The sequence below is a fragment of the Paenibacillus violae genome, from assembly GCF_032461945.1.
GTDB classification, from domain to species: Bacteria; Bacillota; Bacilli; order Paenibacillales; family NBRC-103111; genus Paenibacillus_E; species Paenibacillus_E violae.
Genome location: NZ_JAWCUD010000008.1, coordinates 57672 through 173014, shown reverse-complemented (window position 1 = coordinate 173014; position 115343 = coordinate 57672). Strand labels below are relative to the sequence as shown.

The following is a 115343-nucleotide window of genomic DNA, read 5'->3' as shown; positions in this document are numbered from 1 at the left end:
AGGAGTCTGGTCTACTCTCTCGCCTAGTTACAGTCCAATTCCAATTACCTTGATCTTGTTGAAATTGAATAGCAGCTTTTGCGAATCTTTTGACACTTGTTTCTAAAACACCTTTATACACATGCTCTTGGGGTAGTTCATTCCAAGCATCTACGAGACCAATGGCAAACCAACCGAGGCCTCTTCCCCACCCAAACAATCCAAGAGGTACTTTGCTATTTATTTGGTAGGCATGGCTTGGTATATAGTGTCCTTCAAGCATACCGTGTTCTTCATAGGTTCTTATTTGCTTTATAGCCAACTCTATACATTCTTCATGGTCATATCGAATACCGTAAGCAACCAAAAAAGGGCAAATAAATCCGATAGTATCCACATACCTATAATCCTTCATGAATTTTCGATAGGTAACAGAGCCTTCTTCACCAATATGCTCTCTAATTAATTCCCATGTAGAGTCGAGCGCAGCCTTATAGTGATCTATCTCGACAAAATCTAACTTCATAACAGCGTAAGCAAGTATAGCCGCATCTACATGCTTTGGTTTATTTATCCAAGCGCCTTGTTTATTAAATTTTGAATCCAAGAACCTTATAATTCCTTGTTTAATTTCTTTATCCGGATTATTCTTTACATACCCAGCCAACCCTAATAATAGAGAGGCTTCTTGCCAATATTGAATGGCATTCTTGGTATAGTTCCCTTGTAGCATATCGATTGCAACTAATCTCGTCTGGTCGGTCACTTTTATCTTGGGGGTCGATTGTAACCATTTTATTCCTACATTAGTTATGGACTTATTCCATATCTGTTTTTCTTGAAATCTTCCGATATGAATCCGACTTAACCAATCCATAAAAATAGGAATTACATCAATTAATATAAAGATTCCAACTATCCCTAAAAATAAAAGTCCTATTATTTGAAGAATCATTGTTTTCTGTCCCTTCCGATCAATTAAACAACGCATAAAGCTTATGGATTTCATCCTCAGTGCCTAAATGTTCATTAGATAAATTAAATTTAAATTGATGTCTCAAGTCCTCATTATCAATTAATGTTTTAATTCCCTCACTTATAGATTCAGCGGTCATATCTACAATGATTCCATTTTTAAGATTATTAATTTGATCTTTAGCCGTGTTAAAATTAGTTACAACAATCGGCTTCTGTAGAATCTTGGCCTCATCGATGGCAATTGATTTCCCTTCAAATCGGGATGTTTGTACATAAATATCGGCCTCTTTCATGTAAGGATAAGGATTCTCCTTAATGCCTAAAAGTATGAAAAGTCCTTCTAGCCCCTGCTCTTTTATCATTTTTTCGAGCTTCATTCTTTCCTCTCCCTCGCCAATGATATACCATTTCACAGGATACCCGGCCTGGACAAGCATTTTGCACGAATTAATTGCAAGCTCAAAACCCTTTTGATAATTTAATCTTCCAACGGATACTAGTTTAATCTCTGTATCATTCATAGCTATCTGCTCTTTTGATAATTTGCGAATAGCAGTTGGAGATACAATATTATGCATCACTTCTACCTTATGGCTGTGCATCGGAAACCTTCTTTTAAGAATGTTGCCACATTCTTCTGATACGGTAACCACATGATCCAACTTATCAAAATAAGGCTGATCTAGAGTAGGATCCATACCTAATTTGTCATAGTCATTATGAATAAAGCCAATTCTATTGGCAGCGTTGACTTTATCTATACAAAAATAAATCGGATTTTTTTCAAGGTATCCGATAGCAACATCATATTTCATATTTATATCTTTTAATGATTTCGATATGTATTTCCAGACTCGCTGTTCACATCGAATCTTATTTTTTTCACTCTTATAAATGGCACCAGCTAGGATTCTATAAAGAGCAACATCCAATTTCCCATTTTTAAGGCAGTCTAATACTGCCGTTTTAATAGGCATATCATAATACTTATATTCTGGTGGTTCTGCTAACAGGTTCACTTCCTTGGGAATGTTACTCAGAAAGAGCCCTTCATGTTTAAGTAAAAATAGATCGACATCGTATTTGGAGTAGTCTATGGTCTCCAATAATGAAATGAGTGCTTTTTCGGCCCCACCACACCATAAATTGTTCATTACAAAAAGCACCTTTTTTTTCATAACATCACCTATTTATGATTTCGTATAATTTCTCGATTTCTTCTTCCGTACCCAATTGCAAATTCGCAAGATTAGTGGTTAGTCTTTTTCTAAGATGACTATCCTTAATTAACTTTTCAACTCCATCTGCCATTGCAATAGCATCCATATCTACAATTAATCCATCGATTTCATCATTTACTTGATCCTTAGCTGTGCTGAAATTTGTAACAATAATTGGTTTGTTCAATATTTTGGCCTCATCAATAGCTATAGACTTCCCTTCAAACCTTGATGTTTGTGCATAAATATCAGCTTGCTTGATATAAGGATAAGGATTTGACTTTAAGCCCAGTAGCTTAAAATTGTTCTCTAGATGGTTTTCTTCGATTAGCTTCAAAAGCCTTTCCTTTTCTTCACCATCCCCAATGATATTCCATTGTATCTTGTAACCACGATCTACCAATAACTTGCAAGACTCAACTGCCAAATCAAAGTTCTTTTGATAATGTAATCGGCCAATGGAAAGAATGATAATTTCGTCTCCATGCTTTTCATATACATCTAGGGCATCTGGTGTTGCCATTTTATTAATGATTGATGGAGATACTATATTGTATATAACTTCTACTTTATTCTTTTGTTTAGGAAAGCGCTTCTCAAGAATATGAGCACATTTTTCCGAGACGGTAACAATATGATCCAACTTTTCAAAATAATCATTGTCGAACCGCGAATCCATTCCTAGCTGATCATAGTCGATATGAACCCAACCTATTTTTCGTTCCGCGGCGACCACTTTATCCACACAAAAGTATGTAGAGGTTTTTTCTAGGAACCCAATAGCAGCATAATACTTATCCTGTAAGTGCTCCAACGATTTCGAAATATTTTTCCAGCTATATTGTTCTTTTTTTGCTCTATTTCCCGGAAACCTATTCTTTATAGAGAACATCAATCTATTATATGCTAATCCACCATTGCCTCTAAGCAAAAATTCCTTGACTGAGTGCAACAAAGGTAATGAAAATAAATGATAGGTTTCCGGTAACGGTAAAAGGCGTACCTCACTTGGAATAAATTCCATAAATATCCCTTCGTGAGATAATAGAAACAAATCTACTTCATAGACCTTGAAGTCAATTCTGTTTAGTAAAGTTACTAAACTTTTTTCTCCGCCACCTGCGGCTAAACTAGGCATAACAAAGAGTAATTTTTTTTTCATTGTATACCTCTTTTTATTGAACTAATTGATCTAAATACTCAACAGCTTTATAGGACATTTGCTTGATGCGCGGAATCGATACTTGAAGAGTCTCTTTGATTGTTTCTTCTTCTCTAACCATTTCATCGAATTTAGAAATTAAGCGTAGGCTATTCGAGATTTCTTCGATGCCTAAGACCAACTTTTCTTCTCCAAAAATATCCTTGGCTATGCCCTTGGACTTTACGCTGTATCCTAGAACCATCGTTGGTACAAAGTTGGAATAAGCTGCTATTGTTGCATGTGTTCTAGCTCCAATAAAAAATCTCATTCTTGATATATAACCCTTGTACTGAATGGCATTTAGATGACTCGGCAATAAAATCACCCGGCCGGTATGCTGAAACTCCTCATAGTACTTCTGAAGAATTTCATAATCATTATTTCCATTTTCCATCACATGAGGAGTAAGAGCTATGGTCATATCAGTTGTTTTCAGAATATGGGTAATGAGATCCCTAACTGCAGTTTGAGATTTCTCATTTTTCTTCCACACCAAAGGGCTAAAGTTAAGACCAACAGTGTTTCCAAGTTGCCACCCGCTAGGCAGCTCTAGTTCTTCCTTCTCCATTGTGAATGCGGCGTCAGCACATAATTTGACGTTATTCAATCCCTTGCTTTTTAACATTTGATAAGTCAACGTTTCTCTAGCAAGAATGAGATCAAACAACTTTAAGTCTTCTAATTTCCGGTATGACATATCCTCCTGACCTATCGAACAGCCCCATAAGACTAACTTTTTGCCTTGTGCTTTTACTCTTTTGTTAATTTCATACCAGCCAGGTTGTTCACCATAACAATAATTATCCCCACCGATGGAAAGGCAAATATCCATTTGAGGAATATGCTTAACAATGTTATTGTGGATTTTTCCAAGTGCATACGATTCATTGTTAAAAAGCTTTACGTTAACTGATGAGAGAAGCCACTCATACGAATATCTCTTAATAGAACGAGGCGATCCGTCATAAATCCCATCTACTTTGGAAAGGATACGATCCGTCTCCGGTTTCCCCGAGGCCAAAAATACCTTTGCTCCTTTCATTTTCTCTTTAATAATACTAGTCGAAGCGCGAACAATTGCCTCACAACCTCTATTCAAACTGCCATCATGAGCAAACATCATAATCTTCATGTTTTGATCTCCTTAACTTGATTTATTTCTTATTCGGCTGTAAGTCGTGGCGCAATATAATCCAATGATTGATTTCCTTCGAATCATATTAAGGACAAATTTTTCATACCTACTTAAAGTCCCGTAGACTTCATTGTAGTAAAATGGCAAGGCCTCTCTAACATAAGGATTTTTTATCATATCACTTACATAGCCTAGTCTTTTGCTGATATTTAATTCGTTTGATGACTTTAGATATACATACACATAAGACATTACACTATGAATTAATTTGATCGACTTTAGTTGCTTTAGCCTTAATGGATTCACAGCCCCCAAAAGCGCTTCTGGCATGGCAAGTGTATACACTTCTAATGCTCTGCTGAAATAATCCTTTTCCAAAATGTTTCTAGTCGCACTTCCCGCCACTTCACGGTAATGATATCCGGTATAATCGATATACATTACACTGCCGGCACGGCTAAAAAATTGCATATTAAACATGCCATCCTCACCTAATGCAACTTTCTCCGGAAACTTTGCTTGTGAGTCAATAATGGCTTGGCGTTTATAAAGCTTGTTGCATGCTGTATTTAATTGATCAGACTGCAAGAAGAAAGGTAAGATGTTCTTCTCAATATATTCCCTTGGATGCAGGGTATTGGTTGGAAAAGGATACCTGGTTATAACCTTCCGTCCCTCAATCTCACTTTCAAAATTCGAAATAACGACATCATAGCCACCTTCATGAGCTGATCTATACAATGTCGCATACATGTCCTCTTCAATATAATCATCCGCGTCAACAAATCCGATATATTCACCGGCAGCTTCCTCTAGCCCCTTATTTCGAGCCATACTTACACCTTTATTCTCCTGATGAAACAATTTTATTCTTGGATCATGCTTCGCATAGTTTTCAATCATTTGCCCGCTTTGATCTCTGGATCCATCATTAACAAAAATAAACTCACACTCCTGTAATGACTGACCAATAAGAGAATCCAAGCAATGATTCAAATAATTTTCAGCGTTATAAACAGGGATGACTACACTTACTTTAATATTCATGTCTACATCACCCCATACAACTTTTCTAATTCGTATGTGTTACTGTAGTCTTGATTCGTAATATGATTAATTAATTTGTTTCTTAGCTCATACTTCTTATAGAGACGCTCTATTCCAGCTGCTATTCCTTCTATATTAAGATCACAGATAACCCCATCAATACCATCCTCGACCTGACTCTTCGCGGTGGCATAATTCGTAATCAAGATAGGCTTACCCAAAATTTTCGCTTCCGTTACGGTGACTGCCTTGCCCTCATACCTGGATGGCTGTACATACAGATCACAAGCTTTTATGTACGGGTACGGATTTGTTTTCTTGCCTAATAGGGAAAATTGGTCCTCTAATCCATTACTTTCAATTAACTCCTTTATTGCAACCTCATCCCCACCGTAGCCAACAACGTACCATGCAATATCCTTATAACCTTTATCTTTTAAAAGCCTTAAAGCCTTAACGGCATTATCAATTCCTTTGGCATGTGATAGTCTAGCTACGGTCATTAATTTAAATCTTTTATCATTCATCATAGGTTCAGCTGATTCTTTATCAGCCATCATTTTAATAAAGTCTGGAGAGGTAATGTTTTCTATGACGATTACCTTATTTTCTAATTCCCCATACTTGGATAAAAACGACTCCTTACATGCATCCGAGACGGCGACAATGTGATCAAACTCTCTCCACATTTCCAAATCCATCTGTACGTTTGTTTCTACATTGGAATAGTCGGTATGAATCCAAGCTATCTTCTTCTTTGCCTTAATTTTGTAGGCTATAAAATAATGAGGCCATAAATAACTGATTGCCACATCGTACTCTTTCTCAATCTGAGGTAAATAGGGCAGCGCATATTTCCACATCAATTGCATTTGGTAATATCCCGGCTCAGCTACCCTGCTAATTCGCCGAAAAATCTCCGCATGTAACTTGGATAGGACTCTTGAGATTCCGATAGCGTAATGTCTATCCTGAAAGGTCTCTCCAATTGATTTTCTAAAAGTGGTGTACTGCGGGACTTCATTTAATAAATTGGTTTTATTATTAATTAAGTTCATAAACTCACCTTGATGTTTGTAGAGCATTAAATCAATCTCATGCGAGTTATAGTCAAACTGATCAAGCATGCTGACCAGACTTCTCTCTACTCCCCCTACTTCCATATCGAAGGATGCAATTAATATATTCTTCATTGGATCCTCCTGAGAGCTTCCCTCATTCTTGCGATATTGTTGCCACCAATTACTTTGGCCAGCATCCATTTCATCTGACCTTTAAACCGTGCTTTAGGCGGTAACCAGCTCTTATAAAAATGATGCATGGCATAAGTATTATTGGACATAAATGTTCTGCAGTTAATGTAATCATAGGGGGAAAAATACGTTTGAGGATAAAAAGTGCCAACTTCGCTTATCTCTTGATAAAGGCCATTGGGCTTAACTCCCCAGTCTCCTAGTATCTTCGTTATCAAGGCAACGTTGGTTAGCGAGTCAAAGGAGCCATCTTCCCGAATAAAGTTCTTATGCTGATAGGAATCCATAAAAACTTTGATTAGCTTATTTTCTTTTGCAGCCCCGATCGTACTCGTTGCAATAAAATTTTCCTGCTCAAACCCCCAGAATGACTCATGGTGCAGTAGGTCATCAAAGGATTTGAACACTTCAACATCAGTGTCTAAGTAGATTCCACCAAAGTGATATAATGCAAATACCCTCACATAGTCGCTAACGAATGCAAATTTACCTGCTTCATAAGCTTGCTTCACATAGATATTTCTGTTGACATCAAAGTTGCTTTCATTCCACTCTATGAATTGATAGTCAGTTAAATAGTTATGCCAACTGGCTATGCATTTTTTAACGATTTCCGGCCGTTCATTTTTGCCAAACCAACAATAATGGATAATCTTTGGAATCCTGTTGCTTTTATTATTCAAGGATATTGCCCCCTAGATCATATAAATATTCCAGAGCCTACTACTTGCCCTTCATTCGTTCTTTATAGTGAACTATTGCACATGAATAATGAATGTCGTAATGAGGGGAATTGATGATGCCTTGTCTTTCATATCAATTGTAGTTCTTAATAAAGAACATGTCAATGATCCTGATTATTAAATTTAGATTTACGTCGCAGTTGTCGTTTGCAAGTCTGTCAATTGATTTCCTAAAAATTTTGCAAACAGCCCATTTTTTTCTTCCGCTAATTTGTTAAATCCGCCACTTTGAACGATTCTACCTTGATCCATCACAATAACCTGATTCGCATTTCGTATCGTGGACAATCGATGAGCGATGACAATAATGGTCAGCTTTCCTTGAAGCCGATCCAACGCTTCTTGAATCTTCGTCTCATTCTCCGTGTCTAACGAACTGGTCGCCTCGTCCAAGATCAGGATTGAAGGTTTTCGTAATATGGCTCGCGCTAAAACAAGCCGTTGCCTTTCTCCACCCGACAATCGAATGCCTCTGTCTCCAATGAGTGTATCGAGCCCTTGAGGAAGTTTTCTAACAAAATCTGCCGATGCGGCGAACTCTAAGGCATCCCAGAGCTGCTCCTCTGTTGCATCTGGAGCGATCATTAGCAGGTTTTCACGTATATTTCCATTAAAAAGGAACGGATCCTGGGGGACATAACTGATCGATTTTCTCAAAGATAATAAATTCGTACCTGTAAGGGGAACTCCATCCACAAGGACCTGCCCTTTCTCCGGCTGCAGCAATCCCATCAGGATATCAATTAAAGTACTTTTGCCTGCGCCGGATCTACCGACGACTGCTGTCATTTGATTAGAGTGAATTCGCAAGTTAATATCTTGGAGTGAACGAACCTCTTCATTGCGATTATATCGAAAAGACACATCACGGCATTCGAGGTAATTCTCAATATGAATTTGTTTCACATAATTAAAGTCACGGTTCTCTTCTTTAACTTCCCTGGACGCTCTACATTCATTTTGTAAAGCTTTCAAAGATTTAAAAGCAGGAATTGCCGTGGCGATTTGTTCGAGATTCGTCTGAATACCTTGAAATCGAGGCCAAAGCCTAAAAAACACGAGGATAATTAACATCAGCTGCTGTCCTTGTGTATGGAAGAGCATAACGGAAGCGTAAATAAAAACGGCAATAATGACTGATGACGAAACCTTGAAGTACAGTTGAGAATTAGCACTTATTTTAGCCGCTGCAAACCGTTCCCGCGCGAATTGGTGACACCAATCTACCATCCAGTTACGGCGTGACTCCTCCAGCATATTGCTTTTAATGTCCTTGATTCCATTGAAGTGATCCGTGATTCCTCCAATATAACTTCTCCCGATCTCCAAAGACTGATTTCCGATCTTGTTTGCTTTTTTAATAAAAGTACGAGAAAAGAATGAGACAACTAGTCCGCAGCATAAGACAAAGATTGTTAATTTAACGGATAACCATAAGGCAATCCCGACTTGGATCAAAGTAAATATAATGGATGTCAAAAACTGCATAAAAACATAGGATCCCGTTGTTACTTGCCCCAACTCCCCAGTCAAAGAGTTAATGAGATCCGATTTTCTTTTTTTAATGAAAAAGTCCCAGTTCGCTTGAAGTAAGGCGTTATATGTCTCTAATCTTACGTAATTAATAAATCCGGTATGGATTTTGATATCTCTAAGGTTGAGATTCCGCTGAATCAAACTTTGTCCTGTTATTAGTACAATATACGCACCTACGATAATGATCAGCGATACTGACTTTGGAAGCTCATTCAACCATTTAATGATGCCTAGATGGGAGCTCCATCCCGTATTTATGTCCATGATACCGCTGATGCCCAGCAATGGGAGCAGTAAGAAAATCCCCATACCGTCAAGGAAACTGATAAGCATCATTGCCAGAAGGTTCACGTATAAAATTTTACCCGCGTAGCCATGCAGTTGTTTGATAAAATAAAAGAGTTGTTCCATTACACTTCTCCCTGTGGCAAGTTACGCTTCAATTTTCTTCTCCATGCCCATAAGACAGGACGTAAAGGGAAGTAGAGGAACTGCAACCGTTTAGGCAACGGCAGCGTCTCGGCATCTTCCGGGTACGGATAAAAGAAACTCATGACGAAAAGTATCTTATGCGGAGTCGGCATTAGTGAAAATAAATGGCGTTTATGATAATTAGCCACATGCTCCGGCAAAGGAGGCGTATGAAGATTAATCATTTGCCCAATATAGAATAGTGCATCAGATGCTAATTGTTTAGCATTCTTGGATGCAGTAATTGATTCCAGATCCTTTGTTAACGGAGTATGCAGAAGTTGTTTAGCCAAAATAAGCGCTTGTGCACCAATGTGGAGTTGCCTGAATTCTTTTAGCAGCTTATAGAGCTTAGGGAAGTCTAGGTTTTGCCTGGAAATTCGATCGATATCGGCCAACCAGCGGAGTCGGGACCATCCATGACGAGCCCCATGTGCAGCAAGAAATAAAAATAAATCCTCTCTCCCTAAATAATAGACAGGATTACTCGTAATCGTACTTATCCGTTTCCGTTCCCACAATTCATCGAAAGCAGGCTCTTTTCCTGGACCTGGGCCTAGTCTCCAATGCAGCTCGAGGGTAACTCCCGTAATTTCGTGGATATAGGTGACATGGTGATGTCTCCATTTCCAATCATTCAGTATCGTCTTGTATTCCTCTTCCTTCACGTAGCCGTATCCTTTGAGCAATTCCTCTGCTTTGTTCAAATCTTGCATGGGAATCAGGATGTCTAAGTCGCGTGATGTTCTAAGGGATACATCGCCATAAAGATCAGCTGCAAGAACAGGTCCCTTCAAGACGATAGCGCGGATATCCGTTTCGGAGAACTGCTTACAAAGATCTTCCATCTGTGCGCTCAAGCGCAGCATATTGAAGGTGTTACTTTCATAATCTTTTTTCAGAGCATGCATGACTTTCAGCGGAATCCCTACTTCATTTATTTTCCTAAGATGGTTAAATAGGATAGAGAAAACCCGATGATGTCTTCCAAGTGCTAGGAATTTATCCCAATCGATATCCGTTATTTCTACCTGATCCTTTCTCATGATGGATAGCAATAAATTCAATTCATCAGAAAAAGGCGCCGAATCCAAACGAACATTATTGTCCATCATTTTAATCTGCTCCTTCATTATCTACCGACTGATATATTTAGCAAATTTACCAACAACAGCATACCGTTCCATGCCATCTGCTCCGGTAATATAATAGGGGCCGCTGCGGAGCCATGCGTGAGCTACCATTTTGCCAGACTCGTCTCTACCGGTCCCAAGATACAGCGTGCTTTCAATGTGACGCTTTTCAAGCATTTTTAAAGCAGCTATAGCCCTAACCAAACATTTACTCTCCCAGAACGTATGTCGACTCATAATCTGAATCGCATCGTGAACTCTGCTCAATGTGGCCTTATTAAGTAAGGTTTGGCTATTCGTCGTTTCCTCCATCTGGGCGCCTAACGAAGGTGCAAGCCTAGAAAAAGGAATGAAGAGTAGCAGACGTGCCCACCCCAAATAGATATAAGCTTCTATAAATAAAAGCATTGTTTTCGTATCTAGTGAGAAAAAACTTCTAACTTTATTCACGATGCTCATCGGCTCCAACTTGAACCAAACCTTCTCCTACCATATGTTCTAAAAAAGATATCACATGCTGCTCGCACTCATTTTGGTCCACATCATATTCCAGCATTAATGTAGAAACTAACCGCCCAATGGATATAGGATTTTCAATAGAATCCCATATTTTGCCACCAATTTCCCCTAGGTTGTAATACTTTCCGTTCTGAACACTTAGCATGACTTTTTCACCGCCCATATCACTGACGATGTTCCCTTTTCCTTGATATACACAATCTTGCAGTGAAATTGTTTCATGATTAATCATGGTTTATTCCTCCAAATGTAATGTTTCCAGGATGGTCGAAACCAATTGAGGAGCCGTAAAGCTGGATACTGGTCGACTTAATTGAAACATTTGAATATGATGCAGAATGCTCGCAGATGTTTTGAAGTGCCAATCGACTAATCCTAGACCAGGAATAAAGAAATTGCGATAGGTGTGATAAAATAGAGGATAGAAACGGTCGAGCTTTTCAATAAGACGAATTTCTACCTCTTCATTCTCTGTTTTCACAAGTTCAATCACGCCGGCGAGAGGTAAGGATTCCGTACAGTAGCTAGTGGATACCGGGATATAATATTTATCCACTCTGCCATATAAAGACTGATAGTTGCTGGATACCAAACCAAACTTGGTAAGACTATCTTCCCATAGCTTCTGTTGTGGATAGGATGGAGTAACGTATGGAATGTTATCATCTGACAACGTGATTGCTATCACATCATCACTTAGAAGCTGATATCCTCGAGTTATGAACGCTGAAGCTAGCGTTGACTTCCCCGCACCTGAATCCCCAACAATCGCGTAAGCCTTACCATTGATTGCTAAGGCACTTCCGTGCAGCGGAAATATCTTTCTCTGCATCAAAATCGCACCCATGCATGTTCCAAGAACAAGAAGTCGAATCTCGCCTTCTTCTACTTCTTTCATCGGTGAAACCGTGATCCTCTTTCCATCCTGGATAGAGAAGGTAGCTATTTCAGGGATATGAAACATCGTTAAATTCTCTTTAACTAGAAATTGATTGGGATCTTCGGATACCTCAAAGTATAATGGCGTGAGATCCGGGTCAATAAGTATTTCAATATCCGCTACTTCTTGCTGCTCACTCACTTTGATTAATTCCGGCAAATCCATATCGCTTGATATGGTTAACCCGAAGGCTTTATAGATAAGTTTTTGTTTGATTTCTAACATTATTTCACTCCATTATTACCATGATTATGTTAAAGCCCCTATACTGTCTTGATGTATAAGGGCTTTAACATATGTAAGAAATCTAGTTAGTTTTAAGCTAAGCCAATCTTAGCTCCATGTTAATTGGTCTTTAGGCGTCCCTGTAGGGTAATTATGGTCGAGGTGATTCCCGTTTTTAGGATCAAGCATTGTCATGTTTACATTCAATACTTCCAATTCCGGTTTTTTCCATTCTTTTTTCATATATATTCACCTCCTTTCAAGCAAATTTTTTCATGTATCTGTATAGGATTAAACTGCGCATTAAAATCTTATAATCAGCATCGGTCGCATATTCCGGGACAGCCCCAGCTTCAACCTTTGCCAACGCAGCATTTAACACATCACCATCTAAATAGCTCAAGATTCTATCATCCTTGCTGAGTTGTTTTAACTCAGCTTTATATGTATCCCAATGTGGGATCATTCGATGAACCCAGTCAGCACCTTGAACCCCTCGATAATGCAGATTTAGCCTAACTTTATCCGGTAATAATTTTTCTGTAGATCTTCGTATAAGAGACCGATCAACACCGTTTTGTACATATTGTTCTTCAGGTACAGAAAGGCAAAATCGAATCACCCGTAAATCGTTGGTTGGATCACGCTGCCATAACGAGTAACGTAATGACAATTTTGCCGTCAATGTGTTTGTCGTATTCCAGTGGAATACATCCTTGAAATGCCTTCTCCTTAGTTCATGCAGATTAGCATTGGAGGAAAACCAACCCGTTTGGTCTATCCCATAGTCTTTTAGTCTATGAAACACATTCGTTCTTTTAGCTAAACTCGGATTAATAATTCTCGGAAATATATAAGGTTTATCCTCTGTTGGAAATATCCGGTCGATGAATGGGAAGGCAACTCTTACCACTTCCGGAAGCCTCCGCAGCCTTGACCCTCCCACTTTACTACTGTAGTGATGCAGTTCCTGTACAAGACGGAACCACTTCATTTTCTTTAAAAGAAGGGCGTAATGCTCATAAGCGGATCCCCAGGATATGCTCAAATTCCCTCGCGCACCGCTTAATAGCACGCCAATTCCTTCCTCCTGCGCTTTCTCAAATATTCCTTTAATCCAAAATGAGTTTTCGAAGTATTTATATGGAAGCTCCGTTATTTCCAGAAAATCATCAATTTCTGTATACGAGTTTTTACCCTCAAGATCCAAGTAATGATCGTTAATTCCCCCCACATGCTGCACAGTCGAATGAATAAAGGGTCGTTCATCCGCCATTAAATGCCTGGGAGTATAATCTTTAAAATCCTTGGGAGGGATGTAACTAAATGTATGCAATCGTTTGGCATTCTTGCTTAGAGCATTAGCAGCAAAACTGACAATGGAGCCTGAATCTAATCCGCCGCTTAATTGAGCACCGACCCCACGGTTCGTCCGTAAACGTGATTGGACAGCTGTTCGAAAAACATCTTGGAAAGCTTCTACGTATTCATCATTTGACTTCAGTTTTAACCGTTCTCCCGCAGTTAGCGTGCAATATCTCGTAAGCTTTATTTGCCCGCCGGCAATCGAGATGCTGTGAGACGGTAACAATTGTTCAATATGTTGATACGGTGTTATTGAAGCATCTACCGCTTCAACCACAGCAGAAATAGCCAAATATTCCGCCAGCCATTGTTCGTTAAGTTCCTTCTTCACATAGGGTAGCGTCAACAAAGGCTCAATGGCCGTGCAAAACGCAAAGTGCTTTGCATTAGAGTGAAAATAAAGCGTCCGGCTCCCCGAAAAATCCCGAGCGCCAAAAAGCGTTTGCTTCCTCTCGTCCCAAATCATAAAGGCAAAATCGCCAATCAAATGCTTCGGAGCATCTTCAGCCCATTTGTGATAAGCCAGCAAAATCAGCTCACTATCCGGTATGCCAGCTCTCCGGTCTCGCTCTATTTGAAGTTTCTCAAATAATTCATCTCGGTTATCAATGATCGCATCAGCGGTTATCGCTAACTTTCTATTCTGATCATAGTAGGGTAATCGTTCACCAATCGACTCTGGCGTGATCCACTGTGCATGACAGCCCAGGAAGATCTTCTCATGGTGCCATACCTGAACATCGTCAGCTGGATATTTCTCTAAATCGAACATCATACGATGACCATGTTCCGTATTTATCGGTTCCTGATCATAATGGAATATCCCGGCGATGGCACTCATTTTCTACCCCACAGTACAATTAGTAATTGATATTTCACTGCGTTGTCGTTCTTTTTAAAGAACGACTGAGTGAACGTATGCCTTGCACTTCTTGTTTGATAACCCGTCTTACTTTTCATTTATTTGACCACTTGTCGTTCTTTATCGAGAACAATTTCAGGATATCATCTTACTTCTTTACTGTCAACTGCTAACTAAAACTTTTTCATCTCGCTCGAAAACATCATTTTTCCTAAATTACATACGAATTGAACGAGTGCTGCCCATGAATGTCCAAGGGAATCAAAATTGAAAAACTTATCATAAACTTTACTTACAAATTGCTTAATATTTCGACTTTTGCTTCCCCTATACGCCCCCTCAAAGTTAATTTTGCTTTGAAGCGGCAATGGCAACGGCAATTCCTTGATCGCCGATAAATGAGGAAAATAACGATACACGATAAGCAATGTTCTTATCATTCGGCGCAGCGTTTTATGTGTAGCGGCATCCTCTAATAATCGATTAAAGTCAATCTGATCTCGCCTTGCATGGAGAATTTGGATAATGTCTATAAAATATTTGGGCGAATTCATATAATGACTCCAGCCATGTAGACAAATCATGTAAAACGAATGGTAAACAGACAGCTCCTTGACATATTGGAAGTATGCCATCGGCAACGCTTCTCCCCAAAATTCGTCCATATTTAAGTTTGATGTTTTCTCGATCAGGAAATCCCAATGGAGTTCAACCGTGAGCGGAACCGAACAGTAAGGCAGCGGTTTAGACAAGCTCCAGTGGAAATGCGACGTTGTGCAATCCTGCTCGATGGTATACCCCAGCGACTTCACACACTGAATAGCCCTCTCCAAATCATGTTTCTGCACCAATACATCAATATCGGTTGTCCCTCTGGCTCCAAGGTGACCAAAATATTTCTCAGCAAAATAGACGCCTTTAAGCGGAATGACAGAAATCGCCAACTCTTCGAATTTCTTCAGCAGCCGGTCCGTTTGATTTTTAATAAAAAGATTGAGATATAACGTTTCATCATAGTCTTGTTTTAATCGTTCTTGAAAAAAGAGCGGAACTTGCGACCCTCTGCCTTGCTGTTGGATTAAGAAATAAACCTGGGAAGCTACGCCAAAGTAAGCAATATCCTCTAACGCTTTTTCATAAAAGGTAACATCCTGAGGAAAAGAAGCCCGCGGATCATACAACGCTTGTATCAAAGGAATGATCATCACTTGAAGCTCCTTTCTCCGACTGCAACCGGTATAATCGACGATACAGCCCTTCCTGCCTAATGATCTCTTCATGACGGCCCATCTGCATGATCTTTCCTTCATCCATAACAATAATGAGATCCGCATTTTGCACGGTGGATAGTCGATGAGCAATCACTAACGTGGTGCGATTATGCAGCAGCTTTTCCATCGCCTTTTGCACATGATACTCCGTTTCGCTGTCCAAAGCTGACGTCCCTTCATCCAACAGGAGGATAGGCGCATCCTTTAACAGGGCACGTGCAATAGCCATACGCTGCCGTTGCCCACCGGAAAGTCTAGAGCCTCTCTCCCCGATTTCGGTATCATACCCATTCGAAAGAGAGGTGATAAAGGTATGTATGCCGGCAATAGACGCCGCCTGTATCATCTGGGCATCTGTGATGCCAGGTTTGGCTAGCTGCAGATTCTCTCGGACCGTACCGCTGAACAACACGGTTTCTTGGGAAACATGAGCGAATAAGCTTCTCTGTTCGGAAACAGTCAGCGCAGCAGTCGAATGACCGTTGATTGTGATGCTACCAGCTTGCGGCAAATAAAAGCCCTGAAGCAAGTGGAACAACGTGCTCTTTCCTGCCCCGCTTAAACCGACAATAGCGACGATCTTTCCGGGCGGAATTTGCAAATTAAATTGATCGAAAACAAGCTTCTGCCCATCATAGCTAAACGAAACATCTTTGAAGTGAATGGCTGACAACATAGGCTTATAGGCAATCGCCTCAGGCAAGCTGTCGGATTCAATCTCTGTATCCAGGATCTTAAATATCCTTTCCATGGCGGAAACGGATTTTTGCAGGCCTGCCCATTGTCCGGCCAGCTCTGTCAGCGGATATACCAAGTGGTTAACAAGGTTGATAAACGTTAATAGGGCACCTACAGTCAGGACACCGCTTGAGACGTAGTACGAACCCAAACATAGGCTTATCAGAAATGTGACGGAAGCAGCCGCCTGGCTCCCCACATAAAACCATCCGCGCAATTTGGCATTCCGCAGCTCTAGTGCATATAGTTCCTGATTCCTACTTACATATTTGGCGAAAATGAACTTTTCCATGAGGAAAGAACGGATAACGAACAAACCGCTGAACGTTTCATTCAGCAGCACGTTCATTCGTGCTACTAAATCCTGAATCAACCGGTTATTTTTTCGAAGCATGAAACCAAAAATAACTCCGGAAACCATGGCAACAGGAGCCACAAACATGCTTACGAGCGCTAGCTTCCAACTAATTTGAAGCAAGTAAATGAAAACAGCCAGATAGATGAACGGTAATTTAACCAAATAAATAATGCTGCTGCCAATAATGCCATCCAGGTTATGAATATCATTCGTGAAATGCGCCAATAGATCCCCAGAATGTTTACCGTCGATGTGCTTTCCAGGCAGCTGCATAATATGTTTGAACACATCAGCGGAGAAGTCCCTTTTTACCCCATTGGTTGCGATGGTCTCCCACAGTGTTGTCAGATACGTCGCTGCAATACTTACAGCAACGAGAAACGCGCCTAAAGGCACCAACCATTTCATTCGTCCAAAATGACTATGAATAGCCGCATCCGTGAGATGGCCAAAGAACCATGAGAAGGATAACGTTAAGGCGATATCCACGAATAACAAGAGGAATAGCCCCATGTATGCCTTACGATGCGCAATCATGTAGGGCTTCAATATGGAGTAAGTCGTGCGAACATCTTTTATGGCCAATCTTCCCATCATACCCGCGACACTCCACTGTAAGTCTAGACTTGAAAGCTTTCTTTCCTATTTAGATAAAATCTTAATAATAGCGCAATCATTGGAAATGTTAGAATAATTCTTCCCCAAACATGAGCATATAGATCCGTTGTATGGATGATCCGCCTTTTCCGCTCAATCCAAGTCAGTTTCCCGATCAATTGATCCAGCCCAATTGCTTCGTCATGCTTTAAATTGGTGTCACCTTTGCATAGGTAATACAGCTGTTGATTCCTTGTGACCATCCGGCAAAATCGATGAGCCACCAAGTTTCCGCCTAATGTACGAAATAAAAGGACATCGCCTTTCTTTATGCTTTCCGTGCTAGTAACGCTGAATCGGCAAATGTCACCTTTTTTGATAAAGGGATACATACTCGTTCCTCGCGCCGGAAGTTCAATCCAGCCATTTTTGGCCATCACACGTGTAAGAAGTTGTATGGATTCTTTAGGAAACAGCATATTGGACCAAACCCCGCCCTATCATCTCCGTTAAAAAGGCTTCAACATCCTCTTCGACACTCTCGCCGACGGTTGCGAATTCCTCACGAACTGCCTCGCTTATTGAGCTTACTGTCTGTGCCTCACCAAGTAACGACCAGCAGTAGCCGCCTACTTCATTTAATTTCGTCAGCGTAAATTCATCCGTGTTCAAAATAATACATTCCACATCCAGCTGAATAAACTCATAATCATTCATTCGAAGGTATTTGGTCATCAGGATATCAGCTCCCAAAATGTCTCGTTTTTTTGAAAATGCAGCTCGGAAATTGCAACCGAATGAACGACTTGCTGCAGCAGTCGGAAGATGTTCCTTGTTTCTTCCAAACTGTGAGACCAATAAAACACTTTATTCATAAGAAAAAGAAGGCTGTTCGATTTGCTAAGCGGAACGATATGATGTTCCATGGCCTGATGCAAGAGATATATGTTGGTTAACGGACTAACTTCACCTACACCTGTTCTTCCCAGTTCACTTCGAAATGGAGAATCATAGACGGTAACCTGACCAGGAGTGATTTTAATAATGGTTGCCTCATCGGAAAGCAGCTCCCGGGGATGCGATAGCTTAGCCGCCGTAGATTTGCCGGCCCCCGAGTGTCCCGCAAACATGTAGGCTTTGCCCTTATCTATCGCACATGATGAGTGAATCAGCAGTCCCCACTGATGATAGACCAGATAGGAGCTGTATAGATTCATTAACGCGTGCTTTAGCGCCAACTCATTATGCACAGAAATGTTAGATTCCCGATAATCCAAACTAGTCTCGATGCTGTAATCTGCCCTCTGAAATAAAATCTTGTGTGAGTCTTTGGAAATCTCCACGTGATAGTCAACAAAAGGAGTCCCATATCCCTCTGTCAGTTTAATGAAGAGATCCGGGTTCCGATTGCTCGTATCTACCACTGGGAAATTCCGCTCAATCCAGTACGTCATCTGATCGGAGTCGCAAATCATTTGAACAAGATGCTCCCCAATCGTTGTGTGCATGCGCGCCATTGTACATCCCCTTGGGACTTTATTGATCGTTGAGGTCAACGGCAGTTAGCCGTTAACCTCTTCGACTAATTTCACTTATTTTTGCCGTTTCCATTGCCATTATGAGGTCCGGTATACGGAGGGTTGGGATAATTAATGCCGCCATTTCCTTTACCAGGGTGATTCAAATTGCCGTGGCCTTTATTCCAGCTCTGCGCTGTCTCAAAGCGAACCGGCTGTTGACTTAGAACCATTGGGCGAATATATACTTTGGGTACCTTCTTCGTTTCGTCTTTCATCGCATTCGCTCTCCTATCGTTTCATAGTTTGGACAAGGCGTCTTGCTTCACCAAATGGTGTATCAATGATTTCATAGATCCGAAGATAGACGGTATTTTCCAATCGGTCCGCGTTAAAATCGATGGATTGTGCACCGCTAATCAGCTTATTATCTCCTGTAAAGGATAACACTTTGGAAGCCATGATTCTGTTTTTGGCATCGGCGAACTCAAGCCTCATTTGAGAAAAGCTTTTATCAACGACGATTTCATCCTGAAGTTTAATCCCGAAATCCAGATTGTTTTTATATGAGTAGGGTACGCTTCCTTGTCCCATATTGTAGTTGATTCCAATTGACCAATTATTCAACGTGACTTGGAAAGGAAAGAAGGCTGCATCCTTATCGTCCGTCTCATCCATAACTTTCGTCTTGAAGGCTGCAAGTGGAAGGTTGTAAGGCTCTACACTTTTCCCATCCGTAATTTCCATGGCCAACTGCTCACCGTTTTCTGCATTAGGAATAATAAAGGAATAGTAGATGACGTAGCTTAGGTTAGGAATGAGTGATTCCACCTGCGTATTTTGTCTTGTACCCAAATATTTATTACCGCTGCTGCTGGTTAGGACCGTCTGAAAGAGAGGAACCGGCAAGGGATTCTCACTTTTATTGAGCAGCCTGAATTTGGCCACAGCCGCTTTAAAACCGCCACCCGCGCTTTCATAGACACGAAGATCTACCATGGAAACACTGATTTCTGGCCGAATCAGCTTCGTTAAAGGATCTATCTGAAGCGGTTTGTTCCACTCATATTGTGACAATTGATTCATAAAGTACCGTACATCGTTGGCTCCTGGCGGTGTAATTGTCAATCTGCCAATCAAATATTCGGTATGTTTTTTGTCCTCACCTACAAAGTCTTCTGGCGTCAGGACCGATAAACTTTTCAAATCCATCTTATTTCTGATCGGAATGGCATAATGAACATAATTCTCTTCCCCAGGGTCGAGGGTGATCGGATCTTTCTCTATCCGTTTTCCACTATAAATTTTATTCTCTAATTTGCCATTGATCCGGAAGTCAGGGATGTTGGTTTTCTTATCCCCCGTATTTTTAGCAAGCAATGCCACAATGGTCATAGGCCCGTCCGGCGTATTCTGTTCAGTAAGACTAACCGGCTTGTATGACAGCGTGCTGGACAGCACCGGGATCGTAAACTGATCATCCCACTTCTTCATCGTGGAAGGATCGGTAAGATTAGCCTTTTCACCCTTCCATTCTATGTCGGAAATCGGCAGGGATATGATTTTCTTTTCTTGCTTGGGATAGACGAATTCGTCAACATCATAGAAGGAAAGATCCGTTAATGAAAAGACATCAAAGCGCTCGATGACCGTCATATAACTAAGCTCTACCGTCTCTTTGGGCTGAATGTTCTTGGCGTTAGCCTGACTTGGACGCATGATATATTCCAAGCCTTCTTGCGTCTTGGCACGAACTTCATACTCCGGTACGCCCGTTAGGCGATCCCCATCATTATACAGGCGTACAACAGTGCCGATTCGAGCTCCTTCAGGAGTTGATTCGTTTAAAATACTTTTCACTTCCACCTTGATATCACTCGTCAACGGATAGCTTTTCACCGTCGTTGTTGAGGCATATTTTTCATCGGCTGCTACATGGAAAGCCGCTGATGGAATCACGAGTGAAACGGATAAAATGAACATAACCATCGTATGTTTCCAATTTATTTTCAAGTCAAGTCACTCCAATTTTATTTATTGCTCTTCAATAGCCGTCATTTGAACTTTTTCTTTATTGCTTAACTGACTTGGACTCGTTTTTACGACCAGTTCTCCCTCTTTGAGGCCCGAGAGCACTTCTTGATTAGGCTCGTTCAATCTGCCTAATTGAATGCTGCGTTTCTCTACGGTGTCTCCATTGAGCACAAATACGAAAGCATTGTCACCTTCTTTAACAATACTGTAGGTAGGAACCGTCACTACAATCTGGTCCTGATCTTCCGTCAGTTGAAGCTTCAGCTTCATTCCAGGTTTCAATGACAAATCTTTATTCGGCACTTCGAGATTAATTTCATAGGCCTTCGTTTCGGGATCGATCACTTTGGAGAGATAGCTGATGGCTCCCTTGAATTTCTCATTTGCTCCCACTACGAAATAAGAAAGCTGAGTCTTATTACCGATTTGGTTCGTTTCCGCTTCCGATAGCTGTGCTTTAATTTTAATCGGGTCCAGTCTTTGAATAACCCCGACCTTAGCTCCCGGCTGCAGCGCCATGCCCGCTTCCATCGGCATCTCCGTCAATAAGCCGCTTACCGTAGCTCGCACTTCAAGGTTTTTCATAGCTTGGTCAAGCTGCTGCAGGTTAACCTGAGCATTTTTGAGCTGCACGTCCAATTCAGGAGAAACTTCCTGCGGTTCTACAGCGCTTAGTTTCTGTTTAAGCTGATCCAGATCCATGCGGGCACTCATCATTTGAGTCTCCATCTGGTATAGCTGAGCTTTCGTAACCAGTCCGATATCATAATCGTTTTTCATTTTATTGTAATTTCGCATTAAACCAGTCATCGACAACTCCATCTTTTGAATGGCATTGCTCATATCCAACTTTTGGTTTTGCGTGTCTTTTTTAGCTCTTATTTTCGCTTTTTCTATCGCATCCTGAGCCGTTTGCACAGCAAGAGCCGCGGTCTCTCTCTGTGTTTGGAGATCGCCGGATCTCAACCGAAGAATCACATCGCCTTCTTGAACCATATCTCCGCGTTTTTTCAAAATCTGATCAATATCTCCGGCTGCCTTGGATGTAAGGTCAAATTGGGCTGATGATTGTGCTTCTGCTACACGTTCCAATGGGTCACCTATTTTTTGTTTAATAACCTTGAAGACTTTAATGCTTTTCGGTGCTTGATCACTATACATGGAATTGCTGTCCGCATTGTTTACTGCCGTATCCGAGCACCCGGCCAATATGCCAATGCTTAAAGTCAAAATGCAAAGGGTTCTCACGACTTTCGGTTGCTGCTTCCGCCGTTTTTTTCTCATTGGATATAAACTCTCTCCCCTTACTTTGATTTCCCGCAACGGTCAAAGGTACGACGACGCATGATCGCTTTTAACTTCATTCATGACGACGCCAATTAAATTCACATTTGCCAGATGGAGCTCTTCTTTCACTTTCTTGGCGATCCCGCGTTTGACTTTACCGGATTTGACGATGAGAAGTGTCCCATCGCACTTTGTTGCCATAATCTTGGCATCTGTAACCGTTAGAATAGACGTAGTGTCCACAATAACCATGTCATATGTCGTACTAAGCTCTGCCAGCAAGACATCCATTTGGTGGGATGCCAATAAGCCAGAGGGATTTTGAGGGGCCGGACCCGAGGTTACAAATGATAAATTTTCAATGTAAGATTCCCGCACAATCTCGTTCAATGTACTCTGATTAGCCAGATAATTGGTCAGCCCTTTTCCATTATCTTCACGAAACGTTAAGTGAATCGATGGATTTCGCAGGTCGGCATCTACGAGCACCACTTTCTTGCCCGTTTGTGCATACGCAACGGCTAAATTAATAGCCGTCGTTGTTTTCCCTTCCCCTCTGCCTGAAGATGTGACGGTAATTGTCTTTGCTTCACGCCCGAATACCGAGCAATCAATATTAAATCTTAAAGATCTATAAGCCTCGGATGCAGGAGAGTTGGGATTCTTTTGCATCGTTATGGAAGCATCAGTGGATAGTTTTGGCATAAGCAATATCCTCTACTTTTTTTCTGGATTTATTTTTCTGCGCCGTCCTTAGTGCTTTGGTTTTCACTTTCGGTATGTAAGCTAAGGTTGAGAGTTCAAAAGCCTCTCGAACATCTTCATCCGTTTTCAAAGTATCATCTAAAGCATCGAGCAGAAGAATGATACCAACTGTAACAGCGAGCGAGGCAACAAAACTAAGAATGATATATTGGTTCGACTTTTGATTGACAGGTATAGGATTGTCCTGAACTTTGGCTCTATTCAGAATGGTGATATTATCGACCTTCATAATTTTGGGGATCTCGGTTTGGAAAACATCCGATACGGCATTCGCAATCTTCACCGCTCGATCATGTGAAATATGTCGGGCCGTAATCGACATCACTTGCGTTTCATTGAGGTTCGACACATTAACAATAGAAATTAATTGGTCGGTAGATACGTTGAGGTCAGGGTAGCGTTGAACTACTTTATCCATAATTGCCGGAGTTCTAATGATTTCTTTGTAAGTATTAATGAGGGCCATATTAACGCCGATTGCTCCATAATCGATTTGCTCTGTACCTAGTTGACCCTGTTCAGATGTTTTGTTGACAATCAATTTTGTCGAAGCCTGATAAATCGGAACATAATTGGCTGTCGTATACATGGCGGTTAGAATGGTGCTACCACATACAATTAATGCAATAAGCCACCAACGCTTCTTTATAAGCATCAAATATTCTTTTAAATTAATTTCCATGTTTCCCCTCCGTGAGAAGTCATCTTTTTCGAAATTAAATGATACTATTTGTATCTTAATTCTATTATTACTTTAAGATACTTTTCGTATCATGTCAACAAAATATTCCTTTATTAAGTTCCAAATTGTATCACCTAAAATGCATATAAAAAAAAAAGAAAAGCACCTCGAAAGGCCTTCTCTTTTTGTTAATTCATCCCTACGGATTTCACTAAATTCTTCTCACTTTTAAGTCCTGAAACCATCAACGCTTGCTGCAAAAGTAGTGCCAGCAGCCGGCGCATCGAGCCAATGCCGATTTTACTCATAATATTCGCTAGGTGAATCTTGACTGTTTTCTCGCTGATGCAACAGCTTTCAGCAATTTCCTTGTTTGTGTACCCGTGAGTTGCGATAAGGGAAAGGATTTCCGATTCTCGCTGCGTCAGCCCATAATTTGTGAAAAATTGTTGCAAAACTGTATTCTCTGCGTTTGAATTATGCATTATACAACAACTTCCTTTATATGAATGTGGCGTTCTCGGCTAAGATCTACAAATGCTTCATCGACTCTTACAAGTGGATTTGTATCATCTGTTGGATTAATATAGACGACTTCCGCCCATCGACCATCCGTCAATTTCACTTTCCTGCCAACTAAACTTCGAATAATATTTCTCAGAAACACGGATACGATATGTGGATCCAACTCTCCAAAAAGCCCTGCGCGCATCTGTCGCACAACTTCGTAGAACGGCATCATGTCATGATAAGGTCTATTCGAGGACATGGCATGGAAGACATCGGCAACGGCAACAATCCGGCTCAAGCGATCGATTTGGCTATCTTTTAAACCCATAGGATATCCACTTCCGTCTGCTCGCTCATGGTGCTGCAACGCAACAAGTGAAACTCGGTAGTTGACTCCTACCGTTTCCCTAAGCATGTTATAGCCCCGAATGGTATGCTGTTTCATGGTGTTAAATTCATCTTTGGTTAATTTCCCCGGCTTTTGGAGAATGTCTTGCGATATTTTAATTTTACCAACATCATGCAAAGTAGCAGCTAGCGTCAACAAGGCTATCTCTTTATCATCCATCTTAAGCCACTTTCCAATTAGGGTCGAAAGTACCCCTACTCCGACATTGTGCTGATGCGTGTACTCATCTTTGGCTTTGACAGCTTCAAGCAATTCGAATAAATCAGGATGTTCGGCAGCTTGCTGAACAATAGGAATGAGTTGACTCTTAATTTCAAGCAATGGGATTTTATTCTCTGACTCTATTTGCTCAAATATTTTCTTGGCGAGCTGAGAAGCTTGCTGTACTAGAATTTCTGAAGAATCTTGGGTGTCGGCGACGACTAGTTCTTGTTCCAGTTGCTCTTGGGGATTTGTCGTAATAATGTCCATGAAGTCAATACGATGCTGTCTAAATAAATCTAAATGCTCTGCCGTAAGAACGGTTAAGCTTGGTGCCAATACAAGCCCATAGCTCGTTGTTACATCGTATTTCAACATTTTCCCCGTAAGTTCTTTCAATTAACCCCGCCCCAATTATTTCAAAATATAACCAATTTCTATTATATACGACAAATTAGGTTCCAACCATGGGAGGTAAATCCCGTATTTTCCCTTTATCACTAGGATAAAAAGACTAGAGCCTTCATAAATCAAAATATAATTAGGACTAATGGTATAGTTTGGCAAAATCTCTCCTCTTGACCAGTTCTAACCGTGACATTCGTCTAGCCTCCTGCATATAGTAAGTATCGACTAATCCGCTTTAACCTAAGGAGGAACTTACATCCATGACTTCAAACAAAAAACAAGAGACTCGGCAGTTGGAACGGGACACTGACGTATTGCAGCAGCCCGAAATTGACCCTGCGTATGCGGAAGCCTATCCTCAATCCGTGCCTTATGCATACGGCTATCCTGTACCGCAAGCCTACGCTTGGGTACCTGTATATGACACACGCATGCTCGGGCTTCCCGGCTTGCCTGGCATGGGCTTGCCTGGATTCCCAGGGCAGCCTGGATTCCCAGGGCAATCCGGATTCCCAGGGCAGCCTGGATTCCCAGGGCAATCTGGATTCCCGGGGCAGCCTGGATTCCCGGGGCAACCTGGATTCCCGGGGCAGCCTGGATTCCCAGGGCAACCTGGATTCCCAGGGCAACCTGGATTCCCAGGGCAACCTGGATTCCCGGGGCAGCCTGGATTCCCAGGGCAACCTGGCGTGCCAGGCGGCAATGAGCAAGCGCCAACTTCGGCTCCGCCTGCGTATACCCCGCAAAAGCCGCAATCTGTGGCTGGTTCTACATTCGCTGTAGATCCGGGTGGCATTAGACGCTGCATGTTCCGCTTCACCTATGTATGGCTAAGCAATGGCCAGCAGTTCTGGTATTATCCGACTTTTGTCGGTCGTAATTCCATTGCCGGCTTCCGTTGGAATGGTTTCTCCTGGATGTTTTTCGGTATCGATTTACGTTTTATCGATTCCTTCACATGCTAACAGAGCAATGAAAGCAGAAAGTCCGACACACACGATAAGTGGGTGTCGGACTTTCTGCTTTACACGGCGGCTGTGTAGATGGCCATCCCCGCCAGGCTCGGATCGCCAATTACCCGTCGTACCTCCATATTCAGCACGCCGGCCTTTACGGTGACACCGTAAGGACCATATTTGGCCCAGCTGTTTAGCGCTAATATACCGATTGGAGCTGTTGTTACCTGGCTACCTTCAAGAACCAAATCGAAAGCAGATGGATTTGTTTGAGAACTTTCAAGAGACCAAACATACACTTGATAATTGCCGTTGGACAGCGCTTGAGCAACCGTAAAACTGGATTCTGAAGCATAAATTTTAGAATTAAGCATTACGCTTGAAACGCTATCAACAGCTGGAACCGGTGTAATTGCCGGCGAATTGACGTAAGTTTTGGTATTGGAGGAATACGTGAATAGAACATTATCTCCCGCTAACCATGCTTGCTCATCCATCGTGACAGATGCCCCTCCGAAATTAATTCCACGAACAAACCCCGTATAAATGGCATCGGTTGTCACCGTTAACGGTGGCGTAAAAGCAGAATTATTTCCCGCAGCATCTTTGGCTTTTACTAGAAAACGGTACGCCGTATTCGCCGTTAGACCCGTGACCGTGAAGCTGGTCGTGGTCGTAGTTCCCGCTAAGTTTGTGTTATTTACATAAACTTCGTACCCCGTAACGCCAATATTATCCGTGGATGCCATCCATGTCAGTGTAACCGAAGTCATGGTCTTGGAAGACGCCGCCAAATTCAATGGCATTGTCGGTGCTTGCGTATCCGGAATCGGTGTTGTGGGGATATTGATCTTACTTCGACTCAACATTCTTTCTAAAGAAGTCGAATATAAGGCATATCGCTGAGCGGAGGTATTATAGTCATATAAATAATTTGCCCACTCCATGAACCATGCCCATTTGGGTTGCTTCGCAAAGGTTGAGCTCGGAAATAATTGACCGATTTCTGCAATAGCAACCGGTTTGCCACCTGAAATAGCCACGAGACCATCATAATATTCCTGCTTAAAGGGTTCACTCCCATACATATATAAATCCGTTCCTAAAATATCGCATTTGCTTGTCCCTACGAAATGTGTCAAGTAAGGGTTAATGTCTGAACTCTTAGGTGCATTGGCGTTCCAAACCCAAAGCAAGTTATTTAAGCCATGAAAATTCGTAAACCGATCATACATAATGTCCCAGAGGAGCTTAAAATTTTGCTTCTTCCCCCACCAGAACCAGCCACCGTTCATCTCATGGTACGGGCGCCAAAGAACAGGAACGTTGGCATCTCTGAGTTGTTTCAAAAAAACCGCAACCTTGTCATACTCCGAGATTAACCAATTGTACTCTGCTGTACCAGGCGTACACACATGGTTGAATTCCGCATCCGTCGTACTCCTTTGAACATTGGACCAGGTGTAGGTTGTGAGTGGATAATTCTGATGCCACATCACGGTCACAATACCGCCACTTTGAACATATTTCTTCGCTGCATTCGTTACATTCTGTCTTTGAGATGTGACCTGCGCAGCTGTCTGACCTGAAATGGGTCCCATTTCATACCCGGCAACACCAGGGTAATCACCGTACAGTTTGTTAATTTCATTGACATAACCACTGGGGTCCTCCAGCCAGTTATGAATACCTGTTAATGTTTTGGAACCTGATATTGCATACAAATAGTTCAAAACATCAACCGTTTTCTGGCTAGCCTTTGCATTAATCGGAAGCATCATCCTACTCACCTCGCAATGTATTGGTATAATGGCGGACATGTTATATGAATCTAGCAAATTGTATGACTGCCATAATCCTATACTATGTACCTTTAGCACTATTTGCTTAGGTTACCTGTAAAAAATTGTAGAAAACACAAAAAAAACCTCTAATATATCGAGAGAATCTCTCTCGCATACTAGAGGAAAGAACTATAAGCGCTATTCCTGTCAGAAATCGACAAAGAAAAATAGAACTTTTTGAATATAAAATCCGCCGTGACAGACGGTCTTCAATCCCTGCTTGCCAGTTCCTTTAACCAACCCTTCAGCTTAACGATCTCCGTACCCGCCAGCATCATAATGCCTACCCCATGGTTATCGTTCGTAACGGTAAGCAGATCCTTCTTGTAATAGTCCGCTGTAAAAGCATACCGCGAGCCGCTGCAAACGCCGTGCACGTTACCCTGCGCGTCTATGGCATACCGCGTTAAGCCATCCCATGCTTTAAGCGCAGCCTGTATGTACCGCTGCGGCTCCGCGAGCCAGCCAAAGCGGACGCCTCTGGCAAACGAATACGCAAACATCGCCGTACAAGAAGCCTCTAGATACGCATCAGGATCATTCAATACCTGATGCCACAGTCCGCTTGCTGCTTGAAGCTCGGCATAACCTGCGCACAGCTCGTTAAAGAAGCGGACAAGCTCAGCGCGAAGCGCATGATCTGCCGGCAAAGCCTCCAGCACCTCGGTCAGTGAGAATAAGGTCCATCCGTTGCCGCGCCCCCACGGAATCCTTGTCGGCATCCCGTATTTGAAATCAAATACGTGGGACATGATGCGCTGCTCCGGCATAAATAAGTAGTTCCGGAATAATAGGAACTGCTTCGCCGCCTCATCCAGCGCTTCACGATTTCCCGTTACTGCCGCATAGCGGCACAGGAAAGGCGTGCTCATATAAAGGTCGTCCGCCCACATGGTATTCTCCGAATACTCATCCTGGCACACACGATAAAAGGCTCCGTCTTCCTTCCGCTCCAACTGCAGAAGCATGAAGTCGGCAATCCTTTGTGCAATCGGCAGATAACCTGCATGTTGATCTTCCTTATACGATTCCAACATGGCCGATCCGAATGATCCGCAGTTGTCGAGCATTTTCATCATGACCAGCTGCTGATTGATGGCCGGGAACCCGTACTGCTCGCGGTCCCATAGCGAGTACTCGAACATATCCGTACAGCTTTGAACATGCTCCAGCGCATACGAGAGAATATCCGGCCGTTCCAGCAAACGGCCGGTTTGCAGCAGCCCGTAGATGGTCACCCCCAGCGGATAATCCCAGCGAGCAAAGTTGGTCACATTGCCAACGGTCCATTTATTGCTCAGCATGGCGTTCTCATAATAGGGACGAATCCACGTCTCCGGGCGGTCTAAGCGCCAATAATGGTTCGCAAAAACTCGCTTCGTCGTAGCGATTTCGTTCTCATTCAGTTCCACATTTGCATCAAAAGGACCCAAATAGAGCCATGCCTCATTCGAGCCATGCACGTCTACAGGCGCATGGAACGGTAAATGCTCTCCGCCCGCATAAGCCTGCACGGTGAAGCCCCACGCGCGTGAAGCCAGTTCGCACTCGCTGCGGATCACCATATCGTGTTTGCCGAAGGCGAGCAGCAGCTCCACTTCAAAGCTGCCTTCCGTTTGGACCGCAGCGACTGGATGACCGTTCACCCAGACCGTCAGCGGTCCGGTTGTGCTCCCTTTTAACACATAAGGAGCCCGGCCCATGCCGGTAGCGTTCAGCTGGGTCCAAGCGTAGGCCCGCTTGCCTGGCTGAAGACCGAATAAGCGCTCGCAAACTTGTAACGCCAACTCCTCTTCACTCCAGTCCGATCCCGGAAGCCAATTAAGGCCCTGCTCCTTCTCGGAAGAGAACGATGCCGGCAGCGGATTCTCCTCGAACAGATCAGCGTCGATTGGAACGGAATACACCCATCCCGCCTGGCCCGCTCTTTCAGCAAAAGGAGAACGCACATTTAGAATTCTTACTTTAGCTTCATCCGATCCGAATAAACAGCCGAATCCCGCCGGGGTCACTTTCGCTTTTATGAAAAGACGATTCCAGCCTTTGACGAAATTGAGGTTTAATTTGACAGTCGCATCCGGCTTCAGCTCATCTATAACGTTGGAACGGTAGGATAGTTCATCATTAAAGTAAAACTGAACCGGGCCCAAACAACGCATCAACACGTCTAGATTCCGGTCACTATCACTCCATACAAGCGAATAAGCATAAGAAATTTGCCCCTGCTTTGCCTCAGGAAATCTATGACGAAGATTGAGATCGAATAACCCCTCGTCATTTTGCAGAATACCTGCTCGATTGAACGCCCGAAAAGCAAACGGCACAGGCGGATTGGCTCCGATATAGCGATCAGCAAGCACTTTCAGCGTGCGTTTTTCGTCCGTACCTAAGCGTGACTGGATGCTCTCTTGTTCATTGAAATAGGTTGTCATCTCTCCACAATCCTTTCTACAGCAATCGTACCGTGAAGGTTCGGTCAAACGGCGTCACCAAGTTCACATGGACATATTGGCAGCCTGTCGGGTGCTGATCTTCACGAAGTATAGGCAATAAGTGTTCGAAAGCTCCCGAAGATATTTCAATGCTGTCTTCCTCCACCCGATAGGTCATAGATCCGCTTTTGAGGAAATATTTCCCGTCGCCTGCATCCTGCAGATTTTCTCCCTCTGCTGCTCCTTCATTGCCCAGAATAAAGGTTAGCTGCGTAAAGACGTCTTCACGCTCATCGGAATGTATGCGCACCGTCCAATCGGACGAATTTTGTTTAATTTCCACCTGCAGCTCATGGGTTTGCAGATGCGTCATTGGCCGGTGCTGATGCGGCAGCAAATACCACGGACTTACCGGCCCTTTCGCCGAAAGGGGAAGATGCTGCTGTGGAATAGGTCCATTGTAGCCTTTTTCCATAACGACACCTAGCCGATAGACGCCATCTTGGGCGGTTAGCTGATCAAATTTGACGATACCCGGAGAAAAGGACGTGGACAGCTTAATGCCCAGCAGCCTGACTTTCCCATGGCGAAGCGAGAAAAAGGACGGCGTTTGCGGCATAATCGTTATGCTCTTATCCTTCTCGCGAATGCGCACGACCGGCGCTCCGAATGCCAGATGCATGGAGCTGTGCTGAATTTTCAGATGATGACCGACAGCATCGATTAAGTTCAGGTGCTCATTCATCGGATGATGCTGATTCAGCATACAAGCATATTGATCAGGAAGTTCGGCGCGTTCCAAATCACGGAGGGTTTCCCCTACTTCTGGGTAAAGCAGCACATGCAGTAGAGCATTATTATTTACACCGTCCGGACGCTTGACGAAAGCAGCGGCATAATCGCACATGGCGGCGAAGAGCGGGTCCTTGTCATGAGCAGCCATTAGGCGATAAATCGTATAATAGGTAGCCATGTCATAGGTTTGGCCAAAATCCTGCCGGCCCGAATAGTCGGTCACCACTTCACCTGACGGATGGATGAGGTAGACCATCATACGCAGATTCCGGCGCACACTATCCAATAATTCGGGACGATGCAAGACGCGAGCCGTATGATACAGCGCAACATTGCTGACGGCATTGTAGATTCCGTTGCTCCGTTCCGTCCATTCGCCATCTGCCGTAATATCTAGGCCTTCTGCGAGCCATTCATCCGCTCGTGCGAGGAGCTCGGGCCTTTGGAAAATGTCATACAACTGGGCTAAAGCTGCCGTAAGCACCCATCGATGATTCGGCGTATGACAGCCTCCCGTCAGCATGGCCGGTATGGTTCGTTCAAGAAATAGCTTTAGTTTGGCCGCTATTGGCTGTAGGACCGACCAATCATGACCAGCGAGCAGCTGATAAATCTGCGCTACGCCGCCAATTACGAAGCCGGTATCAGGCGGGGAGTTATAATTGGTTGACCCCAGCGAAATCGTCCCGTCCGGATGCTGCCTGTTCAGCATGAACGCTGCTGCTAACTCCAAGGAAGCTGCTAATGACTCGCTATGGTAGAATCTGGAGTCCGGATTCACCAAAGCCGCTGCCCACGCAGCTATATAAACAGGTGTACTATGATGACTGGCGCGCGCAATGCCCGTCTCATCGATGATTCCACCGTAATACTTGGATGCTGGATCAAGCACTTGGCTTTTAAGCGCAGATGCTGCCAGTTCGTCGTTATTTTCCACCAACCGCTTATATATGAAGTCCATGTGTATCACCTATTGCCCTTTCCCGGCCGCTATTTTACTTGTGATCAGTCTGTGGCTCTCCTCGATCTCATCCGGTTGACATACAGCCTTCAACTCGTACACTTTAACCTTGGCCATGTCGATAGCTTCAAGGAAATGGTCAAAGAAATGCAGATCCTTGCTATGTACATAAGGACACCAATGGTCGGAAAGCCCGAGTGTTTCATGAATATGCACACCATAGATATACTGCTTAACTTCCTCTAGCTCCTTCAAATTGTCGTACAAACCCATTCGATCCATCATCATGGCGTGACCGATGTCGTACCAAAGACGAACGGGGCTCCCCTCCAAATTGTCGCAAATCGTCTTGGCTTCCATCAGCGTCGGCATCTGATACGATCTCGAACGCGTTTCGATGCCAATCGCGATATCCCATCCTTTTTTCGCTGCATAATCACTCACTTCGTCCAAGCTATCCTGAATCCGTTTCGTATACCGAGGACTGAGACTATCGCGCCGTTCCAGCATGTTCCGCCACAGCCCTTGGTACTCCGTCGAAGCCCTTCCATGTTCCTGATAAAGCTTCTTCAAATCCAGATCAATATTGTAGTCAAAAGGGACTTCGCCAGGATGTACGACTACGGCTTTGGCTCCATAGCGGTTGGCATACTCCATGGATCGAATGAGCAGCTCCACAGAGCGTTTGCGCTTCTCTTCATCATCAAAGCCCAGCATCACGGAATCGGTATCATAATCCTTATCGTCGATGAATGGGAATACATTGTGCACACTCGAAACGCCTATTTCCCCTTTTTCAATCATCGGTTCAATAGTTCTCATCATTTCTTCCGTCACATTATAATTCAGTTCTACATATCGAAAGCCAAGCCCCTTAATTTCCTCCACCATGTCCCGGCCAATGGTATGTTTCTTAATATTCCAGCACGTTGAAAACGAATATTCCCCTTTGTCGATCATCTGTATGCCTCCTTATTCTTATGAAAAAGACCAGATCACCCTGCTTCCATATGTAGGGGATGAACTGGCCTTTCTGCGGGAATACCGCCTTATTCGGTAAGATCTCGCAAATAAATAGCTGTGCCCGTCTGTGCCGATTGCGTCGATGCTTCCATTAAACGTGTTAAATCAAGCGCTAATTGGATGTTCTCTGAAGCTGTTGTTTGGTTCTGCATATGTGACACCCACTGTTCGAACGGGGTCGGCAGACTCACCGGAAGTTCCTGAGCCACTTGCCATTTTGCTGCTGCCTCACCTGATAGCTTGGAGCTGCGGATATAGACCAGATCATCGGTTCGAGAATACTTTATGCTTCCCTCGGTCCCTTGCACCTCAATGTCGAATTGCGAGTAGCTATTCACAAATCCCGCTTCAACAATCCCTAATGCTCCGTTTGGATAACGCAAAGTAGCTACAGCACTATCCTCTACCTCGCGCCCCGTAATGTAGCCGAAGCTGGCGCTGACGCTTTCCGGAAAACCCAGGAATAAGCGGGTTAAGTACATGGGATGGCAGCCAAGATCCATCAAGGCTCCTCCCCCGCACGACGCCAGATTGAAGAAGTACGAAGGCAGCGAGCCATTCGGATTACTCTCCGTCGGGAGCGCACCGTTATGAGCAAGCCGGATACGTACTGTCGATATCGTGCCAAGATCACCTTCATGAATAGACTTCATGATGCTTTGAGTGAACCCGGTGTACAGCCGCGGCAAAGAGACGGTGAGCTTCACGCCGGCAGCTTCAACCGCCGCTAGTATTTCCTTGCATTCCTTTGTTGTAGTAGCGACAACCTTTTCTGTAAAAACATGCTTACCCGCACGAGCCGCGGCGATAATCACATCCCGGTGCGCCGTTGTGGGTGTATCCACAATAACCGCATCAATGTCAGGATTGCTCAAGAGCTCCTCCAGATTCTCATAAAACCTGACGCTGAACTCATCGGCTTTTTCTCTGCCACGCTGCGCATCTTCATCCCAAACGGCCACGATTTCGGTGTCGGGATGCTGACTTGCCATACGTGCGTAGTCTTTGGCATGAACATGCCAAAAGCTCAACATCGCAACTCTAATCATTGTTTGAGACTCCTTTTCCGATACTTTATCCATCGTTTAGTCAAAATAGACGGCTTTTCCAGTTCGATTCGATTCATAAATCGCTTCAAGGATTTCCGATACGACGCAAGACTGCTCTGGCGTTACGATCGGCTCTTTATCATGAATAATGGCATCAATCCATAATCGAATTTCTTTATCCTGCATGCTTTCTTTCTTGCCTTCGTAGAAGTCTGCACCCTTGGCCTCGAACTGCATTTGGTTCACATATAGTCGGCTATGGCTCTCGCCATTAATGCGCAACCCATCCTGCATGTCCGCTCCTCCTTCGGTACCGCAAAGCGTACATTTCGCTTCCTTGGTATCCAGCGTATTGAGCGCCCAACTGGCCTCCACCATAATGGTGGCCCCATTTTTCATGACAATCATAGCAAAGGCCGAATCCTCAACCTTGAATTTATTTGGGTCCCACGGGCCCCATGAATTAGCAGCGTTCTCTTTGCGTGATAATTTATGATAAGCGGTGCCCAGCACCACTCTAGGTTCATAGTTATTCATTAACCATAATGTCAGATCAAGCGCATGTGTGCCAATATCGATTAATGGACCTCCGCCTTGTTTCTCTTCATCCAGGAAAACTCCCCAAGTAGGGACACCGCGTCTGCGAACAGCATGTGCTTTAGCAAAGTAAATTTCGCCCAAATCGCCGTTCTCAACGACTCGTTTCAAATGTTGACTGTCTGCTCGGAATCGATTATTATAACCAACCGTTAATTTTTTGCCTGTCCGTTTGGCAGCTTCCACCATACGGCGGGCATCCGCAGCTGTTTTCGCCATCGGCTTTTCGCACATGACATGCTTGCCTGCTTCCAAAGCGGCAATCGAAATTTCCGCATGCGTATCATTCGGCGTACATATATGTACAACATCAATTGCAGGATCCGCCAATAATTCGCGGTAATCGTCGTATACTTTTGCGCCGGGAGCGCCGAATTTCACTGCTGCTTGGTGTGCGCTTGCGGGGAAGATGTCGAAAAAACCGATGATTTCCGCTTCCGCAACTTTGCTCAAGCTTGGCAGATGTTTCCCCGTTGCGATACCGCCACAACCGATGATAGCTACTTTAACTTTGTTCATTATGATTCCCCCCATGATGCAAGACGCTGGACACCGATGAGATGCCTGAACGCGCAGGCAACCTAATCGATATCCAGCCCTCCTTCAAGAATGACTTACTTGACTGCTTCCATTTGTTGTTTCGCGATAATCATCGCATCCTTAGCCAGGAACGCTGTATCTTTATTCTCTTGATACCATTTGTTCATAAAATCCTCGAGCTGTTGACCGCCTGCTTTCGCCCAAGCCGCTTGCGAGTCTTTGATCGCTTGCTCCGGCGTGTACTTAGCGCCGCTGAGAATGGCTTTCACGAATAAGTCGCCTTTTTCTTTCAGAATCGTTGTGTTAATGACTTGAAGATCTGCGCTGTACACCGGCATGTGGTCACCCAAAGCAATGCCTGGATATTCTCTTTGCGGATCAAAATAGAGCTTCTGAACTTCTTTATACATATCCATTCCTGCTTTTTGCGCTGGTACTTCAGCATTAAAACCATTCAGAACATACGTACATTTATCTACGCCCGATGAGAAGAACATTGTATAGTCATATGCGTAGCTAACTTCATTCTTGGACTTTGCAGGGTCTATTGCTTGTGGACAACCATTGGGAGCTTTCTTCCAGTGTGTGCCTTCATCACCATTGACAATTTTATTAGCGGTTTCCGGCTTCATAATAAAATCAAGATAGCGGCCAACGGCTTCCGGATCTTTCGCTTTAGCGTTCACAACGGTTGTCATTTGAACAGGATTATCAATGGCCCCAGTAAATGTCCCCATCGGTGATTTTGGATAACCTAATGGAGCGACATCCGCCCCAGGCGCATTTTTCTGCAATGTCGTAAGGTCATTCATGATAAAGTCATACCAACCTCCGGTGAACTTCACATAAATGCCGATCTTTCCATTTAAAAAGTCCTGTTTCGCCTTGGCGCCATCTTTATCGTTAATATAGTCTTTATCGATCAAGCCCTCATCATAGAGACGTTTCTTAAAGGTGAGAGAAGCAAGCTCTTTGTCCCAAGCACGGACAACTTTGCCATCCTTCAGATCCCAAGCCAGTAGCGAGCTCGAGGAGCTCTCGCCGAACATCTCATTGATGGCTTGCTCGGAATAAGTGCTCATATTCAGGCCATACGTATCTTTTTTACCATTACCATCAGGATCTTGGTCAGCAAATGCCTTAGCCACTTTTAATAGCTCATCCGTTGTTGTCGGCATCGCCAGATTCAATTTCTTCAACCAATCGGTCCGAATGAGTAAAATATGGGCAGGAACAGCCTCTTTGACTTTTCCAATTTCGTAGAGCTTGCCATCCGGCTTCGTCCCCGCCTTTTTCAATTGCGGATATTGCGTCAGCAGCTTCTGGTATTCAGGCATATATTGCAAAATGTTATCAATGGGAAGCAGTTGTTTTTGATCGTACAAACTTCCTCGAAACGGTGTGTTATACTCGTTGACGATATCCGGAGCGGAACCCGACGCAAACAAAACGTTCAATTTCTTCGTTGAATCACTGCGGAGGATAGGAACAAACTTCACATTGACAGGTCCATTTTGATTGATCCATTTGCTCCAGCGATTCTCTTCATACGATCCCTCTGAGGCAGGTACTGCCCCCCGGTCGTACATGGATACCGTCACATCGCCACGCTTAGCCGGTTTCTCTTCCCCCGGTTTGCTGCTTGTCGTAGCTGCTGTCCCTTCTTTTTTGTCACTGCTGCAGCCAACTAACGTTGCACCAAGCGCGACAACCCCTACGGTGATTCCAAGCCACAGTTTCATGTTTTTCATGTGCATTTTCCCCCTGCAAAATTTTATAGTGAAGTTTTGTTAAACGGGAACACCAACGATTTTAACCCTTAACGGATCCAAGCATTACGCCTTTGACAAAATACTTCTGCAAGAAAGGATAAATCACCAGCATAGGCACAACCATCACAACAACGCCCACGGCTTTCACCATCTCTGTAGCAACCGCTGCTTGCTCCTCCGTATTCAGGGAAGGAGAGTTGAGCAAATCGTTCTTTTGCAGCATAGCTTGCACAACGACAGTTAAATTCATCATATCGCTCTTATTGATATACATTAGAACACTCATGAACGCGTTCCAATAGTTAATGCCATAAAATAACGCCAGAGTCGCCAACATCGGCAAGGATAAGGGTAAAATGACTCGGATGAGCAGTGCAGTGTCACTGCATCCATCAATTCGCGCAGCTTCTTGTACTTCGTAAGGAATATTCTCAAAATAGCTTTTCATCAGCAGCATATTATAAGTACTAATGAAGCCTGTCAGCCATAAGGACCAATAAGAATCGATGAGATGCATGTTTTTTACAACGAGATAAGTTGGAATTAAACCACCCGCGAATAGCATCGTAAACACCATACCAAGAACCAGATAGCGACGAGCGAACAAATAGGATCTGGACAACGGATAAGCAGCTAAAATGGTGCCCAATAAACTTAATACCACGCCGACCACGGTGATAAATATGCTATTTTTGAAAGCATTAAAGGCCGGGCTTGCGATGAAGAAAATTTTATATGCCGTGAACTGCAGCCCTATCGGCCAAAAGAAGACATGACCTGAATCTACAGATGACCGATCGCTGAGCGATAGCGCTATGATATGAATAAACGGCAGGATGCAAGTTAAGGCAATGAGTGCAAGCAGCACGTAATTGATCGTATAGAAAAGCTTTTCTCCTCTTGTCGCTTTCACTACATGTCCTCCTCTCTAGAACAGGGCTTGATCAAATTTTTTGGCAATCCGGTTTGCGATTAACACGAGACTGCAGCTAATGACCGATTCGAATAGTCCCATGGCCGTCGTTAAGCTAAATTGCGAGCTGCCGAGTCCTATTTTATAAATGTAAGTACTGATAACCTCCGACACGTCCGCAACAGCAGCGTTCTGTAAGTTATAGACTTGATCAAACCCAACTTCCATAATTTTACCCATCGCTAATATCAGCAATAAAATAATGGTGTGCCGAATGCCGGGAAGCGTTACATGCCACATCTGACGCCACTTGGTAGCTCCATCCATGCAGGCGGATTCATACAGCGACGGATCAATGGTCGTTAGAGCAGCCAAGTAGATGATGGTACTAAAGCCCATTTCCTTCCAAATGCCAGATCCGATAAAAATGCTTATCCAAGAATGCGACTCATATAAAAAAGTAACCGGCTCCAGATTGAACAGTTTGAGCACCTTATTGATGGAACCATAATCGGTTGCAAATAACGATAATACGATACCCGACACAATGACCCAAGAGAAGAAGTGCGGTAAATAAATGATCGTTTGCACCCACTTTTTGAACCACGACTTCCGGACCTCATTGAGCAAAACAGCCAAGAAAATGGGAACCGGGAATCCGAGCACCAGGCTTAGAAAGCTCAGCCAAAATGTGTTCCAATTGATTTGGAGCGTGCTCGCGCTGGAAAACAGCAGTTTAAAATTCTTTAGTCCCACCCAAGGGCTATTCCAGATGCCATCCGCAAAATTATAGGTTTTGAAAGCGATAACAAGTCCGCCCATAGGCCAATATTTGAATATCACATAATAAGCGATAACTGGAATCAGCATGATGAACAAAGGAATATTTTGTTTCAATCGCCTGCTCCGCTTTAAAGAAGCTGTCTTGCGCAGGTTCACGGATGATACCGTGACAGGAGGTTCTTCGATTCGACTGCTCATGCTTGCTCACTCCCTCAATCTTTGGTATGAATCCTATCATATCGGTTTCGTGTATCAAAACCCTTAAAAAATTATAGAAGATTCTATAAATTCATTAGGTAATGGATGGAAGCGATTTTTATATGAAAAAAATATTGTATAATGTCCTCAGCAACGTTATGGCTTGCAAACTATAAGCAAATTGGGGAATCTGAGATGCAAATCTGGCGACAACTACTCATCAGCATCAACCGCAGCTTTCGAATTCGATTAATCATTAGCCTGTCCGCCATCATTTTACTTGCCTTCGGGATTACCGGTTATTTGACTTATCAGTATAATCTGAAACTGTTTGAAGAGGAGATCAGCAAGCAGTTCTCCCGTACGAATGAAGAGGCTTTGGCCAAAATCGAAATGAAAGTTCAGGAAATTGTGCGTGTATCTCAGACCGTAGTATTCAATCCGCAAATTGAAATGCTCATCAAACGAATCAATTCCCAAGAGGATGCCGACGCCTTTAATCTGTACTATGATAAAAAGCAAATCGAAGAGCAGATTTTCCAAATCAAATCAGACGCGCCTTATATTACAGGGATGTATCTGTATGACTTAAACGGCAATCCTTCTTATTTCAGCTATACGACTTCTGCGATCAAAAACTTGGATGAGCCAACCTTTCAAACCATCCAGTCCAAACTAAACGATACCTATGGGAATCTGGCCTGGATGAGCATGCCGCTGCCCAGCTCCATTGAACCGAGTGGCTTCAGGCAAACCATTATTATAGCCAGGCTGATGAAAAATAGTGCTCTGCAAACCTACGGCGTTCTCGTAATGGCTGTGGATGAATCCTTTTTTGCCGGGATTTTGAAGGAGTTAATCAAGGACGGGACAGGCGAAGTCTATTTGTACAACGAAAACAAGGAGTTGCTCTATAGCAATTCCACGCAGGAAACAGTGGAGAAAGCACAGATGCTGCAGGATATGAACGAAACCCGCGTGATGAACAATCATCTGTATGTACAGGGGATATCCAAAGCGACCTCCTTCAAGCTTGTCAGCTCAACGTCCCTTTCCGACATTCAAGTTAAAAACAAAATTTTATCCAAACGCATTGCGTATACCGGCTTCATCAGTATCTTGTTAACGAGCATTCTCATCGTTATCTCGACAGGCAAGCTCTTGCGGCCGATCAAGGATCTGCTGCTTGGGCTTCGCAAAGTACGTTCCGGTGACTTCAGCGCCCGTATTGAAATCCGCACCAAAGATGAACTCGCCTATATGGGCGAGAGCTTCAATGCCATGGCTGAACAGGTCGGCAGGTTGATTACGGAGGTCTATCTAACCCAGCTAAGCGAAAGAGAAGCAGAGCTCAAAGCGCTGCAGGTTCAGCTTAACCCACATTTTCTGCACAATATGTTCAACGAAATTTATTGGAAGCTTTATTTGCAAAATGAAAAGGACACTGCTGCCTTAATCGCCACCATTTCGGAAATGCTCAAGTACTCCCTGATGCCCGTCCGGACACTGACAACCGTGCAGGAAGAATTTCAGCAAATTCGCAATTATGTGAAGCTGCAAACCGAATTGTTCGAACCTGATTTGGAAACGATTATCCAAGCGGATGAGCAGGTACTGGACAACGAGATGATGCGTTTCCTTCTCCAGCCTCTCGTAGAAAATGTATTCGTACATGCCTTTCGGAATAAGGTGTCACATAAAATCTTGGTTATTCGAGCTCGTCAGCATCTTGACCATTTGGAAATAGAAGTGACCGATAACGGCTGCGGTATGGATGAATCCGCGATCGCTATCCTGCTGGGGCCGAAGGGGACTTCTCTGCCTCAGCGCTCGGATGGACGGGAACACCTTGGCGTTCGCAGTGTTGTTAGGCGTCTGGAGCTCGTTCACGGGCAGCCTTACCGGCTCGAAGTTGAGAGCGTTGTGAATAGCGGAACGACAATGCGCCTCATCCTGCCTAATCACCCAACTAAAAAGGAGCTGAGCCAGCATGCTGAAGGGTAACGTGGTCATCGTGGAAGATCAGCCCAACTTCCGTAAGGGCTTGATCAAAATGTTCGAAGAAGGACAAATTGGCTGGAACGTTGTCGGGGAGGCCAGCAATGGGCAAGATGCGCTGGCGTTGGTAGATCGGGTTAAACCTGATCTCGTGCTTACGGATATTCGCATGCCTGTTATGGACGGCATCGAATTTGTAGGGCATCTAAGGAAGCATTATCCGGACCTGCTGGTTATCATCCTTACAGGCTACAAAAATTTTGAGTACGCCCAGGCAGCCGTCAGACTCGGAGCGCTCGATCTGCTTATCAAGCCTTGCACGGAACAAGATGTCATGCAGGTCATGAATAAAGCCTCTGAGCGGTACTATGAGAAATACGCGCAGCAGCAGCATCTTCTCGCTCAGCGCAAATTACAGCAGGATCAGGAGCTGCGTGCAGCTTTATTAGATCTGCCATCCTCTTACGAAGCCATGAAAAACATGGATGAGGTACTTCTGACGAAGGAGCTGTGGCTGCTTCAGTTGAACAGCGAAGACTTAGCCCTCAAAAACTATGGCAAAGCGGACCTCAGCCTCATCCAATTCGCTTTCTCCAATATTGCCGAGGAGCTGTTGAAAGGCGCCGGCATTCCTGCCAGGCTCCTCTTGGTCGAACATGATTGTTTCGTCGTGATCGCCGATCAGCCTGGGCCTGACGAAAGCTTCATCCAAGCTGTGCAGGATGCTTCCCTCGAGTACTTGAACATCCGTGTGAACGTTCAAGCTATGGGTGCAGCTCCCCCTTATAAGCAGTTGGCTGAATTCTATGACCAGTTCAAGAGCGGTGAGACCCCTTCGGATTCTGACAGCCAACGAATCGATAAAGAAGCGGGTACAGGCTCAGGCATGACACTCTCCTTAAATCAAGCGAAAGTCAATGAGCTGGAAATGAAGCTGATGTCCGCGATTCTGATCGCACAGGAAAACGCGCTGCAGCAGCTTCTCAATCAGCTGCTTACCGATCTGTCCCATCAACCGCCTGAAGATATGAAAATTCAGGCGCTCACGCTCTCGATTGCTTTGCTGGGAACCATTCAGAAACAGTTCGATCCTGACGGCCATGAAGCGACGGCAAGAATACCGACCGATATGCCGCAAGCACATTGGACGACGGAGGAAGTCCTTCGCTGGGCAGACGCACAGGTGAACAACTTCCTGCTTCTGTTCAATAACTGGCAAGCGTCCAAGAGCGACAACGTCATTGAGAAAGCTACAAAGTACATCGAGGAGCACTACAACGAAGAGTGCCGCCTAACGGATGTAGCCGCTCATCTTCACCTCAACTCCAGCTATTTTAGCGTACTGTTTAAAAAGGCAACCGGGGAAAGCTTCACCCGCTTCGTGACCCGTCTGCGCATGGATAAAGCAGCCCTGCTGCTGCGAAACACGGATATGAAAATATTCGAAATCGCATGTGCCATTGGTTTCGACGAGCCGAACTATTTTACCAACGTATTTAAGCAGCAATTTCAAATGTCTCCTAAGGAGTATCGGAATCATCGGTAACAGGGGTGTCGTTAAATCGACATCCTTCTCTCAAACACTTAAATAATGCTAAAAAAAATCATCAAAAATTAACGAAATCCGTGACATAAACCGACATATATTGAATCCAACTTCGTTTATAATCTAACAATATGAAGATTGCCAATTCTATACAAGAGTCGGGAGTGTTATCCGTTGGTCATCAAGATAATCAAACATATAGGTATCCCCTTTATTTGTTGCTTGACCATGGTATCATCCATAGCAATGGGGAATGCACCCAATACCACAGCAGTCATCCTATTAGGCTGCGCTTTTTACCTCAGCATCGCCCTCGAGCGAAAGCTCCCTTTTTTACCCAACATTCAGTTCATCTTCCTCGCCCTGTTTCATTGGTCCAGTCATCTGAATTGGTGCTTGCTGCTGTATTATATGCTGATCGGCTTTTCGATACAAAATGGGCAGAAGTATACCTACACCATGCAGAAAACGCTCATGTACATCGGTTTATATACGTGCATACGTTTATCCTATGTGCCTTTTACCACTTACAATCTCTTGGTTTCGATCTACGATATTGCAAGCGCCGTTATGTTCGTGCTGCTTGTGCAATATGTGATTAAATCAGAGTCGGAGAAGAAACGTTTACGCGAAGAAAATGATTATCTCACGACACATGACCCGCTGACAGGGCTATTGAATTATGAAGGCTACGTAACCACCGTTGAAAACTTAATGGTTAAGCGCTTCAGCTTTGTTTTAGTGTTGTTGGACTTTCAGGATTTCAAATCGGTCAATTACGAGAATATCCATAACGGAAATGAAACCTTGAACCAGATTGCGCTGTTGCTGGGCAGCATTTTCTATGATTCCTATGCGATATCCCGTTACGCGGGAGACAGGTTTGCTATTATTTTACCAGCAAAAGAGAACCTTATTTCTAATATTAGCGAATCCTTGAATTCCAATATATTAGGCTTTCAAGTGACTTACAGCTTTGCTGAGCACCCTCTTGAGGCTGCAACGAAGGAAGAACTTATCTCTTTGGCCGAGGAGCGTTTGTTCAAAAGTAAACGGGAAATATGGCTCAAACGAGAAGAGCATTTATTCCGCTCCGAGAAAATGAAGATGATCGGCGAATTGGCGGCAGGGATGGCGCATGAAATTCGAAACCCGCTGACAACGATCAAAGGCTTCATGCAAATCGCGACCAAAAGCCAATACAATATTCAGCCATGGCATGAATTAATTATGAGCGAAATTCGAAGAATGAATGAGCTGACCGCGGAATTCCTGCAATTTTCCAAACCGCATATCAGTAACATGAAGCCGGAGTCCATCACGGAGTGCCTGGATCGGGTTCTATCCTTAGCGGAATCGGATGCGCTTTATCGCGGACACACCATTATTTTTGAGGATACGAAAGAGGCTCTTTATATCTTCATCGATCGGGATAAAATTGTACAAGTCCTGCTGAATCTGATCCAAAATGCATTCGAAGCGATGAAGCATCCCGGCGATGTTCACGTGCGCATAAAACAGGAAAATGAACTCGCGATCATTGAAATCGAAGATTCCGGCGAAGGCATGTCCGAAAGCGAAATGGAGCAAATCTTCAATCCTTTCTATACCACCAAAGAAAACGGGACAGGTCTGGGCCTCTCCATTTGCCAAAAGATCGCCGTTGACCACGGCGGCTCGCTGGAAGTGAAAAGCGCCATTGGCCTGGGCTCCATCTTCAGCTTTAAGCTGCCGACGGTTGAAGTTTAGCTGCGGCTCCTTTCTTCCACACAAAAAAGCAGATCGGGAAGTTTCCCGACCTGCTTTTTATCTTATTAAGGCTGCCCAACAGCCTCAATTTCAATTGATATTTTAACCTCGTCGCCAATTAAGACTCCGCCTGTTTCCAATGCGGCATTATAGGTTAGGCCGAAATCAGCACGTTTGATGCTTCCCACTGCACTGAAACCCGCTTTCTCATTCCCCCAGGGATCTTTGCCGGTACCTTCAAATGTTACTTCAAACGTCTCGGGCCTCGTAACGCCGCGTATCGTCAAATCGCCAGTTAACGCGTATTCCCCGTCTCCGGTTTTTGTGACTTGAGTGGACTGAAATGTCATTGTAGGGTGTTTCTCGCTATCAAAAAAATCGGCTGAACGCAAATGTGCGTCTCGATCCGTATTCCGGGTATCAATACTGCTTATATCCACCTGAAAGTGAATATCGGCCGACGAGAGATCTGTCGCATCCGCTTCAATCTGAGCTTCGAACGAGTGGAATGTGCCTTTAACCTTAGCAATCATCATGTGCCTAACGGAGAAGTCAATACTGCTGTGACTTGCATCTACTGCCCATTTTGACTTTGCCATAAAAGTTACGCCTCCTAAGTAATAACTTATTAAAAATAATTTACTAACTATTACTCATTCCATTTTATCGTAACTCGGCGCCCTATCTTTTGTCAAACAATTTCTGGAAGAAACACGTTGTTTAATTCCTTTTACCGTCATACATTAATGTATCGGCAGTAGTCCAAAAAAATCCCCTTTGTAGGAGGAAACAGGAATGGCGGCAGAATCGAATAAACCTGTGTATTATGATGGAAGCGGTATCATTCAATTGCCACCCGGGAAAACCGTTCCCACGGACATCGTGATTAAACCTGCAAATGTGAACAGTGCGCCCATCCCTATTCCGTATTTTCCTTATTTACGCTAAAAAACACACGAAGACCGCCAAGGCCCTGAGCCCTGACGGTCTTCTGCTAATTTTCAAAACCAAACAAGAACACCGCTAGGAGAACTGGAGGCCACTATTGTGAGGAAAACGAGCTAATTCCTCTCCGAGCGGAACTACAGGGCCTTATTCAGCCTTCATGGCAGGGTTTTCCGGGTGAAAACGGCAAAATAGTGGACCGTAGTTCCCCCTATACGTGGGAATTGCTCCTTTTCTGGGAATTAGCGGCCTGTAGTTCCCTCCCCCAGATATAAAAAGGCACCCGAAGGGGCACCTTTTAATAACCTAAATCACTTCGACGTCAATGAGCTTAAACTGGGTTACATCGACTATTCCACGGTTTGAAATCCGAATCTCAGGGATAACAGGCAGTGCGATCAATGAAAAAGTCATAAACGGTGCGTTTAACGGACAGCCAATTTGTTTCCATGCTCTTTCAAGCTGGGCAACTTCGTCAACGACTTCTAGCAAAGATTTATCGGACATAAGGCCTGCTATCGTTAACGGCACTTGAGCCAACACGCGGCCGTTCTCTACGACGATGGTGCCGCCTCCCAATTTGACCAGCTCATTAGCAGCGAGAGCCATATCTTGCTCGTTAATCCCCATAACAATCAAATTATGGCTGTCATGCGCAACGGTAGACGCTACAGCGCCGGATTTCAATTGAAATCCGCTCGTGAACCCAAGCGAAATTTCGCCAGTGCCGCGATGCCGCTCAATACAAGCAAGACGGACAACGTCCTGCTGGATATCCGGTTGAATAATCCCTTGCTCGACATTTAGCGTGGCTGTCATTTTCGCTGTTCTTGCACTATTTTCAATCACCTGAATGACATTGACGCTTGTTTTCTCATCGTTGCCGCGGCTTGCAAGCTGAAAGTCCTGCGCCGTCAGCTCCCGCTTCACATTCATGGAGCTGCGAATATGCGCCGGATACACGTAAGTAGGGAAATCCGCAACAATCTTGCCTTGGTCAAAGATGACTTTTCCATCCGTAATGACAGTTACAGGCTCAACTTTTTGCAAATCATCAAGCAATAAAATGTCTGCGCATTTACCTGCCGTAATGCTGCCTAGATCTTTCTCCAGGTTAAAATAGCGCGCCACATTAATGGTCACCATTTGAATCGCGGTAACGGGATCGACACCCTCTTCAATCGCACGGCGCACCACATGATTGAGATGTCCTTTTTCCACCAATGTTTGCGGACTGACGTCATCCGTGACGAGGGAGATGTTAGATGTGTTCACTTTATCTTCGGTAACGATCTTGATAACCTCTTTGACATCATGCCACGCGGAGCCTTCGCGAATCATCAAATGCATGCCCATGCGGACTTTGTGCAGTCCTTGCTCGCGTGTAACTGTTTCGTGATCGGAGGTCACGCCGGACGCGATGTAAGCTTGCAGCATACGGTCATCTTCGCTTGGAAAATGCCCAGTGACAGCTTTGCCGCTGTTAATCGTCGCTTCAATTTCTCCGAACATTTTCGGATCCCCGTAGACGACACCAGGGAAGTTCATCACTTCACCAAGCCCGACCACATTGTCCCATTGCAGTCCCTCTTCAATATCTTTCACTTCCAAGCTGGCACCGGCATCTTCCAAGTCTGTCGTCGCAGGCACGCAAGACGGGAAGGTCGTGAACACTTTGAGCGGCATCTGCTGGCCCTCTTCATGCATCAGCTTTACTCCTTCGGACCCGAACACATTGGCAATCTCATGAGGGTCCATGAAGATTCCCGTTGTTCCTTTGGGTAGAGCCGCTTTGGCAAACTCCGTAACCGAAAGCATCGTGCTTTCAACATGCATATGACCGTCCAGGAATCCTGGAGCTATATATTTCCCAGCAGCGTCAATAACAACTGTTCGATCGCCAATCGTGTGGTCCGCATTCCCGACAAACGCCACACGTCCCTCGGCCACAGCGACATCCATATGGGCGAGTAGTTCCCCTGAATACACATTGACCAGTGTGCCGTTTTTAATGACAACATCCGCATAAGCGCTGCCCATGGCGACTTTAGCCAACTTCCCGCTCACTTCAACCAGTTTATTTCTTTTATATTGAGTCATGTTAGTTCTCCCTATTATAAATTTCAACTCCTATTATAGCCCATTTAGATGACAAGCCAAAGCCGGGGAAGCAGAAAAAGACTATCCCTGCAACACTGCAGAAAATAGTCTTCATTCCTAGAATCATGTAAAACATACAGTTAAATTAACCCTTTTTACGAATCTTGGTTCAAATCATGTAAAACATACATCAAATTTAAACGTTCAACCCTTTTTCAGGCTTGAATCCATAATTTTAATGCAGGAAATGCAGGTTTTCTTGTAAAAACCACTTCTTAGCGTACTTTTGCTGCACTTTTTGCACCTTCTCATCTCATTGGCGAGAAATTGGCTAACCGAGATCAGCCCCCATACCTGTACCCGGCGACACGCTCAAAAAAATCCACGCCGCCAACTTGGCCGCCCTTGAGCACGAGCTCCAGACCGTCAAACGATGGCTCATTGGCATAAGCCCGGCATAGCGGTCCGCCAGGGTCAAGAACGGAGATGCACTCTAGCGCGTAGACGCCAAGCTCTCTAGTCACATACCCCGAGGTGTCTCCTCCCGCTATCAAAACACGCGAAATACCAAGCTGACGAACGAGCTCTCTGGTCAGCTCTCCAAGCGCATGGCCAAGCAGACGGCTGCTGTCTTCCGATCTGATCCCCCGGGCGGACAGTACCTCTCGCATGCGTCCAATGCTTTCATCGGTTGGCCCCGTGGCCGAGTAGACAATGACGCTCCTGCCGCCCGCCAGCCATTGCTGCGCTTCTTGCTGCAAGGCAATCTTTGCCGCTTCCCGCGTTTCTGAACTAAGCAGATCTTCCATCGGAACGCGAATGCCTGCGAAACCGGCTTGCAGCGCATGCCCAATCTGACCCTCGGTTACAGGCGAACAGCTGCCTGAAATGACTAACAAGGGCGCAGCTTCTGAGACCTCAGCTCGTATCCTATTGCTGTCCACTGCGGTATCCAAATTCCCCGCATCTTTTCGCCAAACGGCTCCGAGCGCGTATTCGACACCGGAAGAACCGATGACGAACAGTCCGTCATGCTCCTCTGCCTCTTCCCAAATCATTCTCCCAGCCGCTTCCAAGCGCCGCTCATCCAATACGTCAAATAGCAGCAGATCCGGCTGCTCTTGGCGGATAACCGTCTCCAAGCGCTTTCGCACATCCGCAGACGAGCCGTCTAGCGCCTTAATATCCAGCAAAGCCGTTTTCAGCGCTGTCTGCTGCGCCAAATGCTTGCGAAGATCGGACTCCGCCATGGGCGTAACCGGATGCTTGGACATCGTTGGGTGGCGATCCAAGCGATGCACAGTTCCTTCTGCGCCGCCAGCTGCAAAATGGTTGCCGAACAGCGTATACCGGCCCAGATACGGAACGCCGACAAGCAGCGGGATGTACCGGCCGCCAAATACCTCGCGCCCGATTTCCGCCGCTTTGCCGATGCTGCCCGTGCCGGGCGAGGAGTCGAAGGTCGAGCATATTTTATAATGCACGACGGCGGCTCCAGCTGCTTTTAGCGTCATAAAAAGCGGACGCAGCTCCCGCTCCATCTCCTCGGGAGTTAAGGAGCGTCCCACACCGGCGACGCCGAAACAGTCGACGTCTTGAAACTGCTCCTGCAGCAGCTCGGGCGTGGGAGGCTCCAGAAACAGAACGGTTTTCAGCCCCGCCTGAAACAGCGACTCCAACACATCCGTAGACCCGGTGAAATCATCACCGTAGTAACAGAGCGGCCTCCTGGCGGTTTGCCTCGAAGATCGCCCGACATTTCGCCCAGCAGTTCGGGCAGCGGTTGGCCTAGAGGCCTGTTCTTGCTTAAAAGGGGGTTCTTCCATCGGCCTTCACCCCTTCCCGTATTTCTCGATCGCCCTTTGCAGGGAAGGATGCTGTGCCGCATAGGCGTCCAGATGTATCCCCTGAACCGCCGCTTCCCAGCCCAACTTCATGCTCTCGAAGCCGGCCGCAGGACCATCCGGATGAGCCAGCATGCCTCCGCCGGCCAAGTGCATCACATCTACGGTCCCCGTTGCCGCATACGTAGCCGGAGCCATCCCCGCCCACTGGGCTGAGGATACGACAGGCATCGCTTTGTAGCCGCCGAGCAGCGGCGCCGTGCAAGCCGCAATGGACCGAACCACCGATTCGTTGCTTTCATAAAACTTGCTATTTAAACCGTTAACGTGCAGATGATCGGCCCCGGCCAACCGGCAAAGCTTCTGATAAGCCGTGAATTCAATGCCCAGCAGCGGAGACCGCGTCAGCATTCCCCATTGATTGCGATGCCCGTGAATGGGAACCTCGCTGAATTGATTCAAATACGTCAGCCCCGATAGCCCGACGCTGAGTATGCTCACCATCACGCAAGTGCCGCCCGCTTTGACAACCAAATCATGGTTCCGGCGCAGTTCGTCATAATCCCCTGTGATGTTGAAGGCATACATCAGTTTCTTGCCCGTAGCATCTGCAGCGCGCTCGACCGCCTCCATGACGACCTTGACTTTGTCCGCTAATGGCGCATAAGGGGGATTCGCATTCAATTCATCGTCCTTGATGAAATCCATGCCCGCTTTCCCCAGCTTCTCCACCAAAGCCGACAGCTCCTCCATTGATAAGCCTACGCTGGGCTTTACGATTGTCCCAAGGATCGGTCGGTCATATACGCCCGTCAGCTTTCGTGTCCCCTCTATCCCAAATTTTGGGCCAGGGTATCGCACCGTAAATGCCTCCGGCAGCTCCAAATCCAAAAGTCTCAGCCCTGACAATTCTTGAAGCTCATACAAATTGCCCGCAACAGCAGACATTAAATTCGGTATGGAAGGCCCGAAATTATGAAGAGGAAACGATACCGTCACTCGTCCACGCCGATATTTGCCGTCATGACCCGGCGGCGTCTTCGCGCCCGGCAAGGACGGAGTATCTGTATCGTCCAACAGCTCGATACGCTCCACTCTTGCGCCATGCCGCTCCTTCACGGCGTCCGTCTCACCAGGCACAGCCGTGAACGTCCCCGTGGACTGCTCGCCGGCGATGGAGGCGGCAGCCCGCTCCAGCGAATACGCCGTTTCCACCAAATAGACGGCTGTTACACGATCTTGCTCCATTTTCTCTTCTCTCCTTTCTCTAAGCCAAATCGCTCTAAGACCCTGCCTTCGTTTCTTTGGCTGCTTCGAGAACAGCCTTCACATGTTCCACGCCGAATCTCGGGGATGAAAGCACTGGCTTGCCTGTTGCTTCTGCCAACGCTTGCTCCATACGCGCCATGGAGCCTTGCGCCAATACCAGCACATCGGCGTCATCTGTTGCCCGTTTCGCCGTTTCCAGCAATAAGCGGTCATGCTCTTCCGGCTTGCCGCTGATCAAGGCGTCAAAGGCGCCCTCCGCGAGTCCGCTCACAAGCTGTACCTCTCTGCCGGCTTCGTCCGCCTTGCGCTGAATAAGGCGCAAGGTTGGCTCCAAGGTAGATGGCAGCGTGGCCAGCACGGCAATCCGCGTGTAGCCGGCTACCGCTTTGGCCGCCATCCATTCGTCGATTCGCACAATCGGAATGCCGATAGCCTCCACAGCCTCATCCGCCACATCGCCAACGGAGGAACATGTGTTGAGAATCACATCCGCACCCAGCTCTTCCGCGTGCCGATAATACTGTACCAAATGGCGCGACACGACTTCGGGTATGTGCCCGGCACGCACGACATCGCCAATCAGGCTGTCATCGATAATATTTACGAGCCGAATATCCGGCAGCATCTCATGAAACACCTTTTTCAAAGGATCGGCCAAGCCCTGACCTGTATAAATCGCAACAACGGTTTGCATCGAACTCCTCCTAGTCGCTTTCACTCCGAAAGCAGATGGTCTTTCACTCATTTATTTGCTCATTTGCTCATCTATTCCTTCACTCACTTACCAAACAAACTCCTTATCCAATCGACGATACTCCCCAGCCCGCATTGGCGCCTCTTCAAACACCTGACGCCCACTGTACAAAGGTTTTTTCGTACCCTTCGGCGTTATATTTACAACATCATCCCCACGCCATTCCGTCTCAAAGGTTTGACCTACCGCATTCTCCAACGTCTTGCGGAAGCTCAGCGGGAAGGTCACCGTAATTTTCTCACCTGCGACAGCTGCCCCCAGCAAGAGGAAGTGCTTGTTCACCCAGCTGCTCGCTTCATTGCCTTTGCCTTCGATGACTTCCCCACCGCGCTCGCGAACATACTTGATTTTCGTAAAGCCGGCCCACTCTGGGATTCGAATCTGCAGACGAGAGATATCCGTGTGAATATCGAGCACGACTTTCCCTTCATGCGGCAGGTAGGAGCTGATGTCCAGCCACTTGGAGCCGCGATTCAAAAGGAAATTGACGCTGATCGTCCCTTTTTTCTCCGTAATCGTGTTACTCCAGCCCATGAAAAGCCCGCGTGTGCCTGAGCCTAAGCAGCAAATTTGCAAATCGTTCGTATGACCGCGTCCCTCATTCACATCGCAAACGAAATCATTAGGCGCCGAATAGCCTGCAAAAGAACCCCGTGTCCGCTCCGCTACTTTATAGAAGCTTTTATTCGCAGGAATGTCAGCCGACTTATCATCCGCTTCCTCCACCCAATCCAGATCCAGCAGCTGTGATTCCGCCAGATGGTTGCGCAAAAACCGTTCCACCGTTCCCCAATATTCCACGTAGCCACTTTGGGCTAAGGTAATGCCTGTCGCGATTAAGTCAACCAAGGAGCATGTTTCATGCTCATAAGCCTGCTCGTGCAGATCGCCCGGCGTCCAGCCGAAGTTCGTGCATTTGGTCAGCGCCCAATCGTAGCATTTCTTGACCCAAGCGAGCATAGCCGCATCGCCCGTGTAGACGCCGAACCTCGCGATAGCGTCAAGCGTGCCAATCCGCGTATGGAAGTGTCCGCTCCGGTAAGCCAGCGAGTCGTTGAAACTGCCGTCTTGATTGAATACACCGCTGCGCTCCATAATTAATGCTGTAAAAAATTGGCATAGTTCATAAGCATCCTGATTGCCCGTCAACTCATGATATTTCAGCAAAGGCATGACTAAACGACCGCAGAAAGCTGCCGGATCGGGCGCCAAACGTAGTTGTATCGCGTTATTCGAAGGCCAGCCCGTTTCTTTGTATTCCGAAGCCGGATAATACCAGACATCGCGCTCTTTGATCGCGATACGCTTGAGTGCCGCCACATGGCGGTCAGCTGCTTCTTTGACCTTCGGGTCCCCCGATTCCATAAACCAAGTGGTCAAAGATAAAATAACCGCCCGCTGGTCAATCAAGTTTGCATTCGGCTCCCAATTGCGGGTTGGATTAATCTGTCTGTAGCTCATCCCGTCTTCTTTGAAAAAAGACAACAGGTTCGCACGATAACGCTCCTCGACCTCTTTGCCGAACTCTTCCCCCGACATGTGGCGGGCAAGAATTAATCCGTCAATCATCCGTCCGTGCGAGGAACCGTAGTCCCAATCGCCATGCGTCATAAAAGCAGGTTTGTGCATCAAATCGGCTGCAAAAAAAGGAATATAGTTATGGTCACGATCCGCCATGCCGATCATGGCATTGATGGCGTGTGCGGCGCGTTCTTCGAGCATAAGCGTATCGGGAATTAACTGTTTCGACATACGTGTTCTCTCCTTATTGGTCCGCTTGACCGATGGCTTTGCGGTATTCACCGATGGTCATGCCGATTTTTCTTTTGAAAATTTGGCTGAAATACCGGTAATCCTCATAGCCCACCTTTTGCGCGACTTCGTAGTTTTTGTATTTCGATTTATTCATCAGCTCTTTGGCCTTATGCAAACGGATATCGGTTAAATAATCGACGAAATTTTTCCCCGTCATCCTTTTGAAAATCCGACTTAAATAGTCAGGATTCAAATAATAGCTGCTGGCAATTTGATGTAAGGAGAGGGATTGATCGTAATTGCTCTCCATCCATTTTTTCAGCTCGCTGACGACCTTCTCTCCCTGCTTTTCCCCAGATTGACCGTAGAAACAGAGCACAGCAGGCAGCAGGTCATCTTTGAAAATCTTTTTCATCGCATCCACGTCGTTACGTTGGTGAATTAGCTCTGAATACATGTGTGTATTTTTGCCGCAGATCTCCTCTAATCGAACATCTTTCGCCTGTAGCTGCTTTTCCACCGCATGAAGGAGTAAATCCGCACTCCACTGCAAATGTTCCACCGTCGTAACGTCGCTTACGAATGCCGCAAACAACCGCTCGAATTCTTGCTCCACAGCCTGCTTATTCCCGGATTGAAGCACCCATAGGAACGAGTTCTCTTGGTCCTGCGGATACATGCCGGATAAAGGGATCGCTTTGTTCTCTGCAAAAAGCAAGGCGTTCACCGCTGACAGGAGTTTCCCCGACAAAGCTTTTCTCGCTTCGTTATAAGCCTCCCCCAGCTTGGCAGCCTCCAACTTCCTATTGCTCATGCCAAAGCTGATGCTAGCGCTCCCCGCCTGTTTTATACCAGCTAACACACTTGTGTGCAGTCGGCTAAAATCCTTCGATTCCAGCCGAGCCCCGCAAAGCGCAATCGCAATCTCCCGGCTGCTGTCGTGCAGCGTCGTAACCTCGTACTCCCACCGCCCCCCAAAAAGGAAGGGCTTCATCCGGTTTAACTGCTCATGAATCACCGGCAGCAGACGAGCATAATCGCATTGCTCTTGGAAGGTGTCCGTGTGACCGAGCATCACGGCATATTCACCGGCTTGCCAACTGGAGGGAACGAAGGCATCCTCCCCTTCCTCGGCATGCAGCAGAAGCTGCCGCAGCCAATCCTCTCCTTGGACACGGGAGGCTTTGCGTTTCTCGGCTTCGCGCCGATCCAGCTCCAGAAGCGCTTTTTCCACCACCGCAGCAAGCTCTTCCTTTTTCACCGGCTTAAGCAAGTAGTCGAAAGCTTTGTGGCGAATGGCTTCCTTCGTATATTCGAAATCCGAATACCCGCTGATCACAATCGTCAGCAAGTCCGGCAGCTCTTGGCTGAGCATACCCAGCAGCTGTTTACCATCGAGGCCCGGCATCCGCATATCCAGGAAGAGCAGGTCCGGCTTTTTGTCCAAAGCCATCTCATAGCCTTCTCCCCCGTCACTTGCTTCGCCAACAAGCTCCAAGCCCCATTCGTTCCAGGAAATAGACTGAATTAATCCTCTTCGTATCCACTTTTCATCGTCTACAATGATGACTCTTCGCATTTCCTGTACCTCCTCAAAGACTTAGATTTCGCTTGACTCAACCTTTCATGGAACCCGCTGTCAGCCCGTCAATAATGTATCTTTGCAGCAGTAAATAAATAATCAGAATCGGAGCAATGACAAGCACCATGAAGGCAAACACAACGCCCCAATTCGTGCTGTACATCGTAACAAAATTGAAGATTTGCAGGACAATCGTCCACTTCGTGCTATCTGTCATCAGATAGAAAGGTCCGAAGAAATCGTTCCAAACCGACACCATCACCACAATGGAGACGGTTACAAGCACGGTAAGCAGCAGCGGTAAAATCATCTGCCAATACAACCGGAAATAGCTGCAGCCTTCCAGCAAAGCCGCTTCATCCAATTCTCTCGGAATCGACTTCATAAAGCCCACGAGCAGAAACACAGCAAAAGGCAGCAGCACCGCCGTATAATACATAATCAAACTGAAGTAAGTACCTTTAATATGAAGATCACCCAACAGCTTAATCGTAGGCACAATGGAGACCGGAACAATCAGCCCCATAATGAACATGTAATAAGCTCCTTGCAGAAACCGATCATCTCTTCGTTGAATGATGAAAGCAGCCATGGAGGCAAATAAATTCACACAGACGACAACCAGCACGGAAATAAGAATACTATTTTTGAACCCTCGCCAAATGTTTGCCTGCTGAAAGACTTCCTTGTAATTGGTAAAGTGCCATTCGGAAGGAAGGGATAGGCCGAATAACGCCGATTCCCGAATGCCTTTAAACGAATTGACCAGAATCATCAGAAAGGGAATCAGAATCAGACAGGCCAAGCAGATCGCGACGATTTCCAGTATCCAGAGTGTCCACTTTTTTCTCATCACATCTCGACCTCTCTCTTCTTCATCGCCATCAGTACCGGAACGCCAACAATGGTAACTAGGACGAATAAAACAACGTTAACCGCCGTCGCATAACCGAATAAACCTGTGCTGAACATACCGCGAATGTACGTATAAAATACTTCTGTGGTATAACCCGGTCCACCTTCTGTCAGGACCATGACCATTTCAAACACCTTCATGGAACCAATCATGGAGAGAAGGACGTTGACGGTAAGTGCCGGAGCTAACAGCGGGAATATAATGGAGCGGAAACGCTGCCAATATTGCGCCCCGTCCATGGATGAGCTTTCAATCAGATCCTTCGGAATAAACTGCAAGCCAGCCAAATAAACAACCATCGAGAATCCGGCAACACGCCACAGGTCCGTCACGATAATCGAGAATAAGGCATACTTGGGGTCATTCAACCAGTCCTGAGCCATCACATGCAGCCCTACTGCATCAAGTACCGTGTTGACAATGCCATGCTCGGGATGATAGATCGCTCGGAAAATATAACCTATGACAATCGGCGCAATCACATAGGGCAGAAAGAAGATCATGCGCAGCAGATTTCGCAGTTTAAGTGCTTCATTCAAAATTAAAGCTAATCCTAATCCCAAAAAGTTTTGCATCAAGGTCACGACCGCCGCAAAAATCAACGTATTGATCAAAGCCGTTTTCAATCTGGGTTCTTTGAACAGCTCGATATAGTTATCCAGCCCGTTGAAACGAATCTGCTCTGCATTGATATTCCAGTCCGTAAAGCTGTAATAAAACCCAATGAGCGTTGGAGTAATGAAAAACAATAGAAACACGGCGAGAGCCGGGAATGAAAAATAAAGCGGGTATTTCGTCTTTCCCATCTCGTCTCCCCTCCTTCTTCATAAAGTGTTCCGGCCGGAACCTAATTCCGACCGGACTGAAAGACTTGGAACGAAATCAGCTTACTTAAAACCTTCAAGCAGCTTGGCTTTGCCATCTTTCTCATAGTTCGCAGAGAATTCTTTCAGTGCTTTGTCGACATCTCCGTCAATGAAGAACGTTTGCAACGTTTTTTGGAAATCAGCGAAGGTTGGTGTCAGACGATTTTGCACGTTAATTTTCGCTTTATTCGCATCGATCAGATCTTTCACCGTTTGTTGTACAGGATACAAGCTGCTCTTAGCGCCTTGGAAAATCGGAATACCTGGGCTCGTTTGGTAGTACAGATCCACCATCTCAGGAGAAATCATGAATTTAACCAGCTCAGCAGCCACATCGGCATGTTTCGCTTTATTCGGAATCATCAATTGGTTCGGCGGCGTGATCATGGCTGTTCCTGCATCCGCAGCGGAGGGGAATGGGAAGAAGCCAATTTTGTTCGTCACGAACTCTTTCCCGAATTTCTTCTCCAATTGCGGAATAATGCCGTCAAGCATGAAGGCCATGCCTACTTTGCCTTCGCCCATCAAATTTTGTAGTTCGTCAAATGTGCCAGCCAGCGGATTGGATTGGATCAATCCAAGATCTTTTAATTCCTTTTGTTTGGCGAAAAGGTCCTTGAGCGCCGGAATATCGGCCAGCTTAAGCGCATTTTTCTCTAAATTTTGAACCCCTGCATCCCCGATCGCCGGGTCCACATTGGATACCCAACCCGTGAAGTAGAACACTTGCGGCGGCCAACCGTCTTTGACACCTTCATAGAAAGGCGTGACGCCAGCTGCCTTGATTTTCTTAGCGCCTTCAATCATATCCGCATAATTTTTGGGAGGCTGAATGCCCGCTTTGCTGAATACATCTTTGTTATAGTAGATGCCCATCATGCCGGTAGCGCCGAAAGGGACACCATAAATTTTCTTGTTCGCATCCGCCTGAAAATCTTTCATCGTCGGAATAATGCGATCCCATACCGCCTGATCCCCCGACCACTCGCGAAGCGTTTCAGAGGCTCTCAACTTAACGTACTGCTTAGGGCCTGGCTGCATGAGGAAGAGGTCCGGGAAGTCGCCTGTGGAAAAGCGTGTTTTCATCATGTTGTCGAAATCACCGCCAGGCAGTGCTTGCAGCTCGACCTTATTGCCTGTTTTCGTTTCGAATTCTTTAAATATTTTATTAAAAGGTGTAGCATCAACCGTATTGGCGATCGCAAACGTCAGTGTGACAGGGTCTTTCTTCGCTGGAGCCTGTGTTGCTGCGGCTGTTGATGCAGCAGGCGTTGCAGCTGCCGGTGTGCTGCTCCCTGTGTTTGTGCCTGCGCTTCCGCAAGCCGTCAATGCCATAACTGCTGCCACCGACGCAGACAGTGTTACCGTTTTCATTTTCCTCATTTTCTGTACCCCTCCTTCAATATTCCTTACAGATTTGATTATATTGCAACCGCTTACTTACGACCCATGCACGATAACGACTTTCTATGTTGAATATTCCTACATCCTGATCTCAACCAAGTTGATGAACCAGTTTCAAGGTCACTTCCGTCCCTATTCCTTTTCTGCTTGCAATATTAAATTGGAACTGCTCGCCGTAACGAATCGTGTACCTGGCGTATACGTTCTGGACGCCAATCCCTCCGCTTGCGGCAGACAGCTTATATTCTTCCTGATAAAGCGGTTGTCTCAGCGATGCCAGAATCTGCTCCAGCCGTTTCTCTGAGATGCCGACACCATCGTCTTTGACTTGGATATACACCCATTCCGCTTCCCTCCAAGCCTTGAGGCGAATCGTGCCTTTTCCTCTCTTGCGCTCGATTCCGTGAAACACCGCGTTTTCGACCAGTGGCTGCAGAGTCATTTTTAACATTGGAAAATGGTACAGATCATCTTCGATTTCCAATTGATAGTCAATCTTGCCATCGAATCGGATACTTTGAATGTTGATATACGCGTCGATCTGTACGAGCTCTTCCTGCAGCGTAACGATTTCATCCGTATTTTTCGTGTTATAACGGAACATATCGGCTAACGATTGCGACATCTGGCCAATCTCTTCTACGTGGTGATAATCAGCCATAGCTTTGATGCTATCTAGCGTGTTGTACAGGAAGTGCGGGTTAATCTGCGAATAGAGCATCGCCAGCTCCACCTGCTGCAGCTTAATTTGATAGACATACTTCGTCTCGATCTGTTTCTGCAATTCATCCTGCATGGCGTTGAAATTCATCGCAATTCGGCCGATTTCATCTTTCCGCTTAATATCCACTCTCACGGAAAAATCGCCACGTTTAATGTGATTAACGGTTTTATAGAGATCCAGAATCGGATTGGTTATGCTTCTTCCGAACAACAGCGATAGAATCGCAGTCACCAGAAAAGCAACCAAAGCTGTCCAGATAGCTGTCGTTTTGATGGAATCCAGCGGGCTGAAAATTTCTTCTTTCGGCATGATGAGCACGGTTTTCCAATTGGAGTATTGGGAGCGGGTGTACGAAACCAGCATCGTCTGATCGCCGCTGCCCGTCCAAAACTTACCGCCGTCCCCTTTAATCTGGGATAAAGCCTCTGCCTCCATATCGGAAGCATGCCCCTCTGCGGAATCGTAAATCGGATTATTAATCTCATTTAAAATAAGAAAACGGCTGTTCTTCGTCAGGTCTGCACGCTGACCAATGCCTTTAAACAAACCGTAATTATAGTCGGCGCGCACCACAATAAATCCAGTCGGATTCGAGAAATCGCGAATAAGCATCGAAGTCGAATAGGCTGTCGGACTTTCCTCCTGCCCACTTACCGGGGGGGAAGCGAAGAAATTCACGAGCCCGTCTTTGGCTATTGTTTGCTTGAACCATTCGGCGTTCAGCACCTGACTCGGGCTGCCGAAGGAGGTATTATCAGAGGAATTAAGCAGCTCCCCATCGCTGTAGTAAATCTGAAAACGGATAAAATCGGGAATCGGCGTAATGTTAAAGCTTTTTAAAAACAGATCCCCAAGCTTCTGACGGAATAGAAATTTATTTTGGCTATCCATCGTCGGGTAAGCATTAATGTTGTCAATATATTCCTGTGTATAGTAGGGGGCGAGGAGCAGATTTCTTTTATTATGAAAATCATTATCCATGTTAAATTCGATCTGCCGGACGATTTGCGAGCTGGCGGTTTCTACGCGTTCCGCCATGGAATTGTAGGAGATATAAAATGAAGCGGTTCCAATCAAGGCAATGCAGAAAAGAATAATGACGAAATAACTCAATAACAGCATCGTACGAATTCTAGGAAATAGGGTCTCTAATCTCTTCCTTAAGCTTTCCATCCAACGCATCTTGATGACCCGCCTTTCTATCTATGCGAAAACAGCCGGAATCGGTTTAGAAGGCTGCGCTACCCGCTCACCCTCTATCCGACTCCGGTCTGTTTGACTTGCATTTAGTTTAGCATAGAAACGTTTTCAAACACATAACTTCCTGAACCTACCTTGTGCACAGCCGCAGATGGCCCTGGGACATGAATGGTTGCTGTCGTATTCGCAGGCACATTCACTTGAAGATGGAAGTCCCCTTCCTCAGATAAACGCCATTCTACCGTTACTACTCCGTAAAGAGATTCATAACTTGCCTTCACCCAACTCAAGTTACCGCCCGGTTTCGGCCGTATGATGACATGCTGAAAACCTGGAGCCGCTGGATCTGCTTCAATGCCGGCCATATACCGAAACATCCATTCGCCGACAGAGCCAAGGGAATAGTGATTGAAGGAATTCATCGATGGCGTCTGAAAGCCTTGCTCCTCCGTCCATCCATCCCAGCGCTCCCAAATCGTAGTTGCCCCGTGTTTGATGGAATACATCCAAGACGGGAACGCTTCTTGCGTCAGAAGCTTGTAAGCGACATCCAAGCAGCCATTATCCGTCAGCGCCGGCAATAAGTAGCCTACGCCGAGGAACCCCGTTGATAACCGGTCGCCGCGCCCTTGTATGTCCGCCACCAGGCGCTCCCGCGCTTGCCCGCGCTGCTCTTCCGTTAGCAGCCCAAACTGCAGCGCCAGTACGTAAACCGTCTGCGTATCGCCGTGAATGCGACCTTCCTCAGCGACAAAAGCTTTGCGGAATGCCGCAGCAATATCGCCAAATAAAGCTTGGTATTGATCGGCTTCCTCGCTTTTCCCTAATACGCCGGCAATTTGCGCAAGCAGCTTCGTGCTGTAAGCGAAATAAGCTGTTGCGAGCACTTCGTTCGGCGTGTCAGCCCCGATGGATAGCCAATCGGCGTAATTGGCATACCCTGGACGCACCAGCTCGTCGGTGGTGTTTTTCAGGTAGTGCACCCATTTGACCATCGCCTCATAATGCGTTTCGAGGATACGCACATCGCCGTACATCAAATAGATCGTCCATGGGATAATGACACCTGCATCTCCCCAACCGGAGTTGTCCGGGGCGAACCAGTTCAGCCTCGTATTCCAGTTTTTATGGCGAATCCAACCCGCATCCGGAGCGACATCCGTAAACGCCCCTGAAGGCTGCTGGCAATCCACCATGTCCCAAACATATTTGCTGAAAAATCGGGAGACGTCCATATTGTAAGCCGCTGTACGGGCGAAAATTTGCGCATCTCCTGTCCAGCCAAGCCGCTCATCCCGCTGCGGACAGTCCGTTGGCACGGACAGGAAGTTCCCGCGCTGCCCCCATGTAATGTTCGAATACAGCTGATTCACCATCGCATCGGATGTCTCCAGCTTCCCGGTAACCGGCGTATCGGAATGAACAACTTTTCCTGTGAGGGTATCCAGATCAGGCTCTCCCGGATAGCCGATCAATTCCACATAGCGGAAACCGTGGAACGTAAAGTGGGGCTCGTAACTTTCCAGTCCCTCTCCTTTTAGAATATAGTGATCCTGCTGGCAGGCCTCTCGCAAGTTATCCACATATAGTGTGCCATCTGGATTCAGTATCTCCGCATGACTTAATGTAATCATCGTTCCGCGCTCACCTTGCACCGTTACAGCCGTCCAACCGACCATGTTTTGACCCATATCATAGATATAAGTACCCGCTGCCGTCTTCTTCACACTGATCGGTTTCATCGTCTTGGTGATGCGGATCGGCGGCTCAATCGCTGCCACAAGAAGTCCGTTATACCCTGAGCGCACATCCGGCACTTCCCAGGCTGAATCCTCATAACCCGGCTCATGCCATCCGGTTAATTCCTCTCTTGCATCGTAGGCTTCCCCTTTGATCATGTCGGAATATTGAATCGGCCCTCGGGTCGTCGACCATGAACGATCCGTGATCACTCTTTCCTTCGTCCCATCCTCATAATCCAAGCTCACCTGCATGAGGAAAAACGGTCTTTCCCCGTAAACTTTATCACCCAGAAATCCTACCGTTCCCGCATACCAGCCATCTCCCAAAATAACGCCAAACGCATTATCGCCAGTCTTCAGCTTCTCTGTAATATCGACGGCCTGAACCTGTACACGAATGTTGTAATCCGTCCATCCCGGAGCAAAACGGTCACCGATTCGCTCACCGTTCACATACAAGTCATAAACGCCTAACGCTGTCGCATAAGCAATAGCCCGCCGCACCTTTTTCTTGACCTCAAACGATTTTCTGAAAAATGGTGAAGGCTGCATGAGCGCACCCGGCTCGGATTTGCGTCCGATCCATTGCGCCTTCCAATCGCCACGTGACAATATCCCCATCATCCAGAACGCCGTCTCGCTCCATTCCGTGACCGCGCCAGCTCCGTCCCAGACGCGCACTTTCCAATAATATTCCCCTTCAGCCTGAAGGGGTTGCCCCTCATACGGGACATGCGTTGATGCGTTCGAACTCACTTTGCCGCTGTCCCACACATCCGCTTGATCATTCGCTAACTTTTCCCGAGAAGAAGCAACCATGATGTGATAAGCGCTCTGCACGACCTCTTGCTTATCGGATTGCAGCTGCCAGAAAAGCCGAGGCTTCAGGACGTCAAGGCCAATCGGATTCAGCATATATTCGGTTTTACAATGTGCTACTTTTGTCGTCATTAGGTAACCCTCCATTTATTGTGCTTTTAATGGTGAGACAGGTCTCAACCGAATCGTAAAATTCATCGGCTCTGCTTTAATCAAATACTTGTCGAGCGTAGGCGCATAGCCGCAGCTATGATTGCCTAGGCCGCTCTGTCTGGCATCCAGTTTGACAATGGTTTGATCCACCCTTGTGAGGTGATGAACATGTTTCGTTGTTGTCAAATCCTCCGTCGTGTAGTGATGAACACTCGTGTCGAAGGCTGGCTCGCCTGTGAACAACAGTCCGACTCCTTCTTGATTCCGAAGGGACGACCATCTTACGTCCGCTTTATTGCCATTCTCCTGCGGTTTGATATACGGTACGAACTGCTCCTGTACCGATCCGCTGTATAGGCCCAGCTTGCCGCTCTCCTTACGATCCGCATAACATTCGTGCGGCCCACGGCCAAACCACGACAGCTGGTTGAAGCTGTCCGGCATCACAAGCTCTACCCCGAATCTAGGCAGCGGCGGCAGCTCCTCCCTCGGTTCAATCTGCACGTACAACGTCACTTGACCGTCTGCAGCGATGGTATAGACCATGCGGGAATCAAAAGCGATCTTCCCGCCTCGCGCTCCAACAACGGACTTGACCGTTATCCGGCTGCCTCCCGCTTCCGTCCGGTCAATTGCAACCTCGCGCACATCGGTGACGAGTCGATTATAGCCGGCTTTCACCCACTCTTTGGCGAGATGAACATCGTTATCAACCGGAGCACGCCATAAATGGAGCTTAGGGCCTGTCGTCAGCAAGGATACTCCTTTGTACGTCCATGCCGTCATTGCGCCTTGATGTCTATCAAACACCATTAAGAAATCTTGGCCTGCAAGCGTAATTTCATTGCCAGCTTCATGCAGCGTCAAAGGAGTTGCCTCTTGAGCGGCATCCTTCGGCTCAGGTGCCTCAGCGACAGTTAGCACCGGAATATCCGCCCAGGCAATCTCATGACCCTTTTCAGCCCAAACGACCGGATCTCGGAGCATAAAATGAATGTGAAGCCAATATTCACCCTTGTTTTTCAGCTTGTGTACATCAATCGGGACGTGGATGTCCTCAGACTGGCCCGCAGGGGTGTGCAGCCTCGCAAGTTCACCGTTCTCCACCATGACGCCATCTTGCCACAAGCTCCATAATCCCTGTAAATGGGACAAGGGCACAAAATCATACCTGTTCCAGACTCTCAGCTTGCCTAGCGCTGCATCCATCACCTCGATTTTCACCGGCTCAATGGCTTTCTTGTATTCCAACAGAGAAGCCTTGATCGACCGATCCGGGAAAAGCAGCCCATCCAGGCAGAAATGGCCGCTGTGCGGCTCTTCCCCGAAATCACCGCCATACGCATACCAAGCTCCCCCTCGCTCCGCCTGCTGCTTGATCCCTTGGTCCGCCCATTCCCAGATCAGACCGCCAAGCAGCCGTGGGTACGTGTAGATCGCCTCCCAATACTCTTGCAAATTCCCCACGGCATTGCCCATGGCATGCCCGAATTCGCACATGAGGTAAGGGCGCTTATCGTCCTTGCAGCCTTCTTGAATGACGGTTTCGACCGCAGGATACATCGAACTGACGACATCAACGACAGGTGCATCATAAGCACGTTCATAATGAATCGGACGCGTCGGATCGGCTTCCCTGATCCATGCGGCCATGGCATCGTGATTGGCCCCGTAGCCGGACTCATTGCCAAGCGACCACATGATAATGGATGGATGGTTTTTATCCCTTTCCACCATTCGTTTCGCCCGCTGGACGAACGCTTCTTTCCACTCAGGCTGCTGAGCCAGATGCCCTTCATTCCCGTAAAAGTGAAACCCGTGCGTCTCCAGATCCGTTTCATCGATGACATATAAACCAAAGCGGTCGCACAACTCCAGCCATCGTGAGTCATTGGGATAGTGGGATAACCGAACCGAATTGATGTTGTGCTGCTTCATTAAAGTGATATCGCGCAGCATCGATTCCTTCGTTGTTACATAGCCCAGCTCAGGGTCAAACTCGTTACGATTAACGCCCTTTATAATAATCGGGTTACCGTTAACGAGCAGTTGTCCCTCCTCGATCCTGATGTCCCGGAATCCGACGTGAATGCTTTTGACCTCTACAATTTGCTGTTTCTTGTCGTACATCGTGAGTAATAGCGTGTATAAATAAGGCGTTTCCGCCGTCCACAAACGGGGAGAAAACACCTCTTGAATCAGCTCTGCAACAGGTTCATCCTGCCGCACATGATGGTACCGATCGCAGACAATATGACGATCCGCATCCAACAGCGTCGTACGAAGTTGAAAGAAATCCGATTTCAGAAAAGGCGCATCCGTTACATCAGCGAAATCAACACGAACCTCTAATTTCGCTTTGGCATAACCCTCATCCAAATGAGTCCTGACTCTGACGTCCCTCACCGACACTTGGGGGGAGGACAACAAGTAAACGTCGCGAAAAATCCCGCTCATCCGCCATTTATCCTGGCTCTCCAGATAACTGCCGTCGCACCATTGATAAACTTGTACGGCAATGACATTTTGCCCCTCGTTTAAGTAAGGGCTTACATAAAACTCGGAGTGAAAGTGGCTGCCTTGGCTATAGCCGACGAAGCGGCCGTTTATCCAAACGTGAAAAGCGGAATCCACTCCTTCAAAAACAAGATGAACCCGTTGATTGTTCGTTGTCTCTTGGAAGTGAAACTGCGTTCTGTAGCAGCCAACCGGATTTTGATTAGGCACATAAGGCGGATTGATCGGGAAAGGATACGGACAACTGCTATAATGGGGTCTCCCATATCCGTGTAACTGCCAGTTGGAAGGAACCGGTATTGTCGCCCAGCCGTTCGGTTCAAAGCTTGCCATATAGAAATCGGCCGGCACTTCCGCCACAGATTCCCCGTATTTAAAATGCCATTCGCCATTCAGTGACTGCACATTAGGCGAACGTTCTATCTCATTAGCGAGAGCACTCTCCCAATCGTCATACGGTATCAAATTCGCATGCGGCGGCTCTGTATTTCTCTCTAGAATGCTTAGATTTTGCCAATCTGGAACGTGATCTCCAGGCATCATGTTATTCGCCTCCATCGTATATCCTTTTCAGCATAGTCTACGAATAGCCAGGATGACTATTCAAAAATCCGACCACTTTTGTTGTGAAAACTGATTGCCTTTAAATCCATATAACTGGAAAAACTCCCGTTATTTTCAGCGCTTTTGCATCATTGGTGTACCTAGCGCTGAAATAGATGGAGTTTTTCCAGTTATGTGCCCCGCTTCCTGTTTTAACTTGCAATTAGCGGGAGAATTTGCTTTTAAACAGTTGTTGAGCTGCTATAATTTCCACTTACTTTGACGATACTCCGTGGGAGTAAAGCCCATATGCCGTTTGAACATCTTGGAAAAGTGAACATAATCCGAAAACCCAACGGCCGCACTAACTTCGTAAACTTTATTAGCCGAATCCGAGAGCTGCTTTGCGGCTTGATCCATTCTCAGTCGAATCAGATATTGGCTGAAGGGAACGCCAAGCTCTGTTTTAAACATATGACTGAAATTAGCCGGTTTGACTTCCAGCTGCTGGGCAATTTTCGTTAGTGTAAGATCAGGGTCGCCATAATACTTCTCGACATAGGCAATTCCCGCTTGAATTACTTTGCCGTACCCCCAGTTTCTAGTTCCCCGAATCGTCTTCATGGCCGCATAAATATGTGCAATGAATGTGTCGAAGTGATGGGTAATCTTATCCAAACCTCGCGGAAACGGCAATTCTTGTCCCGAAACAGAACGAAATTCATCTTCCAACAAGGCGATATAACCCGTCAGTTTTCTTTCCATATCATGGGTAGTCATCTGGTTATTCGTTAATTCATGCTGCAACGAGTTCAGCTCTTTCTCAATCTCCAGTTCCCGGAGATCCCATAAATCACGGGCCAGCTGCTTCGCACTCGTTTTGAATGACCATAACTGCTCTTTGTTATCATGAACAATGCGTGCTTTCTCTAGCCGTATCTTCTCCCGCAAAGCATGTAGCGTGGGCAGCAAGTGATCCTCATTAATCGGTTTCAATAAATAATCTGCTGCACCAGCACGCAGAGCTTGCTGAGCGTATTCAAATTCCCCATAACCGGAAACTACAATGACCGAAGATGAGATACCCTCCTGCTTAAGAGCCAACATTAAGGCTACGCCATCCATGACAGGCATTCGAATATCCGTAATAATGATGTCCGGCACATGAAGTCTTGCCAGAGCCAGGGCCTGCTGCCCATCCTCTGCTTCCCCTACAACCTTGAATCCCTCGGCTTCTGACTCCATCAGAGCAATCAGTCCCATCCTTACTATCGGTTCGTCTTCGACAACGACGACGGTCATCATACGGATCGCTCCTTCCGATAAGGCATTCTAATCTCAACAATAGTTCCCGTGTTTTCTGAGCACACAATGGAAAGGCCATAGGGTTCACCAAACTCAAGTCTCAACCTGCTGTGAACGTTCCACATGCCGATCCCTCCGAATGGAGCGCTTGCTTGCAGCATTTGCTCCTCCGACATGAAGGCAAAAGCTTGGTTATACGTCTCCACCAGATCCGGCGGCATCCCCCTACCTTTGTCGATAATCAGAAGTTTTATCCCGGCATCATCGAAGCTGGCTCGAAGACCCATATACGTGGGCTTAATCGAATAATCCTCATAGCCATGAATAAAAGCATTCTCAACAATCGGCTGCACCGTGAGACGAAGTGTATGAATTTCTTTCAAACGATTCAAGTCCAAATCGACGTCTACTTCCAAACTTTGATAGCGTTCTTTCTGAATGTGAATATAGTTGAACATATGCTGGATTTCTTCAGCAAGTGATACCGTGTCCTCAGGATTGTCAATGCTGTAACGGAATATATCGGACAACCATACCGTCATCTGACTGATCGGTTTTACTTTAGCGATGATGGCATAGGCATTGATAACTCCCAGCGTATTATAAAGAAAATGGGGATTGATTCTCGCTTGAAGCATCTGAATCTTGGATTCCCTTTGGTGAATGGCCATTTCTTTTTCCTTCTGATGGGAAGTATGCATCATTTTGATCAGCCGATTCAAATCTTCTAACATCAGATTAAAACCTCTGTTCAGACTTCCGATTTCATCCTTGCGCAGCGGAGCGCGAATGCTCAGGTCGCCCATCTCCACTTTTTTCATTAAATTCATTAAGTGCGAGAGTGCACGCGTGATGGAGAGTGAAAAGCTGAGAATCGTCACAAAGGCCAAAACAATGAGCAGCAAGACAAACCCTAGGGTTAGATTTCGAAAATAAATCAAATCTTCCATCAGTTCCTGCAGCGGAACTTCCGACACAATCGTTAACCCTGTTGAGGCTGAGCGGTTATACACAACAATTGACTTGCCTGCTCCTGTTCCGTTCGTAAAGTAAGGCGAGCTTATGTTTTCGAAATGATTCTTATATTTGGCCGGCAGTAGCTGCTGCCACTTTTGCGGATCAGGATGATACAGGTACCTGTCGTCTGTGTTTACGATAGAAATAATCCCTGTTTTACCCAATTGGGCTTGGTTAATGATGTCGGTCGTTCGATTCAAGGATAAATCAATGATCAGATAACCTGCGGTTACATACGTTTCATTATCGATGATTCTTCGGAAGACCGTAATAACCTCCGTACCGTCTCCTGTCATGCTGATGCCCAAAATCCGAAAATTGTCCTTGTTGTTATCAGCAAATTCTTTTCTATAACTATCAACACGATCTGCGAATGCTATATTGCTATAATAAGGACCTTTAAGTGAAATAATAGAAAGTCCATAAATATCATCTCGATTATAGACCATGTTGGGAATGAGATCCGCTCGGATACGCGAGCTTAAATCATAATAGTCATATTGATTAGTAGGGTCTATTTTGACAAATTGCTGTACGAGTGGATGGGCTAGCAGAGGAAGTGTCGCCTTCTTGATATCAGAAAAATAGACGTCAAGGTTATAATTGATTTGGCGCATAAGCTGTTGATTATTATTAATGGCGTTATCCTCAATGGTTTCCATGGATCGATCGTACCAGAACTTCCCGAGGATTAAAAACGGCAAACAGAAGAAGCCGAAGAAGAGCAGAACCAGCTTTAACTTAATCGTCATCGTCTTGATTCGCATACTGCATTCCCCTTTTTCTTCCGTCTGTGCTTCTAGGTTGTCTACTATAAAAATAACTTATTTTACGGAATCAAGAAACCCTTATCTATTCTTTGACTGAGCCTAGCATTGCGCCTTTAACGAAATGCTTTTGAAGAAGCGGATATACGATGAGAATCGGCAAGGTAGCGACCAGCACGATGCCCGCTTTCATCATTTCCGGCGTAAACTGCGTACTCAGTTGGAAATCGCTCATTCCGGTATTGGCACCATTGTCTACAATGAGATTACGCAGCAGAACTTGAAGCGGATATAAGTCTCGCGAGCGAATGTAGATCGTTGCCGAGAAATAGGAATTCCATTGGCTGACGGTATGAAATAAGGTGATGGTCGCCAGTACGGGCATAGATAATGGCAATACGATTCGCGTGTAAATGCGCAGCTCCCCGCAACCATCCATTTTGCCTGCTTCAAACAATTCCCCAGGAAGTGCTTTAAAAAAAGTCCGAATGATAAGAACATAAAATGCGCTCATCGCTCCAGGAATAATGAGTGACCATAGCGAATTAATCATGCCAAGCTGCTTGACCAACAAATAACTTGGAATTAAGGGTACAGGAAACACGAACGTAACGACAATAAGTTTCAAAATGATGGTCCGCCCCGGCATCATCGGCCTCGTAAGCGTGTAAGCTAAGAGCGAACATAGGAGCAGCGTCACAAGCGTTCCAATGACAGTAATATAAATGCTTACTCCCATAGCTATCCAAATCTCGTCTAACGCAAAAATAGATTCATAGACATCAAACTGCATGCCTTTGGGCCAAAGCCCTACCAATTTGGCATTCGCATATTCCGGAAGGCTAAGCGACACGGCCAATAAGTGAATTAATGGCGCGATCATGCTCAAACTGGTTATAACTAAGACAGTTATATTTACAACTGAAAACCATTGAAAGGAACGAGCGATTCTCAGGTCAATCCCCTCCTGTTTGTTCTAATAAACGCTTTCACCCGTTGTCTTTTTGCTTAATGTATTCACCAACGCCAACAATATCAACCCAATGACGGATTTAAACACACCAATTGCGGTAGAGTAACTATACTGGCTATCTAGTAAGCCAACTCTATAAATATAGGTATCGAACACTTCACCAACATCTCGCACAAGCGGATTTAAGAACATTAGCATTTGCTCAATATTAGCATCCAATAGATTCCCTACTCTAAGAAGCAGCAGAACGATGATTGCCGGCATAAGCGATGGCAGCGTAATCGACCATATTTGCCGAATTCGACTTGCACCATCTACAGTGGCAGCCTCATATAAGCTCGGATTGATTCCGGCAAGCGCGGCCAAATAAATGATAGTCCCCCATCCAATTTCCTTCCAAATGCTAATAGATATAATCGTTCCTAGAAAAGTTGTCGAGTTCCCCAGAAAGTCAAAAGGTCCGAGGCCAAAGTGATGAAGCAGCTGATTCATCCAGCCCTTAGCGTCAAGAAGATTGGAAAAGATCCCGCCTACAATGACCCATGATAGGAAATGCGGCAAATACAACATCGTCTGAAGTGGACGTTTCAACCACATTGCTCGCAATTCGTTCAACAAGATAGCTAGAATTAAAGGCGCCGGAAAACCAAATAAAATGGAGTAAAGTCCCAGTTTTAAGGAGTTGCGCATAATAATCCAGAAATCATCATATCGGAACAACGTCAGAAAATGATCCAACCCCACCCATTTGCTGTGCATAAAACCTTGAAATAGGTTGTAATTCTGAAAAGCGATGATATTGCCGACCAGAGGGATGTATTTGAAGGTAAAAAAGTAGAGTAAACCGGGGATTGCCATGAGAATAAGCACCCAGGACTCTTTGGATCGGATCTGTGCAAACAGGGCGTTCTCCCCCTTTGTGAAATGATGTGGATCGAGCAACAGGAGGTCCAAGTCGGGGCTGATCTCGATCCACGTTTAACCGGGTCTATTCGTTATTTAGTATTGAATTTGTTGTACCATTCTGTCGCTTCTTTAATTGCGGCATCGCCGCCTCGCTTTTTCCACTCAACCACGAAGTTGTCGAACGCCGAATCAAGCGGTTCACGCCCCGTAAGCACCTTGGCAAACATGTCCAAGAAAAGAGTGCCTTGAGCAGCTCCAATATTTAATTCCGGATGGCTTGCGAGCGATTCCAAACGAGGCATAAATTTAGCTTCATTCGGGATTAGACTTTCTTTGGACGTGGCATAACCTTTGGTAATCTTATCGGATTCCGGCAGCGCCTTAAGCACAAGTGGAGCAGCGAAACCGATCTCACGCGGGTTCAGTGAAACCTGATACATTTGGAAAGCATTTTTCTCTGCATTGACCGGCTGATTAATATCGTATTTAATCTGTCCGTTTTCTTCTGTGAAGTTTTGTCCTTTGATCCCATAAGCAAAAAATTGGTCAGCGTCAGGACTGCTATAGGCCCATTCCAGATACTTAATGATGTTCTCTGGATTTTTGGTTTTGGCTGGAATTACCCAGACGAAATAAATTTCATCCGATTGCAGCGCCATGCCTTTATCACCGCGTGGGCCTTGTGGGGGCGCAATCATGCTAACAGAAGCGTTAGGTTGGTTAAGGAACGTTTTTGCTGCGTTGTCCTTGCCGTACCCAGCCAGGTATTGATAAACGGCAGCGCCCCAAACCCCAACTTCCCCTTTGGCAATGGAAGCATTCTGTTCATCTTCTTTTTTCACAAACAAATTGGGATTGATGTAGCCTTTATCGTATAACTGCTTGTAGAAAGCGATCGCTTCCTTCATTCTAGGGTCAATAATATCCGGGACGAGCTGCCCGTTCTTGAGGCTCCACTTGTTCGTATGAACACCAAATGCAGGTGTGAAAATATCTGTCCAAATAATATTGTTGAACATGCCTAAACCATATTCATCATTTGGATCGCCATTGCCATTCATGTCTTCTTTTTTAACCGCTTCGAAAAAGGCTAAGTAGTCATCCAGTGTCTTAGGAGTATCCATTTTAAGCTTATCCAGCCAATCCTGGCGGATGAAGATAGAACGGTCAGCCGGTACCCCACGGGTAACGGGTATGCCGTAAATTTTACCGTCCTTGGAAATACGGGGACTTTTCCAGAACTCTGCGGGTATTTTCTTTTTTAACGTAGGCGCGTATTTATCAATGAGGGGACCGAGTTCGAGAAAAACACCTTGATCGACAGCACCGCTGTGAATGGTAGATACGATACTGTCCGTCCGGATCAAGTCAGCCAGATCACCGGATGCAAAACGAAGAGACAACTGCTGGGCATAATCGCTATGTCCCAAGAAATCATACTTCACATTGAAACCGGATAATCGGTTCAGTTCTTTCTTGTAGATATCGTCTTCTTTGGATTGTTTGGCATAGGCAAATTCGGAATGCGACAGGAGAATATGAATGGGCTCGGAAGCCGATGCATTAGAAGTGGAAGTTGCCTTGCTTTCATTAGAAGAATTACCGCAACCGGCTAGCATAACAACAGACATCAAAGCTCCAACTATCGTGATAGCGCTCCGCTTGCGAAGGAAACGGGAGTTGTTCGAAAGTGCTTTCAAATGAAGTAGCCCCTCTCTATAAACATTATTATCATGGGCCCATGATAGTTTTCATTATAGTAACACTTACAATAAATTCACATGTGTTTTTAGTCGGAATTATGTGTTTATTCAAAATACTTCTACTAGCAATTTGGACAAATGCAAAAGGAGCTAAGCGGCTTATACCTGCTTAACTCCCGGTGAAGGTTGTCCTCTTCGACTATTCATCATCTACGAAGTAACATCGTCGAAATTCTTCAAAAGGCGCCGTTCCAGACCTTTTTCGTTTGATATTAATTCTTGCATTATCGGAATATCCATATCGGTATTGGGGTTGTATTTAAGGCCCCAGTGCATCACGGCAAATACGACCGGAAACAGATCAAGCGCTTTTTGCGTTGGTCGGTACATCGTTTGTGCGCGGCTTGAAGCGCCTTCTATTTTGACAAGAAGGCCTGCATCTGTTAAGGATTGGAGGCGTGCGCTCAAAATATTGGTTGCTATGCCCTCGCGTGAAGCAAGAAATTCGCGGTAATGCCGCTTGTTATGGATAAGGACATCACGAAGTATGATGAGGCTCCATGGATCGCCCCATATGTCGAGTGCATATACGATTGGACAAACTGTAGGGGCTCGTTTTTTCATGAGTAGATTATACTCCCCATACTTGCATCTTGCAAGTTGACATATTCGCCCTGTTTGTACTTGCAATTTGCAAGTGATAACTTTATACTAAGAATGCTATTACCAAATATTGAGAGGAGATAGCTTGCATGAATCAAAACTACACCACTACCTTTAATGTGGACCAAAGCCCTGACGAAGTCTTCGCCGCTATCAATAACGTCCGAGGTTGGTGGTCGGAGGATGTTGAAGGCAGAACCGACGAACTTGGCGAGTTTAAGCACCACTACCAGGACATTCACCGCTGCACCATCGCAATCACCGAACTTATTCCAGGTAAGAAAGTTGTTTGGCACGTTATGGACAATTACTTCAACTTCGTAATGGACAAGAGCGAGTGGAAGGATACCGACATTATCTTTGAGATCTCCAAGAAGGACGGTACAACAGAAGTTCGCTTTACGCACGTAGGTCTAGTCCCATCATACGAATGCTACAGCGTTTGCACGGACTCCTGGGGCACCTATATCAACGGCAGCTTGCGCAGCTTGATTACGGAGGGTAAGGGCCATCCTAACCAGAGCGAGCGAATTGCCAATAAACACGGCTTGGAACACTCTTAGAAAGACCTGGCTATCCCTTATCCCTTTCCCACAATTTTCTCCTCATGCAAAAAACCAAGGAGCTAAGCGAGAACAGCTCGCTTAGCTCCTTGGTTTATAAATTCTTGGAAATCTGGGATGCGGTCGGAGGGATTTGAACCCTCACGCCTTGTGAGCGCCACCCCCTCAAGATGGTGTGTCTGCCGTTCCACCACGACCGCATAAGAGGATAAAAACTGACCCGTAGGGGACTCGAACCCCTGTTACCTCCGTGAAAGGGAGGTGTCTTAACCACTTGACCAACGGGCCACGAAAGTCATGAAGCTTGTGCAGCCCATTTTGACGACAATTGTTATTATAAAGGATCAAATCTCAATTGACAAGTGCAAAATCTGGATCACTTCCGGACAAATATGGTATGCTGAAACCAATTCAACCTGACCGAGGTGTTTGGTTTGTCATCCATGCTTATATATGAATCTACAAAGGCAACCGTCCACGAGGAAGAGGTACGCATTCCAGCCCCAAACGAAGTTGTTTGGGTGCGAATGGAGAACCCGTCGCCCGATGAAGTCAAACATGTCCTTGGCGATGTATTCAAGTGCCACCCGCTCCTCGTTGAGGATGCCATCAAGCTCAACCAACGGCCGAAGATGGATACGTATAAAGATCACATCTTCCTGACTTTCTTCGCTGTCTCCGAGGGGCTGGAGCCCCAAGAAATTGCGATTGTGATCGGCTCTAATTTTGTTATTACCGTTTACAAAGACAAGCTTCCTTTCATGGACCAGCTCTACCTGACATGCCAAGAAGTGCCTGAACGCATCAGCCATCCCGGCGTCATTTTGCATGCCATTCTGGACCGCTGTGTTGACGACTATACCGTCATCGTGGAACATCTGGACAATCGCCTGGACCATATGGAGCAATCCGTCTATCATAATCCCGCGATTCGCATCGCACAGGATATTTTCCAGCTGAAAAGAATCATGCACCAGCTCCGCCGCGTCATTGTCGATGAACGAATAACTCTGGCGGCTATTGCGCACCACTCTTTTCCCTACACACGTGAAGAAGATGATGTCTACTTCCTAGATATTATGGACCATATTTCGCGTGTCGTAGATTCGCTGGATATTTTCCGTGAATCGCTGACTGGGCTGCTTGAGCTTCAGATGAGCATGAAATCCGATCGCATGAACGAAATTATGAAAACATTGACCGTTTTCAGCACGATTTTTCTGCCGCTCACCTTTATTGTTGGCGTCTACGGCATGAATTTCAAAAACATTCCCGAGCTAGGTTGGGACTATGGGTATCTGTATGTCTGGATTCTGATGATTGGCATCGGTTTTTTGATGTGGTACTTTTTTAAACGTAAACATTGGTTCTGACTATGCATTGTGCAAAAAAAGGAAAAGCACCCGCCGTGATATCCTCAATCACCGGGTGCCTTTTTTCCTTATGCTATTTTAAAATAAGCAACCGATTCATTGAGTGTATTCACAACAGAGCGAAGCTGCTCGGAAGCTGCAGCGATATTCTGCATCATGGCTAACTGTTCTTCCGTTGCAGCAGCAACGTTCTGTGATTTAATCAGAATCTGCGATGAGCTTGCAGCAGCGTGATCCATCGTCGCAGAAATTTCCTGCGAGCTCGCCGACATTTGTTCCGTGATAGCTGAAGTCTCATGAATTTGCGTCACAATGTGCGTGACGGATGCCATGATCGTATGGAAGCTTTGATTTACTTCCTGCATCATCGCTGATCCCGTACCAGCCTCTTGCTTCGTCACTTGCATGGACTCGGACACACTTGCAATCTCAACTCGCGTTTGATGAATCAATTGATTAATACTATCGGCAGAAGCGATGGACTGCGAGGCCAGCTTGCGGATTTCATTGGCGACAACATGAAATCCTCTGCCGTGCTCGCCTGCTCTGGCCGCCTCAATTGAAGCGTTCAGTGACAGCAGGTTCGTTTGATTAGCAAAAGAGGTAATGCTAGAAGCAATTAACCCGATTTCATCGGATTTGCGCGTCAACGATGATACGGTTTGTGAGAGTTGATCCACCGATTTCAGGATGCTCGCGATTTGCTGCTGCAACTTCTCCAGCAGTTCATTGCCTAACTCCGCATGGCGCGAAGTTAGCGATGAGTGGTCCGCCATGACGCTCGAGTTTTCAGCCACCCTTTGAATACCAATCGCCATTTCCTCAATCGTTCTGCTCGTTTCTTCACTGCTTCTGACTTGAATTTCAACGTCATGCGTCATGTCTTGAATGTTCGTAGCGACATGCTCGGCAGCCGTAGCCGATTCCCTGGAGCTATCCGAGAGCTCGATTGAAGCATCATGGACGAATTGCGTATTGGTGGCAATTACAGCGATCAAACCTTTTATTTTCATAACCATCGTATCGACAGACTCTGTAATTTTTCCCAGCTCATCCGTCGCGTACTTGTTCCCCGGCTCATGCCGCAAATCTCCAGCCGCCACTTCAGAAGTGACCCTCATGATGGACCGGACCGTCCTCATTATTTTACGAATGATCATCCAACCGGATACGGCCAGCAAAAGGACGATAAGTGCGACAGATGCATACACGGTTTGCTCTGTTTTACGATTTTGATCCTCGATCTGATCGATACTCGCATTTGCATAGGCGTCCAAAATTTCACCAATTTGGTTCATACCTTCGCGTCCTTTCTCGAAAGTAGCCATAAGTTTAGGGTCATTGCTGGCGTTTTTCCCTTTTCCCAAAGACTGTACCACGGCATCCGCTTCCTTTGCCCACTGATCAAAAGAGGTATGAAACCCGGCAACATTCTGCTCGATCGTCAGCTTCGTTTCTGCGTGTGCCACCTGATGAAGATTCTTCGTTTTTAAAATGCTTGCGGCCTGCTCAACTCTCGTATTCGCTTGTTCAATATTCTCTTTCATCGCTTTGAGCTGCTTCGCTGTGTCCTCCGCATTCAATGTGCCTGATACGAGCAGTTGGTATGCCACTAGCGCCTGATACATATCCCGGTCCCCGTTCAAAATGAGCGAAGTACTCTTGTCCGTTGTTTCGTATAGGGATGACGCCAACGCCCTTGTATTACTTTTGTTTTGCTCCATTAAATAAATACTTGTCCCCAAATACAGGATGGAAGGCACTAATAACAATAAAATCAAACGCACTCGAATGGATAAACCTTTTGCCATCTCTTCAGCCCCCGTCTAGTTGTCTGTTGTTTTCATCACTATAAGGGATAATCGTTTGTTAAGTATTAAACAAATGTTAGCACAATTCACAAAAAAATAAGCCCAAACGGCGTAAACGCCATCTGAGCTTATTTCCAAATTCATACGGAGAGAGAGGGATTCGAACCCTCGCACCGCTTACGCAGTCTAACCCCTTAGCAGAGGGTCCCCTTATAGCCACTTGGGTATCTCTCCAAAGATATGGCTCCCCGAACAGGACTCGAACCTGTGACAACTCGATTAACAGTCGAGTGCTCTACCAACTGAGCTATCAGGGAATGAATAAGTATAATTTTATTATGAAGGCGCTTGTAAGTCAAGTGTATACGATTTCAATTTTCCCCTACACTTTCCACAGGCATACTTGCGGACGTCCACTTTCCGCTTTCGAAAATACTCCGTTTTGCAATTGACGCATTCCAGACGGTATTTATAAGCCCTTTTCTGACGTGCCTGAGGCAGCGATTGACAGAAGCGGGACCCTCCAACCTGCGCCAACAATGTTTTGAAATCATGATCGCGGTGCTTATAACCTCGTTTTAAGATATGTAAATGATAATGGCAAAGTTCATGTTTAATGATTTTCTCGATTTCTTCACGGCCAAACATCTCCCACTGCATCCAAGAGATTTCGATATCATGGGATTTGGTAAAATAACGTCCTCCCGTCGACCTTAATCTTCGGTTAAAACGCGCCTGATGAACAAACGGCCTTCCAAACGATGCCAAAGAAATCTGCTCAATCCACTCCTGAAGTTCCCGATCCTCCATCCCCTACGCTCCTTAGATTTTTCATTAAAAACTTTCGTCGCAAGCTCATCTTAGACAAGTTCTCACTTGAATTTGTACCGTATGTACGGCTATACTGTCAAGTAGAAAAGAAAGAACGAAAGCTTTATACAGAGAGGATTTGACCAATCGAATGCCACAAATGCGATATGCCATTCTAAAGCTCGACCAGCAAGTAGAATTTGTTGCAATGCCATCTTCCTATTCCTATCAACTAACCGCTTTGAATCAAAGATTGCACAAAGAATTGGATAAACTGACGGCCGATGATGTCCCTCAACTCCCTCGGGTGATTGCAGAGTGTGATGATCTGGAGCTAATCGGAACGACGTATACGCTCATTCAAGGATTAGAGTATATTAATCGTTTGGAAAAATCCTTTGCCGGCATCCAGGAGAAATCCTATCCACTGATCTCGCTGCTAACTGAAATCCGCGCGCTTCAAGCGCAGCTGGAACAGTGGTACGAAGAGGAATTTGAAGATTAATGTCAAAAGGACCTGCACCCTACTCCCTTCTCCTTCATATGCTATAAGTACATGGCGAAGAAGGGGATGGGCATATGCCGCAATGGCTCTGTAATCAATTAATGCGGGCCTTCCAGAACAAAAACCGCAGACAAATCCGATTGCTGAATGATAGCTGGTACTTTTACCGCACCCGCCGCTCACAAGAGGAGTGGCCTGACACCCAATCGACGGACGGACCGGGCAAACGTAAATTTTGATAAAAGGGCTAGTACTTGTTTGAGACAGGTGCTGGCTTTTTTGCCGTAACCCGTACATAGAAGCAGCAAGCTTAAATGAAAAATATGTTGCATATTTGAAATGAGCCCACTATACTGTAAATAAATGTAATAGTCCGTTGAGTGAAGCACACTTGATCCAGCAGAATGTTCTGCGGTTCGGTGTGTTTTTTTGTTATCTAAATATGTCTAAAGGGAGTCGATCATTCATGGTTTTACGTCGAAGAGTGAAAAAGGGTCAAGGAGACAACGTCTATCTGCTGCATGAAAGGAGGTCATCTTATTCTGTACGTAACATCCCCACCCCATCTATACCCGATCTGTGGGAGTTAAGGAAGCAAGTTATTCTCCAGGTTGCGAAGCGCCGTAATGGCCAAATCCGTATCCAAGACATCGCGGCCGAATGTAATGTCCCTTTTCGAATAGCTGCCGGATGGCTGTCCCGTTTAGCGCACGAGGGCATACTCACGGCTGTCGTTGGCCAACAGCATGCAATCGTTTATTTCGTAAAGGAGGTGGGACAAGCTTCGGAATGAGATTTACTCTCAAATATTACTGGAGAGGATGATGTGGACAGATGCGAAAGATGATGCTGAAAAAGAGAGAGGATGATGTAAAAGAAGCCGAAGAATGAAGCAAAAAAGAGAAAGGATGATGCAAAAAAGCAGCCGGCAGCTCATCGCCGCCAACTGCTATCTATTTGCTTATTGCTGCGGTTTTTTCATGGTCAAGCCGACGCGGCCTTTTTTCTGGTCTACGTTCAGCACCCACACTTGAACAATGTCTCCAACGGAAACAACATCCATCGGATGTTTCACGAAGCCGTTCTTGAGCTGGGAGATGTGCACCAGCCCATCGTTCTTAATGCCGATATCGACGAAAGCGCCGAAGTCGATGACATTGCGCACCGTGCCGGTCAATTCCATGCCCGGCACAAGGTCCTCCAGCTGCAGCACGTCCGTGCGGAAGATCGGCGCGGGAACTTCTTCCCGCGGATCCCGCCCTGGACGCTGCAGGCTGTCTAAGATGTCCCGCAGCGTCGGGACACCCACGCCCAGCTTCGGAGCCATCTCCTCAGGCTCCAGCGTTTGCAGCAGCGACAGAAGCTGCTGCGAGCCCAGCTGCGCCAGTTCCAGGCGCAGCTCCTTGAACAGCCGATCCACGACGTCATAAGACTCCGGATGGATCGGGGTGTTGTCCAGCGGGTTCCCGCCGCCGGGAATCCGCATGAACCCGACACACTGCTCGAAGGTTTTCGCGCCAAGGCGCGGAACCTTCGACAGCTCCTGTCGGGAGCCGAACTTGCCGTTCTCCTCGCGATACTTGACGATGTTCTTGGCCAACGTCGCGTTCACGCCCGACACGTACGAGAGCAAAGACGGGGACGCCGTGTTCAAGTCCACGCCGACATGGTTAACGGCCGACTCCACGACGGCCTTCAAGTTCTCATCCAGACGTTTCTGCGAAACGTCATGCTGGTACTGCCCGACGCCGATAGCTTTCGGCTCGATCTTTACAAGCTCCGCGAGCGGGTCCTGCAGCCTCCGCGCGATCGAGATCGCGCTGCGCTCGGCGACGTCGAGGTCAGGGAACTCCGTCTGCGCCAGCTTCGACGCGGAGTATACGCTCGCCCCCGCTTCGCTGACGATCAAGTACTTGAGCTTCTGCTCCTTGATCTCGCCAATCAGCTCCGCAACAAACTGCTCCGTTTCACGGGAAGCCGTTCCATTCCCAATGACGATCAGCTCGACGCCGTGCTTGCTGATCAATTGCTTGAACTTCGCCTTCGCTTCCGCCACCTTATTATTCGGAGGTGTTGGGTACGTCACGGCGATTTCAAGCATTTTCCCGGTGTCGTCGATGACGGCCAGCTTGCAGCCTGTCCGGTAAGCGGGATCGACACCGAGCACAACGTGCCCTTTGACGGGCGCTTGGAGCAGCAGATTACGTAGATTTTCTGCGAAAATCTTAATCGCTTGCTCCTCGCCCATCTCTGTCATCTCTCCGCGCACTTCACGCTCGATGGACGGTGCGATTAGACGCTTGTAAGCATCTTCGACAATCGCACGAAGCACATCTTGTACGACGGATTGCCCTTTGATAATCTGCCTAGCGATATAATCATGAATTTTGTCTACTGTAACAACCAAATTAACCTTGAGAATTTCCTCACGTTCTCCACGATTAATAGCAAGAATACGGTGTGGCGGGAGACGCTTCACCGGCTCCTGATAGGCGTAGTACATCTCATAGACAGACTCAGCCTTTGCATCTTTTGCCTCCGTATGTAAGACACCTTGATCCTGCGTGTATCTGCGTACCCAGGCTCTGATCTTGGCATCGTCTGCAATGTTCTCCGCCAAGATGTCCATCGCCCCTTGGATCGCGTCAGCCGCGCTTGCAACCTGCTTGTCCGCGTTTACGTAACGCTCCGCTTCTTGTTCGAGCGATCCGTTTCTAGGCTGCTTCCAGATCCAATCCGCTAGCGGCTCTAAGCCACGCTCCTTGGCTACGCTGGCTCTCGTCTTCCGCTTTTGACGGTACGGCCTGTACAGATCTTCGATTTCTTGCAGCTTTGCAGCGCCTTCAATCGATTTGCGCAGCTCATCCGTCAGCTTCCCCTGCTCGTCGATCAAACGCACGACCTCCAACTTGCGATCCTCGAGGTTTCGCAAATACTGCAAACGCTCCTCGATGTCTCGCAGCTGGTTTTCATCCAGCTCGCCCGTCATTTCTTTTCGGTACCGAGCGATAAAAGGAATCGTGTTCCCCTCATCCAGCAGCCCCATCGTCGTTTTTACTTTACCTGCGGGCAGCTGGAGCTCAGCGGAGATCTGCTTCAAGATTCGCTCTTGGATCTCCGCTTTCTTCTCATCAGAAAGAACGACTTTTTCCTTTGGCTCTTCCTCGTATTTGTTCTTTGTTCCTTTGCTGTCGGCCTGCTCTTCTACCGCTGCGCTTGTCACACCGGTACTTCCGGATGCTTCGCCGGCTGCGTGAAACCATTTGTTCATCATCGTTTCCAATATCGTCACAGTCATTCCCCACTTCTACTTTAGATTCAAGTATGTATGCAAACCAAAAAACGAGGGAACCACTTCCCCCCGTCCGTTCCTGATCCTATTCAAAATTCTATCAGTCCCACGCTAATTTGCAAAGCGTCGTCAACCTTTCGCATCGTTTCTTCATCCAAATGCGTAATTTTGTCCGTAAGCCGTTGCTTGTCAATCGTTCTGATCTGCTCAAGCAGAATGACCGAATCTCGATCGAAACCATGCGTCTCCGCGTCGATTTCCACATGCGTGGGCAGCTTCGCCTTCTGGATTTGAGCGGTAATCGCTGCAACAATCACGGTTGGGCTAAAGCGGTTGCCGATATCATTTTGGATCACTAGAACAGGACGAACTCCTCCCTGCTCCGACCCTACTACCGGCGAAAGATCTGCGAAAAAAACATCGCCACGTTTCACAATCACTTCTTACACCCCGCTTACTAAGCGATCAAGCGTACCGTCCGCTTCTTCCTCCGCTTGAAAAGCTTCAGATGCCATGCTGAGATTAATTTTCGCCATCTCCATATACCCACGCTGCATGGATTCGCGTAGACTGCGCTTTTTGCGTTCAATTAAATACAGCTTCATTGCCTGGCGAATAAATTCGCTGCGATTGGAGTTCTCCTTCTCGACAATGCCGTCCACTTCTTGCAACAGATTGTCAGGCAAGCTAATCATGATCCTTTTCGTATTATGCGCATTACTCACACTCTCGCACCCCCAGAAACGATACAAAGACAATATTACCAGTATGTCAAATTGAAAACCAAATTATACAATAGATATATGCAACCAGTATATCAAATATGTTACACCTATGGATATAAGATTCTACACTACCTATTCGATAGCCTACTCTAAATTCCTCCAAAGGAAGGAACATTTTTAAATGGTAATTTCATCTAAGTTAAAATGAACCCAGATCTAGTATCGATGACGCATCAGCGGATTAATGGCATCCACCCGCTCGCCGCCGCGTACATACACACGTGCGACCCGATGTGAAATCATACAAATCACTTCATAATTCACTGTGCCTAGCTGATCGGCAATATCTTCAGCCGTAATTCGTTCTCCATCCTGCTCCCCGATCAACACAACCTCATCGAGAGACTGCACACCTTCGACTTCAGACACGTTGATCATGCATTGGTCCATACAAATTCGACCGACTACTTGCACCCTTTTACCGCGAACCAGAACCTCTGCCTTACCTGAAAGCATCCGTGAATACCCATCCGCATACCCGATTGGCAGCGTTCCGATCTGCTCTTCACCTGTAGTGTGATAGATCGTTCCATAGCTGATCCCTGAGTTTGGCGGCAATGTTTTGAGATGGACGATACCTGTTTTGAGACTAAGCACCGGTTTTAACGCGATTTTTGTTTGATCCACATCTCCGGAAGGATATAGCCCATACATCGAGATACCCAAACGTACCATGGAATATGTGAGACCAGGCAAATCAATAGCTGCTGCACTGTTGCCTGCGTGTATATATGGAAACGTTACATCTTTATCCGTAAAATAGCTCACAATCCGCTCAAAACGGCGGTACTGCTCCAGCGTATAGCTTTTATCCACTTCATCTGCATTCGCGTAATGGGTGAACAATCCTTCAACTTCCACATTCGGCAGCGTCAACGCTTGCTCGATGAAAGGAATTGCATCCGCTTCCGTATGCAAACCAAGACGGCCCATGCCGGTATCTAGCTTGATGTGGATTTTCAGCTTCTTCTTATGCTGCTGTACCTGCAGCTCCTTGAGGACATCATGACTATAGACCGCTATCGTAACATCAAGCTCTCGTGCCCGCTCGACTCCCTCTGGAGGCGTATAGCCAAGCACCAGAATAGGTGCGGTTATTCCTGCATTCCTTAGCTCCAGCGCTTCATCAAAAAACGCTACACCCAAGTAATCCACACCTGCGGCTATAGCCTCTTTGGATACTTCTACAGCCCCGTGTCCGTACGCATCCGCTTTAACGACTGCCATCTGCTTCATTCCTGCCGGCAGTATCTTCTGAAAACCTTCAATGTTGCTTCGCAGTGCATCTAACGAAATTTCAACCCACGTGGGACGATAAAAAGCATCCACCAGCGTTCACCTCTTTTTCCAAATGCAAAGGACAAGGGAAGGCCCGCTCCATGCGAGCAGCAGGACTCCCCCTCCAATAATTCCGAACCCGTTAGGACCGATAAACCTATGTTAAACCGAGTCACGAAACACTGTCAACCGTCCTTTGGCCTTAAATAAGGCGAAATCGCGTCATATCCAAACGACTCTTTTTATGAGCATGTCTGTTCGCATGGCCATCTCCGAAAGGAAATCGGCTCAATGCTACTCCCCTCGTACACTTGCAGCCCATTCAGTTCTTTTCTAAAAAGTATGATCTTCCATCGTATTCAATCCTCCATTGGCACACTTTCCCACATTAATTTTCTCTGATAATCGCCTGAGAGGCCAAAAAGACCTGCTCTTAAGAGCAGATCTTTGGTTAGTTACTTACCAGATTGGCCTTCTGTCGCCATCGCCACTTTAATCATTTCATTCGTCGGCAAATCTCCCGTCGTTAATCTGAACTCTACGCCGTCATTCGTCCAAGTGAGAGTCTTCTTATCTTCCCCTGTGAGAACGCCGATCGTGAAGCCTAGATCCACAATATCACCTGGCTGCAAAGATACCGACTTCGCCTGAGGTCTAACCTCAACCATACTGAAGTTGTACTTCCCTTTGTATCTCAAAAGGACTGCGGCGTCTTCACCCAGTTTCATATCCGTAATATCCTGCTTCACGACATCCTTAGGCAGATAGCTAGGCTCAATGATACCAATACTTTGCGGTTTGCTTGCCGCGGCATTTGATTTCGTTGCATCCGTTTTTGTTCCTGTAGAGGTTGTCGGTTGGGATTGATCGGATTGGCCGCCTGTTGCGGTCAAGTTTTTGTCCGTTACACCTGCTGCCGGATGATTGGCATCCGTCACCTTAACATCGGACATTGTCGGCAATGTCTGCATGTTCCAGCTCGTCATGTTCCGCTCCATTTGGAAGAAATCCTTATCAAACTTCGCATCGAATTCGAACTTCGTGAAATTCACCTGCACCATCACATTTTGGTTCGCATCCGACACTTGAACTTGCGTAGGTGCCAGCGTCTTTTTATTCAGCCAAATTTTCTGGCGGGACAGCTGCTCATTCTGATAATTCGCCGCCACATCGAACACATAGGCATCATTGTCCGTTGTAAACTGGCGATCCTTGTCCGCAATAATACTTCTAGCTAGAGATTGGAACAAGTAAACCTGTCCTTGATTCTCCGGCCAATCGCTTTGGAAACGGAAGCTTTTCTTCAGATGCGGCGTTAAAACAAACACGCCCTCTTCATTACGCAGCACAATTTGCGTCACATCTTTCGATGCATTCGTCAGTGAAATCCGGTAGAAATGTTCCGGCGAGAACGCCACCTCCACCTGGTACTCCTGCGGCTGTGACCCTGTGTGCAAAATCATGCTGCCTGAAGCCTGATAGCTATCCGCTTTGCTGATCACATGATCCAAATCCTTTACGATAGATCCTGCATCTTTCTTGCCTATCCCGCATCCCGCGAGAACCAATGCTAAGCACATCACCACTGCTACCATCCATGTGACCCGGCGCATTCGATCATCCCCTCACTCATGATTAACATCAACATAGTACATGCATATGAGGGGACTTGGCCGATTATGCAGCCAAGCTACCGGCTTGGACAGATTTAAGCAAAAAAAATAAGACTAGCTCTGGATTCGTCTAATCTTACTCATTTATCTCACTAATTTTAGCGTACGAATACTAGCTGCATGTTCCATCATCGTCACAGCAATTCCTGCAATTTGCTCACCTTGCTGTACTTGAACTTGTTTGATTTCTTGCAGCGTGTCTTCTACTTTTGACATTCTGTTCTCCAAACTCCCCATGCGGTCTTCCATACCACCCATTCGGTCCTCTAGATTACCCATGCGGTCTTCTAAATTACCCATACGTCTGTCCATACTGTCAACTCTGTCTTTAATGGCCTTAACATCCGCGCCAATTTCATTAATTCTACCGAGCATGGCACTTAAAAACTCACGATCTGTCATCTCAGCCATTTTCCATGTCCTCCAACCTATAAGCCTTAGTCCTTATATTATAACCTACGTGAGAAGTAAAAAGAATCCCTTAAAAATATGAAATCCCCTATTTGACTCAACAAAATTCAGCAACCCTTCAGGTTCCAGACATATTTTTTTCACAGTCATCTGGCATAATGATCTATTGAAGATTCATTCATGAACCGGAGGAATTACCTTTGAATAACAACCAAAAAATCACGCTTCAAGCCTCAAGAGGAGCGGCAGCATTTTTTGTGCTGCTTTTCCATACGTCAGCCATGTCTTTCAAGTATTATCAATACGACTTACTAGGGATCAGCTCGATCGGCAGATCAGGCGGGGTAGACTTCTTTTTCCTTTTAACCGGGTTCCTGCTCTTTCATACCTATGGCCATAAAATAGGAACTCAAATGACCGTTCTCCCCTACTTGACTAACCGTCTGATTCGTATCTATCCCTTTTACTGGTTAATCACACTCGTTGTTCTGCCTGTCTACTTTTTTGTTCCGAGTTTTGGATACGGCTTTGAGACCCATAAGGATACCATTATTAAATCATTGCTGCTGCTCCCTCAAGCACATGGTCCCGTGCTGCCAGTGGCTTGGTCGTTAAGCTATTTTGTACTATTTTACTTGGCTTTCAGCCTTCTCCTTGCTCTTGGGAAAAAGCCAGCATTTATTTTAGCTTCCATTTGGATTACCTTAACTTTATGCCATTTTTTGCGAGTGCCATTGATAAGTGCAGATATCGATCGTCATTTCTATCTAAACTTTCTCTTTAGCGATGTGAACTTGGAATTCATGGCTGGTTGTTTAATGGCCAAATGGGTGGAGCAACATAGAAGTAAACATTACAAATGGTTAATTTCTATCGGGGTGTTTGGATTTTTACTGATATGGATCAATAACAAATATCAATTTGCTCCTTTTCACAGTTACTTGCTATACGTTATTCCGGCTATATTTGTACTGCTAGGCGCTTCCTCCGTACCTGAGCGAATTCAGCTGCCAAAGTGGGTTCTGGCCCTCAGCAAACTTGGGGATGCGTCTTACACGATTTTACTAACCCATCTGATATTTATCTCCATATTAATGAAATTAAGTGTGGCTACTCATCTCGTCGATTTTTTGGGCCCTCTGCTCACAAATGTAATAATTGTTATATGTGTCGTGCCGCTATGTCACATGGCATACAGGTTGGCTGAGAAACCGCTTGTCGCTGGACTTCGCGACGTCATAAAGGTAAGCCCTTCCCGGTCTTCAAAACCTGTCTCCTAAAACAAAAAGACTGCCTACGGCTATATAAGCCCAAGCAGTCTTTGTTTATTTGCTTTCACCAAATATACACAATACCGGCAATAATACCTGCCCAGATCAGGGAACCGAACACCACGCCAACAATCAAACCTTTGCCAATTGAAACGCGTTCATCTTGGTAAGCGTCATCATGATCGATCATAAAAAAACCTCCCCGCACACTAAGTATATGCTTAGTATGGGGAAGATGTTGACGAATCATGCGGTTGGGGTGAAAAAATTTAATTATTTATTTAAGTTATGAGGTAAATAGTAATTACATGTTTCTTGTAAACCATCTCGTAACGAATATTGTGGCTCCCAGTTCAAATCTTTTTTTGCAGAAGTATAATCCAGGAAGCTATGTATTATGTCCCCTGCTCTTGCTTCTTTGTACATCGGAACTACTTCTACATTACTCGCTTTTGAGATCAAGGTTAATAATTCTTTAACACTCGTTTGTTTACAACAACCGATATTATAAATCCCTTTACTTCCTTTATCCAAAGCGGCAATATTCGCTCGTGCTACATCTTTTACAAAGATAAAATCCCTTGTTTGCTCCCCATCTCCAAAAATTGTTGGTTGATATTTATCTATTATTTTATCAATAAAAATGGATACTACTCCACCTTCACCTTTTGGATCTTGCCTTGTCCCATAGACATTCGCATATCTAAGAATTGTAAAGTCTAAGCCATTTTGTTCAGAAAAAACTTCTATATAATGTTCAGGTGTATGTTTAGATATCCCATAATACGACAATGGTCGGATCGGGTGCTTTTCATCAACAGGCAAATAGTGTGGGTTTCCATAAACAGCTGCAGATGAAGCATAAATAATTTTTTTAACATTTGCTTTCTTGCATAGTTCAAGTAACTTAACAGTTCCGACAATATTAACTGTAGCATCGAATGCCGGATCTTTTAATGAAGATTGAATATCTATTTGAGCAGCGTGATGAATAACAATCTCTGGTTTGAATTCCAAAAAGGCATCAATAGTACGATCATCTAAAATGTCCATCTTATACACTTCAGCTTTTGCGTTAACATTCTCTTGTCTACCTGTTGAGAAATTATCCAATATTGCAACAGAATGTCCAAGATCTATGAGCAAATCAACAATATGCGAAGCAATAAAACCTGCTCCACCAGTAACTAGTACCTTCATATTTCCCCCTAAATTCCTAATTTAATACGCATTTTTATTGATAAACCCATTAATAATCGTTCGCCAAATAATTTTAATATCGAATAAAAAAGTCCAATTTTCAATGTAAAAAATGTCATGCTTGATACGTTCCTCAATCGATGTGTCTCCACGCAAACCATTGCTTTGCGCCCAACCCGTAATGCCAGGTCGAATATGATGCTTCACCATATACTTCGGAACTTCTTCCTTGAATTGTTCCACGAAATAAGGGCGTTCCGGCCTTGGACCGACGACACTCATATGACCAAAAAGCACATTGAAAAACTGTGGCAGCTCATCCAAACTCGTTTTGCGCAGGAAAGTTCCAACCTTTGTGCGCCGCGGGTCATTTTCAACCGTCCACTCCGTATTAGAAGCACTTTCGGGCAACACATTCATGCTACGAAACTTATACATCATAAAATTCCTTCGGTTCAGTCCTACCCGCTCTTGCTTGAAAATAATCGGACCTGGAGAAGTTAATTTAATCGCGATGACCGATGCAACCATAACCGGTGCTGTAATAACAATAGCTACGCTAGCAAATATGATATCAAAAGCCCGCTTGAACAACCGATTTCGGAACTCATCCAGAGGAATATCCCGCACATTAATGAGTGGCATTTCAGCAAAATTATCAAAATAGGGCCGTGACGGTAAGAAGTCATAAAAGTCCGGAATGATTAGCGTTTTAACACCTATTTTCTCGCAGACATTAATGATATTACCGAATTTACGATGGGCATCCAACGGGAGTGCAATAATGACCTCATCGACTATAGTATCATTCAAGATGGACTCAAGATCATCAATTTTGCCAATTATCGGCTTATATTTCTGGTAAGGAATTTCGTGCTTTTCTTGATAATCATCAAGGAATCCGACAACCTCATAACCTAACTCTGGATGCTGCCTGAGCTTTGTGTAAAATTGTCTGCCAAGCGATCCAGCCCCAAGAATAAGGATAAATTGCTTATTATAACCCTTTTGTCGAACTCGCTTCAGCGAAATTTTAATCATATAGCGATAAAAGCTAATGACAAGGATGTTGTTCACTAGGAAAAGCAAGAGATAAGAACGTGAAACGTCTACTTCTTTTAGAATAAATAAAAGGCTTAAGAGCAGCAATAAGCTGAATACATGCACTTGGATAATTTTAAATACCTCAAATGAAAACTGCTTTTTTCTTTTTGGCATATAAAAATTAGTCATATAACTGATGAAGATCGCGATTAATGCGTAGCTGACGCTCCACATCACGTAATGCTTAATTGGCAGTGGAGAATCAAAATGAATCCAGCCACTTTTAAATTTCAGCCACCAGGAAAGTAAAAATACGAGCTGAATACAAATGAAGTCGGCCAGCGCGTAAAGTTGGGTCAAAAAACCTTGACTCTGTCGAATCAATGTAAATCACCTCGTTGGTTTTAGTTTATTTCTTGCCAAAGATAGCCCGAACTTCAAGCCTACTCCTATGTAAACCGCCAAATTGGTCAGCCAGGAATACTTCTGACGGTAATGTTTGTTATGAAACAAAATCATCGCACGATGGAATTCATAGATAATTTTATAAGGCTTCCTTCTGCTGCTCGCACCTTTGTAATGAATGATTTGCGTCCTAGGATAATAATAATTGACCCAGCCCGCCTCTTTAATTCTATAACACCAATCTATATCCTCACCATACATAAAAAATTCCTCATCCAGCATTCCGACCTGATCAATCGCCTCGCGGCGGATTAACATGAAAGCACCTACCAGTGAATCGATACCGTATTCCTCGTCTGGATTCAAGTATCCCAGCTGGTATTGATTGAAGCGTGGAATTTTCGGGAATAGCTTCGAAAAGCCGAAGGCATAGTAAAAGGACGCTGACGGCGTCGGGAAGCCTCTTTTGCAGGCTTTGTCGAGCGAACCGTCTGGCAGTACGATTTTACAGCCACTAGCTCCTACGATTGGGTTCTCGTCCATGAAATGAAGCATCGTTTCTAAAGTGTCTTGTTGGACAACGGTATCGGAGTTCAGGAGCAGCACGTATCTCCCTTTCGCGATGCGAATACCTTGATTGTTAGCTCTTGAGAAGCCAACATTGTCTTTATTTGCGATACAAATGACTTTGGGGAACTGTTCGTTAAGGGACTTTATGATGCCGTCATTCGAGGCATTGTCAATTAAAATGATCTCATATGTGTATGCTGTAACTGACGAAAATACTGACTTTATACAAGCTAGAGTTAGGTCATGTGTTTTGTAATTAACAATCATAATTGATAAATCCAAGGGGAAACCTCACTTTTCTTAATTTCAGTACCCCTATTATAACATGCGAACAATAAAATTAGCCTCAAAAAATAAGACTAGCTTGTGCTAATCTTATTATCTGAACCATTTATTAAGTTCGCTTGGTGATACTCTTTGCTTACTACGAATGGCTTGTCTCTTACTGCGGAGATCCGGATATTTACGAAAGAAGTCAGCCCATGCGCCTAGCAGCTTTGGTTCTCTTACAAGTGCATAAGCCAAACTAAGACATTCGTAACCGAAAAGTGGAACAACGTGCTTAAGCATCATAGGAAGCATATCGTTCTTTACCATCATTTTGTAACGGTTAATGTAGGAGAGTCTTCTGACAAATAGCGGCTTACTGCTCCTACCACCTTCCTTCCAACCTCGCTCATGAAAGGCGACAGCAGATGGCTCGTAAAGGGCCTTCCAACCGAGTAGTTGAGCTCTCCATGCGACATCCACATCTTCTTTGTATGCAAAGAAGTCTTCGTCGAAAAATTCGCCATTCAAGCTAATGTCATTAATCATCACTCGAGAATACATCGCAGCGGCACCTGAAACGCCAAACACTTCTTCAGGCAACTGGAAACTCTCGCTAGACTGATGAGTACCGCGGTCGAAGGCTCTGCGAGCTATATTAATAATAAGCCCTGTACTGTCAATGTGTTCAGGGTTTGCTTTGAACAGCAGTTTACCTGTTGCGCTGCCTGCACGAAGTGTATTAGTTAATGCTTTTATCGTATCAAGAACATAATCCTTATTGAGCGTTACATCCGGATTCAAAATAAGACAATAATCCGTTTCTGTCATTCTTATTGCTTGATTATGACCGCCAGCGAAGCCGTTGTTCACGCTATTTTTCACGAGTCTGATCTTATCCGACCATTTTTGTAGCTTCATAAGCGTGTCATCCTTTGATGCATTATCAATGACGATGATCTGATCAATCGGATAGGTTTGAGTAAGAACAGTCTCTAAACAATCATCTATATGTTCAGAGCTGTTGTAAGTCACGATATGAATACTAGCAGTTTTCATTCCTGTTCTCTTTAAGCTCCTTTAAAAATGCCCTTAGCCCCTCACGCCAAGGCCTCAAATCCTCAAATCCATTCGCTCGAATCGCAAAATGCTCCATCGCTGAGTATCGTGGTCTTGGCGCTGGACGTGGGAATTCCCCAGTTGTACATGGCAGTACATTAATTTCGACTCTGCTCTCTTCAAAGATGGCACTAGCAAAATCAAACCACGAACATACACCGGAATTTGACGCATGATAAATACCATATCGCTCCGTTTGCACGAGCTGTTCTAAGAAACCCGCTAAATCAACCGTATAGGTCGGTGATCCAAACTGATCATTTACGACTTTTAAACTGTCACAATCTTCTGCTAATTTAAGCATAGTTTTAACAAAATTTACGCCGTACTTACCATACATCCATGAAGTTCTGACAATAAAATATTTTGAAGAGAGCGTCTGTACGAGAAACTCCCCTGCTCTTTTGGATTTCCCGTAAATGCTTTGGGGGTTCGTGTTGTCATACTCTCTGTATGGATTGGACGCAGTACCATCAAATACATAATCCGTGCTGATGTAGCAGAGCTTGGCTCCTACTTTTTCAGAGGCAACAACAAGATTTCGTGTTCCAACTGCATTGACCTTATAGGCTTTATCCTCTTCCGTCTCAGCAAGATCAACAGCTGTATAAGCTGCACAATGGATGACAACTTCAGGCATCAGGTCTTTAATGATGTTAAGACATTGACTCTCATTTGTAATGTCTAATTGTTCTTTTCCTAACCCATAAATCTCATGCTTACACTCGAGTAACTTAACAACATCTTGCCCGAGTTGGCCATTAGCCCCTGTAACAACGATTCTCAATCTATGGCACCCAGCCTCGCTCCATATTGCTCATCAAAATATTTTTGATATTCGCAAGATTGAATTCGTTTCCACCATATTTCATTGTTCAAGTACCAACGAATTGTTTCATGAATACCTGTCTCAAAATTATGCTTCGGCTCCCAACCAAGCTCCCTGGTTATCTTAGTAGCATCAATGCCATAACGCCGATCATGTCCTGGACGATCCTTAACATACTTAATCAAAGATTCCGGTTTACCTAACTCATGAAGAATGGTTTGAACAATTTGTATGTTGGTTCTCTCATTATTTCCACCAATATTATAAACTTCCCCATTAACACCTTTATGTAAAACCAGATCAATCGCACTGCAATGGTCCTCTACATATAACCAGTCACGGATATTTAAACCATCTCCATAAACAGGAAGCGATTTATCATCTAATGCATTCACAATCATTAACGGGATTAACTTTTCAGGGAATTGATAAGGTCCATAGTTGTTGGAACAACGGGTGATATTAACAGGAAGCCCGTAAGTCTCATGATACGACCGCACAAGAAGATCGGAACCCGCTTTACTCGCAGAGTACGGACTGTTAGGTGAAAGAGGAGTCTCTTCCGTAAAAAGTCCTGTTTCCCCAAGTGTTCCATATACTTCATCTGTAGAAACATGAACAAATTTCTTAACGGAATGCTTTCTAGCCGCTTCAAGCAAAACTTGCGTACCTAACACGTTTGTCTTTACAAAAACATCCGGTTCCAGAATGCTTCTATCAACATGTGATTCCGCGGCAAAATGAACAACAGAATCCACTCCCTGTTCAAAAAGACTGCCAACCAGTTTCGAGTCTGTAATATCGCCTTTTATAAAAGTATAATTGCTATTTTCCTGAATTGTTCTGAGGTTCTCCAGGTTGCCTGCATACGTTAATGCATCCAAGTTAATTATTTCATAGTCAGAATAACGGTTTAGTATATAATGAACGAAATTGCTGCCGATGAAGCCGGCTCCGCCGGTTATGAGTATTTTCAATTTGATTTCTCCTTAATCAGTATAAACTACTGCATCCTTCAGTAAAGGGTGTTTTTTATCTCTTTCCGATAAAAGAGGAGTAGATGTTGGCCAATCAATTCCTATCATTGGATCATCCCATGTTATGCCAAAATCATGTTCTGGAGAGTAAAACTCGTCCACCTTATACAAAACTTCAGTATTAGGTTCCAAGGTACAGAAGCCATGGGCGAATCCCTTTGGAACTAAAAGTTGTTGCTTGTTCTCTTTACTTAAAATAGTTCCAACCCAATTACCATATGTAACTGATGTTTTTCGAATATCAACTACAACATCAAATATAGAACCTGCAATAACTCTAATTAATTTTGTTTGTGCTTTTGGACCAATTTGATAGTGCAAACCTCGAATAACATCTTTTGAAACAGAAAGGGAATGGTTATCTTGCACAAATTTATAGTTGATATTAAACTTTTGAAATATAGATTCATTGTAACTTTCCATAAAAAAACCACGACTGTCTTCATACAATGAAGTTTTAAGAATTAAAACACCTTCCAGCTTTGTTTTGATAATTTCCACATTCTTACCTCCTCAAAGGTTTAGAATTCCCCCATTATTAATTATTTTATGAGTTTTCCTTTAATTATATATTTACTTAGAAGAAAAGTAATAGGTACAGTAACAATAATGATTATTATTGGTGCAAACGATAAAATTTTGTTATTTATATGTTCTACTAAAAAGTACAAAATAACTTCACTAAATAAAAACTGAACAATATAAATAATAGGAAAGCTCATTGCTTTTTTTATAGATGCTTTCTCATGAAAAACATAAAAAGTATTCATAAAATACGAAAAAATAATTCCTATTAAATATGAGAAGCCGTAGGAAAATAAGTAATTAAAACGCATTAACATTAATAAATAAATTAAATAGGTTAATAGAAAATTTAACGCGCCGATTATTAAAAATTTTAAAAACTCCTTATTCAAAAATTTTGTCAATAATATATGCAGGTCTCTTTCTACTCTCATCTAGAATCCTCCATAAGTATTCACCAATAATACCTAACATAACCATAATTATTCCCAATAAAAAGGTGGTAATTGCTATTAATGAACTCCAACCTTGTAGTTCGATTGTCCCAATTAATGCGTTTGTTATAACAAAAATCCCATATAAGAAACTCAATAATGCAGTTAATACGCCAATCAATGACATAAACCTTATTGGTGCGTAAGAGAAACTAACAAATGAATCAATAAAGAGTTTAATTTTCTTTGAAAGCGTCCATCTTGATTTCCCAAACTTTCTTTCTTGTCTTACATAAGGAATACTATCCCGCTCATGTCCAAGCCAAAAAATTAAACTCATAATATTTGTATTCTTCTCTTGGATTTGATTCAACTCTTCCACTATTTGCTTATCTAGCAGAACAAAGTCAAATCCGCCGCTTGGGTAGTCTTTAAGTGCGAATTTTTCCATTAGATAATAATAAGAATTAGAAAACATCTTCTGTGAGAATGACTCTTCACGATCTGATCGAGTAGCCATTACTATCTTCTTCCCTTGTTTCCACTTACCAATCATTTCAACAAATAATTCAGGAGGATCTTGTAAATCAGCAGCAATTATTCCGATACAATCTCCGCTAGCTAAAGATAAACCTGCTTGAATAGCTGACATTGAACCGAAGTTTTTACTTAATTTAATTATTTTTATCCTAGAATCATTTTTCTTATGTTCCAATAACAATTCAAATGATTTATCACGCGATCCATCATCAACAAAAATAAATTCAAGTTCAAAATGCGGTAATAAATCTTGGAGGTTTTGTAATCTGGGTATTGTGTTCGGTATATTAAGTTCGTTGTAATAGACTGGAATTACTATTGAAAACTTTTCTTTACTGGAAGTCATTCAGGGCCTCCACGACTGCTTTCGCATCAACTAATGGCATTACCGGGCTAATAGGAATACTTAAAATCTCTCTATGAATTTCCTCTGACAGCGGATAGCTTTCATCGGCCCATTCTTTATATGCTTCTTGCTTATGCGGTGGAATCGGGTAATGAATTAAAGTCTGTATACCTCTTTCTAATAAATATTGTTGGAGCTTATACCTTTCTTTAGTACGAATTACGAATACATGCCAAACATGAGATAACTCGTTTTCCTCAACAAATGGAAGTGTCAATTTTCTGTTGTTAATATTATTTAAATAATATTCTGCTATAGTTCTTCTTTTACTGTTGTCTTCATCTAAATATTTAAGCTTGGTTCTTAAAACCGCCGCATGTATTTCATCTAAACGACTATTTACACCTTTATATAAATTTTCATATTTTTTATGTGAACCATAGTTTCTAAGAGCTCTTATGACATTAGCTAAAGAATCATCATTAGTTGTAATTGCTCCTCCATCTCCTAAAGCACCCAGGTTTTTCCCTGGATAAAAACTAAATGCTCCCGCATCAGATAAACTACCAACACGCCTTGAAGCATATATAGCTCCATGAGATTGCGCACAATCCTCGATAACTTTAAGATTGTACTTTTGAGCTATTTCATTAATTTGCACCATGTTACAAGCCTGCCCATATAAATGAACAACTAAAATAGCCTTTGTTCGCGGGGTTATTTTCTCTTCAATTCTTGAAGGATCAATATTATATGTTAATATATTTGGTTCAACTAATACTGGTATTGCATTATTTGCAGAAATGGCTAATATTGATGCAATGTATGTATTAGAAGGTACAATAACCTCATCTCCCTCACCAATACCATACCCTCTTATTATTAATTCTAAGGCGTCTAAAGCATTGGCAGTACCAATACAATGTTTGGTTCCGCAATAATCTGCAAACTCGCTCTCAAAAGCCTCAACTTCCTTCCCCAAAATATACCATCCTGAATCAAGGACACTTTGAATACCTCTGAGTAATTCATTCTGATGACGTAGATTAATTTGTTTTAAGTCTAGAAAAGGAATCATAATTTTTCACCTATTTTATTATTTATTAATTCATATTCTTTAAGACATTTTTTACACATCAAATTATCATCTAAATTTTCACCACAGTTGCAAATATATTTTTTAAATTTCGCTGGATTTCCGAACCACAAGGTATTATTAGGGACATCCTTTGTTAATACAGAACCGGCACCAATCATTGCATATTTTCCTATTCTTATTCCGGCAATTATTGTTGCGTTAGCACCAACAGATGCCCACTCTTCTATTATAGTTTCTTCAAATTTCTCAGGATATTGTTTTGATCGTGGCTTTAAATCATTTGTGAAGGTTACATTAGGTCCAATAAAAACGTTATCTTCAATCCGAACTCCATCCCAAATATAAACTCCTGACTTAACAGTTACATTATTACCAATTAGAACATCGTTTTCAATGAATGTATGATCATTTACATTACAATTACTTCCTATAACAGCCCCTGGAAGTACATGTGCGAATGCCCATATTCTTGTGTTTTCACCAATTTTAGAAGACTCTACTATAGCATTAGGATGTTTAAAATAACTCATTTTCCATACACCTCAACAAATAATTGATAATCTCGAATATAGTCTTCCGGGTCATATAAATGCGATGCTAATACTAATAGAACACTATCAGAAGAGAAATCATACATCTCGTGCCAATCATTTGGCTCCAAAAGCAAAATTTTAGTTGGCGAATCCAATATTACATCTTTTTTTCTACTTAAATTATCCAAGTATACACTACATTGGCCAGAAACACAGATTAATGCTTGTCTCGTTTTATAATGAGCATGGTATCCCCTTCTTACACCTGCTTTAGTTTCATATATATAAAATACTCTTTTTATTTCAAACGGTATCGTATTATGGGACTCTATAACAGAAAGAAGTCCTCTTTCGTCTCCTAATTTACCGTTATTAATTAGTTCACTTACTTGACTTTTCATGACCATCCTCCTAATTTACACAGCTCGCCTTGTCGTTGACAATAACTTTCTTAATAATATAAAAATAGCAACACTATATAAAATCGCTACAATAATACACAGAAGAATACAGTGAATTGTATAGTTTTGATGATACTTGAACCATTCTTCAGATAGTCCCAAGATAGGCTTATCAATGTAAATACCAAAAGAAACTTTTTTGAATATGAAAATATAATATAAACTTATCAATGCTATTATGGATGAAAGTGTACCTGAATAAAAGAATAATCTTGTTTTTATATGTTTAATATTAGATTCTCTAATATCTTTACAAAGATAACCAATACCAATCAATCCAAATATAATTAGGCAAGGTAAAACTGGTAGCATATACCTATCAACTGCAAAATTAGCTAAGCTATTAAATACAATATGTGATAAGTTAATTATGATAAAAATTAAAGCCAATAGTTTGTTTTTAATAGAAGTATTTGCCATAGGAATATACATTCCTCCAATAAGGGCAATTAGAGTAAAAAAATAAAATTTAGTCGTGCTTGGTAAATAGGGCAATATAGAATTGAAACGTATTTTTTCATTCAATGGTTGATAACCAAAATAATTAGGCTCTACCCTACTCAAGGAATTTTCGACAATTATTTTTTTATCGATCAAAAAAATATTGTTGCTTTTTTGATCATAATTTAAGTAAGATCCCCTTAGATCCGAATAAAAATTATTAGACATATCGTGCATATAAATTTTTTTAAATTCATGAAAAAAGTGAAATCCATAAGTTAACGGATGAGATAATATACCCTCTTTAAAAATTTCGTAAGCAAGTTTATCTTTTTCTCCAATATTTAAATTCATATTATGGTTATTAAGTCTCACCAATATTCCATCCGGACTATACCCCATAAATTTTGCTTGGTTAATTAATTCGCCATTATATTCATTGTTTACCTTTTCTACTGGTTCTTTAATGAGATCCTTATATTCCTGAAAGTTTGGTGAAGTGAAATCAACTAAATTACCTGCTGTTAACGTTAATCCTAAACCATTTATCGCAGTAGTACCGAAATAGTCAAATTTGTACCAGTTCCAACTATTCCATAAGGTAATAATTAGAACAATTGGAGATACATAAGCAATAGCTTTTTTCACAATTGTTTTAATTGAGTTTTTATTTACTGAACTTATTATCCATATAATGATTAAAGAAATTGCAATTAAATAGTATCCCGCAGGTCTAATCATTACAAGTAGCGCAACAAACATGCCCCAACGGAAAACATCTTTTAGTTCAATTTTGTCTTTCTCAACTGAAGTTATTAAATCTTTGACATATAATATTAAGACAAAAGTAAATAGTATTTCAGTTAGAACTGTATGCTCATAAATTAGAAAATGTGGCGAAAATAATATTAGCATCATACCAAAATATGCAAATAATTTATTAACAAATCTACGAATTAAATTGTACACTAGAATAGAAATGTAAATGCCTATTAAATTTTGTATTATTACTAAATAAAAAGATTTATAAGGAAAGTAAATATTTACTAAATAGATAAGCAATGCATATCCTGGTGTTCTTTCCAAATTAGTAGTAAAGACAGCATCTTTAGTTAGAGCCATAGCAGTACTAAGATAACCACTACTATCATTAAAGAAAAAGGCAAATGGAAAATCAAGATGAAGAATAAATCGAATACATATCCCTAGGAAAATTAATAAGAAAAATAACGGTCCGTATTCACTCATTCTAACTTGCTTAAATCTAGGTATTGACTTAACAATAAAGAAGGATATTAAAGCTGAAATGACAATTCTTAATATTATGTTTAAAAGTATATTAGAAGTTGAGCGATTGTTAAATTTATCATCTAATATTTTAAAATAATCTTTATCTGCCTCCAATTTATGCATATTATTATTAGTAACTATCTTTAAATTAGAAATTGTATTATTAGGTGTAAATTTTACATAGTTAATTTCTTCCTCAGGGAGTTGAAATGTGTATGGATGATCTATAGCTATTTTAGATTTGAATTCTTGATTTAATTGCACAGTACTTGGGTTATACAAATCCATTGTTTCATCTTGACCATCGATATTAATATTTACAAAACCGGAATAATCGTGTTTCAAAAAAGTAATGGCCAGTTTACTTTTATATAACAAATCAATTGAAGCTGTGGATAATTCTGTTTGAGCATAGGAAATTAGAGCTTGGTTATTGTTTCCCAAGTCTCTTATCTCCCATTGCCCCTTTAACTGCAATTGATTAAATGGAACATCTTTATCATCAATCTTTATACTTAAGATCCAAATCTCGCTTCCTTTAGAATTGGGATTTTTCTCTGTTTCATTTTGTATAGATATAGTATGTAAAATTTCTTTTTTTCCATACTCTGCTGGAAGGCTTATAGACTTTTCTTCATTAAAATTGTTGTCTTTGCTGTAATATAGTTTAATAAAATCAGCATCTTCTACTTTTATATTTGCTTCGATTGTTGACTTTATATAGCTAGAAAAATCATTACTGAAATAAATAATTAATGAATACATAGATATTATTATTGTCAAAAACAAACTCAAAATTATTCGATTTTTAAAAAACACAGTATTTCCTCCAATAATGAACTAACATTATATGATCATTCCTACTCTAACATTAGTTTTATCCCATCTCTCAAACTAATTTCTGGTTTCCAGTGTAATGCGTATGTGAACTTTGTAATATCTAAGACATTGGTCTTTACATCAATACTTCTTGGATCTAAAAATTTAATCTTAGGCGTCTTATTTAATTCATCAGATATGACTTTAATAATATCAATTAAAGTTGAACCTTGTCCTGAGCCTAAGTTTAGAATTTTATGCCTTCCATTATATTGAGGAAGTAACGACAAAGCATGGACTACATCATCAATATAAATATAATCTCTAGTAGTCAATCCATCTCCCCAAATCTGAATTTCTTCATTTTGTGAAATTTTACGTATAAATATAGGAATTGCTCCTTGCCCATTTTTACCGTTTTGCCCTTTACCGTATGGATTACTCAATCGAATAATTTGATAGTCTATTCCATACTCATGATAGTAGTAATATAGATATTTTTCTATTGTAAGTTTCTGTATGCCATATGAACAAATTGGATTTGTAGGGTGTTCTTCTGGTATTGCATCCATATTAGAATGTCCGTATATAGTCCCTCCAGAAGATAAAAAGATAATTTTTTTTACGTTTGTTTGCCTCATATCTTCCAGCAAACGCAAAGTAGAACATACATTTGTATTGATATCAAAAATTTTATCAATATTTGAGGTTGCGGGAACAGTTGTACTAATAAAATGAAACACAATATCTATGTCTTGTAGAAATGGCTTAAAGTCTTGAACTTTTGTATAATCAGCTTCTATTAGTTCTAATTTCAGGCTATTAATATCCATTGGTTTGATGGTTCTATCCATTATTCTAATATGATAGCCTTGCCCCAGTAGATTCCGGGTCAACTTAGAACCAATGAACCCAGTCCCACCAAGTATTAGCAAATTCACTGAGCATCCATCCTTTTTATAGAATCAAAAGTTTATTTAAATATCTTATTCAACTTCATCTTGAAAAAAGTTTTAATGAATCTATTTCCCCATTTAGAATTAGCCACCCTCATAAGCTCAAACTTAACTACATTATCAGTATGAAATTCAGCTGCTTGAGGTTGACCTGATGAATATTCAACAGTTGGATGAGAAAATGTGGGGTTATTCCATAGATACCCTGGCCCATTCGCCACAATTAAATTATAAATTTCCAAGCCAAAATTCTCATACAATTTGGGATGGTGCAAAGATAATTGATCTAATAAATAAGTAATCATTTCCCTGTTAAACTGTCTAGACATCGATTCCGGCCTTACTCGATATTGGACTAAGGCTTCTGGTATACTAATCCCGGAACAACCATTTTCACACATCGTGACCCAACCTTCATAGTCTTCCAGTCCATATTCCATAATAGTTCGGTTCCAACCAAAGTTAATGAAATCTTCTCTTCTAACAACTACAAATGCCGTCAGCATATTCATACCTAATAAATATGGAAATTCAGTGTTAAAAGTTGGCCATATTCCTGTTCTTGCACCAAAAAACTCTACCCAGCTATAAACGAATGAGATGTTTGGATAATTGTTTAATAAATCAATCGCTTTATTATAAAAGTTTGGTTTTATTAGATCATCTGCATCTAAAAAGGCTAGATACTCTCCTTTGGCATGAATAGAGCCAACATTACGTGCATTGGCAAGGCCGCGGTTTTCAATATTTATTATCCGAATTCGCGGATTTTCTGATTTCTCAATCTCATCCAACACTTTAATAGATCTTTGATCTGTTGATCCATCATTGATAATTATAATTTCGAAGTTATTATATGTTGTATTAAGAGCACTATCTAATGTTTCTAAGATATAATCTGCTAAATTATAGAATGGAATAATAATAGATAAGAGCCCTTTTTCACTTTGTACTTTTTTTGTAGTTTGCGCTTTTAAAGGTATTGATTGGCTTATTGGGTATAAGGATTTCTTTTCTTGTCCCATTACTTGGTTATAAAACTTAATACGATTTTCATAATTAGTTTCTAAATCACACAAATACTTAATTCGCTGATATCCATTCTGTCCTATTATAGCTAACTCATTATTTCCAAGTTGTAATTGTTGTAAAATTTTCGATTCAAAATCATTCTCCAACTCCCAATCAAAAATATATCCATTTACCCCATGGATTTCTACCATTTCCGATTGGCCTCCACTTTGGGATACAATTACTGGAATGCCTGTACTCATTGCAATGATGCAATTATATGGATAGTTTTCATATAATGATGGAATTACTGCAATTTTAGCATTTTTAAGTTCATCATTTAGTTGATGCGGTGGCACAGTATCTTTAAAATATAATTTACCTTCTTTAATCCACCGGTCATATTTCTTTTTTAACCATTCGCCCAATTTAGTTGCTCTAGGATGAAAATATGTATCACCGCCAAGAATAGTTAAGGAATAGGAATAGCCTTGGAGCCATAATTTCTCCATGCCCTTTATTAATTGTATAATACCTTTCCTGTACTCACTCCTACCTAAATATAATATATCTGTTTTGTGAGTATCATTAGAGTTCCATACAGTTTCACCAACAATAAAAGGTAATGGGATAACTTTGATTTCTTGTTTTGGAGCGTAAGGCAGTATTTGTTTTTTTAAAAATTCGCTTTGTGTTACAATTGCATCCGCGGCATTTATACAGAACTTTTCCATTTGACCGATCCAATAAGTGGGAAATTCGTATCTTGGCAATTGATTAATTCTTGCTAATTCAAATGTTGGAGTATGTAGATGAATAACAATTTTTGTATTAGTAAGTCTTGGATCCATTAGATATTTTTTTTGCAGGAGATAATATCCAATTGCATTGTAGTCTTGAATCTCTATCACATCTGGAGATTCACCATCTTTGTCTATTAAGTCCAAAGTCTCTTCTGCATATTGATATGCTAAAGCGGCCCAATATCCTAAGCACTGATATTGGGCTCCTATCATATGTTGAAAACGTACTATCCTAAGATTTCTCCTTGGATATTCCATTGAGTATCTATTCGAATCTCGCACAATTACTGTCACGTCATGATCTTTTTTTGAAAACATTGTAGCTGCTTGCTCAATATACATTGAAATTCCACCACCAAAATCTGGTGGATATTCACTTGTTAAGTACCAAATTTTCATTATAATTTCTTCCCTTTCCTCCAAGTCATAAGCTGCTTAATTAAGAATTTTTTATTCTTTAACAATCCGATAACCTTTTCCAGTTCTAAATTGTTGAACTCCAATTGTTGTTCTCTTTCTTCTGCTAATTTCCTTAGGTATCCTATTTCATTTTGTTGATCTTCTCTAATTTTGTTTGATTCAATTTCATATTGTTGAAATTTCTCTTCCCATTGTTGATTCATTCGCTGATTTTCTTCAATTAAATTTTGATTTTGGTTCTTTAATTCCTCATTTACTTTATTACCAAATTCCCATTCACTAAGAACTCTTTTGTTTTCTTCATTATATTTACTAGCTTCGTCAATCAGGAGTTTATTTGTTTCTGCTAGCTTGTTCCATTCTTTAATTATTCGCTTATTTTCAGTAGAGAATTTCTTCATGCGATCAATATTTTTCAATGAAAAATGTTCTATAATATTTTCTTTATTATTCAAATTTTCATTTTTAAATTGTTCTAAGACACTTTCATAGTAATTTATGAGTGTCGGATAAATATTTGCTAAAGAGAAGTCTTTAGCACGTACTAATGATAAGGAACGGTACCGATCCCGTAAATTCTTATCTTCCAGTAGTACCGTTATTTTTTTATATAAATCAAAGTAATCACCATTATTAAATGAAATACCATAATTTTCATTGTCAATAATCTCCAACATTCCAGTATCGTTACTTACGATTACTGGAGAGCCCATTTGCATTGCTTCAACACAAACATTTCCGAAACCTTCAAATCTAGAAGGAAATACACTGACATAAGCATTTTTATAAAAATTAAATAAATCTTCCTGGGGCATAGGTGTCTTCCATATAAATTTTTCTTGTAATTCCTTTGGAATAAACTCAACCAGTTCCTCTTTCATCATTTTATTGCTGCGATGGTTTAGCATGTCTTGGCCGATTATTACAAAAGATATATCATCATTATTATTTCGCAAGTATTCGACGGCAGCCTTTACAAATAAATCTACGCCCTTTAATTCCTGTAAACGCCCTACATATAAAACATATTTTTGATTTACATTTAGTTCAAAAAGATTTATATATTCAGGCATATCGATTATGTTGTACAAAACTTGAATATCTGTCCTTTGTAATCGCTTAGCTACAGTATCTTTCATAAAATAGCTAATTGCACAAACAAATTCTGCATTATTTATCGTGTAATCTTCTTGTTGTGTTATTAAGTTCTCAGGCATTTCAACGTGGTTTGCAACATTGCATTCGTAAGTTGGTGCATGCAGTTTTACTATAAAAGGGACCTGATTAAACTCAAACCGATTTTTTTTATATAAAATCGAAAAAAAGGCTTCTCCAAAAAAATCAGAAAATTGAACAAGATTAATTTCATTCTCATCTATTAGTCTCTTTAGTTGATTGTAGACGCCAAATGAGTAAGCATAATTATAATCTTCAAATATAAGCTCTTTTTCCCCGATCTCTACTCCTAGTACCACAACATTTGTGTTATTATTTAAATCTCTATAATAATTAATTCTATTTTCTTCTGAAGTAATGACATATACTTTGTGGCCATACATAAGTAATGCTTTAATTAAATTATGAATATAAACTCCTATGCCCGCTTTTTGAAAGGGATATAACTCTCGAGAGACTAAGCATATATTCACATCAATCTACATCCTTTAAATTGATAATAATATCAATTATTTTTTGATTAGTACTAAATAAATCAACTGTTAGAACTACAACTTCATTTTTTACAATTTCGATTTTTCCACTCCACGGATGTGACAAGCACTTCAAAACCAAGGTATCGCCAACAATTTCAAACTGTAATTCCGCTCCGAATTCACTTGCGATCAAGCATTGACCTGTGGGGGAACTTTGATCCGCTCTAATTATCCATTTCTCATCTCTAATTACCTTTTTTAAATGAATGGCTGGAATCTCATTAGATGCAATATGGTATACCCATACTTCACTACCATTAGAATTTTTATTAGTATTATTTCCTGTTCTGACTTTTATTAATACTTTTTCGTTAGAAGGTGCATTCAAAATCATTTCTTCCCCTTTTTTTAGAGTTATTGTCAACTCTTGCTCACTTTCTGTTCTTTTTCCTTTCAAATAATCAAAATAATTAGACATTTCATTCAATTCTTGTTGGATTAGATTTAACTCATTATCAAATTCAGTTAACTTCAGCAGTTGGTTAGATATGATATTATTTCTCGATAGAAGCAACGTTGCAAATTCTCGTCCTAAATAATCCCTGAAAAGCCGTTTACGAATAATGGGATATTTATCGAAATCACTGACACACCATTCACTCTTATGCTCTTCATAAATATTTCCGTATAGGTCTCCTTGTTCCCAGTTATCGCCTAGTGGTATATTAATCATTACATAATCAGATAAATCTAACGCAATGTCCAACAACTTATTTCCTTCATCTTTATAGAAATGTTCCAATACATCACCAAAAATAATTAAATTATATGTATCTTTACACTTCCTAAAGAAATCACTCGCATCTATTTCCCATATTTTTGTATAAAAATATTTATGATATTCATCGATATTTTTAGAAAATGCTTCTATCCCTTCTATTTTAGTCTTCCATGCAGCTCTTTCAATACGCCCATCCCAAACATCTAAAAATTCTCTACTTGAGATTCCCCATCTACCAAAACCTACTCCTACATCTAAAATAGATTCTGGTTTAATTCGCTTAATGAGATCGATGCAATAAGATACATTCTGCCAATTAGATGTCCCCATCAGTTTTCCCCTTACTTAAATATATCAAACTTAATATCATAGTTCTGATAGTACATGTACCAAACAGGACGTTTTGGATTGTAAACACTTTTAAAAGTATAGGCTAAATCTACATGATCTAAGATAACTATATCCGCGGTATCTTTTGTATCGTTAATAGTTACACCAACACTAAAGGTCATATCATGTTTTAGCAAATTTGGAGCCTTAAAAATCACCTTTAGTTTCTCTCTCTCCTTTATCGTTGGAAATACAATACTCTCTTCAAATGTGGTTGTGCCTGTGACATCAATACCATTTTTATCTCGAATTCGAATACAGCAATTTAGATTATTTATTTGCTTATGAGCATGCAAATCAATTGCGATACTCATTATTTCACCAAACTCAAAATGGTCTGCTTCTGACCCTTGCTCATTTAGCATCGAAACTTTTTTTATGCGAATATCTCCAGTACCATATCGTAGTTTTTCATATTTATTTATATCACTATCCTTAGTTTCTTCTTGCATTGGAATATCAGTTTCTAAAGTTCCATTTATTATGTCTGAATCAAGGCTATCTAATGCTGTCTGATTCAGAGAGTTGATTTCCTCAGCCTCTGCAGTATAAATTTTTTTTCTTGTATCCATTAAATAAATATCCGTAATCTCGATGGCGTTTCCATCTGCCTTTATTTTGCCATGTTCAAGATAGATACAGCGACTACACAGACTCTTTATTGCAAATGTATCGTGACTAACAAAAATGACTGTAACTCCTCGGTCTATCAATTCCTTCATTTTAATCATACACTTATGTTGAAATCCCATGTCCCCTACAGATAAGGCTTCATCTACTATTAATAGATTAGGATCAATATTTATTGCAACTGAGAACGCAAGTCTTGCGTACATACCACTAGAATAAGTTTTTACTGGCTGATGTATAAAATCCCCTAAATCTGCAAACTCAATAATTTCATCAATCTTTGTGTGCATTTCTTTTTTGGTAATCCCCATAATCATGCCATACGTATAAATATTTTCAATCCCACTATATTCAGGATTAAATCCAGCTCCTAATTCTAAAATTGCGGAAACTCTCCCATATACTTTTACATCACCGGTACTTGGTTGAACTATTCCTGTTATTATTTTTAATAAAGTTGATTTTCCTGATCCATTTTTTCCAATAATACCTACATTTTCCCCTTTAGAAATAGAAAAATTAATATTTTCAAGCGCACTAAAATCACTATGATAATTTTTATTTCTAAAGCTTAATGCTTCCTTTAATCTGTCATTAGGTTGCTTATATAATTTATACTTTTTAGAAACATTAGTGACTCTAACAATTTCAGTACCCATATATCCCCCTTTTTATAAAACATCAGAAAAATGAGGCTTAAGTTTTTTAAATATTAACCTGCCTAAAAGAAAGATTATACCTGTTACAATCCAAAAATAAAGAGTGCTTATGGGTCTTTCCCAAAACCAAATCTTATTAATTAATGCATCTCTATAGCCTTGTACAATATAATATGAAGGGTTCATTTTAAAGAAATACTGCCATGTAGAAGGTAATATATTTTGATTCCAGACGATAGGGGTCAACCAAAAACCAAATTGCAATATAACTGTGATCACTTGACCTACATCTTTTGAAAAAGGTACAAGAGACGATGTTAAATATGATAATCCTAACGCAAGGATAAAAATACACATTGAATAGTAAACAATCTGTATACTATGTAATGATATTGGCATTTGCACTGCCAAACAAATAATCAATAATAAAATAATAAAAAACAAATGGAGAATTGTTGCTACAACTATTTTTATTAGAGGTAATATATTTATATTAAACATTACTTTTTTTACTATATAACTATACTCAACAACGCTCATTGTCCCAGCAATCAATGATTCTGAAAAATAAAACCAAGGAATAATCCCACAAATAAACCAGACGATAAAAGGAACATTCTCCACTGGTGTTGTTCTAAATCCTATTTGAAATACAAACCAATAAATTACTATCGTTAATAATGGCTGTATAAATGCCCATGTAATTCCTAGATAAGAACCTGCATATTTATTTTTAAAATCATTTTTCGCCATACTAATAATGGTATTCTTAGAATGATATAGCTCTTTAAATAACTCCATTGATCCTCCAATAGTAAATGTCTATGCACTAATAGTTTGTCTATCACACAACAACTGCCTGTGAAGAATTCTTATTTAAGCTCTCATCCTTATCTTGCAATAATCTCATTAAATATTGCCCATAATGTGTTTTCATCAACGGTTGAGCTAATGTTTTCATTTTTTCATTATTAATCCACCCATTGCGATAAGCAATTTCTTCAATACACGCAATAAATGTCCCTTGTCTTTTTTGCACTGCAGCTACAAAGTTAGATGCATCTAACATTGAATCATGAGTTCCTGTATCTAACCATGCCATTCCTCTTCCTAAAATAGTAACTTTCAATTTTTCTTCTTCCATGTACATACGATTTAAATCAGTTATCTCAATCTCTCCACGTTCAGACTTTTCTAAGCTTTTAGCTTTCTCAATCACCGTATTATCATAAAAATATAGTCCTGGGATTGCATAATTAGACTTTGGTTGTAATGGTTTTTCTTCAATAGAGAGCACATTACCCTCATTATCAAATTCCACTACTCCATAAGCCTTGGGGTCTTGTACATAGTATCCAAAAATGCAAGCTCCTTCATTCAGAGAAGCAGATATTTTCAATTGATTTGTAAATCCATGCCCCCAGAAGATATTATCTCCGAGAACCATAGCCACTTGTTCTTCACCAATGAAATGCTCTCCAATAATAAATGCCTCTGCTAGTCCATTAGGTGCATGTTGAATCAAATATTGGAGTTTCATGCCAATATCAGAACCGTCTCCTAATAATTCTTTAAATCCTGGTAAATCTCGTTCAGTCGAAATAATAAGTACTTCTCTTATTCCTGCTAGCATCAGTACCGACAATGGATAGTAAATCATTGGTTTATCATAAATAGGCACCATCTGTTTTGAGGTTGCTTTAGTCACAGGGTACAGTCTAGTACCTGAACCCCCAGCTAAAATTATTCCTTTCATTCTACCTCTCTCCTTATACCTAGAAATAATAATTATCATTTGGAAACTCTCTTCCATCTATGCTAAAATGAAGTCGAACTTTAGCGAAGAAGGAGACTATTTTCTCATGAGTGCAAGTAAGAATGCCTACGCGGCGTCGCGTGCAAAAGCGAATGGTACGATAACGACAGAGAAGAGCTCTGTTATCTTTTGGATTTTAATTGTGTTTACGGGCTTATTCATGTTCTGGGCGCCGTTTCAGCGGGCGTTGTTTAACGGAGGGACGTATGATTTCGAGCGCTCGATCTACTCGGCTTCGGTGTGGTCCTCCATCATTATGCTGCTGACTGCAATCCTGGCTTTCTTTGTTTTCAAGCTTAAGGATCGGAAAGATGTATTAACGATTCTAGTACTCATTATGCCTCTTACTTATGTCATTTCTTTGTCGAACTCGGCCTCACACTATTTGGCAACCAATATGGTCTATATCCAAATGCTGTATGCAACCTTCTTCATTTTAGGTGTATTTCTGACAAAAAACAAGCTTGGTGTGTCGATAGTTGCAAGTTTATTGATGATATCGGGATATTTCATTGTTTTATTCGGACTTTTGTACTGGCTCGGCAATGGAAGCTTTGCAGGGCACCTGGTTGGCTGGTTCGCATTTATGGATTCAGGATCTAATTTATACCGCGATGCGATCATGACAGACTCGAACGGTTTGCGTCTAACTTCCGTTTTCCAATACGCGAATACATACGCGGCTTTTTTAATTACTTTGTCACTTGGAGCGTTGTTCTTCATAGTGAAGTCTCGCAAATGGCAAACGGTTCTCCCGCATGCATTCTTGCTGGTGCCGATCCTTGTTTCTTTCTGGTTGACGCTGTCCCGCGGTGCGATTGTGGTTATTCCGGTTGTTTTCTTGATTATGTTGTTCTTCTTTTCGATCAGCAGACAGATTCTTGCTCTCCTTCAGTTCGGACTAGCTTTCCTAACGTCTATCTTGATTCTTCAAAAAGTAACGGATATCGGAATCGGCTTACAAAAGCAGCCTAATGCTTCTGAATCATGGCACGGCTGGTCAATTCTGCTCATTGCTTCTGTAGTTTTCACTATGGTTGCTATCGTTATACAGCTCTTCGTAGCTCCATGGTTAGAGCGGATTACCGCTCGTTTTGACGCAAAAAAATATGCTACTTTCATTCTTCCGGTAGCGGCTATCATTGTTGGTGTTCTAGGTGCCATTCTAATCCTAAGTGATACTGGCTTCAAAAACATTCTTCCTGACAATGTAAAAACTCGGATTGAAAATATTAACTTCCAACAACACAGCGTTCTAGAACGTGGAACGTTCTACAAAGACGCAATCAAACTTTGGACGGATTATCCGATCATTGGTGCCGGCGGTGGAGCTTGGGCTTCTTTATATGAGAAGTATCAAAACAATCCATACACAAGCCGACAGGCTCATAACTTCGCTCTTCAATATCTAGTCGAGACCGGAGCGCTCGGATTCCTTGCATTCGTAGGTTTCGTAATAGCAGTCATGGTGTTCTACATACGAAGCTACATCAAAAGTTCACAGGAGAAACGAGATCTCCACTTCCTGTTTTTCATTGTAACGATTTCACTCTTGGTCCACAGTATGATTGACTTCGATTTGAGTTATGTGTACTTGGGCGCTATTCTGTTCATTGCTCTTGGCGGACTGCTTAGTAACACGTCTTCTGCACCACTTCGTTTTAAAAACGATTCTGCAGTGATTCACAAATCATTCCCGGCGCTGCTGGCTATCTTGTCGCTTGTGATGTTCTACATCTCGGTTCAGCTCCTCTCGGCAAATGGTTCTTATAAAGAAACGCTTGCGGTTATCAAAACTAGTCAAGATTACAATCAAATTATTCAACCATTAGACAAAGCAATCTCTCTACACCCTGCGCATCCGGATTATTTGCTAACGGGCCAAGTCAGCAGAATCGGAATTCTGCTTCAGGTCTATAATCAAGTGCAGAAAGAAGATCCAACAAAAGCGGAGCCTTTTTTCAATCAAGCCCAAGATCTAATGAATCAGCTGTTGAAAAAAGAGCCGCATAACCGCGCGGTGGCCATGCAGCAGCTTAATATGCTTCTAATAAAAGGCAAGCACGAAGAGGCGCTAAACTGGTCGAATTCTCAGATTATAAATTACCCTTGGTACACGGAGATGTACGAAAAAAGCATATCGCTAAATATCGATCTTGCGAATCAAGCAAGTGAAAAAAACAATACGCAGGAATACAATAAAAGACTTGATGATGCTCTTGCTACTTACAAAGAAGTTCTAGCTCGTGTTGATTCCCTGAAAAACCTGCCTAAAGAGCAGGCACAAGGTCGTCCTTTTGCCGTAACACCAAATATGGCATTGAATGTCGGTCAGATCAGCTATATGCGTGGAGATTACGTTGGTTCATCTTCAACGATTCAACCTTATATAACAGATAATCTCGATGACCAACCGAACCGTACTCTGATCCGATGGTATTTGGCTGCTTTACAGAAACAAGGCAAGAACGATCAAGCCCTTCAGGATAAATTAATTGCAAAAGATCCTGCTGAGAAGCAAAACATTGAAGCGATTGTTACTGCAAGCTTTCCAAAATAGTAAAAAGGCTGTCTCAAAGGTCTAATAGATCTGAGAGATAGCCTTTTTTGTATCCGTTATTTCTCCACCCACTCCCGGCGAAGCGCAAACAGCTCCCGCAGCTCACTCGTCGACATCTCGGTGACCCAGCTCTCGCCGGTGCCGACGATTTGATCGCTGAGGCCTCTTTTGCGTTCGATCATCTCATCAATACGCTCCTCGAGCGTGCCCAGCGTGATGAACTTGTGCACCTGCACATCGCGGCTCTGGCCGATGCGAAAGGCGCGGTCCGTGGCCTGGTTTTCCACGGCGGGATTCCACCAGCGGTCGTAGTGGAAAACATGGTTCGCCGCGGTGAGGTTTAAACCGGTTCCTCCTGCTTTCAGCGAGAGGATGAAGATCCTGCAGCGCTCCGCCTCCGGGAGCGCGTCGTCCTGGAAGCGCGCGATCATCTCATCGCGCTTCGCCTTCGCCACGGCCCCGTGCAAAAACTGCACGGGTTCCCCCCGCTCCTGCGCGATCACGCGCTGCAGGAGGTGGCCCATCTCGACGAACTGGGTGAAGATGAGGCAGCCGCCTCCTTCGCTTCTTAGTTCGTCGATCATTTCAAGCAGGCGCTCCAGCTTCGCTGAGCGCACACCTCTCCCGGGGGCTACCCCGGCCCCCGCACGATCTCCTTCCTTCAAAAACAAAGAAGGATGATCGCAAATCTGCTTCAGCTTCGTCAATGAAGCCAGAATAAGCCCTTTCTTTTCCATTACGGAGAGACTATCGATTCTCTCCATCAATGTTTGCACGACATTCTCGTAGAGTGCACCCTGCTCGGGAGTCAAAGCCACATAAGCTTTGGACTCCACTTTCTCGGGCAAACTCAACTGAATGGCCGGGTCCTTTTTGACTCGCCTTAGTATGAACGGGCGGATCAAGCGCTGAACGCGTGAAGTCAGCCCCGGCGCTCCGTCGGTGCTTTTTTCAATAGGTCCCACGTAATGATGATTGAAATGGCGTAATGTACCGAGATACCCTGGATTAATAAAATCAAAAATCGACCAAAGCTCGGTCAACCGATTCTCAAGCGGTGTACCTGTCAACGCGATTCGGTGGCTGGCATCCAGACCCCGAATGGCTTGAGATTGCTTGGTATAAGCGTTTTTGATATTTTGTGCTTCGTCCAAACAAAGCGTGTTCCAAGTCATGCTCGCTAATTCCTCTTCATCCAACAGAGCGATATTGTAAGAGGTTATAACAAGGTCGGCGCCTGCCACAGAAGCTTCGAACGCCTCACCCTTTGCGCGCTGCGCACCGTAGTGGAGATGAATGTTGAGAGACGGCGCGAAACGCTCAAGTTCCTTTTGCCAATTGCCGAGCACGGAGGTTGGACAAATCAGCAGGGACGGAGCCGTATTCGAAATAGGTTGTAACTCACCCTTCACAGCCAGCAAATAAGCAATAAACTGCACCGTCTTCCCAAGTCCCATATCATCCGCCAGGCACCCTCCCAGACCAATTCCCCGCAGAAAAAGGAGCCACGACACCCCTTCCTCCTGATAAGGCCTCAGATCAGCTTCCAAGCCGTCAATCTGAACAAAAGGCAGTGATTCTCGCTGATTAAGCTTCCTCAGCAAGCTTCGTAAAGAGCCGTTAAGTTCAATATTAATTTTGAACTCTTCCTTCCGCTCACTGGTGGAAGGGGCAAGCTGCGTAGGTTCGTCCGTAAGCTGCATCTCCAAAACATCCAGAAGGGAGAACCCTTTGCGCTTCTCTCTCTGCCGCATAGCCGCTTTCATCTGCTCTAAGTCGGCAGGATTCAGCTGCACCCATCTGCCGCGAATATAGATCAGCCTTTTTTTCTGCTCGGCAATCTGGTGGAATTCTTCCTCAGATAGATCGATACTTCCTAAAGCCACTCGCCAGTCGAACTGGATGATGTGGTCCATGCCAAACATCGGCCTGCGCGAAGTACCAACAGAGCTGCGCACTTTCGCTCGCAGCTGAGGCCGCGCACGGCTGAGCTCCCCCCACCATGAAGGCAGGAAAACCGAAATTCCGGCAGCAGCAAGCAGCAAGCTTGATTCCGTAAGAAACTCCCATGCCTGATCGTCCGATAACTGCTCTACGATTTTCCCCTTCTGAAACTCACTTTCAAGCTGTGGCAAAATACGCAGCACCCGATTCGTTTGATCCTGGATGCTGGCATCCATGCCATCCTGCCATGCCTCAGGTACTCTCCCCACCAAAATAGTCCCCGTCGTGCTGAATTCCACGAAATGATTAGCATCCTTACGATCCTGCGCGATGAACCTTAGACGCCAGTCCGCTCCGTTATCTCTGGCAGTCGTTGTCCCATCTACGTACGTTTCCGCATATGGCTCTACGAGCTGTACACAGATTCGATAAGGTTTACCGTCCTGCTTCCAACCGATGGCCAGCAGCCAATCATTCTCTTGCATCCAGCCTACTTCGGAAGATGGACCCTCTCGCAATAGAGGATTCCCTTCCGACAGGCGCCTCCATGCCGTACCGATCTCCGAATCAGGCGCTTCTTTCATCATTTCCAAGGCTGCCGCATGGAACCAATCGAGCCAGAAGCCCTCATCCTGCCACCCTTTGTATAGCTGCTCAAGCTCTCCCAGCTTCACCCCTGGCAACTTCGGCTTCCACCCCATGCCGCCCTGAAGCCAATGCCGGAAAGACGGCATGTACCACCCCTCATCTAGCGCCTCTTTAAATAGAGCAGCCCCTTTTTTCATCAAAAGCACATCTGCATCCCAGGATAATTTCCCATGCAATAATGTACCCGGATTAGCCAAATAGTCCAATGCCATATAAGGTGTCAAGACCAAGGCCTCGCCGTACCCCGTTCGAATGCTTTCAAGCTGCGTGCCGTAAAAAGAACCTTCATGCCAAGCAAATAGCAGCTTTCGCAGCGCATAGCCAGGAACTTCGTTGGCCTGTTCTGTCTCTCCATAGAAGGCAAAACTCCCTGTAGGGAGCTTTTGCACGCGAATATGTATCTGTGACAAGCTGATCATAGCAGTAGCTTCCCTTTCCTTAACTCCTCTTGAAATGCGCGGTACCGCGAATACTGTTTAATAAGCTGCAGCAAATATGCTTCAAATCTAGGCGTTTGGTTCAGCTTTTTGTAGGCAGCGGCCAGCTTTTTGAGGAGCTTGACCCCTTGTTTATACGATTCGCGATTTTTAACCTGGAGGATTTCATCAATTGCATAATGATACAGCGGCAGCAGCGCGCGAACATCAGCTTTCTCAACTATTTTCAGATGATTAGCATCAATATCAAGGGGAGATACGCTTAACCAAAGCATCAAATCTGCCCATGCCCGATACTCCTCTTTTCCCAGTAAAAAGCGAGCGTAATGCCGATAACTGCCAGGAAGCTGCCCTACCATGGCTCTCCTGTACTCTTCATCTATGCCAGTGCCCGCTGCCGCCTCTTCCCACAAATCAAAATACTCAGCCGCCTCATACGTCACTTCCTTGCGAATTGCTGGACCTAGCCATCTGAGCCACTTTAATAATCGATCTCGCTGTCCCTCCTTAATAAAAGTTCTCAGATAACCAAACCAATCCCCTGGCTCGATCACATCAGTTCCCGTCAGGACGCGATCCCAAGCATTTTCGTCCTCACCAGACAACATATCGAAATGTGCTAAAGCGATAACCGCAGTTTCACGCTCCGCTTGACTTCTTCCTCTATCGCCTGCAAGCTTCCGCAATCTTATAAGCTCGTCCGTTACAAGCTCTTTTTCATACAATAAACCAGACCACAGCTGTTTACTGATCTCAAACCATTTCCCTCTGGATTCCCCTGATTCCTTGGAAACTTGTGCAGCCACGTAGGCCGCAAGCTCCTTCAAATGCTCTGGATACCTTTCCTGGGCATGCTCCATATCAATATTACGCAAAACAGTTGTCAGTTGTCCCT

Annotated in this window: 97 protein-coding genes and 4 tRNA genes (2 of these 101 cut by a window edge); 12 read left to right on the top strand and 89 right to left on the bottom strand. The window is 43.6% G+C overall.

The features are described from left to right. The 26 genes from RQP52_RS22135 to RQP52_RS22010 form a co-directional block, all read right to left on the bottom strand. Window positions 1-934 carry the 5' portion of a glycoside hydrolase family 88 protein gene (locus RQP52_RS22135; RefSeq protein ID WP_315953867.1) on the bottom strand. 254 nt of this gene lie to the left of the window's left edge, so 934 of the gene's 1188 nt are visible here — the first part of the coding sequence; the start codon lies at window positions 932-934; its stop codon lies off the left edge, out of view. A 19-nt stretch (window positions 935-953) separates the two neighbouring features. Continuing rightward, complete coding sequence (locus tag RQP52_RS22130; protein WP_315953866.1) at window positions 954-2135, bottom strand: glycosyltransferase; 1182 nt, start codon at window positions 2133-2135, stop codon at window positions 954-956. A 4-nt stretch (window positions 2136-2139) separates the two neighbouring features. Continuing rightward, the gene (locus tag RQP52_RS22125) at window positions 2140-3339 is read right to left on the bottom strand and encodes a glycosyltransferase (protein WP_315953865.1); all 1200 of its coding nucleotides are present in this window, start codon (window positions 3337-3339) and stop codon (window positions 2140-2142) included. A gap of 13 nt (window positions 3340-3352) precedes the next feature. Further along, window positions 3353-4513 carry a polysaccharide pyruvyl transferase family protein gene (locus RQP52_RS22120; protein WP_315953864.1) on the bottom strand — a complete coding sequence of 387 codons (1161 nt, stop codon included), beginning with the start codon at window positions 4511-4513 and terminating at the stop codon, window positions 3353-3355. Between the two features lie 12 nt (window positions 4514-4525). Next, window positions 4526-5563, bottom strand: a complete 1038-nt coding sequence (locus RQP52_RS22115) for a glycosyltransferase family 2 protein (protein ID WP_315953863.1) — start codon at window positions 5561-5563, stop codon at window positions 4526-4528. A 2-nt stretch (window positions 5564-5565) separates the two neighbouring features. Then, on the bottom strand, window positions 5566-6756 hold the full coding sequence (locus tag RQP52_RS22110) for a glycosyltransferase (protein ID WP_315953862.1): 1191 nt from the start codon (window positions 6754-6756) through the stop codon (window positions 5566-5568). Beyond that, the gene (locus tag RQP52_RS22105) at window positions 6753-7499 is read right to left on the bottom strand and encodes a glycosyltransferase family 32 protein (protein WP_315953861.1); all 747 of its coding nucleotides are present in this window, start codon (window positions 7497-7499) and stop codon (window positions 6753-6755) included. The genes RQP52_RS22110 and RQP52_RS22105 overlap by 4 nt, the downstream gene beginning before the upstream one ends. A gap of 189 nt (window positions 7500-7688) precedes the next feature. After that, entirely contained in the window at window positions 7689-9506 is a 1818-nt protein-coding gene (locus RQP52_RS22100; RefSeq protein ID WP_315953860.1) for an ABC transporter ATP-binding protein, read from the bottom strand. After that, the gene (locus RQP52_RS22095; protein WP_315954021.1) at window positions 9506-10678 is read right to left on the bottom strand and encodes a nucleotidyltransferase domain-containing protein; all 1173 of its coding nucleotides are present in this window, start codon (window positions 10676-10678) and stop codon (window positions 9506-9508) included. The genes RQP52_RS22100 and RQP52_RS22095 overlap by 1 nt, the downstream gene beginning before the upstream one ends. Before the next feature lie 24 nt (window positions 10679-10702). Continuing rightward, entirely contained in the window at window positions 10703-11158 is a 456-nt protein-coding gene (locus RQP52_RS22090) for a lasso peptide biosynthesis B2 protein (RefSeq protein ID WP_315953859.1), read from the bottom strand. Beyond that, complete coding sequence (locus RQP52_RS22085) at window positions 11142-11450, bottom strand: lasso peptide biosynthesis PqqD family chaperone (RefSeq protein ID WP_315953858.1); 309 nt, start codon at window positions 11448-11450, stop codon at window positions 11142-11144. The genes RQP52_RS22090 and RQP52_RS22085 overlap by 17 nt, the downstream gene beginning before the upstream one ends. Window positions 11451-11453: 3 nt before the next feature. Then, entirely contained in the window at window positions 11454-12383 is a 930-nt protein-coding gene (locus RQP52_RS22080; RefSeq protein WP_315953857.1) for an HPr kinase/phosphorylase, read from the bottom strand. A gap of 108 nt (window positions 12384-12491) precedes the next feature. After that, window positions 12492-12626: a paeninodin family lasso peptide gene (locus tag RQP52_RS22075; RefSeq protein ID WP_127455425.1), complete on the bottom strand. Its 135-nt coding sequence runs from the start codon at window positions 12624-12626 to the stop codon at window positions 12492-12494. 16 nt (window positions 12627-12642) lie between these two features. Further along, entirely contained in the window at window positions 12643-14589 is a 1947-nt protein-coding gene (locus tag RQP52_RS22070; RefSeq protein ID WP_315953856.1) for a lasso peptide isopeptide bond-forming cyclase, read from the bottom strand. 194 nt (window positions 14590-14783) lie between these two features. Next, window positions 14784-15815: a nucleotidyltransferase domain-containing protein gene (locus RQP52_RS22065; protein WP_315953855.1), complete on the bottom strand. Its 1032-nt coding sequence runs from the start codon at window positions 15813-15815 to the stop codon at window positions 14784-14786. Continuing rightward, window positions 15784-17574, bottom strand: a complete 1791-nt coding sequence (locus tag RQP52_RS22060; protein ID WP_315953854.1) for an ABC transporter ATP-binding protein — start codon at window positions 17572-17574, stop codon at window positions 15784-15786. Before RQP52_RS22060 ends, RQP52_RS22065 begins: the two co-directional genes overlap by 32 nt. 23 nt (window positions 17575-17597) lie before the next feature. Beyond that, complete coding sequence (locus RQP52_RS22055; RefSeq protein ID WP_315953853.1) at window positions 17598-18053, bottom strand: signal peptidase I; 456 nt, start codon at window positions 18051-18053, stop codon at window positions 17598-17600. Continuing rightward, on the bottom strand, window positions 18040-18309 hold the full coding sequence (locus tag RQP52_RS22050) for a PqqD family protein (protein ID WP_315953852.1): 270 nt from the start codon (window positions 18307-18309) through the stop codon (window positions 18040-18042). The genes RQP52_RS22055 and RQP52_RS22050 overlap by 14 nt, the downstream gene beginning before the upstream one ends. After that, window positions 18309-19091 carry a hypothetical protein gene (locus tag RQP52_RS22045; protein ID WP_315953851.1) on the bottom strand — a complete coding sequence of 261 codons (783 nt, stop codon included), beginning with the start codon at window positions 19089-19091 and terminating at the stop codon, window positions 18309-18311. Before RQP52_RS22045 ends, RQP52_RS22050 begins: the two co-directional genes overlap by 1 nt. Before the next feature lie 71 nt (window positions 19092-19162). Then, window positions 19163-19369 carry a hypothetical protein gene (locus tag RQP52_RS22040; protein ID WP_315953850.1) on the bottom strand — a complete coding sequence of 69 codons (207 nt, stop codon included), beginning with the start codon at window positions 19367-19369 and terminating at the stop codon, window positions 19163-19165. A gap of 13 nt (window positions 19370-19382) precedes the next feature. Continuing rightward, entirely contained in the window at window positions 19383-21104 is a 1722-nt protein-coding gene (locus RQP52_RS22035) for a hypothetical protein (protein ID WP_315953849.1), read from the bottom strand. Between the two features lie 21 nt (window positions 21105-21125). After that, window positions 21126-22355, bottom strand: a complete 1230-nt coding sequence (locus RQP52_RS22030; protein WP_315953848.1) for an efflux RND transporter periplasmic adaptor subunit — start codon at window positions 22353-22355, stop codon at window positions 21126-21128. Window positions 22356-22451: 96 nt separating this feature from the next. Next, a complete protein-coding gene (locus RQP52_RS22025; RefSeq protein WP_315953847.1) occupies window positions 22452-23117 on the bottom strand; it encodes a CpsD/CapB family tyrosine-protein kinase in 666 nt (221 codons plus the stop codon). Further along, window positions 23098-23859, bottom strand: a complete 762-nt coding sequence (locus RQP52_RS22020) for a YveK family protein (RefSeq protein WP_315953846.1) — start codon at window positions 23857-23859, stop codon at window positions 23098-23100. Before RQP52_RS22020 ends, RQP52_RS22025 begins: the two co-directional genes overlap by 20 nt. A gap of 188 nt (window positions 23860-24047) precedes the next feature. Continuing rightward, on the bottom strand, window positions 24048-24344 hold the full coding sequence (locus RQP52_RS22015; protein WP_315953845.1) for a response regulator transcription factor: 297 nt from the start codon (window positions 24342-24344) through the stop codon (window positions 24048-24050). Next, window positions 24344-25378 (bottom strand): HD-GYP domain-containing protein, encoded by a 1035-nt coding sequence (locus RQP52_RS22010; protein ID WP_315953844.1) that lies wholly within the window; start codon window positions 25376-25378, stop codon window positions 24344-24346. The genes RQP52_RS22015 and RQP52_RS22010 overlap by 1 nt, the downstream gene beginning before the upstream one ends. 467 nt (window positions 25379-25845) lie before the next feature. Here RQP52_RS22010 and RQP52_RS22005 point away from each other — a divergent pair, with 467 nt between their 5' ends. After that, window positions 25846-26352 (top strand): collagen-like domain-containing protein, encoded by a 507-nt coding sequence (locus tag RQP52_RS22005; protein ID WP_379174098.1) that lies wholly within the window; start codon window positions 25846-25848, stop codon window positions 26350-26352. Window positions 26353-26411: 59 nt separating this feature from the next. On the opposite strand, the gene RQP52_RS22000 is transcribed toward RQP52_RS22005, so the two are convergent. The 9 genes from RQP52_RS22000 to RQP52_RS21960 form a co-directional block, all read right to left on the bottom strand. Beyond that, on the bottom strand, window positions 26412-28124 hold the full coding sequence (locus tag RQP52_RS22000) for a glycosyl hydrolase (protein ID WP_315953843.1): 1713 nt from the start codon (window positions 28122-28124) through the stop codon (window positions 26412-26414). Between the two features lie 272 nt (window positions 28125-28396). Then, a complete protein-coding gene (locus RQP52_RS21995) occupies window positions 28397-30619 on the bottom strand; it encodes a glycoside hydrolase family 88/105 protein (protein ID WP_315953842.1) in 2223 nt (740 codons plus the stop codon). A 16-nt stretch (window positions 30620-30635) separates the two neighbouring features. Continuing rightward, window positions 30636-32375: a hypothetical protein gene (locus RQP52_RS21990; protein WP_315953841.1), complete on the bottom strand. Its 1740-nt coding sequence runs from the start codon at window positions 32373-32375 to the stop codon at window positions 30636-30638. Between the two features lie 9 nt (window positions 32376-32384). Next, on the bottom strand, window positions 32385-33335 hold the full coding sequence (locus tag RQP52_RS21985) for a sugar phosphate isomerase/epimerase family protein (protein ID WP_315953840.1): 951 nt from the start codon (window positions 33333-33335) through the stop codon (window positions 32385-32387). Window positions 33336-33424: 89 nt separating this feature from the next. Further along, a complete protein-coding gene (locus tag RQP52_RS21980; protein ID WP_315953839.1) occupies window positions 33425-34447 on the bottom strand; it encodes a Gfo/Idh/MocA family protein in 1023 nt (340 codons plus the stop codon). Window positions 34448-34483: 36 nt separating this feature from the next. Beyond that, a complete protein-coding gene (locus RQP52_RS21975) occupies window positions 34484-35563 on the bottom strand; it encodes a Gfo/Idh/MocA family protein (protein WP_315953838.1) in 1080 nt (359 codons plus the stop codon). Between the two features lie 95 nt (window positions 35564-35658). Continuing rightward, window positions 35659-37335, bottom strand: coding sequence for a type 2 periplasmic-binding domain-containing protein (locus tag RQP52_RS21970; RefSeq protein ID WP_315953837.1), 1677 nt, complete (start codon window positions 37333-37335; stop codon window positions 35659-35661). Window positions 37336-37396: 61 nt separating this feature from the next. Beyond that, window positions 37397-38269: a carbohydrate ABC transporter permease gene (locus RQP52_RS21965; RefSeq protein ID WP_315953836.1), complete on the bottom strand. Its 873-nt coding sequence runs from the start codon at window positions 38267-38269 to the stop codon at window positions 37397-37399. Window positions 38270-38284: 15 nt separating this feature from the next. Beyond that, window positions 38285-39139: an ABC transporter permease gene (locus RQP52_RS21960; RefSeq protein ID WP_315954019.1), complete on the bottom strand. Its 855-nt coding sequence runs from the start codon at window positions 39137-39139 to the stop codon at window positions 38285-38287. A gap of 306 nt (window positions 39140-39445) precedes the next feature. Here RQP52_RS21960 and RQP52_RS21955 point away from each other — a divergent pair, with 306 nt between their 5' ends. The 3 genes from RQP52_RS21955 to RQP52_RS21945 all read left to right on the top strand — a co-directional run bounded on the left by RQP52_RS21955 (window position 39446) and on the right by RQP52_RS21945 (window position 44543). After that, entirely contained in the window at window positions 39446-41254 is a 1809-nt protein-coding gene (locus tag RQP52_RS21955) for a cache domain-containing sensor histidine kinase (RefSeq protein ID WP_315953835.1), read from the top strand. After that, window positions 41241-42794 (top strand): response regulator transcription factor, encoded by a 1554-nt coding sequence (locus tag RQP52_RS21950; RefSeq protein WP_315953834.1) that lies wholly within the window; start codon window positions 41241-41243, stop codon window positions 42792-42794. The genes RQP52_RS21955 and RQP52_RS21950 overlap by 14 nt, the downstream gene beginning before the upstream one ends. A gap of 228 nt (window positions 42795-43022) precedes the next feature. Then, a complete protein-coding gene (locus RQP52_RS21945; protein ID WP_315953833.1) occupies window positions 43023-44543 on the top strand; it encodes an ATP-binding protein in 1521 nt (506 codons plus the stop codon). Between the two features lie 65 nt (window positions 44544-44608). On the opposite strand, the gene RQP52_RS21940 is transcribed toward RQP52_RS21945, so the two are convergent. Then, the gene (locus RQP52_RS21940) at window positions 44609-45142 is read right to left on the bottom strand and encodes a YceI family protein (protein ID WP_315953832.1); all 534 of its coding nucleotides are present in this window, start codon (window positions 45140-45142) and stop codon (window positions 44609-44611) included. A gap of 196 nt (window positions 45143-45338) precedes the next feature. Between RQP52_RS21940 and RQP52_RS21935 the strand changes: the two genes are divergently transcribed. Beyond that, the gene (locus tag RQP52_RS21935) at window positions 45339-45491 is read left to right on the top strand and encodes a hypothetical protein (protein WP_315953831.1); all 153 of its coding nucleotides are present in this window, start codon (window positions 45339-45341) and stop codon (window positions 45489-45491) included. Window positions 45492-45794: 303 nt separating this feature from the next. Here the strand turns inward: RQP52_RS21935 and ade are convergent, their stop codons facing one another. The 18 genes from ade to RQP52_RS21845 all read right to left on the bottom strand — a co-directional run bounded on the left by ade (window position 45795) and on the right by RQP52_RS21845 (window position 72971). Beyond that, the gene (ade, locus tag RQP52_RS21930) at window positions 45795-47588 is read right to left on the bottom strand and encodes an adenine deaminase (protein ID WP_315953830.1); all 1794 of its coding nucleotides are present in this window, start codon (window positions 47586-47588) and stop codon (window positions 45795-45797) included. Between the two features lie 341 nt (window positions 47589-47929). Next, complete coding sequence (locus RQP52_RS21925; RefSeq protein ID WP_315953829.1) at window positions 47930-49414, bottom strand: four-carbon acid sugar kinase family protein; 1485 nt, start codon at window positions 49412-49414, stop codon at window positions 47930-47932. A gap of 6 nt (window positions 49415-49420) precedes the next feature. Further along, the gene (locus RQP52_RS21920) at window positions 49421-50680 is read right to left on the bottom strand and encodes a ribulose-bisphosphate carboxylase large subunit family protein (RefSeq protein WP_315953828.1); all 1260 of its coding nucleotides are present in this window, start codon (window positions 50678-50680) and stop codon (window positions 49421-49423) included. A gap of 34 nt (window positions 50681-50714) precedes the next feature. Then, window positions 50715-51395 (bottom strand): aspartate/glutamate racemase family protein, encoded by a 681-nt coding sequence (locus RQP52_RS21915; RefSeq protein WP_315953827.1) that lies wholly within the window; start codon window positions 51393-51395, stop codon window positions 50715-50717. An 87-nt stretch (window positions 51396-51482) separates the two neighbouring features. After that, a complete protein-coding gene (locus RQP52_RS21910) occupies window positions 51483-53207 on the bottom strand; it encodes a glycoside hydrolase family protein (RefSeq protein ID WP_315953826.1) in 1725 nt (574 codons plus the stop codon). Window positions 53208-53220: 13 nt separating this feature from the next. After that, window positions 53221-54789 carry a response regulator transcription factor gene (locus RQP52_RS21905; RefSeq protein WP_315953825.1) on the bottom strand — a complete coding sequence of 523 codons (1569 nt, stop codon included), beginning with the start codon at window positions 54787-54789 and terminating at the stop codon, window positions 53221-53223. A gap of 37 nt (window positions 54790-54826) precedes the next feature. Further along, on the bottom strand, window positions 54827-55645 hold the full coding sequence (locus RQP52_RS21900; RefSeq protein ID WP_315953824.1) for a carbohydrate ABC transporter permease: 819 nt from the start codon (window positions 55643-55645) through the stop codon (window positions 54827-54829). Next, entirely contained in the window at window positions 55645-56514 is an 870-nt protein-coding gene (locus RQP52_RS21895) for a carbohydrate ABC transporter permease (protein WP_315953823.1), read from the bottom strand. The genes RQP52_RS21900 and RQP52_RS21895 overlap by 1 nt, the downstream gene beginning before the upstream one ends. Before the next feature lie 81 nt (window positions 56515-56595). Further along, the gene (locus RQP52_RS21890) at window positions 56596-57957 is read right to left on the bottom strand and encodes an ABC transporter substrate-binding protein (RefSeq protein WP_315953822.1); all 1362 of its coding nucleotides are present in this window, start codon (window positions 57955-57957) and stop codon (window positions 56596-56598) included. Between the two features lie 112 nt (window positions 57958-58069). Then, on the bottom strand, window positions 58070-59824 hold the full coding sequence (locus tag RQP52_RS21885; protein WP_315953821.1) for a sensor histidine kinase: 1755 nt from the start codon (window positions 59822-59824) through the stop codon (window positions 58070-58072). A 164-nt stretch (window positions 59825-59988) separates the two neighbouring features. After that, on the bottom strand, window positions 59989-62595 hold the full coding sequence (locus RQP52_RS21880; protein ID WP_315953820.1) for a glycoside hydrolase family 78 protein: 2607 nt from the start codon (window positions 62593-62595) through the stop codon (window positions 59989-59991). 15 nt (window positions 62596-62610) lie between these two features. Then, entirely contained in the window at window positions 62611-65676 is a 3066-nt protein-coding gene (locus RQP52_RS21875; RefSeq protein ID WP_315953819.1) for a glycoside hydrolase family 2 TIM barrel-domain containing protein, read from the bottom strand. Window positions 65677-65937: 261 nt separating this feature from the next. Further along, complete coding sequence (locus RQP52_RS21870; RefSeq protein ID WP_315953818.1) at window positions 65938-66981, bottom strand: response regulator transcription factor; 1044 nt, start codon at window positions 66979-66981, stop codon at window positions 65938-65940. Continuing rightward, entirely contained in the window at window positions 66978-68765 is a 1788-nt protein-coding gene (locus RQP52_RS21865; protein WP_315953817.1) for a sensor histidine kinase, read from the bottom strand. The genes RQP52_RS21870 and RQP52_RS21865 overlap by 4 nt, the downstream gene beginning before the upstream one ends. 85 nt (window positions 68766-68850) lie before the next feature. Next, window positions 68851-69648, bottom strand: coding sequence for a carbohydrate ABC transporter permease (locus RQP52_RS21860; protein ID WP_315953816.1), 798 nt, complete (start codon window positions 69646-69648; stop codon window positions 68851-68853). A gap of 93 nt (window positions 69649-69741) precedes the next feature. After that, window positions 69742-70596: an ABC transporter permease gene (locus RQP52_RS21855; RefSeq protein ID WP_315953815.1), complete on the bottom strand. Its 855-nt coding sequence runs from the start codon at window positions 70594-70596 to the stop codon at window positions 69742-69744. Between the two features lie 137 nt (window positions 70597-70733). Next, window positions 70734-72344: an extracellular solute-binding protein gene (locus RQP52_RS21850; protein WP_315953814.1), complete on the bottom strand. Its 1611-nt coding sequence runs from the start codon at window positions 72342-72344 to the stop codon at window positions 70734-70736. Between the two features lie 213 nt (window positions 72345-72557). Then, on the bottom strand, window positions 72558-72971 hold the full coding sequence (locus RQP52_RS21845) for a winged helix-turn-helix transcriptional regulator (protein ID WP_315953813.1): 414 nt from the start codon (window positions 72969-72971) through the stop codon (window positions 72558-72560). Window positions 72972-73099: 128 nt separating this feature from the next. Between RQP52_RS21845 and RQP52_RS21840 the strand changes: the two genes are divergently transcribed. Beyond that, window positions 73100-73573, top strand: coding sequence for an SRPBCC family protein (locus RQP52_RS21840; protein ID WP_315953812.1), 474 nt, complete (start codon window positions 73100-73102; stop codon window positions 73571-73573). Window positions 73574-73691: 118 nt separating this feature from the next. On the opposite strand, the gene RQP52_RS21835 is transcribed toward RQP52_RS21840, so the two are convergent. Beyond that, a tRNA-Leu gene (locus tag RQP52_RS21835) sits at window positions 73692-73773 on the bottom strand. 16 nt (window positions 73774-73789) lie between these two features. Next, a tRNA-Glu gene (locus RQP52_RS21830) sits at window positions 73790-73861 on the bottom strand. Window positions 73862-74016: 155 nt separating this feature from the next. Here RQP52_RS21830 and corA point away from each other — a divergent pair. Continuing rightward, window positions 74017-74946, top strand: a complete 930-nt coding sequence (corA, locus tag RQP52_RS21825; RefSeq protein WP_315953811.1) for a magnesium/cobalt transporter CorA — start codon at window positions 74017-74019, stop codon at window positions 74944-74946. Window positions 74947-75014: 68 nt separating this feature from the next. On the opposite strand, the gene RQP52_RS21820 is transcribed toward corA, so the two are convergent. From RQP52_RS21820 to RQP52_RS21805, 4 genes are all read right to left on the bottom strand, one after another. Continuing rightward, the gene (locus RQP52_RS21820; protein ID WP_315953810.1) at window positions 75015-76757 is read right to left on the bottom strand and encodes a methyl-accepting chemotaxis protein; all 1743 of its coding nucleotides are present in this window, start codon (window positions 76755-76757) and stop codon (window positions 75015-75017) included. A gap of 145 nt (window positions 76758-76902) precedes the next feature. Then, window positions 76903-76991 (bottom strand) — tRNA-Ser (locus RQP52_RS21815). 7 nt (window positions 76992-76998) lie between these two features. Beyond that, window positions 76999-77074 (bottom strand) — tRNA-Asn (locus RQP52_RS21810). A 19-nt stretch (window positions 77075-77093) separates the two neighbouring features. Further along, window positions 77094-77567, bottom strand: coding sequence for a SprT family protein (locus tag RQP52_RS21805; protein ID WP_315953809.1), 474 nt, complete (start codon window positions 77565-77567; stop codon window positions 77094-77096). Window positions 77568-77718: 151 nt separating this feature from the next. Between RQP52_RS21805 and RQP52_RS21800 the strand changes: the two genes are divergently transcribed. The 3 genes from RQP52_RS21800 to RQP52_RS21790 all read left to right on the top strand — a co-directional run bounded on the left by RQP52_RS21800 (window position 77719) and on the right by RQP52_RS21790 (window position 78865). Next, window positions 77719-78072 carry a hydrolase/acyltransferase gene (locus tag RQP52_RS21800; RefSeq protein WP_157317882.1) on the top strand — a complete coding sequence of 118 codons (354 nt, stop codon included), beginning with the start codon at window positions 77719-77721 and terminating at the stop codon, window positions 78070-78072. 74 nt (window positions 78073-78146) lie between these two features. Next, window positions 78147-78311, top strand: a complete 165-nt coding sequence (gene cmpA / locus RQP52_RS21795) for a cortex morphogenetic protein CmpA (protein ID WP_090818813.1) — start codon at window positions 78147-78149, stop codon at window positions 78309-78311. A gap of 227 nt (window positions 78312-78538) precedes the next feature. Beyond that, window positions 78539-78865, top strand: a complete 327-nt coding sequence (locus RQP52_RS21790; RefSeq protein WP_315953808.1) for a PCI domain-containing protein — start codon at window positions 78539-78541, stop codon at window positions 78863-78865. Window positions 78866-79033: 168 nt separating this feature from the next. On the opposite strand, the gene RQP52_RS21785 is transcribed toward RQP52_RS21790, so the two are convergent. From RQP52_RS21785 to RQP52_RS21760, 6 genes are all read right to left on the bottom strand, one after another. Next, window positions 79034-81346 (bottom strand): Tex family protein, encoded by a 2313-nt coding sequence (locus RQP52_RS21785; RefSeq protein WP_315953807.1) that lies wholly within the window; start codon window positions 81344-81346, stop codon window positions 79034-79036. A gap of 107 nt (window positions 81347-81453) precedes the next feature. Continuing rightward, complete coding sequence (locus tag RQP52_RS21780) at window positions 81454-81804, bottom strand: type II toxin-antitoxin system PemK/MazF family toxin (protein ID WP_028553893.1); 351 nt, start codon at window positions 81802-81804, stop codon at window positions 81454-81456. A gap of 3 nt (window positions 81805-81807) precedes the next feature. Further along, window positions 81808-82089 carry a CopG family ribbon-helix-helix protein gene (locus RQP52_RS21775; RefSeq protein WP_028553892.1) on the bottom strand — a complete coding sequence of 94 codons (282 nt, stop codon included), beginning with the start codon at window positions 82087-82089 and terminating at the stop codon, window positions 81808-81810. A gap of 216 nt (window positions 82090-82305) precedes the next feature. Next, window positions 82306-83478 (bottom strand): alanine racemase, encoded by a 1173-nt coding sequence (gene alr / locus RQP52_RS21770; RefSeq protein WP_315953806.1) that lies wholly within the window; start codon window positions 83476-83478, stop codon window positions 82306-82308. Window positions 83479-83882: 404 nt separating this feature from the next. Further along, the gene (locus RQP52_RS21765; protein ID WP_315953805.1) at window positions 83883-85040 is read right to left on the bottom strand and encodes an outer membrane lipoprotein-sorting protein; all 1158 of its coding nucleotides are present in this window, start codon (window positions 85038-85040) and stop codon (window positions 83883-83885) included. Window positions 85041-85184: 144 nt separating this feature from the next. Next, complete coding sequence (locus RQP52_RS21760; RefSeq protein ID WP_315953804.1) at window positions 85185-85511, bottom strand: hypothetical protein; 327 nt, start codon at window positions 85509-85511, stop codon at window positions 85185-85187. Between the two features lie 200 nt (window positions 85512-85711). Here RQP52_RS21760 and RQP52_RS21755 point away from each other — a divergent pair, with 200 nt between their 5' ends. After that, window positions 85712-86791 (top strand): acyltransferase family protein, encoded by a 1080-nt coding sequence (locus RQP52_RS21755; RefSeq protein WP_315953803.1) that lies wholly within the window; start codon window positions 85712-85714, stop codon window positions 86789-86791. A 55-nt stretch (window positions 86792-86846) separates the two neighbouring features. On the opposite strand, the gene RQP52_RS21750 is transcribed toward RQP52_RS21755, so the two are convergent. The 21 genes from RQP52_RS21750 to rfbA all read right to left on the bottom strand — a co-directional run bounded on the left by RQP52_RS21750 (window position 86847) and on the right by rfbA (window position 108799). Continuing rightward, on the bottom strand, window positions 86847-86972 hold the full coding sequence (locus tag RQP52_RS21750) for a hypothetical protein (RefSeq protein WP_258567639.1): 126 nt from the start codon (window positions 86970-86972) through the stop codon (window positions 86847-86849). 83 nt (window positions 86973-87055) lie between these two features. Beyond that, window positions 87056-87982 (bottom strand): NAD-dependent epimerase/dehydratase family protein, encoded by a 927-nt coding sequence (locus RQP52_RS21745; protein ID WP_315953802.1) that lies wholly within the window; start codon window positions 87980-87982, stop codon window positions 87056-87058. 21 nt (window positions 87983-88003) lie between these two features. Next, a complete protein-coding gene (locus tag RQP52_RS21740; protein WP_315953801.1) occupies window positions 88004-89410 on the bottom strand; it encodes an undecaprenyl-phosphate glucose phosphotransferase in 1407 nt (468 codons plus the stop codon). A 6-nt stretch (window positions 89411-89416) separates the two neighbouring features. Next, entirely contained in the window at window positions 89417-90283 is an 867-nt protein-coding gene (locus RQP52_RS21735; protein WP_315953800.1) for a glycosyltransferase family 2 protein, read from the bottom strand. Between the two features lie 96 nt (window positions 90284-90379). After that, window positions 90380-91327: a glycosyltransferase family 2 protein gene (locus RQP52_RS21730; RefSeq protein WP_315953799.1), complete on the bottom strand. Its 948-nt coding sequence runs from the start codon at window positions 91325-91327 to the stop codon at window positions 90380-90382. Next, the gene (gene rfbD, locus RQP52_RS21725; protein ID WP_315953798.1) at window positions 91314-92174 is read right to left on the bottom strand and encodes a dTDP-4-dehydrorhamnose reductase; all 861 of its coding nucleotides are present in this window, start codon (window positions 92172-92174) and stop codon (window positions 91314-91316) included. The genes RQP52_RS21730 and rfbD overlap by 14 nt, the downstream gene beginning before the upstream one ends. Next, window positions 92171-93193 carry a dTDP-glucose 4,6-dehydratase gene (gene rfbB / locus RQP52_RS21720; protein ID WP_315953797.1) on the bottom strand — a complete coding sequence of 341 codons (1023 nt, stop codon included), beginning with the start codon at window positions 93191-93193 and terminating at the stop codon, window positions 92171-92173. The genes rfbD and rfbB overlap by 4 nt, the downstream gene beginning before the upstream one ends. 12 nt (window positions 93194-93205) lie before the next feature. Then, the gene (rfbC, locus tag RQP52_RS21715; protein ID WP_315953796.1) at window positions 93206-93754 is read right to left on the bottom strand and encodes a dTDP-4-dehydrorhamnose 3,5-epimerase; all 549 of its coding nucleotides are present in this window, start codon (window positions 93752-93754) and stop codon (window positions 93206-93208) included. 41 nt (window positions 93755-93795) lie between these two features. Then, the gene (locus RQP52_RS21710) at window positions 93796-94212 is read right to left on the bottom strand and encodes a GtrA family protein (protein ID WP_315953795.1); all 417 of its coding nucleotides are present in this window, start codon (window positions 94210-94212) and stop codon (window positions 93796-93798) included. Continuing rightward, complete coding sequence (locus RQP52_RS21705; RefSeq protein WP_315953794.1) at window positions 94163-95098, bottom strand: glycosyltransferase family 2 protein; 936 nt, start codon at window positions 95096-95098, stop codon at window positions 94163-94165. Before RQP52_RS21705 ends, RQP52_RS21710 begins: the two co-directional genes overlap by 50 nt. Then, complete coding sequence (locus RQP52_RS21700; protein ID WP_315953793.1) at window positions 95085-96176, bottom strand: DegT/DnrJ/EryC1/StrS family aminotransferase; 1092 nt, start codon at window positions 96174-96176, stop codon at window positions 95085-95087. The genes RQP52_RS21705 and RQP52_RS21700 overlap by 14 nt, the downstream gene beginning before the upstream one ends. Beyond that, complete coding sequence (locus tag RQP52_RS21695) at window positions 96173-96727, bottom strand: acyltransferase (protein WP_315953792.1); 555 nt, start codon at window positions 96725-96727, stop codon at window positions 96173-96175. The genes RQP52_RS21700 and RQP52_RS21695 overlap by 4 nt, the downstream gene beginning before the upstream one ends. Further along, entirely contained in the window at window positions 96724-97131 is a 408-nt protein-coding gene (locus RQP52_RS21690) for a sugar 3,4-ketoisomerase (protein WP_315953791.1), read from the bottom strand. The genes RQP52_RS21695 and RQP52_RS21690 overlap by 4 nt, the downstream gene beginning before the upstream one ends. A 15-nt stretch (window positions 97132-97146) precedes the next feature. Beyond that, window positions 97147-99741 (bottom strand): glycosyltransferase family 39 protein, encoded by a 2595-nt coding sequence (locus tag RQP52_RS21685; protein WP_315953790.1) that lies wholly within the window; start codon window positions 99739-99741, stop codon window positions 97147-97149. Window positions 99742-99782: 41 nt separating this feature from the next. Next, window positions 99783-100682 carry an NAD-dependent epimerase/dehydratase family protein gene (locus tag RQP52_RS21680; RefSeq protein ID WP_315953789.1) on the bottom strand — a complete coding sequence of 300 codons (900 nt, stop codon included), beginning with the start codon at window positions 100680-100682 and terminating at the stop codon, window positions 99783-99785. Window positions 100683-100714: 32 nt separating this feature from the next. Continuing rightward, entirely contained in the window at window positions 100715-102910 is a 2196-nt protein-coding gene (locus RQP52_RS21675) for a glycosyltransferase (RefSeq protein WP_315953788.1), read from the bottom strand. After that, window positions 102910-104580, bottom strand: a complete 1671-nt coding sequence (locus RQP52_RS21670) for a glycosyltransferase family 4 protein (RefSeq protein WP_315953787.1) — start codon at window positions 104578-104580, stop codon at window positions 102910-102912. The genes RQP52_RS21675 and RQP52_RS21670 overlap by 1 nt, the downstream gene beginning before the upstream one ends. A gap of 1 nt (window position 104581) precedes the next feature. Then, window positions 104582-105694, bottom strand: coding sequence for a hypothetical protein (locus tag RQP52_RS21665; RefSeq protein ID WP_315953786.1), 1113 nt, complete (start codon window positions 105692-105694; stop codon window positions 104582-104584). Window positions 105695-105705: 11 nt separating this feature from the next. Further along, complete coding sequence (locus RQP52_RS21660) at window positions 105706-107043, bottom strand: ABC transporter ATP-binding protein (RefSeq protein WP_315953785.1); 1338 nt, start codon at window positions 107041-107043, stop codon at window positions 105706-105708. A 12-nt stretch (window positions 107044-107055) separates the two neighbouring features. Continuing rightward, the gene (locus RQP52_RS21655) at window positions 107056-107844 is read right to left on the bottom strand and encodes an ABC transporter permease (protein WP_315953784.1); all 789 of its coding nucleotides are present in this window, start codon (window positions 107842-107844) and stop codon (window positions 107056-107058) included. A 43-nt stretch (window positions 107845-107887) separates the two neighbouring features. Further along, entirely contained in the window at window positions 107888-108799 is a 912-nt protein-coding gene (gene rfbA, locus RQP52_RS21650) for a glucose-1-phosphate thymidylyltransferase RfbA (protein WP_315953783.1), read from the bottom strand. 106 nt (window positions 108800-108905) lie between these two features. Between rfbA and RQP52_RS21645 the strand changes: the two genes are divergently transcribed. Beyond that, window positions 108906-111419: an O-antigen ligase family protein gene (locus tag RQP52_RS21645; RefSeq protein ID WP_315953782.1), complete on the top strand. Its 2514-nt coding sequence runs from the start codon at window positions 108906-108908 to the stop codon at window positions 111417-111419. 56 nt (window positions 111420-111475) lie between these two features. Here the strand turns inward: RQP52_RS21645 and RQP52_RS21640 are convergent, their stop codons facing one another. Next, entirely contained in the window at window positions 111476-114430 is a 2955-nt protein-coding gene (locus RQP52_RS21640) for a DEAD/DEAH box helicase (protein WP_315953781.1), read from the bottom strand. Next, on the bottom strand, window positions 114427-115343 hold the 3' portion of the coding sequence (locus tag RQP52_RS21635; protein WP_315953780.1) for a hypothetical protein. Its footprint extends 346 nt past the window's final position; 917 of the gene's 1263 nt are visible here — the last part of the coding sequence; its start codon lies off the right edge, out of view — the gene reads right to left on this strand; its stop codon occupies window positions 114427-114429. Before RQP52_RS21635 ends, RQP52_RS21640 begins: the two co-directional genes overlap by 4 nt.

Bases quoted from the DNA above. Each gene is read 5' to 3' on its own strand.
- RQP52_RS21640 (WP_315953781.1), bottom strand. From the start codon at position 114,430: ATGATCAGCTTGTCACAGATACATATTCGCGTGCAAAAGCTCCCTACA.
- RQP52_RS21920 (WP_315953828.1), bottom strand. From the start codon at position 50,680: ATGGAGCAAGATCGTGTAACAGCCGTCTATTTGGTGGAAACGGCGTAT.
- RQP52_RS22080 (WP_315953857.1), bottom strand. From the start codon at position 12,383: ATGTTAGAAATCAAACAAAAACTTATCTATAAAGCCTTCGGGTTAACC.
- RQP52_RS22060 (WP_315953854.1), bottom strand. From the start codon at position 17,574: ATGATGGGAAGATTGGCCATAAAAGATGTTCGCACGACTTACTCCATA.
- RQP52_RS21885 (WP_315953821.1), bottom strand. From the start codon at position 59,824: ATGCTGTTATTGAGTTATTTCGTCATTATTCTTTTCTGCATTGCCTTG.
- RQP52_RS21805 (WP_315953809.1), bottom strand. From the start codon at position 77,567: ATGGAGGATCGGGAACTTCAGGAGTGGATTGAGCAGATTTCTTTGGCA.
- RQP52_RS22100 (WP_315953860.1), bottom strand. From the start codon at position 9,506: ATGGAACAACTCTTTTATTTTATCAAACAACTGCATGGCTACGCGGGT.
- RQP52_RS21875 (WP_315953819.1), bottom strand. From the start codon at position 65,676: ATGATGCCTGGAGATCACGTTCCAGATTGGCAAAATCTAAGCATTCTA.
- RQP52_RS22025 (WP_315953847.1), bottom strand. From the start codon at position 23,117: ATGCCAAAACTATCCACTGATGCTTCCATAACGATGCAAAAGAATCCC.
- RQP52_RS21765 (WP_315953805.1), bottom strand. From the start codon at position 85,040: ATGCGCCGGGTCACATGGATGGTAGCAGTGGTGATGTGCTTAGCATTG.
- RQP52_RS21730 (WP_315953799.1), bottom strand. From the start codon at position 91,327: ATGAAAACTGCTAGTATTCATATCGTGACTTACAACAGCTCTGAACAT.
- RQP52_RS22090 (WP_315953859.1), bottom strand. From the start codon at position 11,158: ATGAGCATCGTGAATAAAGTTAGAAGTTTTTTCTCACTAGATACGAAA.
- RQP52_RS21970 (WP_315953837.1), bottom strand. From the start codon at position 37,335: ATGAAAAACATGAAACTGTGGCTTGGAATCACCGTAGGGGTTGTCGCG.
- RQP52_RS21975 (WP_315953838.1), bottom strand. From the start codon at position 35,563: ATGAACAAAGTTAAAGTAGCTATCATCGGTTGTGGCGGTATCGCAACG.
- RQP52_RS21950 (WP_315953834.1), top strand. From the start codon at position 41,241: ATGCTGAAGGGTAACGTGGTCATCGTGGAAGATCAGCCCAACTTCCGT.
- RQP52_RS21750 (WP_258567639.1), bottom strand. From the start codon at position 86,972: ATGATCGATCATGATGACGCTTACCAAGATGAACGCGTTTCAATTGGC.
- RQP52_RS22020 (WP_315953846.1), bottom strand. From the start codon at position 23,859: ATGGAAATTAATTTAAAAGAATATTTGATGCTTATAAAGAAGCGTTGG.
- RQP52_RS21990 (WP_315953841.1), bottom strand. From the start codon at position 32,375: ATGGACTTCATATATAAGCGGTTGGTGGAAAATAACGACGAACTGGCA.
- RQP52_RS22070 (WP_315953856.1), bottom strand. From the start codon at position 14,589: ATGAGTGCCATCGCCGGGATATTCCATTATGATCAGGAACCGATAAAT.
- RQP52_RS21960 (WP_315954019.1), bottom strand. From the start codon at position 39,139: ATGCTGATTCCAGTTATCGCTTATTATGTGATATTCAAATATTGGCCT.
- RQP52_RS21785 (WP_315953807.1), bottom strand. From the start codon at position 81,346: ATGATGAACAAATGGTTTCACGCAGCCGGCGAAGCATCCGGAAGTACC.
- RQP52_RS22040 (WP_315953850.1), bottom strand. From the start codon at position 19,369: ATGAAAGACGAAACGAAGAAGGTACCCAAAGTATATATTCGCCCAATG.
- RQP52_RS21695 (WP_315953792.1), bottom strand. From the start codon at position 96,727: ATGAGTTATTTTAAACATCCTAATGCTATAGTAGAGTCTTCTAAAATT.
- RQP52_RS22085 (WP_315953858.1), bottom strand. From the start codon at position 11,450: ATGATTAATCATGAAACAATTTCACTGCAAGATTGTGTATATCAAGGA.
- RQP52_RS21820 (WP_315953810.1), bottom strand. From the start codon at position 76,757: ATGGCAAAAGGTTTATCCATTCGAGTGCGTTTGATTTTATTGTTATTA.
- RQP52_RS22115 (WP_315953863.1), bottom strand. From the start codon at position 5,563: ATGAATATTAAAGTAAGTGTAGTCATCCCTGTTTATAACGCTGAAAAT.
- RQP52_RS21980 (WP_315953839.1), bottom strand. From the start codon at position 34,447: ATGATTAGAGTTGCGATGTTGAGCTTTTGGCATGTTCATGCCAAAGAC.
- RQP52_RS21915 (WP_315953827.1), bottom strand. From the start codon at position 51,395: ATGCAAACCGTTGTTGCGATTTATACAGGTCAGGGCTTGGCCGATCCT.
- RQP52_RS21935 (WP_315953831.1), top strand. From the start codon at position 45,339: ATGGCGGCAGAATCGAATAAACCTGTGTATTATGATGGAAGCGGTATC.
- RQP52_RS21745 (WP_315953802.1), bottom strand. From the start codon at position 87,982: ATGAAGGTACTAGTTACTGGTGGAGCAGGTTTTATTGCTTCGCATATT.
- RQP52_RS22050 (WP_315953852.1), bottom strand. From the start codon at position 18,309: ATGACCAAATACCTTCGAATGAATGATTATGAGTTTATTCAGCTGGAT.
- RQP52_RS22130 (WP_315953866.1), bottom strand. From the start codon at position 2,135: ATGAAAAAAAAGGTGCTTTTTGTAATGAACAATTTATGGTGTGGTGGG.
- RQP52_RS21880 (WP_315953820.1), bottom strand. From the start codon at position 62,595: ATGACGACAAAAGTAGCACATTGTAAAACCGAATATATGCTGAATCCG.
- RQP52_RS21845 (WP_315953813.1), bottom strand. From the start codon at position 72,971: ATGAAAAAACGAGCCCCTACAGTTTGTCCAATCGTATATGCACTCGAC.
- RQP52_RS21800 (WP_157317882.1), top strand. From the start codon at position 77,719: ATGCCACAAATGCGATATGCCATTCTAAAGCTCGACCAGCAAGTAGAA.
- RQP52_RS21655 (WP_315953784.1), bottom strand. From the start codon at position 107,844: ATGGAGTTATTTAAAGAGCTATATCATTCTAAGAATACCATTATTAGT.
- RQP52_RS21705 (WP_315953794.1), bottom strand. From the start codon at position 95,098: ATGACTTCCAGTAAAGAAAAGTTTTCAATAGTAATTCCAGTCTATTAC.
- RQP52_RS21690 (WP_315953791.1), bottom strand. From the start codon at position 97,131: ATGAAAAGTCAAGTAAGTGAACTAATTAATAACGGTAAATTAGGAGAC.
- RQP52_RS21790 (WP_315953808.1), top strand. From the start codon at position 78,539: ATGGTTTTACGTCGAAGAGTGAAAAAGGGTCAAGGAGACAACGTCTAT.
- RQP52_RS22045 (WP_315953851.1), bottom strand. From the start codon at position 19,091: ATGGCGCGCATGCACACAACGATTGGGGAGCATCTTGTTCAAATGATT.
- RQP52_RS21660 (WP_315953785.1), bottom strand. From the start codon at position 107,043: ATGGGTACTGAAATTGTTAGAGTCACTAATGTTTCTAAAAAGTATAAA.
- RQP52_RS21665 (WP_315953786.1), bottom strand. From the start codon at position 105,694: ATGGGGACATCTAATTGGCAGAATGTATCTTATTGCATCGATCTCATT.
- RQP52_RS22005 (WP_379174098.1), top strand. From the start codon at position 25,846: ATGGGCTTGCCTGGATTCCCAGGGCAGCCTGGATTCCCAGGGCAATCC.
- RQP52_RS22095 (WP_315954021.1), bottom strand. From the start codon at position 10,678: ATGGACAATAATGTTCGTTTGGATTCGGCGCCTTTTTCTGATGAATTG.
- RQP52_RS21905 (WP_315953825.1), bottom strand. From the start codon at position 54,789: ATGCGAAGAGTCATCATTGTAGACGATGAAAAGTGGATACGAAGAGGA.
- RQP52_RS21890 (WP_315953822.1), bottom strand. From the start codon at position 57,957: ATGAGGAAAATGAAAACGGTAACACTGTCTGCGTCGGTGGCAGCAGTT.
- ade (WP_315953830.1), bottom strand. From the start codon at position 47,588: ATGACTCAATATAAAAGAAATAAACTGGTTGAAGTGAGCGGGAAGTTG.
- RQP52_RS21985 (WP_315953840.1), bottom strand. From the start codon at position 33,335: ATGATCGACAAAGGGGAATATTCGTTTTCAACGTGCTGGAATATTAAG.
- RQP52_RS22110 (WP_315953862.1), bottom strand. From the start codon at position 6,756: ATGAAGAATATATTAATTGCATCCTTCGATATGGAAGTAGGGGGAGTA.
- RQP52_RS21840 (WP_315953812.1), top strand. From the start codon at position 73,100: ATGAATCAAAACTACACCACTACCTTTAATGTGGACCAAAGCCCTGAC.
- RQP52_RS21895 (WP_315953823.1), bottom strand. From the start codon at position 56,514: ATGGGAAAGACGAAATACCCGCTTTATTTTTCATTCCCGGCTCTCGCC.
- RQP52_RS21710 (WP_315953795.1), bottom strand. From the start codon at position 94,212: ATGAGAGTAGAAAGAGACCTGCATATATTATTGACAAAATTTTTGAAT.
- RQP52_RS21945 (WP_315953833.1), top strand. From the start codon at position 43,023: ATGGTATCATCCATAGCAATGGGGAATGCACCCAATACCACAGCAGTC.
- RQP52_RS22015 (WP_315953845.1), bottom strand. From the start codon at position 24,344: ATGCATAATTCAAACGCAGAGAATACAGTTTTGCAACAATTTTTCACA.
- RQP52_RS21760 (WP_315953804.1), bottom strand. From the start codon at position 85,511: ATGGCTGAGATGACAGATCGTGAGTTTTTAAGTGCCATGCTCGGTAGA.
- RQP52_RS22055 (WP_315953853.1), bottom strand. From the start codon at position 18,053: ATGCTGTTTCCTAAAGAATCCATACAACTTCTTACACGTGTGATGGCC.
- rfbA (WP_315953783.1), bottom strand. From the start codon at position 108,799: ATGAAAGGAATAATTTTAGCTGGGGGTTCAGGTACTAGACTGTACCCT.
- RQP52_RS21855 (WP_315953815.1), bottom strand. From the start codon at position 70,596: ATGGCAATCCCCGGTTTACTCTACTTTTTTACCTTCAAATACATCCCT.
- RQP52_RS22120 (WP_315953864.1), bottom strand. From the start codon at position 4,513: ATGAAGATTATGATGTTTGCTCATGATGGCAGTTTGAATAGAGGTTGT.
- RQP52_RS22125 (WP_315953865.1), bottom strand. From the start codon at position 3,339: ATGAAAAAAAAATTACTCTTTGTTATGCCTAGTTTAGCCGCAGGTGGC.
- cmpA (WP_090818813.1), top strand. From the start codon at position 78,147: ATGCCGCAATGGCTCTGTAATCAATTAATGCGGGCCTTCCAGAACAAA.
- RQP52_RS21925 (WP_315953829.1), bottom strand. From the start codon at position 49,414: ATGGAAGAACCCCCTTTTAAGCAAGAACAGGCCTCTAGGCCAACCGCT.
- RQP52_RS22065 (WP_315953855.1), bottom strand. From the start codon at position 15,815: ATGATCATTCCTTTGATACAAGCGTTGTATGATCCGCGGGCTTCTTTT.
- RQP52_RS21860 (WP_315953816.1), bottom strand. From the start codon at position 69,648: ATGATCGCGCCATTAATTCACTTATTGGCCGTGTCGCTTAGCCTTCCG.
- RQP52_RS21995 (WP_315953842.1), bottom strand. From the start codon at position 30,619: ATGACAACCTATTTCAATGAACAAGAGAGCATCCAGTCACGCTTAGGT.
- RQP52_RS22000 (WP_315953843.1), bottom strand. From the start codon at position 28,124: ATGATGCTTCCGATTAATGCAAAGGCTAGCCAGAAAACGGTTGATGTT.
- RQP52_RS21900 (WP_315953824.1), bottom strand. From the start codon at position 55,645: ATGAGAAAAAAGTGGACACTCTGGATACTGGAAATCGTCGCGATCTGC.
- RQP52_RS21700 (WP_315953793.1), bottom strand. From the start codon at position 96,176: ATGATTCCTTTTCTAGACTTAAAACAAATTAATCTACGTCATCAGAAT.
- RQP52_RS21955 (WP_315953835.1), top strand. From the start codon at position 39,446: ATGCAAATCTGGCGACAACTACTCATCAGCATCAACCGCAGCTTTCGA.
- RQP52_RS21675 (WP_315953788.1), bottom strand. From the start codon at position 102,910: ATGAAAATTTGGTACTTAACAAGTGAATATCCACCAGATTTTGGTGGT.
- corA (WP_315953811.1), top strand. From the start codon at position 74,017: ATGCTTATATATGAATCTACAAAGGCAACCGTCCACGAGGAAGAGGTA.
- RQP52_RS21870 (WP_315953818.1), bottom strand. From the start codon at position 66,981: ATGATGACCGTCGTCGTTGTCGAAGACGAACCGATAGTAAGGATGGGA.
- RQP52_RS22075 (WP_127455425.1), bottom strand. From the start codon at position 12,626: ATGAAAAAAGAATGGAAAAAACCGGAATTGGAAGTATTGAATGTAAAC.
- RQP52_RS21940 (WP_315953832.1), bottom strand. From the start codon at position 45,142: ATGGCAAAGTCAAAATGGGCAGTAGATGCAAGTCACAGCAGTATTGAC.
- RQP52_RS21865 (WP_315953817.1), bottom strand. From the start codon at position 68,765: ATGCGAATCAAGACGATGACGATTAAGTTAAAGCTGGTTCTGCTCTTC.
- RQP52_RS21910 (WP_315953826.1), bottom strand. From the start codon at position 53,207: ATGTCGAAACAGTTAATTCCCGATACGCTTATGCTCGAAGAACGCGCC.
- RQP52_RS21645 (WP_315953782.1), top strand. From the start codon at position 108,906: ATGAGTGCAAGTAAGAATGCCTACGCGGCGTCGCGTGCAAAAGCGAAT.